Source organism: Halorussus rarus, assembly GCF_003369835.1.
GTDB classification, from domain to species: domain Archaea; phylum Halobacteriota; class Halobacteria; order Halobacteriales; family Haladaptataceae; genus Halorussus; species Halorussus rarus.
Genome location: NZ_QPMJ01000002.1, coordinates 223256 through 333814 on the forward strand (window position 1 = coordinate 223256; position 110559 = coordinate 333814).

Here is a 110559-nt window from a genome sequence, read left to right on the forward strand (position 1 = left end):
CGAGGCAGCGACCGCAGAATAGCGCTCTCCGGCGCCACCCGCGTCGGCGGTCCGGCGGAGCGACGCCGCATCCTCACGCCGGCCGCAGGTGCTCGCAGTCGCCCGCGTGAATCCGGGCGCGCTCGCCGTCGTCGGTCTCGACCACGAGCGCGCCGGGGAACGCGACGTCGACGGCCTCCCCGACGATTTCTCGGTTCGGCGTCTCCACCCGGACGCGTTCTCCGAGCGTCGCCGCGCGCTCGCGCCACGCCTCGACCGCCGCCTCGGGGTCGGCCCGGAGCTCGTCGAACCGTTCGAGCAGGCGCTGGACGAACGCCCGGCGGTCGATCCCGCCGACTTCCCCCTCGATGCTCGTCGCGCCCGCCGGCAGGTCGTCGGCCGGGATGTTGGCGTTCACGCCGATACCGACCACGACCCACGAGACGCGGTCGGCCTCGCCCTCCATCTCGGTCAGGATGCCGGCCAGCTTCCGGCCGCCCCGGTCGGTCGCCTCGTCGCCAGGGGTCACATCACCGTCGGAATCGACCGGCACCAGCACATCGTCAGAGCGAGGCTCTGACGTGCTCTCGTTCGCTTCGCTCACGAGAACGTCGTTCGGCCACTTGATCTCGGCCGGTACGCCCGCCTCCCGGGCGGCGTCTGTCGTCGCCACCGCGGCCGCCAGGGTGAGTGCAGGGGCGTGGGCGGGCGGCAGGTCCGGGCGGAGCACCGCGCTCAGATAGACGCCGCCCGGCGGGGCCGACCACTCGCGGTCGAGTCGGCCCCGGCCGCCGGTCTGCTCGTCGGCCAGCACCGCGACGTCGGCGGCGCCCTCGGCGGCCAGCTCCCGGGCCCGGTCGTTCGTGCTCCCGACGGCGTCGTGGTACTCGACCTCGAAGGGGGCGTCGAGGCCGTACTCGACAGCCGGCCCGCCGTACTCCGGCGTCCCGGCGAGCGCGTAGCCGTCGTCGCCGCTGGCGACCTCGAAGCCGGCGTCCCGAAGCGCCTCGACGTGTTTCCAGACCGCGTTGCGCGAGACGCCGAGGCGGTCGGCCAGCGCCGGCCCGGTGACCGGTCCGTCGGCGAGCGCCTCGAGCACGGCCCGGCGGGTGTCGTTCATGGGTCGGGGTACGGACGACCCGATGAAGAAAGGCTCGCTTCGCGGAACGGGCGCGCTACTCCGGCGCCTCGCCCGCGGCGTCGAGGAACGCCTCGACGGTCCGCTGTTCGCCCGCGAGGCGGACTCGCCCCTCGCGGGCGTCGTAGACGGCGATGCCCGCCTCGTCGAGTTGGGGGAGGTGGGCGTGGTGGAGCGACCGGCGGGCGTCGTCGACGTCGTCCTCGCCGGCGACCGCCTCGGCGAGTTCCCCGACGTCGACCGGGCCGTCCCCGTCGCGCGCAACGAGATACCGGAGGGCGGCCCGGCGTCTGTCGTCGGCCAGCGCACCCAATGCGTCCTCGAGTGAGGGGTCGGAAACGTCGGCCTCGGCGCTCTGTCGGTCGGTTTCGGAGGGGGATTCCCGAGTCATCGTTCTCCTCATCCGGGTACAACGGTCGGAGCCCGAGTAACGGTTGGCCCTTACTTGGGAGGCCGTTGAAAAGCTCACTCCAGTCCGGCCACGCCGAGGCACCGCCGGATGAAACTGCTCTGGGCCAGGAACGTCTCCGTGTCGAGCGCGACCGCGACCCCCTGGCGCTCGTCGGCCACGAAGTGCATCTCGATGGCCTCCTCGAACACCCAGACCGAGCAGTTCAGCGGGCCGTGGCCCCGGAGGTCCTCGCGGATGCCCTGCTCGTAGGAGTCGGCCCAGAGGTCCGCGACGATCTCGTCGACGTCCTCGTCCGCGTAGTCGTCGGCGTCGTCGCGGACGTACACGACCTCGTACCCCTCCCGGTCGTGGTAGATGACGCTCCGCAGCCCGTCGCCGACCTGCTCGTGCAGAAAGTCCGCCAACCGATAGGGGTATATCTGCGACACGGACGGGGATTGGCGCGCGCCGCGCAAGTGGGTTGTGGCTACCTGTTCAGGCAGGCAGTGGTGCGGTCTCGGCTCGGCCGACCGGCACGGTCGGTGGAGCGAGACGGACCCCTCACTCGATGGTGACCAGCACGTCGCCCATGTCGACGCTGTCGCCCTCGGCGACCGCGACGCCCGTGACGGTGCCGCCCCGCTCGGCGACCACGTCGTTCTCCATCTTCATGGCCTCCAGCACGCAGACCACGTCGCCGGCGGCCACCTCGTCGCCCTCCGAGACGTTCACGTCGAGGATGGTGCCCTGCATCTCGGCGGTGACGCTCTCGCCCTCGCCGCCTGCGTCGACCTCGTCGCCGCCGCTGTCGCCGCCCGCGGGCTGGGGCTTCTGGCCGCCCGACTCGCCGCCGGCGCTCCCGGCGGGAATCGCGGCCGCGCCGCGCTCCTCGAGGTCGACCTCGAAGCGCTTGCCGTTGACCTCGACCGTGAACTCCCGCTCGACGACCTCCTCGTCGTTGTCTGCGGCTGACTCGGTGTCGGCGCCCCACTTCTCCTGGGCCTCCGCGATGCGCTCGGGGTCGAGCGCGTGGTCGAGGTACTTCGTGGTGTGGGTGCCGGTCACGAACGCCTCGTCGGTGAGCATCAGCCGGTGGAACGGGATGATGGTCGGGATGCCCTCGATGTCGTACTCGGCGAGCGCGCGCTCCGACCGGGCGATGCACTCCTCGCGGTCGGAGGCGTGGACGATGAGCTTCGCGATCATCGAGTCGTAGTCGGTCACGAGGTCGTCGCCCTGCCGGAGCGCGTCGTCCATCCGGACGCCGATGCCGCCCGGCGGGTCGTAGGTCGCCAGCGTCCCGCCGGTCGCGGGCGCGAAGTCGTCGGCGGCGTTCTCGGCGTTGATGCGGAACTCCATCGCGTGGCCCTCCAGGTCGACGTCGTCCTGGGCGAAGCCCAGTTCCTCGTCGGCCGCGACCCGGATCTGCCACTTCACGATGTCGATTCCCGTCAGCATCTCGGTGACGGTGTGCTCGACCTGGATGCGGGTGTTGACCTCCAGGAAGTAGAAGTTCGCGTCGGTGCCGAGGAGTTCGCCGTCCTCGCGGTCCGGGTCGTCCTCCACGAGGAACTCGAAGGTGCCGGCGTTGTAGTAGCCCGCAGCGTCCGCGCCGCGGCGGGCCGCCTCGCCGATCTGCTCGCGCAGCTCGTCGGTCAGCGCGGGCGAGGGGCCCTCCTCGATGACCTTCTGGTGGCGGCGCTGGAGCGAGCAGTCCCGCTCGCCGAGGTGCCGGACGTTACCGTGGTGGTCGGCGATGATCTGGACCTCGATGTGGCGGGGGTTCTCGAGGTAGCGCTCGAGGTAGACGTTGTCGTTGTCGAAGTACGCCTCGCCCTCGCGCTTGGCTGACTCGAGCTGGTCTTCGGCCTCCTCCGCGCTCCGGACGACCTTCATGCCGCGGCCGCCCCCGCCGCCCTCGGCCTTGATGGCGATGGGGTAGCCGTGTTCGTCGCCGAACTCTGTCACTTCCTCGGGGTCCTCGACCGGGTCGGTGGTGCCGGGCACGATGGGCACGTCGGCCTCGCGCATCGTCTTGCGGGCCTTGGTCTTCTCGCCGAGCTGCTCCATCGAGTCGGCGTTCGGACCGATCCACTTGACGCCCTCCGTCTCCTCGACCTTCGCGGCGAACTCGGCGTTCTCCGCGAGGAAGCCGTATCCGGGGTGGATGGCGTCGGCGTCGGCCTTCTTCGCGGCGTCGACGACCGCCTCGTGGTCGAGGTAGGAGTCGGCGGCCCGCGCCGGGCCGACGTTGTACGCCTCGTCGGCGTACCGGACGTGGCCGCTGTTCTTGTCGGCCTCGCTGTAGACGGCGACGGTGTCGATACCCAGCTCCTCGCAGGCCCGCATCACGCGGACCGCGATTTCGCCGCGGTTGGCGACGAGCACCTTGTCGAACATCTTGGGGTTGGATACTCGGGTCGGCAACCTCATTCTGTCGGTTCCGAGCGAGGAGTCGCTGCGTTCGTCCACTCTCGTCACGGCCGCGGTTGACGGACTGCGTCGCGCTCGGTCCGGCCGCGGGGACGCTTCCGAGGTCGTCGAGCGGCTGGAGACGTCGCAACCGCAGCCGTCAGTGACACGAGTTACCGGGGCTCAGACAGATTGAAGCATCGACCTCCCGACGCTTCGACCGTGACGCGACCGGCTCCACCCCTCGCCGGTCCGCATCCGGGACCAGCGACAGCGCTCCGTCGGGTGGAGTCCTGACCGCCGGTGGCCCGGCGCCGGGGCGAAACCCGCCGAATCCGACCGTTCTTCAGTTTCGCCCTTCGACTGACTGCCACCCAACCGAACACCCACGATGAAAGCGACAATCCAGTCCCGACGAATCGCCAGCGAAGAACGATCGAGCGACGCGGCGAGGGCCGACCGATGAGCGACGGCGGCGCCGACATGGACCCCGAGGTCTACTACGACGAGTTCGCCGAGCGCGAGTGGGATCGCCTCGACCGCGACCCCGTGACCCGGATGGAGTTCGCGAACACCGTCGACTACCTGGCCGAACACCTGCCGGCGGTCGACGGGACCAGCGATTCAGTCCGCGTCCTCGACGCCGGCGGCGCGGCGGGCCGGTACGCCTGCTGGCTCGCCGAGCGAGATTACGACGTGACGCTCGTGGACCTCTCGACCGAGCAGGTAGCCCTGGCCCGCGAGAAGGCGGCCGAGCGCGACCTCGCCGACCGCGTCACCGCCGAGAAGGGCGACGTCCGCGACCTCGGCTTCGAGGACGAGACGTTCGACGCGGTCTGCTGCCTCGGCGGCCCGCTCAGCCACGTCGTCGACGAGGACGAACGCGCGACCGCAGTGGCCGAACTCCGGCGCGTGGCGAAACCCGGTGCACCCACCTTCATTTCGGTCATCGGTCGACTCGCGATGCTCCGAGACGTCCTGAAGTTCAACGTCGACACGGAGCACGGCCTGCTCGCCCCCATCGCGGAGGACGGCGACCTCACCGCCGACCGCGCCGCCGAGTACGCCGACGGCGAGGGCTGGGCGGAGTGCCACGGCTTCCGCGCCGACGAGTTCGAGGCCGAACTGGAAGCCGGCGGCTTCGAAGTGGAAACGCTCGTCGGTCTGGAGAACGTCGCCAATCGGATGAAGCGGGAGCTGGCGGACGCGGACGACGAGGCGCTCGACTCGGTGCGCGAGGTCGTCCGACTGCTCCGCGAGGACCGGGCGGCGGTCGACTGGTCCGAGCACATGCTGGCGGTCTGTCGGGCTTGACCAATTGTCGGTGCATCCCCGCCAGTCCACTACGCACTGCGGAAATCACGGGAGTGCCGACGGTTTAGAAAGCCCCCGCCCGGTCGCGGTCGCTCAGCGGGATATTTCGCGCCTCTCCGCACAGCCCGGCGCGAAATAGTGGCCGCGCTGAGGCGACTCAATTGCACGCGACCGGGCGGCCCCTTTCAGTCCACCCGGACGGGATGGCATCGTTCGAGCGCATTCGCGTGAGTCGGTCGGGGCGGCTCTCTCTTCCAAACTTCCAGAGTCACCTGACGAGCGCCGCGTCGACCAGCGCGCGCTCGGCCTTCCGGAGCAGCGCCGACGCCGTGCTCTGGGTGCAGTCGAGCGCGTCGGCCACGTCGGCGAGTTCGGCCTCCCGGGGCACGTCGTAGTAGCCGAGGTCGCGGGCCGCCTCGACGGCCTCGAACTGCCGGGCCGTCAGCCGACCCGCCAGCGACCCCGGGAGGTGGTCGTGCTCGCTCACGCGGTCGACATCGACCGCGATCTCGTCGGGGAACTCCGCGACCACCTGCCGGAGTTCGTCGGGGTCGCCCAGCACAGTGAGCGCAATCTCGCCCTCCGGCCCGAAGACGACCGGCGGGACCACCACGACCCGGCGGGCCGCCAGCACCCCGAACCAGGCGTCGTCCTCCGGCCGGAGGTCCATGGCGACGTAGGCGTAGAACCGGTCGTCGTCTATCCGCGAGAGGTCGAATCGGCGGACAGCCTCGACCGCGTCGAGCGCCTCCCGGACCGCGTCGAGGTCGCCGACCACCAGCGAGAGGAAGTACTGGAGGCCCTCGTCCTCGTGAGTGTGCCACGAGAGCAGTTCCTCGCGGACGAAGTCGTCGCCCGGGGCGACCGGGTCGGGCACCGACAGTCGGAGCTCCGGCGGGAGCCGCAGGGTCACGTCGAGCGACTGCACGTCCCGAACGACGCGGGCCATCACTTAAAGGCACCAACTGCTTCGCGGCAACCGGCAGGCGCGTCCCCGCGCAATCGGTAGATATGAGCGACCTCGACCACCGCGACGCCGAGCGCGCCGCGCGAGAGCGACCGACCGAGTCCGCCGTCGGGTCGGCAGACCTGCCGCCCGGACCGTCCGGCCTCCCCGTCGTCGGGTCGACCCTCGCGGCGTCCCGGGACGGCCTCGGCTTCACCGGGTCGCTGGCGTCGTACGGCGACCTCGTCTCGTACCGCGCCTTCGGCACGGATTTCGTCGCCGTCTTCGACCCCAACGTCGTCGAGGCGGTGCTGGTCTCGCGCAGCGACGCCTTCCGGAAGGGCGACTTCGAGATGGCGTTCGGCGACCTGGTCGCGCCCGAGGGACTGGCGTTCGCCGAGGGCGAGCGCTGGCGGCGCCAGCGGACCGCGCTCCAGTCGGCGTTCGCGCCCGACCGCATCGCCTCCTACGCCGACGAGATGGTCGCGGGCACCGCCGCGCTGGCCGACGACTGGGCTAACGGGGAGGTCGTCGAACTCGGCGACGCCTTCGCCGGCCTGACGCTCCGCGTCCTGACGCGGGCGCTGTTCGGCGTCGACCTCGGTGCCGAGCGCGGGGCCGTGGTCCGCGAGGCGGTCGGGGCCATCGACGCGACGATGGACCGGTTCGGACTGCTGTCGTTCCTGCCCGAGTGGGTGCCGACGCCGACCGAGCGCCGCTACGACCGGGCGATGGCCGACCTCGACGCGCTCGTCGACGCGCTGATGACGGAGCGCGAGGACGACCCCGGCGACCGCGACGACCTGCTCACGCTGCTACTGGGAGCCGCGGACGCCGACGGGACCGGGATGGACCGCGAGGCGGTCCGCGACCAGCTCGTCACCTTCCTGTTCGCGGGCCACGAGACGACCGCGACCGCGCTGACCTACGCCTGCTGGCTGCTGGCGGGAGCTCCCGACGCGCGCCGGACGCTGGACGACGAACTCGACGCGGTCCTCGACGGTCGCGACCCCGAGTTCGGCGACCTGCCGGCGCTGGGCTACACCGAAGGCGTCGCGAAGGAGGCCCTGCGGCTCTACCCGCCAGTCTACGCGCTGTACCGCCAGCCCCGGGAACCGACGGTGCTCGGCGGCTACCGGATTCCCGCGGACGCGACGCTCCAGCTGGCCACCTACGGAATCCAGCGCGACGACAGATGGTGGGACGCGCCCGACGAGTTCCGTCCGGAGCGGTGGAGCAGCGGACCTGAGGGGACCGACCGCCCGGAGTACGCGTACTTCCCGTTCGGCGGCGGGCCGCGCCACTGCATCGGGATGCGGTTCGCGATGACCGAGCTGAAGCTGGCGCTCGCGACGCTCGCCAGCCGGGTCGAGTTCGAACGGGTCACGGCGACGCTGGACCCCTCGATGGGCCTGACGCTCGACCCAGGCCCGGTGGAGGTTCGAGTGCGGAGGAGAGACTAGGGACGGGACTCAGAACCGGTCGGTCCGGCCCGAGGCCGTCCACGGGTCGGTGGGCGCGCTCGTCGGGACCCGGGCGTCGCGGCCCCGGAGCCCGCGGAGTCGGCCCGCGAACGCCCACCGACGGTCGCGCCACGACTCCTCACCGTCGTCCGCTGCGGCGGCCGCCGCGGCCTCCTGGGCCCGGAGGTGGGCGCCGATGGCCGCGGCGATGGCGGCGGCCTCCTCGTCGGTCGCGTCGTCGGGGATGCGCAGGTCGCCGTCGGTCAGCGCGCCCGCGGCCGCGCCGGCGTCCCGCGAGTCGACGTCCTCGGCGTCGGCCTCGGACTCGCCGGCCTCCTCGGTGTGCGAGCTCGCCATGGCTCAGAGCGGGATGTTGCCGTGCTTCTTGTCGGGCTGCTCGTCGCGCTTGCTCGACAGCATCTCGAGGTCGTCGATCAGCCGCGGGCGTGTCTCGGGGGGTTCGAGCACGTCGTCGACGTAGCCGAGGTCCGCGACCGTGTAGGGGTTGGCGAACTGGTCGCGGTACTCGTCGATGAGCTCCTCCCGGCGGGCCTCGGGGTCGTCGGCCTCGGCGAGCTCGTCGTCGTAGAGGATGTTGACCGCGCCCTGGGGGCCCATGACCGCGATCTCGGCGGTGGGCCAGGCGTAGTTGACGTCGGCGCCGATGTGCTTGCTGGCCATCACGTCGTAGGCGCCGCCGTAGGCCTTCCGGGTGATGACGGTCATCAGGGGGACGGTGGCCTCAGAATAAGCGTACAGCAGCTTCGCGCCGTGACGGATGATACCGCCGTGCTCTTGGTCGGTGCCGGGCATGAAGCCGGGCACGTCGACGAACGTCAGGATGGGGACGTTGAACGAGTCGCAGAACCGGACGAACCGGGCGGCCTTCTCGGAGGCCTGGATGTCGAGCGTGCCGGCGTTGACCCGGGGCTGGTTGGCGACGATACCGATGGACCGGCCGTCGAGCCGGGCGAAGCCGATGACCATGTTCTTGGCGTACCCCTCCTGGACCTCGAAGAACGAGTCCTCGTCGACCACGCCGTCGATGACCCGCGTCATGTCGTAGGGCTTCTTGGGCTGGTCGGGGACGATGGACTTGAGCTCCTCGTCGCGGCGCTCGGGGTCGTCCCACGGCTCGACCCGCGGCGGGTCCTCGACGTTGTTCTGCGGGACGTACGACAGCAGTCGCCGGATGTCGTCGAGCGCCTCCTCCTCGCTCTTCTCGGCGAAGTGCGCGACCCCGGAGGTCGACTCGTGGGTCTTGGCGCCGCCGAGCTCCTCGAAGGTGACCTCCTCGCCGGTGACCGTCTCGATGACGTCCGGACCGGTGATGAACATGTGGCTGGTGTCCTCGACCATGAAGATGAAGTCCGTGATGGCCGGGGAGTACACCGCACCGCCGGCGCACGGACCCATGATGGCGGAGATCTGCGGGATGACGCCCGACGCCTCGGTGTTGCGCCGGAAGATCTCGGCGTAGCCGGCGAGCGACGAGACGCCCTCCTGGATGCGGGCGCCCGCCGAGTCGTTGAGGCCGATCACCGGCGCGCCGACCTCCATCGCCTTGTCCATCACCTTGCAGACCTTCTGGGCGAACACCTCGCCCAGCGACCCGCCGAAGACGGTGAAGTCGTGGGCGAACACGAACGTCTTCCGGCCGTTGACCTCGCCGTAGCCCGTGACGACGCCGTCGCCCTTGACCCGCTTCTCCTCCATGCCGAAGTTGTGACTTCGGTGGGTCCGGAGCTGGTCGAACTCGTTGAAGGTGCCGTCGTCGAGGAAGTAGTCGATGCGCTCGCGCGCAGTCATCTTGCCCCTGTCGTGCTGGGCCTCGATCCGGTCCTCGCCGCCGCCCTCCAGCGCCTCCTCGCGCAGGTCGCGCAGTTCGGCTATCTTGTCTTCCATCGTCATGGTCGTCGGTCCCTCCGATGGCGACTCATTGGGCGAGTTGAGGACTACTGGGCGGAAAAGGTTTCCTAAAAAGGAGCCCTTTGCTCGGGCTACCCGAGCAGCGAGACGCCCGCCAGCGCGAGCAGGTTCACCGCGAGCGTTCCGAGCAGGAAGAGGGGCAGAATCGTCCGCACGCTCCAGAGCCACGCCGGGCCGAGCGACCGGACGCCCGAGCCCGCGCCCTCGGAGAACTCGGCGACCGCGTCGGCGCCGAGCACCCACCCGACGAAGACGAGGAAGCCCGCGAGGCCCGCAGTCAGCATCAGGTCGACCAGCGTCCCGGAGACGAAGGTGAACAGCGCCGGCCGGAGCGCGTTGGCCGACCCGGTGACCAGGACGAGCCCCGAGAGCCCGAGGGTGGCGGCCCGGCGCGAGACGTCGTGCTCGTCGACGAGGTACGCCACCGGGATTTCGAGCATGCTGATCGACGAGGACAGCGCCGCGAGCACGATGACGCCGAAGAAGGTGATCGCGAGCACCTGGCCGAACGGGACCTGCGAGAACGCGCCCGCGAGGCTGACGAACAGCGCGCCGGGCCCGCCGCCGGCGGCCGGCCCCGCCAGTCCGCCGACCGTCGCGAACAGCAGCGGGAACACCACCAGGCCCGCGAGCACGCCGACGCCGGTGTTGAGCACCGCGATGGCGCCCCCGTCGAACGCGAGGCTGTGGTCCTCGTCCAGGTACGAGGCGTAGGTTATCATCGTCCCCACGCCCAGCGAGAGCGTGAACAGCGCCTGGCCGGCGGCCGCCCCGACAACGTCGAGGAGATTGGCCCGCAGGTACGCGCCGTCGAAGTCGAGGTAGAACGACAGGCCGGCGTCGGCGCCCGGCTGGGTCACGGCCCACCCCGCGAGCGCGATCAGCAGGACGACGATGGCGGGCATCATCACCTTGGTCGCCCTCTCGATGCCGTCCCGGACGCCGCCGACCACGACCAGTCCGGTGAGCGCGAGGAACGCGACGTGGAAGCCGACCGCGGAGGCGCCGAAGTCGATACTCTCGAAGTACGCTCCCGGCGATCCGAAGTACGCGCCGGTGAAGCTGACGAGGAAGTACCGGAGAATCCACCCGCCGACGACGCTGTAGAACGACAGCAGGACGACGGCGGTCGTGACCCCGAACAGCCCGACCGCGCCCCACGACTTCGACCCCGAGGAGAGCCGGTAGAGCGCGCCCGCCGGGTTGCGCTGCGAGCGGCGTCCGATGACGAACTCCGCGAGCAGTCCGGGGACACCGACTACCAGGATGATGCCCAGGTAGACGACCAGGAACGCGCTCCCGCCGTTCTCCGCGGTCATCCACGGGAAGCGCCAGACGTTGCCGAGGCCGACGGCGCTCCCGACCGCGGCCAGGATGAAGCCGAGCCGGGTGCGCCACGATTCGCGTGTCATTGCTACGCACTCACCAGGCGCGCGGTAAGAGGGTTTCGAGTTTGGAACCGTAGGTTCGAATATATAATCATTCTCGGCCGGAAATTCGCGGTTTGTCCGATGTCTCGCCGACCGCTCGGAGGAGGTTTGGTTACGATTCGTAGAATCCGGGCGAGAATACGGCGGTGCAGGCTACGAATCGTAACCGGAACCGCCGCTGGGGGCGATTCCGGGGGCTTCGCGAAACGGCTCGAAAACGAGGGCGGTCGACCGGCGTCGGCGCTAGAAGTACGCTCCGTTGGTCAGGCCGGTGTAGAGCGACTTGATGCCCAGGTAGAGCGTGACGGCGACCGCGATGGGCACGACGGTCCGGACCCACCACAGCCACCCGGTGGCGAACGACGAGCCGAGCGAGGAGCCCCGACCGAGTTCGTCGATCGACTCCACGTCGGCGATCCAGCCGACGAAGACCGCGAGCAGCAGCACCGAGATGGGGAGCAGGATGTTGAACACGAAGTCGTTGTAGAAGCCGAGCCACGACGTCCCGAACGTGGCGGGCACGCCGACGAGGCCGATGAGGACGCCCATCGCCACCGCGACCGGCGCGCGGCCGTAGCCGTAGTTCTCGCTGACGAACGACACCGGCACCTCCAGCAGGCTGATGGAACTGGAGAGGGCGGCGAACAGCAGGACGACGAAGAAGACGAACCCGATGATGCCGCCCGCCGGGAGGCTGCCGAACGCGCCGGCGAGCGCGACGAACGCCGTCCCGGCGCCGCCGCCGGCGCCCTCGGCCCCGCCCGTGGCGAACAGGATGGGGAAGACGACGAAGCCAGCGAGCAGCGCGACGAGGGTGTTGACGACCACGATGGCGCCGCCGTCGGCCGGCAGGCTGTCGTCCTCACCGAGGTACGACGAGTAGGCGATCATCACGCTGAACCCGAGCGAGAGCGTGAAGAACGCCTGTCCCATCGCGGGCGGGACGATGGACCAGAAGTTGTCGGCGAGGAGGCCGAAGTCCGGCGAGAGGTAGTAGCCGTACCCCGCGGACGCGCCGTCGAGGGTGGTCGCCCAGCCGGCGAGGCCGACGAGCAGGAGGAGGATGGCGGGGATCATGAACGTCGTCGCGCGCTCGATGCCGTCGGTGACGCCGGCCGCGACGATGCTGATGGTGATGACCATGAATACGGCGTGGGCCGCGATGGCGACGGGCCCGGAGGCGACGGAGGCGAAGTAGGTCCCGGCGTCGCCGAAGTACGCGCCGTTCGCGCTCCCGACGATGTAGTTGAGGACCCACCCGCCCACGACGCTGTAGAACGACAGCGTCACGAGCGATGAGAACACGCCGAGTCCGCCGGCGACCGACCACTGCCCGTAGCCGATGCTCCGGAACGCGGCGACCGGGTTCCGCTCGCCGCGCCGACCGATGACGAACTCGACCATCATCGTCGGGAAGCCGATGAGGACGACCGCGAGGAGGTAGACCACGAGGAACGCGGCGCCCCCGTTCGCCGCGGTCTGGAACGGGAACGACCAGATGTTCCCGAGCCCCACCGCGCTCCCGACCGCGGCGAAGATGAATCCGATTCGACTCGTCCAGGTTTCTCGTTCTGACATGGCGTACCACGGACTATCCGAACCGCGACTTAAAAACTGCCCGAAATCCGTCCAATCACCCCCGTTACTGGTCCGGATTTTTGGACATTTCACAGAAACTTTTTATGTGAAGGGATACCACCGCACACCGGCCGCGGTCGGTCGGGGCAGAGCGTTCGATCACGGCCGGGAGGACGCACTTCCGTCACGCGATTCGGGGCCGCCTACGGCGGCAGCGCGAGCGAATCGCTGGCCAGTTCCAGTTACGTGCCGAGTGTGGTTTCGTGGTGACGGCTCCACTACGCCTCGCCGTAGACGGGGACCGCCGCGCCGCTGGTGACCGAGGTGGCGTCCGAGCAGAGCGCGAGCATCGTCTCGGCGATGTCGGCGGGGTCGACCCACGCGTCGTGGTCGGCGTCGGGCATCATCTCGCGGTTCGCGGGCGTGTCGATGACGCTGGGCATGACCGCGTTGGCCCGGACCGCACCCTTCTCCTCCTCGGCGATGCTCTCGGTCAGCAGGCGGACGCCGGCCTTCGACGCCCGGTAGGGGGCGTCGCCCTCGCCGCCCTCCAGCGAGGCGCGGGCGCTGACGCTGACGATGGCGCCACGAGCGTCGTCACCGTCGCCAGCCCCGCCGTCGCCGTCGTCACCCGCGCCGTCGCCGCCCCCTCCGCCCTCACTGCTGCTCTCCCGGAGGTGGGGCAGCGCGTGCTTGGCGGCGAGGAACGTCGTCTTGAGGTTGACGTCGAACAGGAAGTCGAACGTGTCGGCGTCCGTCTCCGCGACCGGAGTGCCGCCGCGCCACGTCCCGGCGACGTTGATCAGGTAGTCGAGGCCGCCGTGGTCGTCGACGATCTCGGAAACCACGCGCTCGACGTCGGCCTCGTCGGTGAAGTCGCCCTCGTAGAAGTCGATGCGCTCGCCGGCGTCGAGTTCGGCGTCCTCGTCGTCGGGCGCCACCACGTCCGCGGCCGCGACGGTCGCACCCGCGTCCGCGAACGTCTCGCAGACCGCGCTGCCGAGCGCCCCGCTGGCGCCGGTGACCAGTACCACGCTGTCGCCGAAGTCGAAGCTGACGCTCATGGAAGCGGCGACGACGGACTCGACAATAAAGCCGGGGCCGGCCTACGGCTCGACGACCAGCTTGCCGAAGAAGCTGTTGTGCAGGACCGCCTCCTGGGCGTCGGCCGCCCGGTCGAGGTCGTACCGGTTCGAGATGCTTGGTTCGAGGTCGCCCGCCGCCAGCAGCCGCGACAGCTTCCCGAGCACCGCGGCGAAGTCGGGCGTGTTGAACATGCTCATCAGGTGGAGCTCCATCTCCCGGGACCTGGCCGCCGCGACGTTATCGAACCCGGCCTCGGGCTGCGTGTTGCCGATGCCGACGACCCGGACGCCCTGCCGGCCCACCTCGGCGTCGAGGTCGAGGTACTGGTCGAGCCGATGGTCGAGGACGACGTCCGGCCGGTCGGCCTCCACGACGGTCTCGGCCAGGTCGTCGCGGCCGTAATCGACGGTTACGTCGGCGCCCAGGTCCCCGAGTTGGTCGTGGTACTCCCTGGCAGCGGTGGTGACGACCCGGGCGCCCGTGGCGTCGGCGAGCTGGACCGCGACGTGGCCGACGCCGCCCGAGCCCCCGTGGATCAGGCAGGTCTCGGCCGGGTCGAGGCCGGCGTGGTCGACCAGCGCCCGCCACGCGGTCACGCCCACGAGCGCGACCGCCGCGCCCTCGGCGAAGTCGACGCCCTCCGGCAGGGGCGCGAGGCGGTCGGCCGGCGCGACCGCGTACTCGGCGTAGGTACCCTGGCGGTCGTTGCCGAGGCCGGTGCCGAACACCCGGTCGCCCTCGGCGAACTCGTCGACGTCCTCGCCGACGGCGTCGACGACGCCCGCGAGGTCCGACCCCGGAATCATCGGCAGTTCCGGAGGCTCGTAGCTGCCCTCCCGGAAGTAGGTGTCCACGGGGTTGACGCCCGCGGCCCGGACCGCGACCCGCACCTCCCCGGGGCCGGGGTCCGGTCGGTCGACCTCGTCGACTGTCAGCACGCTCGGTCCGCCGTGCTCGTGGTAGCGAACTGCTCGCATGGTCGGAGGGAGGGCGCCCCGGCGCATAAATGTGCGAGACGCGGGACGGGGCCGCCGGCGGTCGGGACGACTGACGACCGTGCGGTCGACCGCCCGGCGGACCCCGCCTAACGGCGGAAATCCGACGTTAACGGGCGGCGCCGGCGTTTAAGCTCCCGTATCTGACTTGATAGTCAGGTTATAACAAACCGGCTAGACGCAGAGGCTTCGCGGGAATGAGTTCGGAATCACGACGCGGGGAAAATCGAAGAGACGCGGCGCTGATGGCGGTACTGGTCGCGCTAGCGAGCGTGCTCGCGGGCGCGGGCGGCGCGGCCGCAGTCGCCGCCGAGGAGATAGGGACATCGGCGACAGACGCAACAGCTGCGCAGAACGGGGCGGACGTCACAGTTCCGCAGAACCGGGCGCAGGCCGGCGGCACGCTCTCGGGGACCATCGACCTCGCGAGCGCCGACACCGAGTTCGTCGGCGAGAGTTCGGAGGAAAAGGCCGGGTGGTCGCTGGCCAGCGTCGGCGACGTGAACGGCGACGGCCACGCCGACGTCCTGATCGGCGCGCCGTACAACGACGAGGGCGGCGACGACGCCGGCGCGGCGTTCCTGTTCTACGGGCCGGTCGACCGCGGCGACGTCGAACTCTCGGAGGCCGACGCGACCTTCGTCGGCGCCGCAGCGGGCGACAGAGCCGGCTACTCGGTCGCCGGCGGCGACCTGAACGGCGACGGCCACGCCGACCTCGTCGTCGGCGCGCCCGGCAACGACCGCGCCGCGACGGACGCCGGAGCCGCATACGTGATCTACGGCGGCGATTCGGTGACGGGAACGCACTCGCTCGCCGACGCCGACCTGGCGCTCGCGGGCGAGTCCGAGGAGGACAGGGCCGGCCTGTCTGTCGGCGTCGCGGCGAACCTGACGCGCGGCGACGGCGGCACGGTGCTGGTCGGCGCGCCCTACGAGGACGCCGGCGGCGACGACGCCGGCGCGGTCTACGCGGTCCTGGCCGCGGACGCGCCGACCGGGTGGGAGTCCCTCGACGACGCGAACGGGAAGTACCTCGGCGTGGAGGCGGGCGACAGAGCCGGCTGGTCGGTCGCCGACGCCGAGGACGCGAACGGCGACGGCTTCCACGAGATAGTCGCGGGCGCGCCGAGCGCCAACGCCAGCGCGCCGGACGCCGGCGCGGCCTACGTCGTCTCCGACGTGCTCTGGGCGGGCGACTCGGACCGCGACGGGGCGGGCACCGAGAGCCTCGCGGAAGCCGAGGCCCGACTCCTCGGCGAGGCGGCCGGCGACAGGGCCGGGTTCTCGGTCGCCACCGCGGGCGACGTGAACGACGACGGCCACGCAGACGTGCTGGTCGGCGCGCCGCGGAACGACGAGGCGGCCGAGAACGCGGGCGCGGCCTACGTCGTCCACGGCGAAGAGGGGCTGAGCGGCGACGTGAGCCTCGCGGACGCCGATTGGACGCTCCGAGGCGAAGCGGAGGACGACATGGCCGGGTGGGCGGTGTCCTCCGCCGGGTCCGGCGACGTCACCTGCGACGGCTACGCCGACGTCCTCGTCGGCGCGCCGTTCCACGACCCCGAGACCGGGAAGAACGCCGGTGCCGCCTACCTCGTCTACGGCGGGACCGGGGACCGGGACGCCAGCCTCGCGGACGCCGAAGCGACGCTGATCGGGGAGGAGAAGGGCGACCGCGCCGGTCGCGCGGTGTCGGACCTCGGCGACGCGACCGGCGACGGCCGCGAGGACGTCATGGTCGGCGCGCCGTACAACGACGACGGCGGCGAGGACGCGGGCGCGGCCTACCTCGTCCGCGGGAAGTGCCCCGTCGACGACGCGGAGACCACGACGACCACGACCACCGAGAAGGACGCCGAGGAACCGCTCCGCCCCGGGTTCGACTTCGACTGCGAGCGGGTCGCGGTCTGGGCCCACGACTACGACGCGGTGAAACTGACGTTCGCCGACGGGAGCGCCCAGAAGTTCACCGGCGACTACGAGGGGCGCCACACCTTCCAGGGGGTCGACGAGCACGACGACAAGGTCGTGAAGAAGGTCTACGTCTACCGGGGCGACGAGAAGGTCCACGAGGTGAATCCGCACTACGAGGACTGCATCGAGACGACGACGACCGAGGAGACGACCACCACGACCACCAAGGAGACCGAGACGACCACCGAAGAGACGACCACGACTACGACGAAGAAGACGCCCACGACGACCACCGAGAAAACGACGACCGAGACCCCGACGACAACTACCACGGAGGAGACGACGACCACGACGACCGAAACTACGACCACTACCAGCACGACGAAGGACACGACTACGACGACCACCACGACCGAGACGACAACCGAAGAAACGACGACCGAGGAGACGACCACGACAACGACTGAAGACACGACGACTACGACCGAGACCACGACAACCACCACGACTACGCCAACTGAGACGACGACAACGAAGGACACCACAACGACGACCACTACTACCACAGAAGAGACCACCACTACGACGACGACCACCACAACCACCACAACGACGACGGAGACGACTACGACGACCGAGAAGACTACTACTACGACCGAGGAGACGACCACGACCACTACGACAACGGAGACAACAACCACGACAACGACAACTACCACGACCACTACCACAACAGAGACGACGACCACGACCACCACAACCACAACTACGACCACCACGACTCAGGACGATCGCGGCGCGATCAGCTTCATTGCGTTCTGCGTCGAGGGCGGGGAGCAACAGGGCAACGACCCCTGTCCGGACGGCGAGAGCCTGCTGGTCAAGTTCAATTGGAACGGCAACGCCTTCGTCCCCGAGGGCGGCGACTCCGAGGGCGTGACGGTGACCGTGACCGAGTTCAAGGACGGCGACCCGAGCGAGCCGGTCGAGGCGACCTGGACCTCCCAGCAGGAGATCTCCACGGTCGTCGTCAAGTCGAGCACTGACGAATGCGAGTACCCCGGCGGGAACGGCGGCATCGTCGAGTCCTGCGGCCCGCCGCCCGGCCAGCAGTCCCAGGGCGACCCGACCGGCGTCGCCTTCGTCGGCGTCGCGGGCGCGGCAATCGCGCTGGCGCACCGCCGCGAGAGCCGGCAGCGGCGCGAGGAGTACGAGGCCCACGAGCAGGGCGGGCGGACCGAGTCGAGCGAGAACCGCGAGGAGTAGCCCGACGCTCAGAGGTAGTCGTCCAATTTCTCGGCGCTGAGTGCCAGATAATCGAAGTCGAAGGTGTACACCTCGACCGAGACCGTCCCGGTCCAGCCCTCGCGGAGGGGTGCCAGCGCGGTCTCGAAGTCCAGCGTCCCCGACCCCGTGGGGACGTGTTCGTCGGCGGCCTCGCGGGCGTCGTTGACGTGGACGTGCGAGACGCGGTCGCCCCGATTTTCCAGGAAGTCCGCGGTGGCCTCGGCGTCCAGCCCGTCGACGCGGGCGTGGCCGGTGTCGAGGGTCGCGGCGGCCTCGGTCTCTTCGAACACGCGGTCGAGGTGGTGGATCGTGAACGGGACGCCCGGCAGGTTCTCGACGCAGATCTCGATCCCGCGGTCGGCCGCGAACCGGTCGAGGATTCTGATCGAGTCGAGCAGGTGGGGCGCGATCTCCTCCAGGTCCCACTCGGGCGGGCCGGCGCTGGTGCCGGCGTGGAGCACTGCCTTCTCGGCGCCCATGTCGGCGGCGACCTCGATGCAGGCGCGCTGCTCGGCCAGCGCGCCCTCCCGGACCGGGTTCCGGGGCGACCCGATCTCGATGCCGACGAACGGGAGGTGGACCAGCAGGTCCAGTCCCTCCTCGGCCGCCGCCGACGCGACCGCGTTCGGGTCGAGGCGGGTGCGCTCGGTCGCACCGTCCATGTAGAGCTCCGCGAAGTCGAACCCGACGTCGGCCGCCTGCCCGAGCGCGTCCTCCCACGGCACCGCCCCGGTGTGAGTCTGGGTGACGTACCCCCGGCGGACGCCGTCGTCGGTCCCGTCGCTCACCTCGGGTCGCCTCCCCGCACCGGGCGCGCCGCCGCGCCGTCTTCGGCCGACGTGGCCGCGTCGACGAACCGCGTGAGGGCGCCGGCCGACGGGGCGACCAGCGACGGCTCGACGTCGCTGAGTTCGACCTCGGTCCGGGTCGCGTCGCCGGTCAGCACGCAGACCGACTCGCAGCCGACGTTCTCGGCGAGCGCGACGTCGGTCTCCAGTCGGTCGCCGACGACCGCGACGTCCGTCGGGGCGTACCCCTCCTCGTCGAGGACGTGGTCGATCATCTCGGCGTTGGGCTTGCCGAAGACGCGGGCGGGCGACCGGTCGGTCGCCCGCTCTATCATCGCGGCGATGGAGCCGGCGTCGGGAACGAACCCCTCGGCCGTCGGGCAGACGGTGTCCGGATGGGCCAGCAGGAATGTGGCGCCGTCGCGGACCGCGAGGGTCGCCTTCCGGGCCTTCTCGTAGGAGAGCTCCGTGTCGAATCCCACGACGACGTACTCGGGCGCGTCGGCGCCCGAGCCGGGGTCATCGACGACCGGGACCTCGCGGTCGGCCAGCGCCTCGCGCATCGTCTCCGTGCCGAGAACGTACGTCTCGCCGGCGTCGGCCGACCGGAGGTACTCCAGCACGCCGTCGGTCGAGAGCAGCACGTCCTCGGGCAGCGCCGAGACGCCGAGGTCCGAGAGCCGCTCGGCGTAGTCGTCCTTCCACTTCGAGGAGTTGTTGGTCAGGAAGTAGACGTCGACGTCCGCGGCCCGCAGCGCCTCGACGAGCCGGTCGGCGCCCTCGACGAGCTCGTCGTCGAGGTAGATGGTCCCGTCGAGGTCGAAGAAGATCGCCTCCTTGGTCGCGAGGTTCGAGAGCGCGCCGAACCGGAGGTCCGCCTCCGCGAGGTCGTCGGGGTCGTCGACCTCGAGCCAGTCGTACGAGCCGACCTCGACCGGCTCGACGTCGTGGGTCCGGTTCCGGACGACCTCGTCGATGGCGAGTTCGGTCCACTCGCCGTACTCCTCGTCGCGCTCGATGGTCCGGGTGATCTCGGCGAACAGCTTGCTCGAGAACGCCTCGGAGAACCGGTAGACGTCGTTGGAGATGCCGTGCGCCACGTCGGGGGGCACGTCCTTGGCGATGTGGCTCACGTGGCCGTCCTCGTCGACGGTGATCTTCATCGCCTCCTCGGAGTAGGTGTCGGGGTCGCACGCCACCGCGCTGTCGGCGTCGGCCGCCACGAGGTCGGCCAGCAGCCCGGGCTCGAAGACGGCGTCGCCGTTGCTCAGGACGAACGGCTCGCCCGCGACGGCCTCGCGGGTGCGGTACAGCGAGTACATGTTGTCCGTGTTCGCGTACACCTCGCTCTCGACGACCGACACGTCCAGGCCGGGGTGGGCGTCCGCGACCTCGTCGCAGAGCGCCCGGACGTCGTCCGCGAGGTAGCCGGCGACGACGGTCACGTCCGTCACGCCGGCCTCGGCGTAGGCCCGGAGCTGGCGCGCGAGCACGGGCGTCCCGCCGATGGAGACGCAGCTTTTCGGTTCGTGGAGCGTGAGAGGGCGTAGACGAGACCCGATGCCGGCAGCTAAGATGACTCCTTTCATAGCAACACTGCACCATACCAGCACGTAGACGTCAATAACCTTGATGGCCTCAATATATCCGCTTCACGAGTGAAATAAAACAGGTAAGCGAAGAGGCAGAACGGCCACAGCTCGAAACAGCCGATGCGGCCGACCTCAGGGCTCGGAGTCGGCGTCGGCGACCGCGCCGGCGTCGGACGTGTCGCCGAACTGGAGGACGCCGGGGTAGTCGGCGATGACGCCGTCGACGCCGGCTCGCCGGAGCTGGTCGGCCTCGTACCACCGGTCGACGGTCCAGGCGTTGACCGCCCGGCCCTCCTCGTGGGCGGCCGCCACGATGTCGATGTCCTCGTAGGGGCCGAGCGAGCCGTACTCCGCGTTGAACAGCGGCGTCCCCGCGATCATGTTCCACGGCGGGTGGACCGCCTCGGCGTCGTACCGCCGCGCGACCTCCATCCCGTCGGCGATGGAGTCGGCCAACACGACCGCCACCGGAACGGAGGGGTCGACCTCGCGGACCGCCGCCAGGGCGCCCTCCGCGAACGACGAGACCAGCACGTCGTGGTCGTACGCCGCGAGCGCGTCGAGGACGTCCGCTGCGAACTCGCGCCAGAGGTCGGTCTGCTCGTCGCGGTCCTCGGGGGGAAGGTTCTCGCGCGGTCGAATCTCGGCCGAGCCCGGGTTCTTGAACTCGACGTTGACGCCGACCGCCGGGGGAAGCGCGTCGAGGACGTCCGCCAGGGTCGGAACCGGCTCGCCGGTGCCCAGGACCTCGAGGTCCGCGAGGGTCTCGTACGGCGTCTCCCACACCTTCCGGTCGGCGAGGTCGTCGGGGGCGTCGGTGAGTCGGCCGAGGTCGTAGTCGTGGAACGCGACGATCTCGCCGTCGGCGGTCGGCATCACGTCCACCTCGACCATCTCGGGCGGGCCGCCGAGCGCCGAGGTCGCCGTCGCCTGTTCGACCGCGGCCACCGTGTTCTCGGGGTAGACGCCCGCGAATCCGCGGTGCGCGATGAGCGATACGTCGGTGCTGTCGGTCGTCGCCTGCCGGGTCGTTGCGCTCGTTCGTTCCATAGTGTGCGGTGGCGCTTCCGGGGACCGGAGGAAGCACCGCTGCCACCCTTGGCCGGGGGTTTCGACCTGCCGGACTTCAACTTTTCTCTCTGAATATACATACCGGTACGGAACGGCATAGAGACGACAGACGTCGCCCGAAACTACGTAGTCGACCGCCCTCACCGACTTTCGGCGTTCCGGACCGCGAGGCGCCGCCGGACGAGTCGGGCCACCGCCGCCGACCGCGAGGTCGGGGGCGCGCAGCCGGTCGAACGACCGGAATCTGTGGTTGCCTTGCCCTCCGGAGATTTCGTTCCTCCCACGGTCGCCGGGTCGGCCCCGAGGAGTCGCTCGCGAACCGCCGCGCGACGGTCGGCGTCGGGGTCGTCGGTCGGGTCGAGCGCCCGGTCGAGGCCCGCCAGCAGGCCGTCGAACGTCCGGGCGACCGGGCCCGGGGCGACCGACTCGTAGTCGAAGTAGAACCCGCGGCGGGCGCGGTACTCGTCGAGGTCGTAGGCGTGGAAGACGACCGGCCGGTCGAGCAGGAGGTAGTCGAAGTAGATCGACGAGTAGTCGGTGACCAGCGCGTCGGCGTGCCGGAGGAACGGGTAGACGTCGGCCCCTTCGGGTAATTGGACCACCTGCCGGAGGCCGTCCGGGAGGGCGACGGTGTCGCGGGGATGGGTCTTGACGACGAGCGTCGCGGCGCGCTCGGCGAGGAACGCGTCGAGGGCATCGAAATCGAGGCGGTCGGCGGGCGACTCGTCGGTCCACTCCCGGAACGTCGGGAGGTAGAAGACCAGCGACTGGTCCGTTGCGAGGGCGCGGATGCGCGCCAGCGCGCCGCCGTCGAGGCCGATCCCCTCGCCCGGAATCGGCCCGAAGAGCGCGTCGTTTCGCGGATACCCCGCGAGCACCATGCGGTGACGGTCGATGCGAAGCCCCGACGCGAAGGCGTCGGCCACGCCCGCGCCGGGAACGGTGAGGAGGTCGAACTCCCCCGCCATGTCGGCGTGGCCCGCCCGGACCGCCGCCGGGAGGTCCCGGAAGCCGGCGTCCCACGAGATGCGCTTGAGGGGGACGCCGTGCCAGAGCAGGACGGTGAACGCGCCCGCGGTGGCGGGCATCGCGAGGTCGCGGTGGCCCTGCGTCAGGAAGACGGCGCCCGCCCGGAGCGTGAGCAGGAGGCCGCGGGGCGAGCAGGAGCGGTACGCCTCGAAGCCCGCCGCCTGGAGGGTGCGCACGACGTCTGGGTCCTTCGAGAGCCAGACCGGCCGGATTTCGGGATGGTCGGCAGCCACGTGGAGGAAGAGGTACTTGGCGTTGTCCGCGAACGCCGACCCGCCGCGCGCGCCGAAGACCCACAGCGAACTGTCGCGGTCGAACGGCACCGCTGCCGGGTCGATGCCCGACACCCGGTCGCGGACGGAGTCGGCGGCCGCGACTCCGCGGAACAAGCCCCACTGAGCGAGAAACGACCCGTGGCCCGCGAGCGACGACCCTTCGCTCGCGGCGGCCGCGAGCGCTCGGACCGCCGCGGAAGCGCGCTCGGTCGGTTCGGCGACGCGCCCGGTCAGGTCCATCGGTCCGTCTCTGCGGTCGGCGGCACTCGGAGAATCATCGTCCCCACGAACGAGACGCGCCGACAAAAAGGCCGTCCGGTGTGCGTCACGTCGTCCCGCGGGCCGCGTTCTGAGACGCGCGGGCGAACCGGCCCGCGGGTGACCGGGTACCGCGGTACCGAGTACCCGTCGGCGACCGAATATCGTGTTACCGAGCACCCCGCTGGCGACCGGGCATCGTGTCACCGAGTACCGCGAGACGCGTTCTCGGTGGATTCGGGCTTTAGCAGGCCTTATAACCGCAGACCCGCCACACGGAGTCAATGAGCTACAAGATCGGTCTCGTGGGCAAGCCCTCGGTGGGCAAGTCCACGTTCTTCAACGCCGCGACGATGAACGACGTCCCGGAGGGCGCCTACCCGTTCACGACCATCGACCCCGCCGTCGGCGAGGCGTACGTCCGGGTCGACTGCGCCGCCCCGGAGTTCGACGAGGAGTGCACGCCCAACGTCGGCTTCTGCGAGGACGGCACCCGGTTCGTCCCGACCAAGCTCGTCGACGTGGCGGGACTGATCCCCGGCGCCCACGAGGGCGCGGGCCTGGGCAACCAGTTCCTCACCGACCTCAACGAGGCCGACGTGCTGGTCCACGTCGTCGACTTCTCGGGCACCACCGACGTCGAGGGCGAACCCACCGAAGGCCACGACCCCCGCGAGGACATCGACTTCCTCGAGGACGAGCTCGACATGTGGTACCTCGAAGTGCTGGAGAAGGGCATCCGGCGCTACGAGAGCGGCTACGACGGCAACGACGACGACATCGAGGTCGAACTGGCCGAGCAGATGAGCGCGTTCCGGACCAACAAGGACGAGATCAAGCGCGAGATCCTGTCGCTCGGCCTCGACCTCGACCCCGCGACCTGGGACGACGCGGACCGCGAGGAACTGGCCCGCGAGATCCGCAAGACGACCAAGCCGATGGTCGTCGCCGCGAACAAGATGGACACCCCCGAGGCGCAGGCGAACTTCGAGGAGATCGCGAGCGACCCCGCGTACGACCACCTGACGGTCGTCCCCGTCTCGGCCCACGCCGAGAAGGCGCTGAAGAAGGCCGACGAGCAGGGCGCGGTCGACTACCGACCCGGCGACGCCGACTTCGAGATCGTGAGTGACGTCTCGGGCGAGCAGCGCGAGGGCCTCGACGCCATCGAGTCGTTCGTCGCGGAGTTCGAGGGCACCGGCGTCCAGCGCGCGCTCGAGACCGCGCTGTTCGACGAACTCGGCGTCGTCCCCGTCTTCCCGGGCGGCGCGAACGGCCTCGGCAACGAGAACGGCGAGGTGCTGCCCGACTGCTTCCTGCTGCCCGAGGGCGCGACCGCCGAGGAGTTCGCCCACCACATCCACTCGGACCTCGGCGAGGGCTTCCTCCACGGCATCGACTGCCGGAGCGACCGGCAGGTGGGCGCCGACCACCGGCTCGACGACCGCGACGTCATCGACATCGTCTCGACGAACTGACCGGGACTGCGCCGCGACCCGGAACGTTTCGGCGGATTGACTCGCTCCGACCGATTAATGATGTCGGACGACGAGCCAGCCCGCATGGGGCAGCAGCACCGGTTCAACGGCGACGCCGGCGTCCTCCACCGCCGGGCGGTCAGGACCCCGCTCCCCGACGAGGAGGCCGAGCGGGTGTTCCACGAGAACATGATGACCGTGGCCGACGCCCGCGAGCGCAAGGCCGACCTGCTGGCCGACCCCGACGTCTCGGTGCTGGACGCCTTCGAGACCGAGTACGAGCGGGTCGCCGAGAGCTTCGAGCGCCGGCTCCGCCGGACCGCGGGCGACGACTACGAGGGCGCGGCGATGGCGTACAATCGCGGCGAGCGCGACGACCGGGTCGGCGAACTCGCCGCGTACTACTACGAGGGCCTGTGGCGGATGCAGCAGCGGACCACCGTCACCGACATGCTGTTCTTCCCGGTCATCTGCCGGTACCCCGACAGCTTCACGACGAACGTCCGGTTCGCCAGCGGGTACGTCACCGACGAGTCGGTGGTGTACGAGTCGCCCGCGCACCTCTCGGAGGAACTGGACGCCGACCACGCCGAGACTTACTACGCCGAGAGCCGGTACACCCAGAAGCGGGCGGCCGAGTACATCAGGGAGACCGCCCATATCATCCGCGAGGAGTTCCCCCATCCGGACGAGTCCTCGTCCGCGGAGCGCGAGTACGGCGGCATCGTCTCGGCGGGCGGGCGGCAGGGGTCGGTCTTCTCGGCGATGCTGAAGCGCGTCGACCCGGACCCCGACCGGTTCGACGACCCGGTCGAGGCGCCGACCCTGGTCCGGGAGGGCGAAGCGGCCCGACGCACCGAGCGGGAGCTGCTCCCGGACGGCGAAGTGCTCGTCTGACCCGACAGGTCCGGACTCGGTCGGGAGAGCCCTGCCGGCGCCCCGGTCGCGCCGTCCGGCCGGCGCGTTAAATTCGTCCGACACGTTTTTCGTGCGACCCCGAGAAGCGACCGTATGGCCGGAGACGCGCGCTGTCCCGACTGCGACGTGTCGCTCGAGGAGGCCGACCTCTTCACCGGGACGGGCGAGTTCCGGGTTCGAACCGACGCCGAGGGCGACGACGTGTTGGCCGCGGTCGGCGTCGCGACGACGCTCGACGTGACCCCGCGGCGCTGTCCGGAGTGCGGCCTCGTCCGCCTGTACGCCGAGGAGTAGCCGTCGGCGCGACGGTCGCGAACCGGACGAAGCGGCGGTGCGAGGTCGGCGCAGGCGACGCGGCACGGAGTCGGCGTTCTGATACTACGCTTGCGCGGGTCGAATCCGGGGTGCGCCACGCCGGGACCGCCGGGAGGAGGTCACCGGGGGTCGGCGTTCTCGCTCGGGTCCGAGGGGTCGAGCAGGCCGCGTCGGGCGGCCACGTCGAGGGGGACGCTGCTCGCCCGGGGCGAGAGCGTCACCGTGTTGGTCACGGCGTCGAGTTCTATCAGTTCCGCGTCGAGCAGTTTCGGGAGGTGGACGTGGTGAAGACCGACGAGTGACGCCGCGTCGTCGGTCGCGGGCGGCCCGGTCGCGCCGGAGGAGTCCGCCTCCACGACGCCGATCTCGGCGGCCAGGTCGGTGACCGGGACCGGGTGCGGGTGGCCCAGCAGGTGGCGGAGGACGATTCTGCGGTGGGGGTGGGAGAGCGTGCTGTACAGGACGTCGAGGTAGTCGTCGGTCGCGGTGTCGTTGGGACTCATCATCGCGGACAGTACCGAAGAGCGGCCGGACTGGGAAGGCAGTGTCTTTGAGTGATAATGGTCTTCAAATACGCCCCCTTATGCGTTCGGGTCACTGCTCCTCGGCCGACGGGTGGAAGAGGACGTGCCGGAGGACCGCGTCGGTCGCGCGCCGGATTCGCTCGGAGACCGCCTGCTCGGAGACGTCGAACTTCGCTGCGAGTTCCGCGAGGCTGACCTGGCGGGGAACATCGAAGTAGCCGCGGCCGACGGCCTCGACCAGCGTCTCGTGCTGGACCTCGGTCAGGCCGTGAAGGTCCCTCGCCGCCGACCGGTCGTCGAGCGCGTAGACCCGGTTCAGTCGGTACGTGATGCCGTGGTCCGCGCAGTAGTTGTGGAACGCGGCGAGCCCGGAGTGGTCCTCGAAGCGGATCCGGAACGTCCACTCGTCGTCGCCGTACGCCTCCAGGATGGTCGCCTTCGTCTCGGTGATGCCGTGGATGAGCTGCTCGGCGGGCTCCTCCCACTCGATCTTGTAGAGCGCGCTGTCCGGAAGCCGGTCGAGGACGGCGAACGACCTGACGTGGGGGTTCGTCTCCATGGTCGACTCGAACGTCGAGAGGTCGTCGCCGTGGCCCCAGACGTACGGCATGACCCGCTTCTCGGCCGGGACGACGCGCTCGAGCTCGACCGAGAGGTTCGGGTGCTCGGCGATGAGTCGGCCCAACAGGAACTCGTCGGCGTTGATGGTGAACTCCGCGACGACGCTCATACGGGGCGGACGGGCCGGACCGCAAAAACCGCTCGCCTACCTGCGTTTGCTCTGCCGTGCTTCGGGGCCGAAGAATCCACCCGATAGGAATTTACCCCGGGATGCGAACTAGTACCATGGACAGTGCGCTCGACGAGATCGAGTTCCTCGTGCGCTCGGAGCACCGCGTCGCGGCCGTCGGTGCGCTGGCCGAGCGCCCGCGCAGTCGGGCGGCCCTCCGGCGGGCGACCGGCGCGTCGTCGTCGACCGTCGGCCGCCTGCTGCGCGAGTTCGAGAGCCGGGGCTGGGTCGTCCGTGACGGCGGCGAGTACCGGATGACGACCGAGGGGGAGTTCGTCGCCGAGGAGGTCACGAGCCTGCTCGACCGGATGGAGACCAGACAGCAGCTCCGCGACGTGGCGCGGTGGCTGCCGACCGAGAAGCTCGGCATCACCATCGAGGCGTTCTCCGAGGCGGTCGTCACCGTCGTCGACGAGGCGGAGCCGTACCGGCCCGTCCGCCGCTACGACGCCCTGATGGAGGACGCCGAGGCGATGCGGGCGTTCGGGACGCCGACGCTCAAGTCGGCCAACGCTGGCGCGCTCTTCCGGAACGTCCGGGCCGGCATGGACACCGAGATCATCTACCCGACGCCCATCGTGGAGGCGGTGCTGGAGTGGTCGCCGGAGGCGGCGGAGGAGGGGCTCGCGAGCGGCAACCTCACCATCATGCTCCACGACGGGCTGCCGTGCGGGCTCACCGTCTTCGACGACCGGGTCGCGCTCACGGGCTACGACCCCGACACCGGCATGCTGCGGGCGATCGTCGACACCGACGCCGCGGAGGCCCGCGAGTGGGCGACCGAACTCTACGACACCTACCGGGAGGAGGCTCGGCCCCTCGACGCGGAGGCGGTCGAGGTCGACTCGGGCGCGACGTGACGCCACGACGGTCCGACGCGTAGCCCGAGCGGAGCGCCGGCGCGCCCGGTCGGTCGGTGCACCAGGTGCACGCGTTGCAGCGCCCGAGTGAAACCCACTCGGTGGGCGGATTGCATCAGATAGCTAGGTGTCGGTGCTGACCGTCCCTACTCGGGGAGCTGACCGACAATGACGACAGACGCGCGAACGGCCCGAGACCCGATCGACGAAGCGAAACTGGACGAACTCATGGAGACGGCGCTGGTCGACTTCGGCGCGACGTTCCACGCCGCGCTGGTCGGCATCGGCGACGAGCTCGGCCTCTACGCGGCGCTGGCCGACGAGGGGCCGCTCTCGTCCGACGGGCTCGCCGCGGCCACCGACACCGACGAGCGCTACGTCCGCGAGTGGCTGCGCTCGCAGGCCGCCGGCGGGTACGTGACCTACGACGCCGAGACCGACCGCTACCACCTCTCGCCCGAGCAGGCGTTCGTCCTGGCCGACGACGACAGCCCGGTGTTCGTCCCGGGCGCGTTCCAGATCGGCACCGCCGCGATAGAGAGCGAGTCGAAGCTCGCCGAGGCGTTCCGCACGGGCGAGGGCGTCGGCTGGCACGAGCACGACGACGGCGTGTTCCACGGCGTCGAGCGCTTCTTCGCGCCGGGCTACGCGGCCGAACTCGCGAGCGACTGGTTGCCGGCGCTCGACGGCGTGGAGGCCAAATTGGAAGACGGCGGCCGCGTCATCGACGTGGGCTGCGGCCACGGCGCGCCGACCATCATCATGGCCGAGGCGTACCCGAACTCCGCGTTCGTGGGCGTCGACTACCACGAGGAGTCGATAGATGTGGCACGGGAGCGCGCCGAGGAGGCGGGAGTGTCCGACCGCGTCACCTTCGAGGTGGCGATGGCTAAGGAGTACGAGGGCACCGACTACGACCTCGTCACCACCTTCGACTGCCTCCACGACATGGGCGACCCGGTCGGCGTCGCGGCCCACGTCGCGGGGACCCTCGCCGACGACGGGACGTGGATGGTCGTCGAACCCTACGCCGAGGACCGGGTGGAGGAGAACCTGAACCCGCGGGGCAGGGCGCTCTACTCGGCCTCGACGATGCTCTGCACGCCGAACTCCATGAGTCAGGAGGTCGGCTACGGACTGGGGGCGCAGGCCGGCGAGGCGAAGCTCCGCGAGGTGGTGACCGAGGGCGGGTTCACCCGGTTCCGCCGGGTGGCCGAGACGCCGTTCGACATGGTGTTCGAGGCGAAGCTGTGACCGTGCGCGGCCTTCGAGAAGGCGGCGCCGCGGCGACGGCCGGCCGACCCCGATTCGGCGCGACCGGCGACCTCGGACGGCAGTGACCGCTCCATGCCGATTCCGATACTACTAACTCTCGCACGGGGAAAGTAGCACGCGAGCCAATAATGAGACTGCACGAGTATCAGGCGAAGAGCGTCTTCGCCGATGCAGGGATTCCGACGCCGGACGCGACCCTGGCGTCGTCCGTAGACGAGGTCGTCGAGGCCGCCGAGGACATCGGCTACCCGGTCGCCGTCAAGGCCCAGGTGCACGTCGGGGGCCGCGGGAAGGCCGGCGGCATCAAGCTCGCCGAGAGCCGCGAGGAGGCCGAGCAGGTCGCCGACGAGATCATCGGCATGGACCTGAAGGGCTACCGCGTCGAGCGCGTCCTCGTCGAGGAGGCGGTCGACTTCAAGAACGAGCTCTACGTCGGCGTCACGATGGACCGCGGCGAGGGCAAGCCGGTCGCGATGGTCTCGGCCAAGGGCGGCGTCGACATCGAGCAGGTCGCCGAGGAGGACCCCGACGCCATCGCACGCGAGCACGTCGACCCGGCGTTCGGGATGCATCCCTACCAGGCCCGCAAGGCGGTCTACGACGCGGGCGTCCCCCGCGAGGTCGCCTCCGACGTGGCCTCGATCCTGACCACGGTCTACCAGCTCTGGGACGACCGCGACGCCAGCGAGGTCGAGATCAACCCCGTCATGATCACCGAGGACGACGAGGTCGTCGCGGCCGACGCCGTGATGAACATCGACGACGACGCGCTGTTCCGCCAGCAGGACCTCGCCGAGATGGAGGAGGAGGCCTACGAGGACGACCTCGAACGCAAGGCCGGCGAGTACGGCTTCGACTACGTCCGGCTCTCCGGTAACGTCGGCATCATCGGCAACGGCGCGGGCCTCGTGATGACGACGCTCGACCTCGTGGACTACTACGGCGGCAAGCCCGCCAACTTCCTCGACATCGGGGGCGGCGCGAAGGCCGAGCGGGTGGCCAACGCGCTCGACATGGTGTTCTCCGACGAGAACGTCGACGCGGTCGTGTTCAACATCTTCGGCGGCATCACCCGCGGCGACGAGGTCGCCAAGGGCATCAACGACGCGCTCGGGCAGTTCGACGAGATCCCCAAGCGCGTGGTCGTCCGACTCGCCGGCACCAACGCCGAAGAGGGCCGCGAGATCCTGAACGACGACCTCGTCACGGTCGAGGAGACCCTCGAGGACGCGGTGCAGCGTGCGGTCGAATTTTCCGAGGAGGAAGCACAATGAGCGTTCTAGTCGATTCGGACACCAGAGTCGTCGTACAGGGCATCACCGGCGGGGAGGGCAAGTTCCACGCCGAGCAGATGATGGAGTACGGCACCAACGTCGTCGCCGGCGCGGTGCCGGGCAAGGGCGGCCAGGAGGTCGCCGGCGTCCCGGTGTACGACACCGTCGACGAGGCCGCCCGCGAGGAGGACGCCGACGCCTCGGTCGTCTTCGTCCCGCCCGCGTTCGCGGCCGACGCCGTCTTCGAGGCGCTGGACGCGCCGCTCGACCTCGTGGTCGCCATCACCGAGGGCATCCCCGCCCAGGACATGAGCAAGGTGTACAAGCGCCTGGGCGAGGTCGACACCCGTCTCATCGGGCCGAACTGCCCGGGCATCATCACTCCCGGCGAGTCGAAGCTCGGCATCCTGCCCGGCAACATCTTCGAGTCGGGCGACGTGGGCCTGGTCTCGCGGTCGGGCACCCTCACCTATCAGGTCGTCGACAACCTCACCTCGCGGGGCGTCGGCCAGACCACCGCCATCGGCATCGGCGGCGACCCCATCATCGGCACCGACTTCACCGACGCGCTCGAGCTGTTCGAGAACGACCCTGACACGAAGGCGGTCGTGATGTGCGGCGAGATCGGCGGCGAGGACGAGGAGGAGGCCGCCCGGTTCATCGCCGAGAACATGGACACGCCGGTCGCGGGCTTCATCGCGGGCCGGACCGCGCCGGAGGGCAAGCGCATGGGCCACGCCGGCGCCATCGTCTCGGGTAGCGGCACCGGCACCGCCGAGAGCAAGATCAACGCGCTCAACGACGCGGGCGTCCCGGTCGGCGACACCCCCAACGAGGTCGCCGACCACATCGAGGACTTCCTGTAGCGCGACCGCGCCCGGTCCCCCGTTCTGCCGGGGGCGTCCGGGTTCTCCGTCCCGGTCCGGGCGCTCAGTTCTGCCGTTTCGCAACCCCGTCAGGGTCTCTTTCCTGACTCGGTACCCCCGTCGCTGCTACCGTTTAGTTCTTCGCGTCGGGGCACTCGCGGACACGGGCACAGCCCTTAGGTGCGCCACGCCCCAATCGGACGTATGGAAGCACCAACTCCGCTGGAGTCCGCGGCGGACGAACGAGAGGACGTCACCATCGCTCGACGCGGGTACGAGGGGGAGAACGTCCTCGTCGTCGACTTCGGCCCCGGCGTCGAGGCCAAACTGGACGTCGTGGGCGAGACCGGCATCGTCGTCGCCGGCGACCGCCAGTTCGAGTTCGAGATGCCCGAGGACGCCACCGACGTCTCCACCAACGCCGGGATGCTCATCATCCGGGAGTAGCGTCGGCCGGGCCGTTCTACCGAGCGAGTCCGATTTTTCCGCCGAGGCGTCACCCGTCAGTCGTCGTACCGTCGGTCGGTTCCGACTCGTCGATCGTTCCAGTACCGTCAGCGGTCGCCGAACCGTCGACCGGAGGCGATCCGGAGTCGCCAGCCGTCGGCTCGGAATCACCGGCCGGCGACCCCGCCCGCGCCTTCTTCGTCCAGCGCTCCTCGACCAGGCTGTTGCCCAGGACCAGCGTGTCGCCGCCGTCGACCGCCAGTCTGGTCTTCCGGAGCCCGATCTCGCGGACCACGCCGGTCTCGTCGGCGGTGACCACCGCGTCGCCGGGTTCGAAGTCGGGGTCCCGCAGGAGGTAGACGCCCGAGACCGTGTCGGCGATCATGTCCGAGAGCGCGTAGCTCACCCCGAGCGCGACGAACCCCGTGGCGGTCCCGAGGCTGGCGGCGACCTCGCCCATGCCGAGGATCTTCAGGAGCGCGAGCGCCGCGCCGAACCACATGAAGACGCCGGCGACCGCGGCGAACAGGTCGGCGACGAGTTCGTCGGCGTAGACGCGGTCGAGCGCCGACCGGACCAGCGACAGCGCGACCCTGATGCCGGCGTAGGCCACGACGAAGAACAGGAGCGCCGTGACGAACGTCGGAATCGCGTCGACGAACCCGGCCCGGAGTTCCGCGAGCGACTCCGCGACGATTCCCCCGAACCCTCCGCCCTGTGAGACGTTCATATTCGGCCATTCTCCGCCCCGTGACAAGAACGCTCGGGCGGGACGCTCCGGCGAACGTGCGTGCAGTCGAGAGAACAAGGTCTGCTATCGAGACGGCGGTTCGAGGCTGGCTACCGATTCAGTTCGCCGAGACACTGCCCGCAGTACTTCGCGCCGGTCATGTTCGACGCGCCGCAGGTCGAGCAGGTGAACGCGCCGAGCGCGTAGTCGTCGGCGGTCGAGGCGGGAGCGTCGGCCGTCGACGCGGGGTCGTCGTCCGCGTCCGCTCCGCGTCCGTCGGCGCGGATCGGGCCGCGGTTCAGCGCCTCGGCGGCGGCGTTCGAGACGTCCCGCGGGGCGTCGTCGCGTTCGGCCAGCGCCAACAGTAGGGCGTCGTCGCGCATCTTCTCGAGGCCGCGCATCATGGCGAGGAACAGCACCGTCGGCCCGGCGATCACCAGGCAGGCGACCATCAGTCGGAGGGCGAGGTTCATGTTCGACTGGCGTGAGCATCCCCTATTAATTCTACCGGTTCATTGAAGTGGCTCGCCTGCGAGGCTACGCGTCCGCGGACGACCCTTCCCGCTCGGCGAACGACCAAATCACCGAGGGCTGGCGGCGGGCGGGGCGTCGAAAGAGGACGAGGGCCGGTCAGCGGGCCGATTCGAGGTCCACGAAAACGTCGTCGTCGGCCGTGAGCCACGTGGACATGCGCTCGACGCTGGAGAGGCCGTCGGGGTAAACGGTCCGGCGGTCGGGCCTGTCCTCGTAGTCGACGACTACCGAGGAGAGAACGACGTCGGGTCGGTCGAGGCGCGGTTCGTGCTGGCGACCATCGGGGGCGTCCCGGTCGGTGCGGGTGTGGGGGTCCGTGCTCATGATGCTCCGAGCGCGTCTGCGGGTTCGCCGAGGAATGATTAAGGATTTTCTATGAGGAATATATATCCGACCGAAGCGGACTGAACTCTCGGTATCCCCCGTTCGCGGCCGGGTCGGGCGGATAGTCGTCCCGACGATGCGGTCGCGGTGCGCCGGTCCGCCGCCGAAAGCAAAATCTTATGTTTAGGACCGCCTAAAATCACGGCTGACGATGCCGCCCGGGGCGACAAGACTGGTGATACTCGATGTCCGCGCACTCTGAATCTGAAGACGACACGGCCGAGAACCGAGCGAACAGCCGACACCTCGGCGAGGGACGGCCCGACGGGGAGTCGGAACCGTCGAGCGTCCTCCACGCCGAGGGGCTGGAACTCAGCTACCCCACGTCCGAGGAGCCGGTCGTCGAGTGCGACCGCATCGACGTGCCGGAGGGCGAGATCACCGCGCTCGTCGGCCCGAACGGTTCTGGCAAGAGCACGCTGCTGAAGGGGCTCTCGAAGCACCTGCAACCCGACTGCGGGTCGATCGTCCTCGACGGGCGCGCCATCCAGGAGTACGGCGACAAGGAGCTCGCCCGCGAGCTCGGCCTGCTCTCCCAGGAGAACAGTTCGCCCGGCAGCATCACCGTCGAGGACCTGGTGTACCACGGCCGGTACCCCCACCGCGGGTTCTTCGACTCCGTGACCGACGAGGACCGCGAGGCGGTCGAGCGCGCCATCGACCTCGCGGGCGTCGAGCACCTCCGCGACGAGGAGGTCGGCAACCTCAGCGGCGGCCAGAAGCAATTGGCGTGGATCGCGATGGTGCTCGCCCAGGACACCGACGTCCTGCTGCTCGACGAGCCGACCACCTTCCTCGACCTCCACCACCAGCTGGCCGTGATGGAGGTCGTCAGGGAGCTCAACGAGGAGGAGGGCGTCACGGTCGCGGTCGTGCTCCACGACATCGCCCAGGCCGCGCGGTTCGCCGACTACCTCGTCGCGCTGAACGACGGCGAGCCCTACGACTGGGGGCCGCCCCGCGAGGTCGTCACCGAGGACCTGCTGGCCGACGTGTTCGAGGTCGACGCCGCGGTGACCTACACCCCCGACCCCGAGATCGTCCCGAAGCGCTCGCTGTAAGGCGGTGTATCGCACCGGTCGTCCGGGCATCTTCTCGCCGTCGGTCGTCGCGTTGTCGTTTCCCCGAGCCGGCGGTCTCGACGCTTCGGGGATGAAGTACAAGGACTCGCGGCGCGATTCCAACGTATGGAGCTCCGAGAGACTGCCGAGAACCGTGGAAAGCTCGCCCGCTTACTGTTCGCCGTCGTCCTGGCGGTCGTAGCCGCCGTTTCGCTCCGGAAGGGGAAGCGGGCGACGGGCGTACTCGCTGGCGTCGGCGCGCTCGCGCTGGGGTACAGTTCGACGACCGACTCCGACGAACTGGCGCCCGAGGCCGACGAACTGGCGGAGACGGTCGATATCGGCGGGTCGAGCGAGGACGCGGAACTGCGCTGCGCGATCTGCGGCGAGCCCATTCGCCTGGGCCAGCGGCGGGGACCGGACGAGAACGACGACACCGCTCACGAGGCCTGTATCGAGCAGGCCCAGTGAGGGCGGCCCGCATCTGCCGTGCCGTCGCGTGACCCCGCCGAAGCGAGAGGGGTCCGACTGGGCCGCCCGGTCGCGGAAATCGTACGCCGACGCTCTGACTCGAACGACGCGTCGCTTCGCGCGTCCGGGACGACCTAGAAGTCCTCGGCGGTGTCGATGCCGACGACGATACCGCGGTCCGCCTCCTCGAACCGCACGTCGGCGTCGTGGGCGTCGGCGAACGCGAGTCGCGCCTGCTCGGTGTGTGCGTACTCGACCGCGTCGGCGAGGTCGCCCTCGAAGTCGAACTCCTCGCGCAGGTCGTCCCACACGGATCCGGGAACGCGATACGCCCGGGTGTCGTCGACGGTCGCGTGGTCGTACTCGCGCTCGAACTCGGAGTGGCGGCCGATCAGGTCGGCGTGGAGGACGACGAGCGCGTCCGCGACGGTTTCGGCGTCGACCCCGTACCGGTCGGCTGCCCGGTCGAGCACGCTGTCGTCGACGTGTGCCTCGCCCGCGTCGGAAGTGGCGTCGTCGGACATCGGTTCGGGGAGAGAACGGGAGCCTGCGGTTTCCGGCTTTCGGGCGAATCGGAGACGCACTCGTTCTTCGCGTCGTCGTTTCACGAAGAGAGACGGCTGGAAGACGGACGGGGCGGGACGCTATTCGGGGGCGACGACCGCACTACACCCCACGCATTCCGCGTAGATTCCCGTCGTCCCGTCGGTTCTCTCGTACTCGATTAGCTTCGACGGGGCGGCGATGACTACCCCACATTCCGGACAGGTGCCTAGCAACGTCGTGGTTGATGACATGGGTGACTGAGCGACTGGGTCGCCACGAGCGGACAACTCGACTCAACTCACTTAGCGTTTTGTCAGACGGAGGGTCGTCCGATGAGAAATCGTCGAAAGGATAACGGGGAGAGTACAGGACCGCCAGTGTGACGCACGTACTCCACCCATACCGTAGCGCCGCGCGTTCGTACAGCAGCGAGGGAAACCGGGTAGACGGGGGATTCGAACCTCACCGAGCCGTTCCCGGCGTGCGGCGCTTCGCGCTGTTCCGGGCGTGCGACTCGTCCGGTTCGAATCCTTCGAGAACCAGTCGACGGTGCGCGGACTCCTCGCTGCGCTCGTCGCGTTGCGCCGTCAGAAGTGGGTCGGGGCAGATTCGAACTGCCGACCTGCTCCGTGTGAAGGAGCTGTCATAACCGGACTAGACTACCGACCCGGGCGTCCCAAGGTTTCGCCTTCCGGGACTTAAGACTTACTTTACGGTCGGAAAACTGACGGCCGGAGCGGGGCGACCCCGGCAGGGCTACACTCGCCGCCGCGCCGCGCGAAGCGCGCTTCGCGCCCGGGTCGCGGCCGCGTCCTCGGTCCGTTTCAGTTCGGTGCGCCACCGCTCGGTGCGGGTCGGTTCCTCGCGCTCGCGGCCGGCGGCCTTCCGGAGTCGTCGCTCGACCGGTCGGAGTTCCTCGCGCAGGCCGCGGCCGAGGTGGCCGCCCGCGCGTCGGGCGTAGTACCAGGCGTCCTCGAAGTGCTTGTTCATCGTTCGCACACCATTATGTTCCTACGGCGAGGACAGATATAGCTCTTGTCCTCAACGGGGCCCCGAGCGGCTCCCATGTACCCCGATTCGGTGCAGGGAGCGACCCGACGCGGCGCTCCGTGTCACAAACTGTTTATCGGGCGGCGGCCACAGTGGGCGTATGTTCAGGCGGCTCTCGATACCGACGCCGTTCCAGATCGGCCCCGTCAACGCCTACATCGCCGGGCGGACGCTGGTCGATCCCGGACCGGGGAGCGAAGAGGCGTGGGCGGCGCTGCTCGACGGCCTCGAGGCCCGCGAACTCGGCCCCACCGACGTCGAGCAGGTGCTGGTGACCCACCCGCACCCCGACCACTTCGGGCTGGCGAGCCGGCTCCGCGAGGCGGGCGCCCGGGTCGTCGCCAGCCCGATGACGGCCGACATCATCGCCGACTTCGAGGCCCGCCTCGACTACGAGCAGTCGTACTTCGTGGAGTTCTTCGAGCGCCACGGGATGGCCCGCTCGACCGCCGAGACCGTCACCGACCTGCCCGAGTCGTTCCTCCGGGTCGCCCCCGGCGTCGAGACCGACGTCGTCCTCGAGGACGGCGATGCCGTCGAGGTCGCCGGCACCGACGTGACCGCCGAGGCGGTGGCGGGCCACGCCCCGGGCGAGACCATCTTCACCTACGAGACCGACGACGGCGAGGACTGGGCCGTGGTCGGCGACCAAGTCCTCCCGGACATCACGCCCAATCCCCTGCTCCAGCCCCCTGTCGAGGAAGGGGGTGAGCGAACCACCGGTTCGCGATCCTCGTCGGACCGTTGGTCCGACGGCGGCGAGCGCCCCCGCGTCCTCCCGGCGTTCAACCGCTCGCTGGCCGACCTCCGCGAGCGCGAGTTCGACCGCTTCCTGCCGGGCCACCGCGAGGTGATCGAGAACCCGAGCGAGCGCATCGACGAGGTGCTGGCCGCCCACGAGGAGCGCACCGAGAACGTGAAAGAGATCGTCGCCGAGGGCCCGACCACCGCGGTCGAGGTGATGAACGACCTGTTCGACGACCTGCCCGCGACCGAGTACTTCTCGGGGATGAGCGAGGCGGTCGGCCACCTCGACGTGCTCGACGAGCGCGGCGAGGTCGAGCCCCGGGAGCAGGGCGGCGTGGTCGTCTGGGAGGTGACGGCGTGAACGACCTCCAGGCGGTCGCGCTCGGCGAGGAGACCGCCGACCTGGTCATCACGGGCGGCCGGGTCTGCCTGCCCGAGAAGGGGGAGTTCCAGTCCCGCGACGTCGTCGTGGTCGACGACCGAGTCGCCGCGCTTCCCGAGGACGCCGACCCCGTCATCGGCGAGGACACGCGGGTCATCACCGCGACGAACCGCGTCGTCGCGCCCGGATTCGTCGACGCCCACACCCACCTCGACCTCCACCAGACGTTCGAGAACGCCTACCACTACGCGATAGAGGGCGGTACCACCACGGTCGTCTCGGAGGTCACCGGCTACGGTCCGGCGTTCGGCCCCGAGGGCGTCGAGCAGTTCCTCGCGGCGACCGCCTACCTCCCGGTCCGCGTCCGGGCGGTGGTCCCGCCCCAGCCGCTGCTCGACACCTTCGAACCCCGGCGGGCCGACGACGAGGAGGCCGACGACCTCGGGGACCTGCTGGCCGACGACCGCGTCGTGGGCGTCGGCGAGACCGACTGGATCCACGCGGTCGGCCGCGACACCCCCGCCGAGCGGCTCTACGAGCGCGCCGACGCCGAGGACAAGACAGTCACGGGCCACGCCGCCGGCTGCTCGGGCGAGAAGCTCGCGGCGTTCGCGACCATCATCGACGACGACCACGAGGCCATCACGGGCGAGGACGTCGTCGAGCGCGTCGAGAACGGCGTCCACGTCGTCGGGCGCTACGGCTCGATCCGCGACGACGTCGCGGCCATCGGCGAGGCCTACCCGGAGGTGCCGACCGCCGAACTCTCGCTGTCGACCGACGGGATGTGGCCCCGCGAACTCATCGACGAGGGCGACATGGACGCGGTGGTCCGCCGGGCCATCGAGGAGGGCGTCGACCCCGCCGACGCCATCCGGATGGCGACGCTCAACCCCGCCCGCCACTTCGGGCTCGACGAGGAGGGCGTCGGCTCGCTCTCGCCGGGGAGCGTCGCCGACGTCGTGCTCATCGACGACCTCGACGAGGTCACCGTCACCACCGTGATCAGCGGCGGCGAGGTCGTCTTCAACAAGGGCGAGTCGAAGGTCGCGGCCCGGACCCACGAGTACCCCGACCGCTTCTACGACTCGGTGAACGTCCCGACAGACCCCGACCGGTTCCGGGTGCCGGCCGACGCCGTCAACGAGGCCGGCGAGGTCCGGGCCATCGAGCACCGACGCGGGCTGGTCACGGGCGAGACGACCGTCTCGCCGCGCGTCGAGGCCGGCGAACTCGTCGCGGACCCCGAATCCGACGTGCTGAAGGCGACCCTGCTCGACCGGAATCCGCACGACGACGACGGGTCCGATCCGGAGGACAAGCCGAGCTTCACCGGTTTCGTCACCGGCCTCGGTCTCGATTCGGGCGCGGTCGCGACCAGCGTCGTCTGGGAGACGACCGGCGTCCTCGCGGTCGGGACGAACGACGCGGCGATGCGGGCCGCGGTCGACCGCGTCGCAGAGATGGGCGGCGGCTGGGCGGTCGTCGAGGACGGGGAGGTCGTCGCGGAACTGCCGACCCGGGTCGCCGGGGTCTGCTCGGACCTCGAAGTCGAGGAGACTGCGAAACTCTACGACGCCGTCGAGGCGGCGCTCCGGCGGCTGGGCGCCGAGGGCGACCGTCCCATGCTGGCGCTCCAAACTATGACGTTCGCGGGCGTGCCGGCGCTGAAACTGTCGTTCTCTGGCTACGCCGACATCCTCGACCGCGAGGTCGTGGGCCTGACGCCCTGAGGAGCGCCACCCCGCGTGACGACCTGCGCTCCCTCACTCCTCCAGCATCTCCTCTTCGGCGCCGGGGTCGCTCCCGCTCGCCTCCGGGGTCGACGCCTCCGCCGACGCGTCGGGGGTCTCGCTCTCGGGGTGCTCGCGGATGGTCCGGATCTGCTCGTACGGGAAGAAGTTGCGGCCGGTCTCGCGGTCGAGCCACACGCCGGTGTCGTAGAACTCCAGCCTGTGGCCGCTCACCGGGGACGTGACCTCGCGCTTGCCGCCCTGCTCGCCGTGTCGCTGGACGAGGTAGACGGAGTAGGTACTCTCGGGCATCCCACGGGAGATTCGACGCTCCGGGCGAAAAGTGTGGGGGTGATTCCCCAGTTCGGCGACCAATTTTGTCGGCGGCGGCTTCAGCGTCGGAGCCACGGCCCGGCGAATGCAGAGCCTGCGACTACCGCGACCGGAGCAGGGAGAACGGTCCCTTCGATTCCTGCTCGGCTGTCTCCCGCTCGACCGCCTCGCGCGCCCGTCGGGCTCGGATGCGGTTGAACGCGATGCCCCCGGCGACGACCAGCGCCAGCACCGCGGCCGACCGGAGCTTCGGCCCCATGCTGGGACGACCGGTCGACCCGCCGTCCGTGGTCGCCCCGGACGCCTCCGACGATCCGCCTGTGCCGAGCGAGAACGACCGTCCCTCGTCGCCGCCGGGATTCATCGACCAGCTGAACTCGGAGTCGTGGAAGTGAATCTCGAGGATTCCCATGCCCCGGTGATTCGCCGAGCGCGAACTTAGCGGTTGGGGCGGGCGGCCCCGACGGCGCAGCGAGCCTACAGCCCCCGAGAGTGGCCGTGCCGCGCACTCGTACCCCCGACGCCGCCCCGACCCGAAGTAGAAGTTTCATTAGCGCGTGGCCGCATCTCCCGGTATGAACCAGTCGAACCGGGAGTTCCTCGAGAGCCTGCTGACGACGCCGAGTCCGTCGGGGTTCGAGGCCGACGTCCAGCGCGTCTGGGTCGACTACGTCTCGGAGTTCGCCGACGAGGTCCGGACCGACGAGTACGGAAACGCGGTCGCCGTCGTACGCGGCGGCGACCCCACCGTCGCGTTCACCGGCCACGCCGACGAGATCGGGCTGATGGTCAACAGCGTCGACGAGGACGGCTTCGTCCGGCTCTCGCGGGTCGGCGGCACCGACCGCACCGTCACCAAGGGCCAGCACGTCGAGATCCACACCGACGACGGCGTGGTCCGGGGCGTCGTCGGCCAGACCGCAATCCACCTCCGGGACACCGGGGAGGACGAGATCGAGGACGTGGCCGAGCAGCACGTCGACATCGGCGTCGGGACCGAGGCCGAGGCCCGGGAACTCGTCGACGTGGGCGATCCCATCACCTTCGACACGCCGGTCCGGAAACTGGAGGGCACCCGGATGGCGGCCCGCGGGATGGACAACCGCGTCGGCATCTGGGTGGCCGCGGAGGCCGCACGGCGCGCGGCCGAGGCCGACGTCGACGCCACGGTGTACGCGGTCAGCACCGTCCAGGAGGAGCTAGGCAAGCAGGGCGCCAAGATGGTCGGGTTCGACCTCCCGGTCGACGCCGCGCTCGCGGTCGACGTCACCCACGCGGTCGACTCGCCCGACATCGCCGACGAGCGCGACCAGCACGGCGAGGTCGAACTCGGCGACGGTCCGGTGATCGCCCGCGGCTCGTCGAACCACCCCGAAGTGGTCCGGACCGCCCGCGAGGCCGCCGCGAGCGAGGACCTGCCGGTCCAGTTGCAGGCCTCGGGGCGCTCGACCGGCACCGACGCGGACGCCTTCTACACCTCGCAGGGCGGCATCCCGTCGCTGAACGTCGGCCTGCCGAACCGCTACATGCACACCCCGGTCGAGGTCGTCGACACCGAGGACCTCGACGCCGCGGCCGACCTGCTGGCGGCGTTCGCCGCGGAGTCGGCGGGCCGCGACGGGTTCGCGGTCGACATCTAGGACAGTTCATCATCTCCAACCGTTCTCCGGACGCTACCTTTCTTAATCAGGCCGAATCGCCCACTGGCTTCGAATACGATAAGTACCAGTTGTCGAAACGATGACCCGGTAAGAACGTTACAGATGGCTATCAACGACGCAGTCCGGCACGTCGGTCCGGACACGGACACCGCTGCCGGCGAGTTCTGGCGACACGCGTTCGAGCACCTGGTCGAACACCTCCCCGAACCCGCGTTCCTCGTCGACGGCGGCGGGGACATCGTCCAGTGGAACCGGGGCGCCGAGGAGATGACGGGGTACCCGGCGGAGGAGGTGATCGGCCGGCACGCCTACGACGTCTTCGGCACCGAGGGCGAGGACGAGACGCTGGCCGAGACCGTGATCCGGACCGGCGAGGTCATCCGCGAGGAGGAGATCCGATCCGCGGCGACCGCCGACGGCGAGCGGGCCCACGCAAGGGCGTTCGGCGTACCCGTCACCACGCCGGAGGACGAGGTCGTGGGTGCGGTGGAAGTCCTCAATCGCGTGACCGAACTCGTCGAACAGCAGGAGACGATGCGGAATCTCCAGGCCCAGATGACCGACGAGGTCGAGTCCGCGGTCGACGAACTCCGGGAGTCGACCGCCGACGTCTCCGAGGACTCCCAGCGGGTCAGCGACCTCGCGGACGAGCAGGAGGAGAACCTCCGGGAGGTCCAGTCGGAGGTGTCGTCGCTGAGCGCCACGGTCGAGGAGATCGCGTCGAGCGCCGACGAGGTGAGCACCCGGAGCACCGAGGCGAAGGAATCGGCCGAGGAGTCGGTCCAGAGCGCCGAGCGCACGCTCGAGACCGTGGACACCGTCACGTCGGAGTCGGAGGCGGTCGCGGCCGACGCCCGCGAGCTGGAGGACCGCGTCAACGACATCGGCGAGGTGGTCGAGGTCATCGACGACATCGCCGACCAGACCAATCTGCTCGCGCTCAACGCCAACATCGAGGCGGCCCGCGCCGACGGTGACGGCTCCGGGTTCACCGTGGTCGCCAACGAGATCAAGGAACTCGCCGAGCGGTCGAAGGACCGCGCGGACGAGATAGAGGAGATCGTCGCGGAGGTCCGCGAGACGACTCACGACACGGTCGAGAAGATCGAGGCCAACGACCGGCGACTCGACGAGGTCGCCGACGACGTCGAGACGGTGGTCGAGAACCAGCGGGCCATCGTGGCCGCGGTCAAGCAGACCGACGACGGCGTCTTCCAGATCGCCGACACCACCGAGGAGCAGGCCGCGAGCGCCGAGGAGATCGCCAGCATGACCGACACGGTCGTCGGCCAGGCCGGGGACGTCTCCGACTCGGTCGAGGGCATCGCGGCCGCCAACGAGGAGCAGACGGCGATGGTCCGGGAGATCGCGAAGAGCATCGAGTCGCTCGAGGCGTCCATCGAGGACGTGACGGAGTAGTCCGGCGACCTCGATGCTCTCGGCGACGCCGTCCGGGAGCGACGATTTACGGTCCCGCCGGTCGAACCACCGGTATGGAGATTCCCTACGCCGACTCGACCCTCGACGTCGCGTTCCCCGACTGCGACGTGACGGTCGCGGAACCGCCGGGCGGCGACCCCGTCGACCCGTGCGAGGCCGCCGCGGAAGCGCTCGCCGACCCCCACGGCCCGCGCCTGCGCGAGCGGGTCGGCGCCGACGACGAGGTCGCCGTCGTCGTGACCGACGTGACCAGGGCGACGCCCGACGACGTGCTGGTGGACGCGCTGGTCGAGGAACTCGGCGCGGCGGGCGTCGAGCGCGACCAGATCACCATCGTCGTGGGGCTCGGCCTCCACCGGCCGATGACCGACGACGAACTCCGCGAGGCGCTGGGCGAGTACGCCGACCTGGCCGAAAACCACGACGCCGGGGCCGCCCGCAGAGTCGGCGAAGTCGAGGGACCGGACGGCGAGTCCGTCGCGGTCGAACTCAACCCGACCGTCGCGGACGCCGACGCCGTGGTCTCGACCGGGATGGTCGAACCCCACCAGTACGCCGGGTTCTCCGGCGGCGCGAAGACGGTCGTGGTCGGCGGCGGCGGCGAGTCGCTCATCGGGTACACCCACGGCCCGGGGATGCTGGCCCAGGAGGGCGTCCGCCTGGGCCGGGTCGCGGGCAACCCCTTCCGGGAGATGCTCGACGAGGCCGGCGACCTCGTCGGGGTGGACTTCTGCCTGAACGTCACCCACGCGCCGGCAGGGAGTCTCGTGAGCGGAGCGAACGAGACCTCGGAAGTCGAGCGGAGCGAGTCTTCCGGTGTCCTCGGCGCCAGCGCGGGCGACCACCGAGCGGTCGTCCGGGACCTCGCCGACACGGCGAGGGCGGCGCTGTCGGTCGGCGTCGAGGGTGGCTACGACGCGGTGGTCGCCGGCGTCGGCGCGCCCAAGGACGCCAACCTCTACCAGGCGACCCGGGCCGCGACCTACGTCGCGCTCGGCGATTACGACCCCCTGCGGGCCGACGGTCGGCTGGTCGTCCCGGCGCGCTTGCAGGAGGGCGCGGGCGAGGGCACGGGCGAGCGGCGCTTCTACGAGTGGCTGAGCGGGGCCGAGAGCGCCGAGGCGCTCTACGAGGAGATGCGACGGGGCTACGACCCCGGCGCCCAGCGCGCCTTCGTCGTGGCGCGGGTCCTCCGGGAGTACGACCTCTCCGTGACGAACAGCGAACACCCCGAAATCGTCGAGGACTGTCTGATGCACGCCCGCGAGTCGGTCGAGGACGCGGTCGAACCGGGCAGCGACGTGCTGGTGGTCCCGGACGCGCTCGACACGCTGCTGGTCGAGAAGTAGCGGAACGGGCCGACGGTAGAGCCGTCGTCACCGGGCCGCCGACGTCCCGGTCGGCCGCTCGTGCTCGTCGCCGATCTCCTCGAGCACCCGGTCGTGGAACTCCTGCAGGACGGCGCTCTCGTCCTCGGCCAGCACCACGTCGCTGGCCATCAGGGTGGCGAGGCCGAACGCCCTGGGCGTCGGGACGTCGACCCGGTTGGTGACCACAGACACCTCGCCGGCCTGGACGTCGGCGAGCACGTCCTCGATGGCCGACACGGCCAGTTTGTCCTCGATTATCTCGCGGTAGGTCTCCTCGACGACCGCGAACTCCTCGAGGTCCTGGGCGAACCCCAGCAGCATCTCGCTGGAGACCTGCTGCTCGCTGGCGGACTTCTCGTAGCCCTTGTAGCGCTTCAGGATCATCAGCGACCGGGTGGCGTTGATGCGGAAGTACCGCTGGAGGAGCTCGGTCCCGTCGAGCGCGGCCCGGAGGTCGCTCCGGACGTCCTCGGGGCGGACGTCACGGAGAATCTCGGCCACGTCGACCTTCCGGTTGAGCGGCATCGACACCGTGAAGCCGTGGTCGGCGACCGCCAGCGAGACGTTGGTGTTGGCGGCGTTGGCACAGCGGTAGGCGACGACCCGCGAGAGGCCGTCGTTGAACTTCCGGCCGTAGTTCGAGTGGACGTAGTAGTGGCGCTCGTACTCGTCGCGGTCGAGTTCGACCTCGACCGCGAGCCGGCTGTCGGTGCTGACGCTCCCGGTGCCGGCGTACCGGAGCTGCTCGTCGAACATCCGGGCGATTGCCCGGACGCTGTTCTCGTCCAGCGGGAACTCCCGGAGCCACACCCGGACCGCGGGCTTGCCCCGCTTCTCGAACCGGTCGAGGAGGTCGCCCTGGAACTCGAGGATGGACCGGCCGAGGTCGTACGACAGCGGCAGCCGCTCGGAGAACCACGACGGGACCGTGGGCCGGGCGTTCGTCCGGTCGGCGTACACCTTCGACCCGCGGCGGTACCGGAACTCGAAGTGCTGGCCGCCGAGGACGAACACGTCGCCCTTCTCTAAGGTGTCGAGGTACGACTCGTCGAGGTCGCCGACCCACTCGTTGTCGGCGCGGGTGAACACGTCGCACGTGAACGAGTCGGGGATCGTCCCGATATTTGTCATGTAGATGACCCGGGCGAGCCGGCCCCGTTTCCCTATCAGGGGCTCGCCCACCTCGTAGTCGGGGTAGTGGTACTCGCCGTCCGGCGGGTCGTTCTCGTCGCGCCAGATCTTGGCGTAGACGTTCTTGTCCTCCAGCCCCTCGTAGTCGGAGGTCAGGTACCGGAACAGGGTCTCGAACTGGTCGTCCGAGAAGTTCCGGTAGGGGTAGGCCCGGCGGAGCGTCTCGCGGACCTCCCGCTCGGGCCGGACGTCGTTGATGGCCATGCCGTAGACGTGCTGGACCGCCACGTCGTAGGCCTCCTCGGGGACGAACACCCGGTCGACGAACCCCTCCTCGGCCTTCTTGAGCATCACCGCGCACTCGACGAGCTCGTCGCGGTCGAGCGCGATGACCCGCCCCGCGACGGTCTGGCCGAGCTGGTGGCCCGCCCGGCCGACGCGCTGGAGCAGCGAGGCGACCGACTTCGGCGAGCCGACCTGGACCACGAGGTCGACGTGGGGCATGTCGATGCCCAGTTCCAGGCTCGTGGAGGTCGTCACCACGTCGAGCGCGCCCGCCTTGAGGTCCTCCTCGATGGACTGGCGGGCCTCCTTCGAGAGGCTGCCGTGGTGACAGCCCGAGTTGTCCTCGTCGTAGACGGCGTAGCGCTCCCGGAGGTTGTGGAGGACCCGCTCGGCGCCCGACCGGGTGTTGGTGAACACCAGGGTGTTGGTGTGCTCGGAGACGAGGTCGTCGAGCTGGTCGTAGAACCGCTCGTTGACCACGTCCCGGGGCGTGGCGATGAGGTCGTCGGTCGGACACTGGAGTTCGATGTCGAACTCCCGGACGAACCGGGTGTCGACGATCTCGCAGTCGCGGGCGCGGCCCGGTCCCGACTCCCCGCCGGCGTCCGCCCGGCCGACGAGGAAGTCCGCGATGTCCTCGAGCGGTTCGACGGTCGCCGAGCAGCCGATGCGGGTCGGCGACGACTCGACCATGTTCTCGAGTCGCTCCAGACTCACCGCGAGGTGGGTGCCCCGCTTGCCGTCGGCGAGGCTGTGGATCTCGTCGACGACGACGTACTCGACGGTCTCGAGCTTCCGCTTGAACTTCGGGGAGTTGAGCAGGATGGCCAGCGTCTCGGGCGTCGTGTTGAGGATGTGGGGCGTCTCCTCCAGCATCTTCCGGCGAGCCGCGTCGTCGGTGTCGCCGTGCCGGATGGCGTGGCGGACCGACGGCTCGCCGTCCATCCGGGCGGCGATGCCCTCCAGGGGCTCGGCCAGGTTCCGGTGGATGTCGTTGGCCAGCGACTTGAGCGGCGAGACGTAGAGGCAGTACACCGAGTTGTCGAGCCCGTCGGGCTCCTCGCGCTCCCGTCGGAACAGCTCGTTCAGGATGGCGGTGAAGGAGCTGAGCGTCTTCCCGCTGCCGGTCGGCGACGCGATGAGGGCGTTGTCCCCCTCGTGGATGAGCGGGATGGCCTCCTTCTGCGGCGGCGTGAAGAACCCGCCGTTGTCGGGGACGTACGCCCCGAACTGGTCGACCCACCACTCCCTGACCGCCGGTTCCAGCGATTCGAGGACGTCGGCGTCGTCCACCGCGACCGACTCGGCGTCGAAGTCGAACTCCCCGCGCGCCAGTAGCTCGCGCGCTCCCATCTTGGCGGACCGTTGGGGGCGGGTACTTAAGACGGTTTGGTCGCCGGAGTGAAAGTGAAACCGACGCCTCGAACGCCCGACGGGACCGTCCGGCGGACGCTTCACCCGTGCTCGCGTCCGGTCGGTCCAATTCCGGCCGGCGCTGCAAGCAGGACGTTCTGGAATTTGATTTAATACTTTGGCACCCGGTGAAAGTGTACCTCGCGGGTTGATGGACTCTATTCGGTGTTGGACGCAGACAGCTGTAATTTCGTATATTTATAAATAAGCCCCGCGCTCAGCCGACGACGCCGTATCCCGCGAGGAGCACCCAGATTCCGACCGCCGCGAGGACGAACCCCGCAGGAATCCGCCAGAGGCCGAACGTCCGGGACCGGACCAGGTCCGCCTGCTGGCGGTCCGAGACCAGGAACATCGGCTCCTCACGCTCGTCGGCCTCGCGGATCTCCATCTGCTCGGGGGTGCTGGGCGCGACCGCGTCGCCGCGGGGGTGGACCGTCCCGTAGACGTACACCTCCTCGCCGGGCTTCAGGAGGTGCTGGTGGTAGCGCCGGTCGCCCTCCTGGTTGCCCCAGTCGAGCGACTCGATGAGCGGCGCGTCCGACCGGCCCGGCGTCGAATCCGAGGCGAGGAACTCCCGAACCGGCTCGGGCGGGTCGTCGGGACCGCCGACCTCGATGGTCCCCTCGGCGAGTTCGTCGAGGTCGAAGTCGGCGCCGTCGGGCCGGACCCGGATCGTCCCGGTGTCGTCCTCGACCGCGAACGCCGACACCGACGCGACGCCGCCGCCCACGGTGTGCCAGTCGGAGTGCTTGCCGCTCTCGTCCCACTCCTCGATCTCCCAGTCGGCGGCCAGACAGGTCTCCTCCGTGAACGGCGCGCGCATCGTCTCCCCGTCGACGGGTCTGGCTGCCCCCGTAATCTCGGTCGGACCGGGGTCGACGTGCCAGATGTCGGTGGTCGGGGTCTCCCGCATGAGTTTGCGCTGACGGTACCGCGTCAGTCCGCCGTACAGCAGGTACGCGCCGGCCGCGAGCGCGGCCAGCGAGAGGACGGTCCAGAACGGGGACGGGGAGGGCATATTCGGGCGCCGATATGTAGGCGCACCCCGAATAACTGGCGGTCGCCGCCCCGCCCGAAGCGATTATCCCACTCCGTCCCCGGGAGTCGAACATGCAGGTCACGTTCCTCGGCACGGGTAGCGCGATGCCGACCGGCGAGCGGTACCAGACCGGCATCGTCGTCGGCGACGAGGCGGCCGACCGGCGCGTGCTGGTCGACTGCGGCAGCGGCGTGCTCCACCGCCTCCAGCAGTCGGGCATCGGCTACGAGAACGTCTCGACGGTCCTGTTGACCCACCACCACCTCGACCACGTGGCCGACCTCCTGCCGCTGCTGAAGGCCCGGTGGCTCGCGGGCGAGGAGCACCTCGAAGTCGTGGGCCCGTCGGGCACGAAGGCGCTGGTCGACGACCTGCTCGGCGTGTTCGACTACCTGGAGGGGCGGATGGACGTCCGAGTCCGGGAGGTCGGCGCCCACGAGTTCGAGGTGGCCGGATTCGACGTCGAGGGGTACGAGACCCGCCACTCGGTGCCGTGCCTGGCCTACCGGTTCGACGACGTCTCCGAGTCAGGCTCGAAGGCTCGCGGGACTTCGTCCCGCGGTGGGTTCACCTACAGCGGCGACAGCGAGGCGTTCGCCGGCCTCCCGAACTTCGCCGACGGCTGCGACGCGCTGGCCCACGACTGCTCGTTCCCCGACGACGTGGACGTCGACAACCACCCCACGCCGACCCAGCTCGGCGAGGCGCTGGCGGAGTCGGGCGCCGACATCGGCCGGGTCTTCCTGACCCACCTCTACCCCCACACCGAGGGCCGCCACGAGGAGATGCTCGACTCCATCGAGGCGGTGTACGACGGCGACGTGCGGTTCGCTGATGACCTCCGAACCGTCGAGCTGTAGGCTCGACATCGTTCGGAGGAATCAGCGTCGCGGACGACTCGCGAACCGTCGAGTTGGAGAACGGGGCGGGCCTGTCGAGAGCCTCCCGGCGATACCGGCCGTGCGCCAAACTGTTTTCCCGCGACGCCGCATCTCGTACGGCATGACCGACCAGTGTCAGTACCTGGAGTACCGACCGCTGTCGGCGGCGGGTGGGTCCGGCGATGGCGAGGGCTCCGACGGCGCCGGCAGTTCTGACGCCGAACCCCGGGCCTACTGCACCGCAGCCGACCGGTTCGTCCAGGCGATGCGGGCCGACGTCTGCAACCGGCGGTACGGCCTCGACCCCGAGACGGACTGCGAGTTCTACCGCGAGGTCGAGGGGTTACCCGAGGCGCCGGGCGACGAGGGGGCAGCGGCAGGGGCCGACGCGGGCGGCCAAGGAGGTGCGGAAGACGGGAGCGGCCCGGGATACGCTGACGGCGCGGGAGGCGACTGAGGATGGCCTACGCGGACTACCTCGACGGCGAGCCCGTCGTCATCACGGCGGCGCTCACCGGCGGGGTCCAGGGCAAGGAGGCGAACCCGAACCTGCCCGAGACCCCCGAGGAGATCGGCCGAGCCGCCGCCGAGTGCGAGGAGGCCGGCGCGGCCGTGGTCCACCTCCACGCCCGGCGGCCCAACGGCGAGCGGTCGTTCGACCGCGAGCGCTTCCAGGCCACCACCGACGAGGTGCGCTCGCGGACCGACCTCGTCGTCCAGCACTCGACCGGCGGGACCGCCGCGCCGCTCGAAGCCCGCCGGCAGTCGCTCCGGACCGACCCGGCGCCCGACATGGCCAGCCTCGACATGGGGCCGCTGAACCGGTACCGCCACCTCACCAGCGAGAACACCCGGGCGATGGTGGACTCGCTGTACGACGAGATGAAGGAGCGAGGTATCAAGCCCGAACTGGAGGTGTTCAACGACGGCCACCTCAACGAGGTCCGGGGGCTGCTGGAGCGGCGCGACCTCGACGAGCCGGTGTACGCGACGCTCATCTTCGGCGGCGGCACCACGTCGCCCCCCTCGCCCCGGAACCTGCTGAACGCCGCCGACAACCTGCCCGAGGGCGCGCTGTTCAACACGCTCGGATTCGGCCCCCATCAGCTCCCGCTCACGACGATGGGTGTCCTGCTCGGGGGTCACGTCCGGGTCGGCCTGGAGGACAACGCCTACTTCCGGAAGGGCGAACTCGCCGAGAGCAACGCCCGGCTGGTCGCCCGGACCGCCGACCTGGCCCGGACGCTCGGCCGCGACCCCGCGACACCCGACGAAGCTCGCGAGATACTGAATCTGTGAGGAACCGACGAGATTCTGCATTTGTGAGGGGTCGGTGACGGACGCGTCACCAGCTTACCACTCCGTCCGGCAAGGCTGAAGGCCGCGCTCGGGCTACGTCCACGCGATGACCGACACCGACGCGCCGCCGCTCGCGAGCAGCAACTACGTCACGAACACCTGCATCGAACGCCCGGGATCCGGCGTCGACGAGGAGGTCCCGGGAAGCGAGTTCGTCGCCCCGCCGGAGGGCGAGTGATGGCGGGACGCAACCCCCACGCGGGCCACGACGACCCCCACGCCGGACAGGACGTCGCCACCGCCGGAGCAGACCTCGAAGACGCCGACGCCGCGGTGGTGTTCGTCCACGGCCGAGGTGCGACCGCCCAGAGCATCCTCCAGATGGCCGGCGAGTTCGACGCCGAGGGCGTCGCCTACCTCGCGCCCCAGGCCCGCGGCCGGACCTGGTACCCCAACTCGTTCATGGCGCCCATCGAGGACAACGAGCCGAGCCTCTCGTCGGCGCTGGACTGGCTGGGCGACCTCCGCGAGCGGATAGCGGACGCCGGCATCCCGGCCGAGCGGACGATGTTCGTCGGCTTCTCGCAGGGCGCCTGCCTCTCGAGCGAGTTCGTCGCCCGGAACGCCCGAGGGTACGGCGGGCTGGCCGCGCTCAGCGGCGGGGTCATCGGGCCGGACGGGACCCCGCGTGACTACGACGGAACTCTGGACGGGACGCCGGTGTTCCTCGGCTGCAGCGACAGCGACCCCCACATCCCGCTGGAGCGCGTCCACGAGACCCGCGACGTGTTCGAGGACCTGGACGCAGACGTCGAGGAGCGCATCTACGAGGGGATGGGCCACGGCGTGAACCGGGACGAGACCGAGTACGTGACTCGGATGGTCGAAGACCTGGCGGACGCTGAGTGAGGAAGGAACGCGCCGGTACCGGTTGCGACGTCGAACCGTCACCGATACCAACCGACGGAGCCTTCGATTCCGACGTGAGCGAGCACACGGTCACCGTCTACACCCGCGAAGCGTGTCATCTCTGCGAGGACGCCATCGAAACGGTCGACGAGGTCGCCGACGAGGTCGACGCCGAGGTGTCTGTCGAGGTGGTCGACGTCGACGAGGACCCGGAGCTCCGCGAGGAGTACGGCGAACGCGTCCCCTACGTGCTCGTCGACGGGAGGCCGCAGTTCAAGTACCGGGTCGACGCGGTCTCGCTTCGGTCGCGCCTCGGCGACTGACTCAGAGCCGGGCCGCGGCCAGCCGGTCCGCCAGCGACCGGACCCCCGAGAGGGCCCGGGGAAGGGCGGCCGTGCCGGCGACGGAGACCGCCGCACTCGTCGCGACGACGGCCCACGGGGTCCCGACCGCGGCGTCGGTGGCCGCCCCGAGGAACGCCGCCCCGGCGACGGTCGCGCTGTAGTAGGCCGACCGCAGGGGCAGGGTGTAGGGGTCGCCGGGCCGGGGCCACTCGCCGACGTCGATCCACCCGCCCCGGAACGTCGCGGCCGCGACGGACGAGACCGCGATAGCGGTGAGGCCCGCGAGCGCGACCGGCCCCTGCGGGGTCGCGAACAGCAGGAGCACGAGCGCCGGAATCGAGAGCGTCGATATCTCCAGGCCGGCGAAGAAGAGGTGGTCGAGCCAGCGCTCCCATCCTTCCATCGCCATCGGTTCACTCCAGCCGGTACCGCAGCAGCGCCGCGATGCCGCCGAACCCCGCGAGCTGGTCGCCCGGCGCGAACTCTCCGGAGAACACCGTCACCTCGCCGCCCTTCTGCTCGACGGTCGTGATGAGCTCGTTGACGTCGAAGGGCCACTCGCCCTCGGCGCCGCGCTCCTCGCGCAGGCGCTCGTCGAGCAGCAGGAGGTGCTCGACCGCGCCGAAGTCGGTGGCCTCCTCGACCTTGTCGGGGCCGTAGGCGACCTTCGCGCCCTCGCCGATGCGCCGGGTGAGCTCGTCGATGAGCTCGGCCTCCTCGGCGATGCGGGTGTCCTTCTGGACCTCCTCGACCGCGCCGCGCTTGAGCACCTCGTGGACGCCCCGGTCGCCGACCGCGCTGGTGTCGACGGTCGTGATCTTCTCGGTGAGGTCGGGCGCGTTCTCCTCGACGTAGTCGAGCGCGTCCTGCTTGGTGAACCCCGGCCCGGCGAGGATGATGGCGTCGACGTCGAGTCGGCCGAGCGCGCTGGTGAGTTCGGCGAACAGCTCGTCCCGGCCGCGGGCGTACTCGCCCTTCCCGGTGGTGCCGGTGAACTCGGCGCGCTCCTCGGTGCCGTACTGGGCGACGGTGTGGATGTGGGCCTGGCCCTCCTCGACGGTCACGATGGCGACGTCGGGGTTGTCGGTGGCCTCCTCTGCCTCCTCGAGCCGGTCGAGCTGGTCGGGCTTCCACACCTTCTCGACGTCGATCTCCTTGTTCTCCTCGACGTTGAGGGTGTGATGCATCCCGAGCTGGTCCTCCCGGCTCGCGCCCTCGATGACGCCGCTGATGCGGAGCCTGTTGGCGAACTTGTGGAACTCGACGTCCTCGACGTCGAGCGTGACGTGCATGTGCTCGCGCTCGCCGCCGGTGTCGCGCATCTGGTCGTCCTTGCGCTGGATGCGCCGGGTGGTGTCGCCCGAGACCAGGTCGCCGGGTTCGAGGACGTAGGTGAGGTGCCAGAGGTCGTCGAGGCTCTCGGGGACGAGCGTGATGCGCTCGCGGCCTCCCTCGACGCGGTGACGGTCGGTTACTCTCATACGTTAGCGTGGTCCGGCGGCCGATAAGTGACCTGCGGTCGCTCCGTCCCGATTCCCAGCCGCGACCCGGCGCGGGGGTCCGGCAGTCCGGGTCCGATAGTCCGGCACGGTTTTATCGAAACCCTTCGGGACGGACAGTAGTGGCGTGAGTAATACGTGGTGCGAATTGACCATGCGCCTTCTTATCATATATGGTATTTAGTGGCGCATGTTGAATATAGGGCGTGTATTGCTCGGAAGTCACTACTATGAGCTTGCGGTGGCACCCTGCCACCAGATTTAGCTAATCGAGACTGGTATCCTATCGGGTATGGCTTCGAACAGGCCGCCCGAGTGGGAGTATCGCGTCGTCGAGCCGCCACGCGAACCCTCACAAAAAGAAGCCTGTGACCCGACAGGCCTGCTCAACGAGGTTGCTGACGATGGCTGGGAACTCGACGAGACCATCGACTACGTCGGCGGTGGAACCAAGTTCTTCATCTTCAGGCGACCTACTTCCGAAGCTGACACGGAGTCCCACCATGAGTGACTCCGGCGGGTCAAACGAAGTTCGAACCGCGAACACGCTTCGGGAACGCATCGAGTTGAATCGGCCGTACAGCTGGTTCCTGTTCGGCGGCAATCGGCTCGTCGTCACCAGCTTGGTCGCAGTGAGCGTCTTCGTCGCCTTCATTCTCGTCAGCATCGTCGCCTTCCCCTCGTTGCAGGTCCTGCTTCGGTCGTCAGACACCATCGAGACCATGTTCTCGGCCACGATCGGCACCATCGTCACTGGGACGACCCTCGTGGTCACCATCAGCCAGCTCGTCATCTCGCAAGAAAACGGACCGTTGGGCGACCAGCGCCAGCGGATGAGCGACGCGATGGACTTCCGGACCTACGCCACCAACCTCTTCGAGGACCCGCCCGAAGCCGACCCGGCGCAGTTCCTCGGGCAGCTCCTCGAAGCGACCGAGCGTCGGGCCGACGCCCTCGAAGCGCAACTCGCAGACAACGACGATGAGGACCTCCGCCAGCAGGTCGCGGAGTTCCTCAACAGCCTTCGGAATAACGTGGACACAGTCGTGGACGAACTCGACGAGGCGCAGTTCGGCACGTTCGACGTGGTGGCGTCGGCACTCGACTTCAACTACGACTGGAAGCTCTACCAGATCGAACGCCTCACCAGCGAGTTCGCCGACAGCCTCGATGAGGACGACCAGGAGGCGTTCCACGACCTGGAGACAGCGCTGACCATGTTCGGGCCGGCCCGCGAGCAGATCAAGACGTTGTACTTTCAGTGGGAGCTGATCGACCTCTCGCGGTACATCCTGTACGCGGCGGTCCCGGCGCTTGTCGTGGCTGGGTCGATGGTCGCGTTCGTCGGCGGCGAGACGGTCCCGGGCGTGACGCTCGGTGTCCCAAACATCACGTGGGTGGTTGGAGCCGCTTTCACCATCACGCTCGTGCCCTTCCTGACATTCCTCTCGTACATTCTCCGCATCGTGTTCGTGGCCAAGCGCACGCTCGCAGTTGGCCCGTTTGTCCTCCGGCAATCGTATACGAGCGATTGAGGAGTTGACGCCGGGAGAAACAGCTTTCAACGGTTGCAGAGACGGAGAAATTGAAGGACAAGATCATCCAATCAATACGCACAGATTAGTTAGTCTTGGACAACTGTTTTCGCAGTCTGTTACGCACAATACGCACCACGGATGGGTCACTGATACTCTTACTCCACCGAACGAATTTCCCGTGAGTTGAGGCGATTAATGCAGAGCGTAAATGTCTTGCACTCACTATTGACCCGGCAGTGTCGCGCCATACTAATTCCGAACTCCAAGAAGGAAACTCATCGAAGATGTCCAGGGAGTCGGTCGTCCGGGCATCAATCGGTCACCTTAAATCGACTCTTCGGGTGGCATGAACGTTTCAATCGATACCGTGTATGGCGACACCGTCGCGATTCACAGCAGGGAGGTGACCGATACTGCGAGCGGGAGGAGGATTATCCCGATCGCGACCGCCACCACGATCGGCAAATACGTTGGGTCGATTGCGTCGAGTCAGAATTGATTCGACCGGCGTCGAACCGTATCAATCCCATGGGGAATCATCGGGGTCGACGATGCGTTCGCGCTCCTCGATGGCATCGAGTTTTGCCACGTCCTCGTCGTCGAGTTCGAGGGCGAGACTCAGCCAGTTCTCTCGAAGGTGGTCTGTGGTCGTCGCTCTGGGGATAGCGGTCACGTTCTTCTCCCGAAGCCACGCGAGGCTGACCTGTTGGGGTGTCGCGCCGTGTTTCCTCGCGACCTCCTGTAACTCCGTAACGTGTTCGACATCGCCACGAGCGATGGGCGAGTAGGCCACGAGTTCCACGTCCACACCGTCTTGGGAGCAGAATTCCCGCAGGTCCTCCTGCGGGAACAGCGGGTGCATCTCGACCTGATTCGCAAAAATCGGCGCGTCGGCGACGTCGATGGCCTCCTCGAGCGAGTCGACAGTAAAGTTACTCACGCCAATTTCCTCGATGAGGCCTTCCTCTCGGAGTGTTGCGAATGCATCGAGCGTCTCCACCGGGTCGTACTTGCCCGTGGGCCAGTGGACGTACAGGAGGTCCACGTACTCTAGACCGAGGCGGTCGAGGCTCTCCTCGGCGCTGTGTCGGACGCCGTACTGGTCGAGGTCTGCCGGCGGAACCTTGGTGGCCACAAACAGATCGTCGCGAGCCACGCTCGACGCGGCGACAGCATCGCCCACCGCCTCCTCGTTGTAATACGCCTCGACCTGCTCGGTAGTGTCGATGTGCCTGTATCCGACGTCGAGAGCCTGTTTGACGTTCTCGTAGCACTCATCGTAGTCCGCATGGTTGTAGGTGCCGATGCCAAGCATCGGCATCCCGCGGGTCGAGGCTGGGGAGTAGTTGGCGACGTCTGCGTCGATGCCGGTTGTCGGTACATCAACGGCCCCGGTGCTGTCGGAGTTCCGCTCTTCGCCGGCATTCCGCGTTCGGCGTTCGACCTGCTCCGTGTTCACCACGGGACTGAGCCGCTCGGTCCTCCCTTCGTCCGCTATACCTCCGGTTCCGACGGGTGGCATCCGCTGGCGTATCTGGACCAGGGCGTCGGTTAGGTCCCCCTGTTCGCGCTCCGCCTCCCCGGCGCTCTCACTGCTATGGCGCCGTTTGGCCAGCAAAAAGGCCACGAGAAACGCGAGAACGAACGGGGTGGCCTTCCGCAGAAGATCACCGCGGTCATCCTGAATCTGTACGTGCCACTTTCGAGTATCAGTCCCTCTACGGAGCACGAGGTATTCTTTGACGACGACGTACTTCGGAGTTCTGGCAGGGACGGTCGACTCGTGGAGGTGACCGGTTCGTTTCGGCTCCGGTTCCAACGTCGGGATTGGTGTGCTTCCTCGGTGCGGCGGCCGCCGTGAGTGGTGTCGCTCACTTCGCTTGTGTTTTGCCGGGTCGGCAGTACATTTGAGGCACTGGAAACCCAACGGCCGTCAAATGCGGACCATCGTCGAGACACTCCAACCGGAAGTTCCCTACCGCGTAAGACAGCGGGTCGGTCCCTGTCTCACTCGACTTGCGCGAACTCTCGGGCAGCCCGAGTTCCGCCTTCGCGATACCGGATACGTCGGTACCGTCCAGCAGCCGCTGGACGAGTTCACGGAGACGCTCCAGGAACACGGGTTCGAGTGGGACCCGCTGGCGTGGTATCACCAGCCGCCGGTGGGGGCGGAGCCGAACGGTAGCTGGACGTATCGACGGTCCTTGCTGGCCGACAGACAGATTCACGTCATTCTCATCGCCCACTCGCCGGAGTACATCGACGTGTTCGCCCACGAGGAGTACAACTGGCTACGACACCCGATCAAACACCTCCGGCAGGTCGGCATCGAGCGGGAAGCCGGTAGTCGTCAAATACGGCGGTGGATCGAGAGTCACGGCATTGCGATCGACGCCAAATCGCGTCGCCGACGAGGGATCGCACACAGAGTGATAGACCTCCACAAGTACCTCGCGTCCATCATCCGATAGTGCGAATCCGATTCATACCTTCGAAGAATAGTAGCGAGTCGGTCCGCACGCGGTGTTTTCCAGGAATCGGCTCTTGATAACTCGGTGTTCGTCGTCCCCGGTTTGCCGATGATGTGATAGCGGTGGGATTATCGCTAATTTGGAGTGATCGAAGTTCCTGCGGCGACCCTGCAAGTTCGCCGAACAGAAATAGTAACACCGCTGGAGAGTAGGCGTCATGCATAACCGTCACAGACGCAAACTGAAGCTATGGCGTATCAGACCACAATCGGCTGGTCTCTCCTGTCCTCAGGCATCGTGAGCATCATTCTCTGGCTCATTCCTGGCGACTCGGTCTGGTGGGGAGTCGGCCTGCTCGTCCTTGGGATGGTCGTGCTTTATATCCGCCGAGACGACGTCTCCGAAGCGTTCTCGGCACTAACCGAGTCGTAATCTCTTGTCCAGCCAGCATCAACGAAGGCCATTACAATGGAGATGAGGCAACTGTCGACTAAACTTGCCTTCGATTAGAATAATGAGCTTGCTAATAGTGCCCTCTATTCAGCACGCCGCTTCTGACAACTGTCGGTCAAGTCGTTGGTGGAAGTGATAGGTTCACGCTCTGTATTACGGACAGTCGATTCCATCCTATCCGCAGGTGAGGGTTTCAACAAGCCCTCCGGCACCTAACTGCTGGCCCGCCCGACAAGCCGCGCCACCACGACGACCACGTAGAAGCCGGCGGCCAGCGCGACCACCTCGCCGGGCCGGCCCAGCGCCGCGAGCGAGCCGAGGCCGACGACCGCGAGGCCCGCGACCACCAGGGCCGCGACCCAGCCGACGAAGTACCTACCGTCGCGCGCGCTGCGGATCAGCCGGCCGCGGTCGACGCCCGACCGGAGGCGACCGGTCTCGGCCACCCCGGCCAGCGCCGCCGGCAGGAGGTAGGCGAACGAAAGCGAGACGAACAGGACCACCGTGCCAGCGCCGAAGACGAAGAGGGTCGTGCCGACCGCCTCGGGGCGGGCGCCCGCGCCAGCCCCGCCGACCGTGACCGCGAGCGCGGCGGCGGGGACGAACAGGTACCCGACCGCGACGGCGAGCGCCCGCGCGCCGTCGGCCGCGAGCCCCCGGAAGTCGGCGAACCGGGGCGGCGCGTCGGCGGTCGGCGGCGTCTCGCCTTCCGACGCGGCGCTTTCGCGGACGACGGCCAGCGCGTAGCCGGCCAGCAGGACGACCGGGACGAGCGCGAGAACCGCGAGGACGCCGAGACGGGTGAGCAGGCCGGCGGCGACCGCCAGGATGGCGCCGACGACCAGCGTCTCGTCGGCCTCCTCGCCTCGGACCGGGTAGGTCAGCGCCTCGCGGAGCATGGCGGAGGGTTCGAACGCGAAAAGTTAGGTCTGACTACTCGCGGTCGGCGACGGGGTCGCGTCCCCGCGGTGGATGCAGGGACTACGCCGTGACCCGCCGGTCGCCGTCGACGGTCCCGCCCCGGCCGGTCGGGGTCGCGTCGCGGTACCCCTGGCCGTAGAGCGAGAAGGCGACCGTGTTCGCGTAGAACGCCACGAACGGCACCAGCGCCCAGCCGACGAACGGGATCGAGGCGAGTCCGCCGACGAGGCCGCCGGCGACGAGGTGGACGACGAGCGCGGACAGCCAGCCGGTCGCGTACGAGCCGCTGGTCGCGACCGCTCCGATCTTCCGGAACTGGAACGCCGCGCCGAGCCGACCCTCGACCGCGAGCCGGGCGAGCGCGGCGGGCAGGACGTACCACGCGGCCAGCGACGAGAGCGCGGCGAGCGCGAGGCCGCCGAGCACGACGACCACGCTCAGGAGGTCGGGGCCGACGTTGGCGACGGGCTCGACCACGGTCGACGGGTCGGTGACGGTCGACGAATCGAGCACCGTGTTCTCGACCGAGACGATCAGCAGGCTCGCCAACACTGCGGTCAGCAGCAGTATCGGCAGCGCGAAGTACGCCAGCGTGACCGCGATGGCCTTCAGTCCCTCTCGGAGCAGGTCGCCCCAGTCGTCGAACGACGGCGCCCGGTCGCCCGCGTAGGTCCGCGCGAGGATCCGCTGGAGGTAGCCCGCGACGAGGACGGCCGGCACCAGCAGCCACGACAGCAGGGTGAGCAGGCCGCCGATGAGCAGGGATTCGGTTCCGTCGTCGCTATCCACGAGGTATCTGAGTGCTGTTTCGAACATGGTGAACTCCCGAGCGCGCTTCGATTTCCGCGGAGAAGGTGGCTCGCTACCGTAGAGACGCGCGCTACAGGCTTAACCGTTGTGTCGCCGGCGTCGCGTATCGGACAGTAGTACGACCGGGCGGAACGTCGGCCGAGGGGTTCCCGGAATCACCGTTGAGCGGACCCAGCAACCAAACGGCTATCCGTCCGAAGTATGTGGCATCGATATGCCCTCCATGAGGCGACGAACGCTTCTCGGGTCTGTGGGGACAGTCGCGCTCGGCGGTCTCGCAGGTTGCTCGAGTCTGGGAACCCAGGAGCCGCCAGCCGGAAGCCTACGGTTCGAGAACGACCACGACCTCCCCCACTCGATTACCGTTCGCGTCACGGGCGTCGGAGCCCGGCCGGGGGACGACAACTCGCCCGAAGGCGAGGTCGCGGCTCCCCCGAACCAGCGGACGCTGACCGCGTCGACGACCGTGTCGCCGGGCGACCGCCGGACCTACGAGAGCGTCTTCACGGAACCCGTCTGGTATGCAGTCCAGTTCACGGTCGACGACCGGGAGCCGTCCAATAATACGGGTAGTACCACGTTCCATCCGGCACCGCCGGACCGTCGATACGGACATTTCCTGTCGGGGACCGTCTATGAGTCCGGCGGGTTCTCGTGGGGAATCAGCAGCACGGAGAACCCCGGTCGCTTCACGTTCGGTAGCGACGGTGGAAAACGAAAAACGGGGAACACCCACTAGTCTGGGAGTATCCGAGAACGGAGCCAGACGACTTGTGTCACCGGGCGAGTTCCATTGTTCGGAAGCGAATGTAGCCGACAGTGAGCACACCAGACAACCAGCAGAAGAGCAGTACGAGCATGAACCACCACTCAAGGAAGAACACCGTCGCGTCACTCGTCCCATGGATGATGTGGCCGCTGAGGGCACCGTAGGCTGTCGATGGACTGAATCGGTACGCCAGATCATAGAGCTCGGGCATCGCCCCGAACCCAAGCACGGATTCCACGAGATACGCAGTAAGACGCCTCGGATCAAAGACCAGCGGTAGTACCCAGCCAAGAACGAACACGAGATACGTGCTTAGCGCCGCCGCTAACGCCTGTCCTCGGCTTCTAGCGAGCGCTGAAATTCCCGTGCCAATGCCCGTCCAAACGGCGCTGAAATACAATGTCACTGCAAAAAACCCGAGATAGGTGCCGAGAGGGAGGCGGTTGAGATGCACAACCAAGAGGACTGCACCGAGGCTGAACGCGGCAGTTACACTGAGCGTGGTGACGATGAGTCGCCCAATGAACTTCCCGAAAAGAACGTCAAGACGGGTGTTTGGGAGGCCGAGCAAGTAGATTCCACTACCGGATTCCAACTCGCCAATAATCGCATTATAGCTCGAGATGAGGACTGCCAGTGGGAACAGGAGTGTAATCAGGGTACCCAGACTCGATAAGGCACGGATTATCGGCGTGAACTCCGTGGTGGTCTGAGACTGGGTCAGGATCGACAACGCTGTTATTGCTGTAATGACGCCAGTAAGCATCCAGAGCACGTTCGAGCGTCGCACATCCCGGAATTCCTTGCCGGCGATCGCCCGCCAATTCATGCGTTCCTCTCCATCTGAACCTGGCCGTCGTTGTCACACTCGTCGGTGTTCGTGTAGGCTTCAAACATCTCCTCGAGGGAGGCTGGCTCGGAGAGAATATCTGCTACGCCTTCGTGTTCTTGGAGATGCATCACGACGTCTGCTTTGACGCCCCGGTTTGCACAGACCACGTGTAGGTTCCGACCATCGACGTCGACGTACTCGACGCCCGGTACTGATTCGAGTGTGAGGCTCTGAGGCTCGGAGCGGAGGACCACGTCGATGGTCGCGTGCGTGAAGACTGACTCTCGGAGATTTTCGATAGAGTCTTCGACAACCAGATCACCTTCTCGAAGAATGCCAACGCGATCACAGACGGCTTCAACTTCGGGGAGGATATGACTGGAGAAGAACACGGTCGTTCCCGCCGCCGCTTCCTCCCGGATTACCGCCCGGATTTTTCGCATCCCACTGGGGTCCAATCCTGAGGAGGGTTCATCGAGGATCAACAAATCAGGGTCACCAACCAGTGCCATTCCGAGGCCCAGTCGTTGTGCCATTCCTTTTGAGTACTCACCAACAGCTCGGTCAGCATCGCTTTGGCGAAGACCAACGCGATCGAGGACGGCATCAATGTCAGTTCTCGAGTCCTTACACGCGTTCGCGAATTCGAGATGCTCGTGTCCCGTGAGGCGCTCGTATCCCGTTGCATTCTCGGGGAGAATTCCGATATGCTTCCGGAGTTCGTGAGCGTCAGTCTGCGTATCGTACCCGAGGACACTGGCCGTGCCGGTCGTCGGATGGAGGAAATTAAGGAGGAGATTGATCGTCGTTGATTTCCCGGCGCCGTTTGGACCGAGGAAGCCGTACACCTCGCCTTCCTCAACGCAAAGGTCCAGGCTGTCGACCGCGAGTACATCTCCGTATCGCTTCGTCAGGTTGGTCGTTTCAATCGCTGTCATCCATGAACGGGTGAGTGCTCCGCCCCCAAGTAAGGCCCAGACCATTTACGCCGATTCCGGCCCGTATACGTCCGTACACCCAATTTTGGAAATTTTTGATACGGCCATACACCCGGTGAGTAGTGATTATTTTCAGGGCCAGACCTGCCAATCCGGGGTACCGTCAGATCTGAAGAGAGGAACGGTTCGTGCTAGCTCCATTCAGCGAGGTTCTCGGGTAGCGCAGTCCTACCTAACGTATAAATAACTACATGTGAGAGTAGTAATTCATGGCTGGCGATCCTGCTGCATTGCTGACGAAGACGCAACGTCAGCGAATTCGCGAGCGGTTCGCGTCATTGGACGACGAACAAACGAGACGCGACCAACAACGCATTCGTGACAGAGTTGCGGCTGGCATCCATGATTTTGAACTCCTCGTTGAGTATCCCGATAAGCAACTGCAGATGGCTCTGGATGAGTATACTGATGCAGAATTACGTGAAGCACTCGCAAGTAGCCAGATAGTACTTGAACGGATTCGTGAGAACCGCGGCCTCGAGCGCGACGAAATACGAGCGCACGCAGAAGAACAGACTAGAGTCCAACAAGCGGAGAGTACAGATCTGCAAACACTGGAGCGCGTCGAGTTCGAAACAGACGCGGAACGCCGTCGTCGGCTTCGAGACGAGCTCTACGGAGAACAAGAACCGAGTGTCTGGGGACAACGAGCCAATCGCTTCATCCAAGTTGCGTTCAGTGTATTTCTTCCGGGACTTCTCCTTTGGGCACTTGAGGATACTCTTCAATCGGTGGTGTCGTTCCCGTATGCTCCACTCTGGAACGTCCTATTCGCCATCAGCTTCCTCGCCCTCGCCGGTGCATTCCTAATTAAGAGCGCACAACTCACAAAGCACGTTCTCATCCCCCCAGTCCGTACACTACTCACTACCCCCCGTGCCGCGCTCTCCAGCCTCCGTGACCGTCTCATCTCAACGCCCATCCGAACACTCCGGAAGTCCTGGAATAACCTATGAACAAATCCGTGAGAGGGATGACACCGACACGGAGGCGGGAGTTTTCCTGAAGATGATTTAGGCGTTTCCGGCACCCCAGTAGACGGCAATTTCGCCATCAGCAAATCGTTCGGAGGACGCGAGTGACACATCCCTCCGAGTGAGAGCTTCAGGACTTTGTAGAGGATTTCACCGTCACGTACGACACCGGCCTGCACTTCTCCGCCTTCATTTGCTCGCGTTATCCCAGAATACATATTACTTTTCGTACAGAATCAGTTAGTAGTGTCCGTTCACAGCCCGTCCTTCAGGAGTGGAGGCTGAGACGCACGTCAAGGCTCGTTGTGAGCGCCGTCGCTGTCTTTGTTGCGCTTCGTCTTACTCATGGCTTCGTGTTAGGGCTCGGCGTGGCGATTGTGCTGGCAATACTGCTGGATATTTCATGGTGGCTACACAACCGCTATGCTACGCAAAGCGAGTATACGCCCACTACACTTAGCGATGTCCCGAATTACTGCGTCGGGTGACCGTGATACCCGAAAAGTACGTGCTGGTCGGTTCTATCCGTTCTAGGCTATGGCGATCGCTGCGCCTACGAAGAACGCGACGACTGCGGTCCCAAGAAGGGCCGCCGAAGGCCGGTTACTCCCTCTTGGTTCTTGTTCGAACGGTTCCCATTCAAGCAGGATTCCGAGACCGATAACGATAGCAGCACAACCACCAACGAAACCGGGTACGGACCATAGCGAAAGTCCGCTTTGGACTATCGCGCCTGCTGATTCAAACGCGAGCAGTATTCCCGTGATTAATGGCGCAGCACCAACCGCTTTTTTGGAGGGCATACATCAAGCTTGTCGGCTCATAACACGTAACCGTTGTCATCACGTACACCCTCTCCGCTGATTTTCTCAGTTCACATTTTAAATGGAGGGTCGATTCGCGGCGTCGTTGGCGAAGTTATTGGCTGTCGTTCCACGCCTAAACAAGCCGAATCGTGGATTCGTGTTCGACGTACCGCGAACCAGCCGGTCTACTCCTCCTTCATCCGACTGCCGCCCGGCGGCAGGAACTCCTGGATGAGGTCGGGGCTGGCCACCTTCCGGACGAACGAGGTGTCGGCGAACCGCTCGCGGAACCGGCGGTAGATGCGCTTGGCGACGTCGCCCTGGGCGTACCGGCCGGGTTCGACCTCGACGTGGGTCTCGACCCGCGGCACGACTGCGGAGGGCGGACCCCCGAGCACCCGGGTGTGGGGCTCGCAGGCGATGCCGACAGCGACCCCGACCGCGACGTCCCGGAAGTAGGTTCGGTCGCCCCGGATGGCGAACCCGCCCTTCTCGAGGTACTCGCCGCTCTCTGGCGTCTTGCTCACCTGGTCGGGCGTGACCACGTACGCGTCGCCCGAGAACCGGCTGTCCTTCCAGACCGACGAGTACGACACCGCGAACTGGGCGGCCTCCCGCTTGCTCTGGTCCGGAACGTCCACGTCCCGGGAGGGCTCGCTCGGGTCGGAGGTCTTCAGGATGGTGACGGGGCCGCCGTGGGCCTGCGTGTGGAAGAACAGGTCGTTGCCCTCCAGGTACTTCTGGACGAGCTCCTCGTTCTGGTCGGCGTTGCGCCCGCCGATGACCAGGAAGTCGTCGCCGGTCCGGAACCACCGGAAGCGCTCGTACCACTGCTCCTGCTTCCGGATGGGGATAGACGGCTCCGAGAGCCAGTCGACGTCCTCCCGTTCTTCGTCCTCGTCGCCCGCGTCACCGTCGCCGTCTCCGGGCTCGCCGGCGTCGGCCTCCCACTCCTCCTTGCGCTGGCGGACCTCCTCTAAGTCCTCGCGGGTGTCCTCGATGGCGGCCATCGCGCCCTCCTTCTTCTCCTCGATGCGCTTGGCCTCGGTGTAGAGCCGGTCGGCGTTCTTCTCGACCCCCGTCTCGGCGTCGAGTTCGACCGACGTCCCGTCGAGGTTCACCGTGACCATCCCCTCCTCGGGGTTCACGCCCTCGACGGCCTCGGCGGCCTCGATGCCCCGCTCGGCGCCCTCCTCGAACCGGGCCTCGATCTCCTCCCACGAGGTGCCCTCGTCGAGCGCGTTCCGGACCGTGGTGAGGATGTCGTCGGCCAGGCCGTAGTGGCCGTAGAGCCGTTCTGCCTTCTCGCGTTCGGCCTCGGCGTCGCGCTCGAATCCCTCGATTGCCTGCTCCTGCTGCTCGATGATGCGCTGCTGCTTCTCGATCTCGGCCTCGAAGTCGGGGCGCTGGTCGCCCACCTCCTGCTCGCTGGCGCTCTCGCCCTCGTAGTCGACGTTGGCGAAGTAGAAGTCGACCGCCTCGTTGAACGTGTCGAACGACTCGGCGTCGCGGTCGGCGTACTCCTCCAGCGCGACCGGGGTGACGTCGACCAGCCGGTCGTCCTCCCGGTAGACCCGCGGGTCGAAGTCGCGCTCGCGGACCTGGTCGGCCAGCCGCCGGACGGCGTCGAAGACGGCCTCGTAGTCCTCGTCGGTGGCGTCGTCGATGGACGTTCCCTTCTCGATGCCCGCACGGGTGCAGACCTCCTCGGCGTAGAGCCCGCCGAAGTTGAGCTGGGTCGCGAGGGTGCGCACGATGTCGGTGTCCGACTCCTCCATGTGGGCGACGAAGGTGTCGTAGTCGACGTCGAGCGGGTTGACGCGCTCGTCGGGGAACTCGTACTGGCTCCCCGGCGCGACGGTCCGGGACTTGAGCCGGACCGTGTCGAGGCTGTCGACGACCTCGCGGTTCTCGTCGAGCACGGCGATGTTACCCTGGCCGAACAGCTCCGCGACGATGGTGGTGTCCTCGTCGTCGCGCTCGAAGTGGAACTGGAGGATGCGGTCGAAGCCGTACTGCTCGACGCCCGCGAAGTCGGCGCCCGACAGCCGGTTGCGCAGCATCATGGCGAAGTTCGGCGGGCGACCCGGCGCGTCGGGCACGTTCTCGGGCGCCGAGACGTAGGCGCGCTTCAGGTCGCCGACTTCCACGATGAGCTCGACCCGGCCCCGGTCGAAGTCTCGCATCTTGAGCCGCAGGAGGTCGTCGTCGTAGAGGTACGCCTTGTCGAGCTTCGCGCCCTCGTAGGTCCCCAGCTCGGCCACGACGGCCGCGAGGTCGATGCTCGACAGTTCCCGCTTCTGGTCCATGCGTCGTGATTGCTCGTTCTGGCGGAAAGGCCTATCGCTACGGCGTGTACGTTCGTCGTGGTGCCGGTGTCAACAGAGGGAGCGGGCGGCCCTCAGTGGTCTGCCTCGTGGGGATTCAGCTCGGTCCCGTAGTTCGCGGCGTGGTCCTCGTAGTCGATGAACCGCGGAGCGTCCGGGTCGAAGGGTCGCTCCAGCGACTCGAACGCCTTCTTCTTGTCCCAGTTCTGGAGCCCGCCGACCGCGCTCCGGTCCTCGAGGTCGTGGTAGTCGAGGTCCGGTTCGGTCAGTTCCCACGCCTCCATGCCGGTCTCGGTCCGGACGATGACCGACGAGTACTCGTCGGAGCTGCCGACCGAACCGACGGTGAGGTCGGCGCAGTAGCCCGTGAAGTCGGCGCACTCGTCGCAGCCCTTCAGCGCGGCGTCGTGGAAGTGCTCGATGTCCTCGGCCAGCCGGAGGTCGCCGTCGCGGTCGTAGACTCGCATCTCGCCATCGAGCACGTCGAGCTTGCCGATGTCCTCGGGCTGGATGTCGCGCTTCTCCGCCAACTGGTCGCCGATAAGCCGCCGGTAGTTGAAGTTCTTCGTGCACATCAGCGCGACGGTGTAGTCGACGGCCCGGGCCATCGCGTTCTGGGACCCGTACTCCCACTCGAAGTCCTGCAGGGCTCGAATCCCCTCGATCTCGCAGGGCGTCCCCACGAGCGCCAGGCTGAGGTCCTCGGGGTCCCTGACGGGCAACTTCTCCTCCCACTGCGCGAGGTCGAGATCCCCCAGCGCCATCGTCTGGTTGTAGAAGCTCCCGGCGTTCGCGACCAGCCCCTCGCGGGTGGTCGCGAGGAAGCTCTCGGCCTTCCAGGGCTCCTCGTCGGATTCCGTGGCGACGAGCGCGCCGTCGATCTCGCCGGCGTCGAGCAGGTGGCACAGGACCGACGTGACCACGCCGCCGTCCTGGGCGCCCTCGCGCCAGTCGTCGGTCACCCGCGCGGAGAACTCCGTGATGGGGTCTCCCGCGCCCTTCACGTTGTCCTCGCCGCCGGTGATTTTCCACTGGCGCTCGTACCGCAGCCCGCCCCGCGGGCAGAAGTCCCAGCACAGCGAGCAGCCGGTGCACATCTTCACCAGCTCCGGGAGGTCGTCGTCGCCGATGCCGATGGAGTCGGAAGGACAGGCGGCCACGCAGGTCCCGCACTGGATGCACCGGTCCTCCTCGATGACCGCCTCGTCGAGCTCCATGAACCAGGTCTTGTCGTCGGGCGTCTCGATGTCGTTCATCTCCGCCCGGATGCCGTACCCGGGCGTGTCGAGGTCCGCCCCCTCGGGCATCCCGACGCGCTCGACCGGGTCGCCGTCGTCGACGTCCTGGCTCTCGCCCGCGGCGGGCGTCGTGAACTCGACGTCGCCGAGGTTCCCGTCCGCGTCGACGTTCGCGGGCGTCGTCCCGCCGTCAGAGGCAAGCTCTGACGAGCCTTCGTTCACTTCGCTCGCGAAGACGCCGTCTGCCACTGGCTCGGCCGCCGACTCGGGTTCGGGGTTCGCGTCAGATTCCGCCTCCGTGCCGACCGCGTAGGGACGCGACTCGTCGGCTGGCCCGATCTGGTCGCCCGGAATCGTCCCGTGTTCGGACGCCGGCCGGTGGGTCCGGACGCCCTCGGCGCGTGGGACCGTTCGCTCGGCGTCGGCATCCGTATCGACGTCAGGAACGCCGGGCAGCGGCTCGTCGGCCTCCGCGCCCTCCCGCTGGTCGCTCTCACCAGTCCCGTCAGTCATCTGTCGCCACTCCCTTCGAAACGGGGGCGTCGGCCCCGCGCATGACGGTCCTGAGCCGGTCGTTGTCGACCCGGCGGGTCCACTCGTAGAAGCGCTCACCGTCGGTTCGCTCCTCGGCATAGACCCCGAACAGTTCCTCGAGCGCCGGAATCACGGCGTCGGCCGGGACCGCGGTCTCGACCCAGTCGAGGAACGCGTTGTCGGTCCCGAGGCTCCCGCCGAGGCCGAAGTCCATGCCCTCGACCACCGCGTCGTCCTCGCCGTTGGTGCTGTCCGCCGCGTCCTCGACCTTGACCGTCTCGCCCCGGAAGCCGATGTCGGCGATCTGGGGCTGGGCGCACGAGGCCGAGCAGCCCGACATGTGCATCCGGACCACGTCGAGGTCCTCGGGGGTGTCGATGCGCTCGTCGAGCTCCCGGGCCCAGCGCTTGACGCGCTTCTTGGTCTCGATGATGCCGTAGTTGCAGAACTCGCTGCCGGTGCAACCGACCGCGCCCCGCGAGAAGGGGCCGGGGTCGGGCCGGTAGTCCGCGGCGAACGGTTCGTCGAGCAGGTCCGCGACGTTCTCCTCTGGGACGTGGGTGACCAGGAAGTTCTGGTCGGTCGCGAGCCTGACGGTCGTCTCGTCGGTCCCGTACTCGCGGGCGGCACGGGCCATCTCGGCGAACTCGTCGCCGCCCATCCGCCCGCCCACGACGTTGAATCCCACGTACTGTAGCCCGTCCTGCTTCTGGTCGTGGACGCCGACGTGGTCACCGGCGTACCCTTCGGTCAGGTCCCGACCCCGTGTCGGCAGGTCGACAGCGCACCGGTCGCGGACCGCCTCCTCGAAGGTGTCCGGTCCCAGCTGCTCGACCAGATACCGCATCCGACAGACGCCGCGGTTGTGGCGGTCGCCCAGCTCCTTGAACGCCTGGGCGACCGCCCGGCAGAACTCCACGGCGTCCTCGGGCGGGACGAACACGTCGAGCGGCGAGGCCATCCGCGGCCCGTCCGAGAGACCGCCGCCGACCCGGACGTGGAAGCCGTAGCAGTCGGTCCCGTCGACCGTCTTGCGGGCGGGGACGAGTCCCACGTCGTTGATCTGGGACTGGGCGCAGTCCCGGCGGCAGCCGGTGACGGTTATCTTGAACTTCCGCGGGAGGTTGGCGTACTCGCGGTTGCCCGTGAAGAAGTCCGAGACCGCGTCGACCACGGGCTGGGCGTCGAAGCACTCGTGGTCGCTGACGCCGGCGACCGGACAGCCCAGCACGTTCCGGGCCGAGTCGCCGCAGCCCTGGACGGTCGTCAGGCCGACCTCGTCGTAGCGGTTCCAGATGTCGGGGACGTCCTCGATCTCGAGCCAGTGCATCTGGACGTCCTGCCGGGTGGTGACGTCGAGGAACGCGTCGCCCCACAGTTCGTTCTGGTCGGCGCCGCCGTACTCGTCGGGCGCGGTCGCGTACTCGTCGGCGACCTCGCCGACGATCTCGGCCTGCTCGGGCGTGAGCCGACCGCCGGGTACCTTGGTCCGCAGCATGAAGTACCCGCGGTGGGTCCCGTGGGTGTACAGCCCGGCCCACTTGAGTCGCTCCCACTCGCCCTCGCCGGCCCGCGCCTCGATCTCGTCGAACGACAGCCCCTCCGCGGCGTACGTCTCGACGTCGTCGAGCACGTCGAGCGGATGCTTGCGCTGTTTCCACTGTTCGACCGTGTTCATAGTGGTCCTCTCCCCTCCGCCCTCCACTGACAGGTGTTACCACGTGTCGAAAGCATTCGTCGAATCCCACGCGCGCCACCGACCATTAAGGTCGCGTTTCGGCGAGTACTGGCGCGGCCCCGAAACAGCGGATGCATTTGCTGGTACCTCGCACGCCGGCGTCGAGCGACCGCCCGACTGAAACGGGACGTCGAAGCATCCGTCGGAGGTTCCAGCCAGAATCGCCGCGACCCTCGTCCAGGGTCCCACCCGGTGACGGACCGACCCGGCGTCAGACCTCGACGTCCATCCCGTCGCGCCCGAACTCGATGCCGAGGTCGGCGTACTCCGCGGCGACGTCGGCGTACTCGTCGGGGCGGCGCCGGTAGATCTCCTCGATCTCGGTCAGGACGGTCCGGTCGGGGCCGACGGTCCGGACCTGCTCGAGGGTCTGGTCGAAGGTGGTCTGGTGCTCGCTCTCCTCGGCCCACAGCTCCTCGCTCAGGATGGGGTCGCCCGTCGGCGTCTCGCGGAACATCCCGCACTCCTTGACCCAGAGGTCGAGGTCGTGGGGCACCTTCTCCAGGTCGAGGAACGTCGTCTCGTCGGGGAAGACGAGCGCCGAGGACTCGCCGTCGCGGAAGAGGTAGCCCATCGCGGCGTCCTCGGGGCCGCCGGGGTCGAGGGGCGCGCCGATGCCAGTCACCTCGATTCCGTCGCCGAGCGTCATCGTCTCGCCGTCGCCGATGAACTCGAACTGGGCGTACCCCCGGTCGTCGTACTGGGCCTCGATGTCGAGCGACTCGGCGATGCGGTCGTAGGTGGTCTCGCTCATCACCACGGTCGCGGGGTCCTCGTTGTCCCAGTTCTCCAGCGGGAACTGCGGCCGGCCGATGGCCTGGACGACCCGGAGGCCGCCGACGTGGTCCATGTGGTGGTGCGAGACGAAGATGTACTCGACGTCCGCGACGTCCTCGCGGTTCAGCATCGCCCAGATGGACTCGGGCGCGTCGACCACGGCGTCGGCGTCGCGGACGAGCGTGGAGTTGCCGTACCTCGCGTGGGGGATGCCCTCCTCGCGGGCGGGGTCGCAGACCCGGCAGTCGCAGGTCGGCATCGGCGTCTGGGAGTCGCCGCCCGACCCCAGGAGCGTGATGTTCATGGAGTCGGTACCCGACGCGCGGAGAAAGGTCCAATGGCTGGGCTGCGAGCCCCGACAATCGGAGCGAGATTCGTGCAAGGCACTACTGTTCCGCGAACAGCTGACTCCGCAACTTCTCGGCGGTCCCGGTGAACCGGACCTGCCCGATCACCGCCGCCACGACCGCGCCCAGCGAGTTGTACGTCAGGTCCAGTACGGTGTCGTCGAGGCCGTGCTGGGCCAGCGGCATCGTGAGTCCCGTCGACGCCGACACGACGTCGAGGGCGAACTCGAACAGCTCCCAGACCACCCCGAACGCCAGGACGAGCACCAGGATGAAGACGAACCCGTACCGGTGGGGAAGGTTGATGCGGTCGGTGTGGAGGTCCACCGCGCGGACGGAGACGTAGCCGGCGCCCGCGACCAGCGAGGCCGACAGCGAGTGGGTCAGGTGGTCCCACCAGTCGAGGTGGGAGTACAGTCCCGCCGACCCCAGCGTGTGGAACAGGACGGCCGACGTGATCCAGAGGCCGAGCCACGGGTCCAGCGGGAGCTCGTAGTTGCGCTCGAGCAATGCCGGCAGGAGCGTGATCAGGAACGCGATGGTGCCGTTGACGATGGCCTTCGGCTGGCCCGCGACCGCGCCGTAGCCGACGACGCCGAGCAGCACCGCCTGCATCACCCGCATCAGCCGGCGCTGGTTCGCCATCGAGGGGCGCGGGAGCGGGCTCATCGGCCCACCAGGTCCTCGATGGCCCGCCAGAGCTCGCGGTCCCGGCGCGTGAAGTAGACGTCGAACAGCACGCCCGCCGCGAACCCGGCGAGGGTCACCCAGACGAACTCGTTCATCAGGGCGTCGTTGGTCGAGAGCATCGAGGTGCCCAGCAGGCGGTCGGCGTTCCACCGAACGATGGTCCAGGCCGCGGCCGACGCCATCGTCGTCAGCACGACGAGGAGCACCGCGAACAAGCGGGTGACCTCGAGTTTTGTGAACATGTCGAGTTCGACCGTGACGAGCAGCGCGACCCCGGCGACCGAGAGGTAGTAGGTGAACGTGCCGAGGTCGCCCGCCAGCAGCGCGGTCCCGAGCATCGGGGCCACCACGAGCGCCAGCAGCTCCCACGGGAGCATCACGCGCCACTCCCGGTACGCGACGGGCGGCACGAGGACGATGAGGCCCGCGGCGGCGACGAACGCCAGCCAGAGCACGTCGAGATCGAGCGCGCTCTCCGCGAGCACGAGCGCGAGCACGCCGACCACCAGCCACGACGCGAGCGCGTTCGTCCGGCCGTCCCGGAACAGGCGTTCGACCGCACTGCCGGACTCGACCCGGCGGTCGCTTCGGGTCATCGCGTCACAGTCGCTTCGAGACGTACGGGCCGTCCTGGTGGTAGCCCAGCTTCTCCCGGTAGTACTCCCGGGCGCCGATGCCGGAGATGACGCTGACCTTGTCGTAGCCCGCGTCTGCCGCCATCTCCTCGGCCTTCCGGAGGAGCTTCCGACCGTAGCCCTTGTGCTGCCAGTCGTGGCTCTCGTCTCCCACTTCGACCATCGGACCGTACACGTGGAGCTCGCGGACCAGCGCGGCGTCTTCGAGCTCCCGGCGGACCGGGTTGCCGGGGAAGCGCAGGCGACAGAAGCCGATCAGGAGGTCCTTGTCGGGGTCCTCGTAACTGATGAAGTGCTCGGTGCCGCCCGCGGCCTCGTACGTCGTGACGTCGAGCTCGACGGTTTCGGGGTTCTCGTCGTTCATCCCGACCTCGCGGCACCGGATGCAGTCGCAGGTCCAGCCGTGGTCCTCCATCTTCTGGCGGGCGAGCTGGCGGAGGTTCGACTTCCAGACGCCGGCGTCGATGAAGTCGGCGGGGATGTCGCGCTGGACGCGCTGGAGCCGGGTGTACTTCGGGATCATCGACTTGATCTCGGCGACGAGTTCGGCCGCCTCCTCGTTCTGGAGCGGTTCGTACTCGTCGCGGTGCCACCAGTCGTAGGTCGCGGTCCCGCGGACAACCAACGTCGGGTAGATCTTGAGGTAGTCGGGCTTCCACTTCTCGTCCTCGAACAGCCGCCGGAAGTCCTCCAGGCACATCTCCCGGGACATGCCGGGCTGGCCGGGCATCATGTGGAAGCCGACCTTGAACGCGGCGTCGCGCAGGCGCCGATTCGCGTCGATGGACGCCTGCACGCCGTGGCCGCGGTGCATCTCGCGGTTGATGCGCTCGTAGGTGGTCTGGACGCCGACCTCGACCTTCGTGCCGCCGAGGTCGAGCATCCGGTCGATCTGCTCGGGATCGCACCAGTCGGGCTTGGTCTCGAAGGTGGTGCCGATGTTCCGGATGTCGTTGGTCTCGTTCTCGGCGATGACGTCCTCGAGGTAGCGGAACTCCACGTTCTCGGGGTCCTCCGCGAAGCTCTCGCCCTCCGCGGGTTCGGGCTCCTTCCCGGTGTCGTAGTCGTTCATCGCCTCCAGCGCGCGCTTGACGAACCACTCCTGGTAGTCGTGGCTCCGGGCGGTCATCGTCCCGCCCATCAGGATGAGCTCGACCTTGTCGACGGGGTGGCCGATCTCCCGGAGCTGTTCGAGGCGGAGCGTGACCTGGCCGTAGGGGTCGTAGTCGTTCTGGACGCCGCGGGCGGCGGCGGGCTCGTGGCCCGTGTAGCTCTGCGAAGAGGAGAACTCGGAGCCCGGCCCGCCCGGACAGTAGAGGCACTTGCCGTGCGGGCACTGGTGGGGGCTGGTCATGATGGCGACCGGCGAGACGCCCGAGGCGGTCCGGACCGGCTTGCGCTGGAGCACCTCCTGGAGGTCCTCCCGGCGATCCTCGGGGGCGTGGTCGAGCAGTTCCGAGTTCTTGGGGACCTTCGGGGAGGAGTGCTCCGAGCAGACCTCGAGCTTCTCGCTCTCGAGGTCGTCGCGCTCGACCTCCCCGTCGAGGATGCGCTCGACGAGCTCCTCGCAGACCCGCTCGAACGCCTCGGTCTCGGTGGCGTCCGGCGTCTCGGTACTCATTACGTGCTATTTGGTCGGGTCGGCGGGATAAGGGTGTCGTCTACGGGTACGGGACGGAATCACGACGCCGCCGACCCCGGCTCCGCGCGGAACTCCCCGCCCGTCTGCCACCAGAACACCCCGACGACCAGCGCGGCGATTATCAGGAACGCGCCGACCGACTGCGGCCAGTCGTGGGCGTCCAGGTAGACCCGGTTGGGCACCATCACGACCGGAATCGCGAGTGTCGGCCAGAATCGGCGGTCGACCAGCGTCAGGTAGAGCGTCGGCATCAGCGCCATGGTGACGTGGCCCGAGAAGTTCCAGAACGGCGAGAGCGCGACGTAGGGAATCGTCGCGACGACGAGCGCCTGGAGGTAGCCCGGAACCAGCGCGCCCCAGTCGTAGCGGCGCCACACCAGCCACGTCGTCGCGGCGGTGAAGAGGACGCCGCCCGCGACCAGCGCGTCCACCTGCCACGCGTTGCCCTTGGTGACCTGATAGAGACCCTGGCCCGTGACGAGGACGTACGCCAGGGTCGGGACGAGCGAGAGGACGCCGGCACCGAGGAACGCGGCGAACCGCCGCCACAGCGCCGACCGGTCGGCGTCCTGGAGCGCCCACTCGTGGTGTATGGTGACGAGTGCCCCGACGCCGACCATCACGGCGGGGTGGAAGACGTAGGGGTAGAGCTCCATCGCCGTATCGAGCGCGTCCATGCGTGGGGCTACGGTCCCGGGCCGGAAAACCGCGGTGGCGACGGCGTCCGGGGTCACCGACGCCGTCGACCGTCGATGGCCCTGCTCCTCGTCCGGGGGCGACCGCTCCGGGCCCTGAGAAATCTATTTATCGAAGCGTCACAAAATGTAAGATATGAGTAACGACCACGTCACCAAGCCGGACCCGTCGGCGTTCGACGACATGCACCTGCTCTGGAAAGTGTTCTGGGTATTCGCCGGCGCGCTTCTGATTCTCTTCTGGGCGGCCGTACTGCTTGGCGGCCTGTGAGGGAGCCGTCACCGAATAAGTGGACTGCGAAGAAGAACCGACTGCGGTCGTCTCCGTCCTACAACTGCTCGCTGACCGCCGCGACCACGGCGTCGAGCGCCGCGTCGCGCTCGCCCGCGAGGAACTCGACGGCGCCGTCGCGGGTGCCCGTGGCCGAGATGCCCGCCTCCGGTGCCGCCTCGGCGGCGGCCGCCGCGACGTCGCGGGCGTTGACCCGGCCGTCGCTCCGGATGTGGATCTCGTCCTCGTCGACGCCGAGGGTGACGTGGTCGTCGCCCGGCGCGCCCGCGGCGCCGAGCTTCTGGCGGTGGATGGCGTCGAGCAGGAGCGCGGTCGGCGGGAAGTCGAACCGGTGGGTGAACGCCTCGGTGTCGAGGACGGTGAACGAGACGTCGTTCTCGCCCCGGATCGAGAGGTTCGGCTCGACGGTGTCGAGTTCGGTCTGGAGCTTCTCGCGGAACTGCTCGCCGACGTGCTCGGCGAGGTCGCGCTTCTCGTGCTCGAACAGCAGGTCGGTGATGAGCTCGCGCTTGTCCTCGTAGGACTGGTAGTACGCCTCAAGCGCGACCGCCTCGCGGAGCGCGGTGACGTGGTCCTCGTCGTAGTCGGCCTCGGCGGCGAGGTCGACGTACGCCTCGGGGGCGTCCTCCCAGTAGCTGACCGCCGGGAGGTGGGCGACGTCGTCGCGGGCGTCGGTGTTGACGTGGGCCGCGACGTTCGCGCCGAGGACGCCCGCGGTCAGGTCGGCCGCGTCGGCGTCTTCGAGGTAGGGGTTGACCGCCACGCCGGCGAGGTCGGCCACGCCCTCGTCGGGGTACGTCGCGTCGACGACGACCCGCGGGGCGTCGTAGATGTCCAGCAGCTCGAACCCGTCGGCGGACTCGGCGGTGCTACCGGCCGCGACGACGACGAACAGCGGGAGCTTCTCGTCGTGGCGCTCCCTGTTGTCGAGCATCGTCGTCACGTCCTTGGTCGCGTCGGCCATGTCGTAGTCACCGCCCTCGAGCGGCCGGCGGTCGAAGAAGTGGTACTCGGCGTCGCTCTTGGCGTGCTCGTCGCGGACCAGCGGCAGGACCGCGCGCTCGATGGCCGCGCCGGCGACGTAGCCCTCGGCGGTGGCGTTGTGCCGGACGATGACCGGCCGGGACTCCATGACCGCGCGCCGGACGGTCTCGGCGGCGTCCCGGATGCGGTCGTGGACCGCGGCGACAGACTCGTGGTCGGCCAGCAGCTCGACGTCGTCGGGACGGGCCTCGGCGCGGAGCGCGTCCTCCAGTCGGGTCTCGACGGTCTCGCGGTCCTCACCGGTCAGCTTCTCCAGCTCCTCGGTCTCGACCTGGAGCTCGTTGTGCCGGAGCTCGACCTCGCCGTCGAGCCGGACGTGATCGCCGGTCTCGACCTCGGGGTAGGCCCGGACGCCGGCCTCGACGAACGCGGCGCAGTCGACCGTCGCGGTCTCGTCGCGGACCTCGAACACGGTCGGGCCGCTGGTCTGGCGCGCGCCGACGACCTCGCCCTCGATGCGGACGTCCTCGCCCACGCGGTCGCTCAGACTCTGGATCTCGACGCGGACGGGGTCGGAGTCGGCGTCGCTGGCTTCGGACTCCGCGGCCGATTCGGCGTCGGTCGTCGAGCCCGTTCCGGTCGCCGAGTCGGATGCGGATGCGGAGCTTGACCCCGCTTCGGACTGCTGCGCGCTCGCAGATTCCGACTCTTGCTCGGCGGACGACTCGGACGCCGACTCGCTCGCGCGGTCGACCGTTCCCGCCCCGGCGCCGTCGGTGGTCGCCTGCTGGTCGTCGCTCTCGTCGCCCTCGTCGCCGTCGTCGAACTCCTCGGGGAGGACGGCACCCCGCTCGGGGTCGTCGACCAGCTTGCCGCGGAACTCGCGCTCGGACTGGCGGATCGACCAGCCGAGGTCGACGTTGCCGTTGTCGCGGACGCCGGTGACCTCGACGAACACCTCGTCGCCCTGGTCCCAGTCGAGCGAGTCGAGCCGCCGGTCGAGCTCGCTCTTGTGGAGCAGCCCGGTCACCCGGTCGCCGATGTTGACGAAGACGCCGAACTCGGCGAAGCCGTCGACCGTTCCCCTGTAGTACCGTCCCGACGTCAGTTGATTCGGATTGTTGCCTGTGAACTCGAAGAGGACGTCCTGCTCGTGGCTCTGGCAGATGGCGCCGTCGGCAGGAGTCCCGCAGATGATACACGAACCCATCTTATACGCGAGCAAAATAGCCCCGGCCTAAAACTGTTGTCGAAACTGACCCGGCTACTCGTCGGCGCCGCCGGGCTCGAACGCCTCGGCCCCCGGCAGGTCCGCGACGCCCTCGTGGACGCCGACGTACTCGGCGTCGTCGACCGCCCGCTCGAACTCCTCGACGCTCCGGTACTCCCGAATCGCCAGCACGTGGCCATCCTCGACCGCGAAGACGATCTCGTCGGTCCCGTCGTCGTGGCGGTACTGGTCGCCCTTCTGCGGCCCGGCGCGGTCGGCGGAATCGCTCCCGTCGTCAGGTGTCATCGATGGAGTGGCAACGCGGAGACCCTTGAAAGTGACCGGCGAGTCGCGTCCGACCGCGGCGAGCCTCTCGAGAACTCGAACGAGTACGACGAACTGCCGGGCGAGTCCGACCCCTACTCGAACACCGGGCTGTCGTCCTCCAGCGCCTCGATGTCGTCGGCGATGGCCCGGACCTGCTCGGGGAACAGCGCGACCTGCACCTCGTTGCCGTCGTCGTCCTCGCAGACGAGCTTCACGCGCTTGTCGCCGAACTCCCGCGCTTCCGCGGACTCGACGTCGAACAGTTTCGCGGTGCCGGACTTGTTCGAGGGCCCGACGTTCTTGATAGCGCCGTCCTTCAGTTCGACCATGAAGTCGTCGAGGATGAGGTTGAGCATTCGATGGGGGTTCGGCGTGTGGTGCCTTATAGGTGGGAGAGTCAGGCGTGGAGTGGAGGATTTCGTATAGTAACTGGCGATACATGACCGTAGCCGCTGGAAAGGACTTGGTGCTGGAGTCGACTGGCGAAAAGCAGAGGAGCTAGCTACTACCGTCACAAATGAGTTTCCGCACCTGCACCGCGACCGCGGGCCTCGTCCCTCCCCAGCCTCGACGGCCGCCTGAACGCGGCCGCCTCCCTCGCGCGGCGTGGCGGCTCACGAGGAGCCGCCAGCGCGCGCCGCGATGGAGATGGACAGAGAAATCGAGTGCTCGTGTAGAACTCAGCCGAGCGCGACGCAGAACTCCCAGCCGAATTCGACCACCCGGAAGCACACCTCGCTCGCCCGGACGACGACCATCTCGTCGAGCGCGGCCAGCCCCCTGAAGGCGTAGCCGAACACCAGCACCGCGGGGATCGCGCCCGCGACCAGCGCCCGGAGTGCGGAGGTGTCGTGGACCGTCCGGAGGCCGACGACGAACAGCGCCGCGCCGTAGACGGCGCAGGCGACTCGAAGCGTCGGAGACGGAACTCCGGCGAACACGCAGGGCGCGGTGGCGTAGGCGAGGGCCTGCACGGTCTCGCTGGTGCCCCCGCGGTCCGGCACGACCGCCATCAGGAGCACGGTCTGGAGCGCCGCGGTCAGGTGGAGCACCGCGGGCGCGACGAACAGCGCGGCCAGCGAGAGCGCGAACAGCGCCGAGAGCGCGGGCATGCCGCCGTACACCGGGGCCGCACCCGGAACGAGCGCGAAGCGAGTCGCCTCCTCGACGACGACCACCGCCACCGCGAACACGAGCCCCGGCGCCTGGTCGCCCGGCGCGACGCCGCGCTCGAAGAAGCGTCGGGGGTTGACGAGCACCTCGAACCACGCGCGGGCCACGGCGACGGGTCCGCGGTCGCGCCCGCCGGTGGGGTTCTCGACCCATTGGGTCACGCTCGACCCTCCTCGTCCCGCTGGGCCGCTGCCGTGCTCCCGGTCCGGGTCGGAGTCGGTTCATTCAGCACGGTCGGTTCACGAGTGGACTAGTCGGTCCGGAGAGTATGACAGTTCCGACATCGCGCCTCGTAGGACTCCTCGGCGCCCACGACGATGGTCGGGTCGTCGACGTGGGCTGGGTCGCCGTCGACGAACCGCTGGTTCCGGGTCGCGGGCTCGCCGCACTCCGCGCAGATGGCCTGGTACTTGTCGACGTACTCCGCCAGCGCGACGAGTCGCGGCAGTGGTTCGAAGGGCTCGCCCCGGAACGTCTGGTCGGTGCCCGAGACGATGACGCGCCGGTCGTCGGCCGCGAGGAACTCGCAGACCTCGACCAGGTCCTCGGAGAAGAAGTTGGCCTCGTCGACGGCGACGACCGCCTCGCCGTTGAGCGCCTCGGGGATGTCCCAGACGCCGTCCTCGGGGTCGACGACCGTCGCGTCCCACTGGCGGCCGTTGTGCGACCCCACGGTGGCCTCGCCGTAGCGGTCGTCCAGCGAGGGCTTGAACGCCGCGACGTCCTGGCCCGCGATCTCGGCCCGGCGGAGCCGTCGGAGCAGTTCCTCGGTCTTCCCGGAGAACATGCACCCCGTGATGACCTCGACCCACCCGCTGTTGGTTATCTTGTGCACGTCGATTGTGCGCTCAATCGAGGGAGAAAAGGGTTGCCGATTCGAGCCGCGGGCGCCGCGGTCGAGTGCGCGGCAGTCGGCGAGGCGAGCGCGCCACGGCGCGCAGACCGCGTTACAGGGTCGGCTCGGGCTCGGCGACCGGAACCGACGGCGTCGGGTCGCCGCGGTCCAGGATGTCGTCGACGATCTCGCCGAAGTCCGGCGCCTCGCGGTCGTCTCGCGGTTCGTCCGACGGGTAGTGCGGTACCACTGTCACGATCGGCCACCTCTTCGTCGCACACTAGCCGGTTCCAACGAAAAAGTAGTTACTATCGCTTTCACGCCGAGAGCCCCGCTAGGCTACGGAGCGTCGTTCGCTGGTCGACTCGGGAGCGCCTCGAGCTCGGCCGCGGCCGACTGCTTACTCCCCGCGCTCGCCGACCCGCACGAGCTGCTTGCCGACGTTCTCGCCCTCGAACAGGCCGAGGAAGGCGTCGGGCGCGCTCTCCAGCCCCTCGGTGACCGTCTCGCGGTACCGGATCTTGTCGGCCGCGACCCACTCGGCGAGCCGCCGGGTCGCCTGCTCGAACCGCGGCGCGAAGTCACCGACGAGGAACCCCTCGACCCGGGCCCGGGTCTCGATGAGCTTGCCGAGCTTCCGCGGTCCTGTGGGTAGCTCCTCGGCGTTGTACAGCGATATCTGGCCGCAGACCGCGACCCGGGCGTCGACGTTCAGCTTCGAGAAGACCGCGTCGGTGATGGGCCCGCCGACGTTGTCGAAGTAGCTGTCGACGCCGTCGGGCGCGGCCTCGTCGAGCGCCGCGCGGTAGTCGTCGGTCTCCTCGTAGTTGATGCCGGCGTCGAAGCCGAGGTCGTCTTCCAGGAACTCGACCTTCTCGTCCGAGCCGGCGAAGCCGACAACCCGGGCGCCCGAGCGTTTGGCTATCTGGCCAGCGACTGACCCGACCGCGCCGGCCGCGCCCGTGACGACGAACGTGTCGCCGGCCTTGGGTTCGGCGACCTCGCACGTGCCGAAGTAGGCGGTGCGGCCCGGCATCCCGAGCACGCCCAGCGCGGTCGAGACGGGGCCGAGGTCGGGGTCGACTTCTCGGAGGTCGGTCCCCGGCGCGGTCGCGTAGTCGGCCCACTCCAGATTGCCCGTCACTACGTCGCCCGCCTCGAAGCCGGCGCCGTTGGACTCGACGACTTCGCCGACCACGCCGGCCCGGAGCGGCTCGCCGACGTCCCAGGGCTCGGCGTACGACTCGCCGGCGTCCATCCGGCCGCGCATGTAGGGGTCGACCGAGAGGTAGAGCGTCCGGACCAGCGCCTCGCCCGGGCCCGGGTCGGGCGCGTCCTCCTCGACCAGTTCGAAGGTGTCGCGGTCGGGCGTGCCCTCGGGTCGCTTCGCCAGCAGGTACTTGCGGTTGGTCTCGGCCATACCCGTACCGAGGGCGACCGCGGGGAAGGAACCTGTGGTCGCGGCAGCGTCGGTCGGGAAGGCGCAAGTGGAAACGTCGGTGTCGTACCCGTCTCCGACTCACTCGGCGCCGATGTTCTCCTCGCTCTCGGGCGTCGGCGGACAGGGCTCGATGAAGGCGTAGTCGACCACCTCGCGGCCGAGCTCCAGCACGCGCTCCTCGAGCTTCTCGTCGGTGAACTCCCCGTCCCGGATGGCCGAGTGCGAGCGCGGGACCGCGGCCTGGTGGGGAAGCACCCACGCGTCGAGCGCCCGGCAGACCGACCGGAGGTGTTCGAGCGCCGTGATGGGGAAGGCCCCGCCGGACACGGCGAGCAGCCCCACGGTCGTGTGCTCGAACTCGTCGAACCCCGAGTAGTCTAGCGCGGTCTTCAGCACCGACGAGTACGACCCGTGGTACATCGGCGTCCCGAGCACGACCGCGTCGGCCTCCCGGAGCTCTCGGGTCAACTGGGGCGCGTCGCCCGCCTCGGCGTCGTCCCGGTCCGGGTCGTACGCCGGCAGGTCGTAGTCCCGCAGGTCGAGGAGGTCGGGCTCGCCGCCCCGCTCGGCGGCCCCGTCGAGCGCGCGCTCCAGCGCCGCCCGGGTGACGCTCTCGTCCCGGAGGCTCCCGCTGACCGCGACCACGTGGGGCGTCTCTGGCATGTCCGGTGCATCGGCCGCGAGCGACTAATAGACGGGGGAGCGGGAGAGAGACGACCACGGCAGTCTGTGGCAGCGGTCAGACACAACAGATTCGAGAGAGGATATTGGGATTCTGATACGTCCGCCGAACGAAAGGCGAAACCGACGGCAGGAGCGTCGGATAAGATTAGACACTTTTCATATAGATACGCGAGATGGGTAATTTCGGTCTGTCCGCCACACATCGGTACGGCCCGGTCGCGTGGACTATGGACCGGTGAATCCGCTATATGCGGTTCATAGCAGGCGATTTGAAGGGGAACGTCCATTCTCCGCTCGATGACGTTCGACACGTCAGAGAACGGGGGAGAGGTTTCGCGGAGAAAGTACCTCGCGGCTGTGGGGGCGGCCGGGAGTCTCGCGGTAAGTGGCACTGCGATGGCACGACAGGACGGGGGTAATCAGGGTCCCCTGCGGGTCGGGGGCTCCTCGACCGTGTACCCGATCACGAGCCAGGCCGGCTCGGTGTGGAACTCCAACCCGCCGGCCAGCGACGAGGAGTACTGGGGGCCGAGCCAATGGAGCATCGACACCGACGTGAACTACGCCGACTTCTGGGCCAGCCGCTACGGCTTCGAGTCGGGCGAGGGGGCGAGCCTGCCGTTCAACGTCACGGTCGGGCTGAGCCACTCCGGCACCGGGCTGGAGAAGCTCCGGAACGGAGTCCTCGACATCGGCGACGCGAGCGCGACGGTCGCCCAGGAGTTCCCCGACGCCGGCGAGGAGGAACTCGGTAGTTTCGTCGACCACGTCGTGGGGGTCGACGCCCAGCCGCTGGTCGTCAGCAGGGAGATCTACGACGCGGGCGTCACGGAGCTCACGCTCCGGCAGGTCCAGCAGATCTACCGCGGCGAGATCGCGAACTGGTCGGAGATACCCTCCTACGAGGGCGAGGACAGGGAGATCCAGGCCGTTGGACGCGCCGAGGGGTCGGGCACCGACACTTCCTTCCGCGCCAACGTCCTCGGCGGGCCGAACGCGCCGATGGAGGGCACCGACGTCCGACGGGGTCAGAACCAGCAGGTCCAGACGCTGGTCGCGCAGTCCGACAACGCCATCGCGTACATCGCGCTGGCGTTCGTCGACGAGCAGCGGGTCCCGCCGGTCGCGCTCACCATCGAGGGCACCACCTACGAGTACGGCAGGAACCTCGGCGCGCAGGACTACCCGCTCAACCGCGACCTCCACTGCTACACCTGGCAGGACACCTCGCCGAAGGAGGCCGCGTTCATCCTGACGATGCTCTCGGACCTGGGCCAGGAGCGGTACGTCGCCGCGAACAACTACGTGAAGCTGCCGACGGACCGACAGGAGGAGCAGGTCGCCAAGCTGCCCGAGCCCGAGCAGGGCTCCCCGCAGGACTACATCGGCGGGTCGGGTCAGACGACCGCCAGCGACGGTCAGGCGACCACGACCGCGGGCGCGGGCGGCAACGAGACCGAGACCGACACCCAGACGACGACCTCGCAGTAAGGTCCCCTGGCGCGGGCCGACAGGGACCGTCTTCTCGCCGGACCCGGCGGACATTATTTCCGCGCCGAGCGCCAACTCGGCGGCAATGGACACCATTCGGTCACCGCGACCCGCCGCCGACCCGCTTCGCGTCCTCCTCGCGGGGCCGGACTCGTGGCTCGGGACCGTCCGACCCGCGTTCGCCGAGTCCGACTCGTACACAGTTCGGACCGCCGGGACGGCCGACCGTGCGGTAGCGACGGCGACGGAGTCAGACGGCGGCGTCGACTGCGTCGTCGTCGCTCGGCAGATCGGCGAGACGACCGGGCTCGAACTGCTGTCGACGCTCCGGTCGAGCGGGGTCGACGTCCCGTTCGTCGTGGCGCCGACCGACGGCGGCGAATCGCTCGCGAGCGACGCCATCGCCGCCGGGGTCGCCGACTACCTCCCCGCCGACGCCGACCCGCCGGTCCTCCGGCGCCGGTGCCGCGAGGCGGTCGAGCGCCGCGCCGCGGAGCGCCGGCGGCGCGACAGGGCCGACCAGTTCGAGTCGCTGTTCGCCGCGCCCGACCGGTTCGTCGCGGTGCTCGACGCCGACGGGACCGTCGTCCGGGCCAGCGAGGCCGCGCTCGACTACCTGGGCGCCGAGGAGGACGCGGTCCTCGGCAAGCGGTTCTGGGGGCTCCCGTGGACCGACGACGAGACCAGGCCGCTCCAGCGGGCCGTCGGGCGGGCCCGCCGGGGCGAGTACGCCGACTTCGAGGCCGGCCTCCCGAACGGGGACGACGAGCGCCGGTTCGAGTTCGCGGTCCGCCCGGTCACCGACGACGCCGGCGAGGTCGTCCGCATCGTCGCGGAGGGCCGCGAGGTCGCCGAGCGCGTCCGGCTGGAGGAGGAGCTCCGGCGGTCCGAGGAGCTCCACCGGGTCACGCTCAACAACATGACCGACACCGTCCTCGTGACCGACGACGAGGGCGCGTTCACCTACGTCTGCCCGAACGTCCACTTCATCTTCGGCTACAGCGCCGAGGAGATCTACGACCTGGGCACCATCGACGCGCTGCTCGGCGAGGGCCTGTTCGACCGCGACCGGCTCGACGACCGGGGCGTGCTGACCAACGTCGAGTGCACCGCGACAGACAAGGAGGGCCGCGAGCACACCCTGCTGGTCAACGTCCGGCGGGTCTCCATCCAGGGCGGCACGACCCTCTTCAGCTGCCGGGACATCACCAAGCGCAAGCAGCGCGAGCGGGCGCTCACCCAGCTCCACCGGACGAGCCGGGACCTGCTCTACGCCGAGACCGGGTCCGAGATCGCCGACCGGGTCGCGTCGGACGCGGCCGCGGTGCTCCCGTCGGCCGCCGCGGCGGTCTACCGGTTCGACCGCGACCGGAACGCCCTCTATCCCGCGGCGGTCACGGACGAACTGGAAGCGAGACTCGGGACGCCGCCCGACCTGCGCCTCGACCGCGACACGGCGGTCGGCCGGGCGTTCATCGACGGCGAGACGCGGACCCGGGCGGACGGCCCGGACGATTCCGCCGACCGTAGCGACCGGCCCACGGGGAGCGAGTTCCTCTCGGCGCTCGGCGACTACGTCGCGGTCCCGCTGGGCGACCACGGCGTCTTCATCGCGGTCGCGACCGACGACGACAGCTTCGACGAGGTCGGCGAGGAGGTCGCCGAGCTGCTGGCGGCGACGACCGAGGCGGCGTTCGACCGGGTGGCCCGCGAGTCCGAGCTCCGCGAGCGCGACCGGGAGCTCCAGGCCCGGAACCGCCGGCTGACCCAACTCAACCGGGTGAACGAGTTCATCCGGGAGATCGACCAGGCGCTGGTGAGCGCGGAGTCCCGCGAGCGGATCGAGACCGCGGTCTGCGAGCGGCTGACCGCCGACGACCGGTTCGCGTTCGCCTGGATCGGCGAGACCGCGGGGTCGGGTCGGACCCTCCGGCCGCGGGCGTGGGCGGGCGACGACCGGGGCTACCTCGACGCCGTGGCGCTCGGGCCCGAGGCCGACGCCGAGACCGCGGAGCCCAGCGTCCGGGCGGCCCGGGAGCGCGAGGCGGCGCTCGTCTCGAACGTCGCCGACCGGCTCCGGGCCGACCCGTGGTGCCAGGAGGCGGTGTCGCGGGAGTTCCAGTCGGTGCTGTCGATTCCGCTGGCGTACGACGGCGTGCTGTTCGGGACCCTGAGCGTCTACGCCGACAGCCCCGACGCCTTCGACGAGATGGTCCGGTCGGTGCTGTGCGAACTCGGCGACACGGTCGCGTCGGCCATCAACGCGGTCCAGCGCAAGGAGGCACTCGAGAGCGACGCGGTCGTCGAACTCGAGTACCGGAGCGCCGACGCGGGCGACGTCCTCCACCGGCTCGCCCGCGAGACCGGCGCCTCGCTGGCGGTGGCGGGCGACGTGGTCCGGGACGACGACACGACACTCGTCTTCGCGACCGTCGCCACTGGCGACCCCGCCGACGGGGTCGGAGACGGCGACTCGGAGGGGACCGGCCGCAGCCGACTCGACGCCGTGGTCGCGACCGCGGAGGAACTCGTGGACGTCGCGGGCGCGGAGGTGATCCGCGAGTCCGACGACGGCGGCCTCGTCGGGCTCCGGCTCCGCGGCGACTTCGTCGCGACCGTGCTGGCGGACCACGGCGCGGCGCTCGACCGGATGCGGGCGACCCCCGACGGCCTCTCGCTGACCCTGGTCGCGCCCCGGTCGGTCGGCACCCGGGCGATAGACGAGGTCGTCTCGAACGCGTACGACGACGCCGAACTTGTCGCCCAGCGCGAGCGGACCCGGCCGACGGACGCGACCCGGCCGTCCGACCGGTTCCGCGACGACCTGACCGAGCGCCAGCTCGAGGTCGCCCAGACGGCGTACCACGCCGGCTTTTTCGACGCCGACCGGGACGTGACCGGCCGGGACGTGGCGTCGATGCTCGACGTCTCCCACACCGCGTTCTACGACCACGTCCGCCGGGTCCAGCGGAAGCTGTTCGCGTCGCTGTTCGAGGGCCGGCCGCGACCCGCCGAGGTTGAATAGTAAACATCGTCGGGGCGCCGCACGGTTTACTATTCAACACAACCACCCATGACGCCGCGCCGCTTTAGCAATTTTTACCGGATGACTCACAGAGACGTCGAGTACGAATCGGACGCCGACAGCGAGTACGAGTGCATGGCGTGCGGCGCCATCGCGCGGGCGGCCAGCCACCCCGGGACCTGCGCCGACTGCGGGAACGCGATGCGGAACCGGCGGATGCCCTACGAGTAACTCGGTTTCAGTACTCATGGCCACCAACACGCTCGGAGACGAGGACGCGGACGACTACGCGGAGACCGAATCGGCGCTCGAGACCGCCCTGCGACAGCTCTCGGCGGCGGCCGCCCACGTCGACGTCGACGAGGGCGTCATCGAACGCCTGAAGCACCCGACCCGGGTCGTTGAGGTCGGGGTGCCGCTGAAGCGCGACGACGGCACCGTCGAGGTGTTCACGGGCTACCGCGCCCAACACGACGACGTTCGGGGCCCCTACAAGGGCGGCCTGCGCTTCCACCCGGAGGTGACCGCCGAGGAGTGCGTGGGCCTGTCGATGTGGATGACCTGGAAGTGCGCCGTGATGGACCTCCCGTTCGGCGGCGGGAAAGGGGGCGTGGTCGTAAATCCGAAGGGGCTCAGCACCGGCGAGAAGGAGCGGCTCACCCGCCGGTTCGCCGAGGAGATCCGCGACACCATCGGGCCGAAGCGCGACATCCCGGCGCCGGACATGGGGACCGACGCCCAGACGATGGCGTGGTTCATGGACGCCTACTCGATGCAGGAGGGCGAGACGACCCCCGGCGTCGTCACCGGCAAGCCGCCGGTCATCGGCGGCAGCGAGGGCCGCGAGGAGGCGCCCGGCCGGTCGGTCGCCATCATCGCCCGGGAGGCCGTGCGGTACTACGGCAAGGACGTCGACGAGTCCACGGTGGCGGTCCAGGGGTTCGGCAGCGTCGGCGCGAACGCCGCCCGCCTGCTCGACGACTGGGGCGCCGACGTGGTCGCGGTCAGCGACGTCAACGGGGCGGCCTACGACATCGGCGGTCTCGACACCCACGCGGTGCCCTCCCACGAGGAGGAGCCCGAGGCCGTGATGACCTACGACGCGCCGAACACGCTCACGAACGAGGAGGTGCTGGAGCTCGACGTGGACGTGCTGGTCCCGGCCGCCGTCGGCAACGTCATCACCGCCGACAACGCCGACGACGTGCAGGCCGACATCGTGGTCGAGGGCGCCAACGGGCCGACGACGTCGGCGGCCGACACCGTGCTCGAAGAGCGCGGAGTCCCCGTGATCCCGGACATCCTGGCGAACGCGGGCGGGGTGACGGTGTCGTACTTCGAGTGGCTCCAGGACATCAACCGCCGGCAGTGGTCGCTCGAGCGCGTCAACGACGAGCTCGAATCACACATGCTCTCGGCCTGGGACGACGTCCGGACCGAGGTCGAGGCCCGCGACATCAGCTGGCGCGACGCGGCCTACGTCGTCGCGCTCGAACGCGTCGGCGAGGCCAAGTCCAGCAGAGGGCTCTGGCCGTAGATCCGGAATGACGATAGAGTAGGACCGTTCAGCGTCGAGTCAGTCGGCGTCGAACTGAACGTCGTGGAGCGAGCGTCGGAGACGGCGGGCGCATCGGGTTCGCTCCACCGTGGAGTTTGCTTGCTCGGCCGAAGCCGATGCGCCGGGTCAGGGGCGGGAATGCGGTCGGACGAGAGCGCGGTCAGTTCGATTTTCCGAGGCTCGTCACGCGACCCGCGAACAGCGGCGTCTCGGTCGGCCTGTCGCGGATGTAGAACAGGAACGGCCGGTCGACGGTCATCTCCGCCTGTCTGGCCGGCGCGCTCTCGGCGATGATGGCAGCCGTCGCGGCCGCGGCCTCGGTGCCGCGCTCGTCGACGGTCACGAAGCTCTGGTGGACGACGTCGTCGAGGTACAGGCCGCCCTCGCCCTCGACCATCCCGGCGAAGTCGGCGTTCCCGGAGAACGCCGCCTCGACGCCGAGCGCCCGGAGCGCCTCGACCAGGCTGAACGCCGACTCGACCTCGAACTTCGGGAGCGCGAGGTCGACCAGCGCGGCCTCGGCCCGGTCGAGCATGATGGCCAGGCGGTCGACCGTCAGCGCCTCCTCGAACGCCTCGAACTCCCCTTCCGCGGGGAGGACGACGACCATGCTGGTCTGCTCGTTGGCGTAGGGGAGCTCCACGAGCTGGTGGCCGCCGACCGCGGCGTAGCTGGTCTCGATCGACCGGTGCATCGTCGGCACCTCGACCGTCGTCCCGTCGAGCGCGGTGAACGGCCGGGGTTCGGTCTGCTCCTCGGAGAAGGGGACGCGCCAGCGCGCCGAGAAGTAGACGGCGTTCGTCAGCACCAGGCGGGTCGTCGCGTCGATGGAGTCCCGCGGCAGCAGGTCCTCGATGCGGTCGTTCGTGTGCTCGGCGACCCACGCGTTGATGCGCTTCCGGGCGTCCTCGGGGGCGCCCGAGAAGTCCGCGAGCTGCAGGCCCGCCCGGTAGTAGGCGTCGAGCAGGTCGAGGTACGCCTCCCGGAAGGGGTAGCCCTCCTGGCCCCACGCCGAGTTGGCAGTGGTGAGTTCGAAGGCCGGCCCGGCGTCCTTCTCCCGCTCGGTCATCACGCGCCCGCTGGCATCCTCGCCGTCGGCGTTACGGCGCTCGAATTCGGCCGCCAGCGCCGCGAACGCCGCGTGGAGATTCTCGCCGTCGAGTTCGTAGCCGAGCGCGTCTGCCATCTGCGTCCGCGTCTCGCCCCGCGCCCCGGCGTAGGTCATCGCCATCGCGACCGAGACGCTGTACGGCGAGACGAACAGATTGGCCGCGTCCTGCTGCTCGCGCAGCACGCCGAGCAGGTCGAGCGCGAACCCGACGTTGCCCCGGAGCTGGTCGGCGAGCAGGTCGGCGGAGAGGTCGGGGTCGGTGACGAAGTCGACCCGCGGGAACGGCGGGGCGTCGAGGTCGTCGAAGCCGGGAGCGTCCGCCGCGGTCGTCTCGTCGCCCGGCGGATCTTCGGGGGTCGGGGTGTCCCCGCTTCCGGGACTGGTCGACGTTCCGGTCGTCTCGGGGTCGTCGCTGCCCGTACAGCCGGCGAGCCCCGCGAGGAGGGCGCCGGTCAGCGCGAGCGTCTCGCGGCGTCGGAGGGTCATACTCCGCCGTACCACCCTGCGTTGTAAACGTCTTCTGTAGGGTGAAGGGAGCGCTTCAGTCACCCGCGACCGAGTCACTCCGATCCACCGGTCGGCCGACGGCCCGAACGACCGGGACGTTTTATCGTTCGGCGTCGACTCTCCCGAGTATGGAGCCGGAATCGTTCTTCCACGTCGCGGTGAAGACCGACGACCTCGACGCGAGCGAGGCGTTCTACCGGGAACACTTCGACGCCGAGGTGGTCGAGCGAGGCAGCGCCGACGACGGCGAGGGCGCGACGGCCGTCGACCACGTCGCGCTGGACGTCGCGGACAGACTGGTGTACCTGTTCGGCGAGGCACCCTACGAGGCGGCCGGCCTGGTCGACTCCGTTCCGACCGGCTTCCTTCACTTCGGCTACGTCGTCGCGGACGTCGACGCCGCCCACGAGCGGTTGACGGCCGCCGGCGTCGAGTTCGTCATGGAGCCGACGACGTTCGGCGACCTGAAGATCGCGTTCCTCACCGACCCTACCGGCGTCCGAATCGAACTGATAGAACACCTTCAGTGAGGCGGACGCAGCGGGAACCGGTCTCACGGCGTCTCGCGCTCACGTCTCCCAGTTGTCGAGCGCGTCGAGGAATATCTCGCGGACGTCCGCCTCGGTTACGGGGCGAGGGTTGGTCCGCAGGAGGCGCTCCTGGGTCTCGACGGTCTGTGTCGCGAGCCAGTCGACCTCGTCCTCGGTGACGCCCGCCAGCTCGTGGAGCCCGCTCGGCAGGACGTTGAGGTCCCGCTGGAGCTGAATGTACTGTTCCTTGAGCGCGTCGGCGGCCTCCCGGTCCGACTTGCCGGTCGTGTCCACGCCGAACAGTTCGGCGAGGTCGGCGAACCGGCCGGGGTCGCTCGCGGCGTTGTAATCGATGGTGCTGGCGGGCGTGAGCACCGCGATGGTCTCGCCGTGGTTCGTGTGGTAGCGGTTGCCGACCGGGTACGCCATCGCGTGGCAGAGGCTCGCGCCCGCGGTGAGCCCGGCGATGGCGCCGAACAGCGCGCCCTGGAGCATGTTCTCGCGCGCTTCGAGGTCGTCGCCGTTGTGGACCGCCCGCCGGACGTTCGACGAGAGCAGGTCGATGGCCTTCTCGGAGAACATCTCGGTCAGCGGCGTCCGGCCGGCGTACACCGGGCGCTCGGCCGGGTCGGTCGGCCGGAGCAGCGAGTCGTACTCGTGGGTGGTGTACCCCTCCATCGCGTGGCCGAGCGCGTCCATCGCGGTCTTCGCCGTGAGGTCCGGCGGGAGCGTCGTCGTCAGCGTCGGGTCCAGCACCGCGGCGTCGGCCCGGACGTGGTTGCTCGAGATGCCCTCCTTGATCTCCTTCTCGGGGACCGAGAGGATGGCGACCGGCGAGATCTCGGCGCCGGTCCCCGCGGTCGTCGGCAGCAGCACCAGCGGCGGCCCGGACTCCGCCAGGCGTTCGCCCGCGCCGGTGGGCTCGGCGACGTAGTCGAGCGGGCTCCCTCCGTTGGCGACCACCGCCCGGGTCACCTTCGCGGTGTCCATGCAGCTCCCGCCGCCGAGGCCGACGTAGAAGTCGTAGCCGTCCGCGCCCGCCTCGTCGCGGACGAACGCGATGCAGTCCTCGGCCGCCTCGACCGAGGGCTCGCGCTCGGACTCGTCGTAGACGTCGACCGCGAACCCGGCGTCCGCGAGGTGGCTTTCGACCCGGCCGGCGTGGCCGAGGTCGACGAGGTTCGCGTCGGTCACGACCAGCCCCCGGGCGTCGTCGCCGACGCCGAGGTCCCGGAGTTGGAAGCCAAGCTCGTCGGCCGCGTTCCGGCCGAACCGTATCTCGGGCATCCGGATGCTCCAGACGGTCTCCGGCGCGGGGTCGCGGGTCGGCGCCGACACCGAGCGGTCGTAGCTCATCGGGGACCCCCGGCCGGGTCGCGTCTGCTTCGGCGACCAGTGCCACTCTCTGTCAAACTGGCCATGGCGGGTACTCGATACGCACCGGTATCAACGTTGTGAACGTGTAGACTTCTCTACGTTCTATCACCGGCGAAGCCGCGCGACCGTCTCCCCGCCCTGCTCGGTCACGTCCACGAGACCGTCGTCTGCGAGGTCGCCGAGGAGACCCTCCAGCCACTCGCGGCCGTACTCACCGTCGGGCGCGTAGTCGACCCGAATCCGGGGGCCGAGCTTCGACAGCGGGAGCTCGTCGTACTCCTTCAGCGTCGAGACGACCCGGCCCCGGAACTGGCGCCTGCTCCCCTCGAAGCTCGGCTGGGTGGGGACGTCCGGCGCGGTGAAGTCGCCGGTCTCGTAGGCGTGACACCACTCGCGCCACGGACACCCGGCCGAGTCGCACTTCGGGGTCTGCTCGCAGGCGACGCCCCCTAATTCCATGACGGCGTTGTTCCAGACCCGCGACTCGCCCGCGGGCATCGCCTCGCGCGCGGCGGCCTCGAACGCGGCGTCGTCGTCGGGCACGTCGAACGCGCGGTGGAGGACGCGCTTGACGTTGGTGTCGACAACCGCGTCCCCGTTGTTGAACGCGAAGGAGGCGACAGCGTTGGCAGTGTAGGGTCCGACGCCCATCAGTTCCTGGAGTTCGTCGGGGGACTCGGGGAACTCCCCGTCGTACTCCTCGACCACCTGCCCGGCGGCCTCGTGGAGGTACTTCGCGCGGTTGTTGTAGCCGAGGCTGTGGTCGGTCCAGAACCCCACCACGTCGGCCCGGTCGGCCGCCGCCAGGTCCGCGGTCGTCGGCCACCGGTCGAGGAACGCCTCCCAGGCCTCGACGACCCGGCCGAGCTGGGTCTGCTGGCTCATGACCTCCGAGACCAGGATCTCGTAGGCGTCGTCGGTCTCGCGCCACGGGAACTGCCGGTGGTCGGCCTCGTACCACGAGACCAGCGCCTCGCGGACCGCCGGGAGGTCGTCGGGGAGGGCGTAGTCGGCTCCGTCCGGTTCGGCGTCGCTCATCGACGTTCGGTAGGGACGACGCCGGTAAAGGGCCAGTGGTTCGAGTCGCCGTGGCCCGCCGCTCGCGCGGCGTCGCCGGGCTCGGCCGGCGATTACCGGAGCGCCCGGTCGCGGACCGCGCTGGCCTCCTCGCTCAGTTCCCCGGCCGCATCGGACGCCCGGTACGTGTCCCTGCCCGCCGCGCTGTTGGCCGGGCAGGTCTGGGTCAGGCCGGTGACGGTGAGGACGGCGCCGACCAGGAAGGCACCCGCCGCGACCGACCTGCGGAGTCGCAAGGCCCCGCGGAACGAGCCGATCGACAGCACGAGCAGCAGCGGTCCGAGCGTGATGCGAATCCCCTCGTCGAGTCCGCCGACGTTCTTTTGCATGGGTCCTCGACCACGGGACGACGCCGGACCACTTCAAGGTAGGGTGGGCAGGCGGGCGGGGCTGGGGTCGTCGGTCTCCGCGCAGCACCGGTCCCCGCCACTGGGTGTCGAAAGGCGTTTCCGCCCCGGGGCCGACTCTCGGGGCATGAGCCTCGACGACCTGCAGGACGAACTCGACGGCGAGGACGACGCCCTCGGCGACGAGGTGGCGGTGTCGCTCGACCGAGAGACCCGCAACGAGCTCGCGATGCTGAGCGCCGCGTTCGACCCGGACGAGACCGACGAACTGCTGCGGCGGGCGGTCCACATGCTGTTCCAGACCGCGGTCGAGACCGGCAACCTCGACTTCCACCTCCGGAGCGAGTACGACGTCACCTACGACGAGTACCTCTCGGGGATGACCTACGACGAGATGACCGGCGGCGGACAGCAGTTCCCCCAGCAACAGCAGAACGACGACCGGCGCTACCAGTTCTGAGGCGGCGCGGCAGTCCCGGAGTCCCGACAGTGCCGACACCGAAGGGACAGACCCAAATCCTCGCCGCGAGAACCTCCGCCGAGCCGAGCCCACGCATGCCACGCTACGAGGGCGTCCACGCCCACCCCGACGGCGACAGCACCGCGGCGCGGTTCGCGGCGACCGCCGCCGAGTACGAGTTCGACGGCGTCGTCGTTCGCAACCACAGCGACGCGACCGCCGGCCTCGACGAGGCGGACCGCGAGCGCATCGCCGACGAGTACGGCGTGGACGTGGTCGACGCCATCGAGATCCGGGCCGACGACCCCGATGTGGCGTCGGGCCACGTCGGCAACTACCGGCCAAAACACGCGATCCTGGCGCTCCACGGCGGGACGAACGCGCTCAACCGGTTCGCGGTGGAGTCCGACCGGGTCGACGTGCTGGCCCACCCGATGGCCGGCCGGGGCGACTTCAACCACGTGCTCGCGAAGGCCGCGGCCGACCACGGGACCCGCGTGGAGTTCGACCTCTCGCGGGTGCTCCGGGACGACGGCGGCCCGCGGGTGCAAGCGCTCCAGGACCTCCGGAAGCTCCGCGAGCTGGTCGAGAAGTACGAGGTGCCCTACGTCGTCAGCGCGAACCCGACCAGTCACCTCCAGGTGCGGGCGCCACGGGAACTCGCCGCGGTGGGGGAAGCGATCGGCTTCTCGAAGGACCAGATTCGGACCGGACTCGCCGAGTGGGCCGCCCTCGCCGAGCGCAACCGCGAGCGGATGTCCGACGACTTCATAGCGCCGGGGGTCAAACGCGGCAGGCATGAAGAAGACGCTTGAGGAGCACGCCGCCCGCTTCGACGACGTCGCCGGCGAGTACGACGACAGCCAGAATGACACCGAGGAGTACCGCGCCTGCGTGTCGCTGGTGGTCGAACACGCAGACCCCGACGGAGACGAGACCGTGGCGGACCTCGGCACCGGCACGGGCGCCATCGCGCTGGCGCTGGCCGACCAGGCCGGCGAGGTCGTCGGCCGCGACATCAGCGAGGGGATGATGGAGCGGGCCCGCGAGAAGGCCGAGGCCCAGGGCATCGACAACGTGGAGTTCGGCGAGGGCCGCTTCCGGGAGCCCGACGTCGACTCGGCCGACGTCGTGGTCTCGAACTTCGCGATGCACCACCTCGCCGACGCGGAGAAGCGCGAGGCCATCGAGGCCATCGCCGAGCTGGGGCCGCGGAAGTTCGTGCTCGGCGACGTGATGTTCTTCGGCGAGCCCGACCCCGACGAGCCGTTCTACAGCCCGGAGGTCGACGACCCCTCGACGGTCGGCCACCTCGCGGACGCGCTGACCGACGCCGGATTCGCGCTGACCGCGGTCGAGCGCGTCCACGACCAGGTCGGGGTGCTGGTGGCCGAGCGCGGCGCCGAGTGACGGCCCGACGGCGGTCGTCAGGTGGACGTGTTACGACCACCGACGGCAGTTTCTGAGCCGAGATATTGCTTCTATAACGCAATAATACCCGACGGAGCCCTGCGGATCGAGGACTGTGGAAGGCTCTCTCTAGGAACACTGTCTCCGGCTAATACGCTACAATACGACATCTTGAGACGTCATCGAGTCCATCCTCGCGGCGGCGCACCCCATCAGGTTTATTAGCCCCCGGCCATTAGAATTGTGCAGAATGAGCAAAACTAAGCAAGACAGTCCCGACATCAGCCCCGAGGAAGTGGCCGACCGACGAGACGACGAGGACCTGTTCGTCCTCGACGTTCGCAACGAGGACGACTACGGGGAGTGGGCGATCGAGGGGAGTCACAACCTGCCGATTTACGACCAGTTACTCGACGACGACTTCTCCGGACTGGAGGCGTCGCTCGACGAGATTCCCGAGGACAGGGAGATCGCCGTGGTCTGCGTGGCGGGGATCACCTCCGACTCCGCGGCCGGTTTCCTCCGGAACCGCGGCTACGACGCCAAGTCGATGACCGACGGCATGAACGGGTGGGGCCGCGTCCACGTTCCGTACGAGGTCGAGGACCTCGACGGCGTGGTCCAAGTCGTCCGCCCGGGCACCGGCTGCGTCTCCTACCTCGTCCACGACGGCGAGGAGGGCGTCGTGGTCGACCCCAGCCTCTACGTCGAGGAGTACCGCGACCTCGCCGAGGAGCGCGGCGTCGAACTCGTCGGCGCGGTCGACACGCACGCCCACGCCGACCACGTCAGCGGCGGGCGGGAACTGGCGGCCGGCTACGACGCGCCGTACTACCTCCACCCGGACGACGGCGGCGACCTCGACGACTACGAGCCCATCGAGGACGGCGATACCGTGGCGGTGGGCGACCGCAGCCTCGACGTCCTCCACACGCCGGGTCACACGCCCGGTAGCGTCTCGCTCCGCGTCGGCGACGCGCTGCTCTCGGGCGACACGCTGTTCATCGACAGCGTGGGCCGACCCGACCTCGAGGGCGACACCGAGACGGACGTCCGCGAGGGCGCGCGCGAACTCTTCGACAGCCTCGACCACCTCGCCGACCTTCCCGAGGAGACGGTCGTCCTGCCGGGCCACTTCAGCGACGAGGAGCTCCGGCCGCTCGCCACCACGCTCGGCGAACTCGAGGGTGACAACGAGCTGTTCGGGATGGACGACCCCGACCGGTTCGTCGACACCATCGTCGAGAGCCTCTCGGACGAGCCGGCGAACTACAACCGGATCAAGGCGATCAACTGGGGCGAGGAGCCGCTGACGGACGACGCCGCCGACCTCGAACTGGGACCGAACAACTGCGCGGCCAACTGACGCGAGTCGTCGGATCCGCCGGCGCGTGCCGGCGTACCGAACCGGTCGGACGGCCTTTCGGCCATCAAAACGTTTCTCTTCTCTCGCGAACAGGTTGTTGACATGGCCGACGAGCTATCTGACGAGACCCTCCAGCGGATGGTGTCGGTCGTCGACCCCGACTGGCAGCTCCGGGAGGCGACGCCGGTCGAGCGCGGGTTCTGCCGGGTGTCCCGCCTCGTCGTCGAGACCCCCGCGTCGACCCGGGAGTGCTACCTCAAGGCGGTTCCCGAGGGCCGCGACGCAGGCGTCGCCGCCGACGCGCGCGTCTCGGCAGTCGTGCGCGAGCACACGGCCGCACCGGTGCCGGAAGTGTACGGCGTCGTGGACGACCACCCCGACCTGCCGGCGCCGTTCTTCCTCATGGAGGCGATGCCAGGCGACGAGGTGCCCTACGAGCAGGTGGGATGGGTCGCCGACGACGTGCTCCGGACGCTGGCCCGACAGCTGGGCGAGTCGCTGGGCGAACTCCACCGCATCGACGCGGTCGAGTCGTTCGGCTACGTCTCGTACGACGAGTCGCGGGAGCTCGCCGGCGGACGGCCGTCGGGGACCGTCGACGAACTCCGCGTCCGGGACGGGCTCGACTCGTGGCCGGCGTACCTGCGGGCGCGGGTCGACCACGAACTGGGTCGGCACGCCGAGTCGGGGTTCTCGGAGCTCACGCCCCGGCTGGAGTCGTGGTGCGAGGACCGTATCGAACGCATCGAGCGCCTCGACGGGGAGTTCGAGCCGGTGCTGGGCCGCAACGACCACGGCTTCCACAACGTCCTGGTCGACGCCGGCACCGGCGACCTGACCGCGCTGCTCGACTGGGCGTACACCCTCGCGGTGACGCCGGCGTACGACCTCCAGTTCGCCGCGTACCTGTTCGGCGGCGGGTTCCTCGCGGCGATTCCCGAGGTGGAGGACCGCCAGGAGCTAGTCAGGGACGCGCTGCTGGCGGGCTATCGGTCGACCGCACCCGACCTGGCCGACGCCGCGTCGACGTATCGCCCGCTCTACGAACTGCTGGCGACGGTCCGCATCATGAACGACTTCGAGCAGTTGCGTCCGCGACTGCCGGAGGGGACGGGGGAAGTCGTCGCGAAGGGTCTCCGCGAGGACGTCGAATCGCTGGTCGACGGGGACACGCGAGAAGGGTACAGCCGATAGCGGTCGTCCCGCCCTACTCCTCGGTGTCGTAGGGTTCGCCGACCGCGGCCGGCACCCGGGTGTACCCCACGAGCGTCAGCACCACCAGCACCGCGACGTAGGGGAACAGCCCGACGATGCTGCCGGGCAGCGAGATGCCGACGGTCTGGAACTGGACCTGGAGCATGTCGGTCGCGCCGAACAGCAGCGACGCGCCGAACGCGCCCAGCGGGTTGTAGTTGCCGAACAGGTACGCCACGATGGCGATCCACCCGCGGCCGTCGACCATCGTGACGCCGGTGCCGGTGAACCCACTGCCGATGCCGATCGAGAGCACCGCGCCGGCGAGGCCGGCCATCGCGCCCGAGAACAGCACCGCCCCGTAGCGCACGCGGTTGACGTCGACGCCGGCTGTGTCGAGCGCCTCGGGGTTCTCGCCCGCGGCCTGGACCCAGTAGCCGTACCTGGTCCGGTAGAGGACGACCCACGCCGCGACCGCGGCCAGGATGGTGAACAGCACCAGCGGCGACGCGTCGAAGAGGACGCGACCGACCACCGGAATCTCGGCCAACACCGGCACGGTCACGTTGTCGATGTTCGGGAGCGAGGGGCTGGAGACGCCGTCCCAGAGCACGGTGGCGGTGAACGGCCCGAAGCCGAGGCCGACGAACCACACCGCCAGCCCGGCGACGATCTGGTCGGCCTCGTACCGGATGGTCAGGACGGCGAAGATCGCTGTCAGCAGCGTACAGACCACCACTGCGACGACGACGCCGACCCAGAGGTCGGCCTGCCCGACCGACCCGCTGCCGGACGCGAGCCACGCCCCGGCCGCGCCCGAGAGCGCGCCGAATATCATGAACCCCTCGAGCCCGATGTTGAACACGCCGCTCTTCTCGGCGTAGAGGCCGCCGATGGCCGCCAGCGCGATGGGCGTCGCGGCCCGGAGCGCGCGCTCGAACGTCCCGACCGTCAGCAGGTCGGCCACCGGCAGGTCGAACAGCGCGGCGAGCGCCGCCAGCGCGACGACTGCGACTGCGCCGGCGGCGATGCCGCGCCGGTGTCGAGTCGTATAGTCGGCGACGCTCACGGCTCGTCACCCCCGTCGGACTCCGTCCGACCCGGTCGAGCCTCCGCGGAGTTCCCTCCGAGGCCGGTGCGCCGGCCGGCCATCCGGAACAGCTCCGGCGCGGCGACGAACAGGACGACGAGGCCGACCACGCCGTCGACCAGTTCCGGCGGCACGTCGAGCGTGAAGCCGATGTACTGACCGCCGGCGTCGAGGCCGCCGAACAGAAGGCCCGCCGGCACCACGCCGAGCGGGTTGTTGGCCGCCAGCAGGCTGACCGCGATGGCGTCGAAGCCGAACCGCGGGAACGTCGAGGGGTCGCTGTAGTAGCCCAGGATCATGACGGTGAACACCGCGCCCGCGAGGCCGGCCACCATGCCCGAGAACGTCATCGTGGCGACGACGTTGCGCTTCGGGTCGACGCCGGAGTAGGCCGCCGCGGGCTCCTGGTGGCCGCTGGTCACGAGGTCGTAGCCGAACCGGGTGCGGGCCATCACGACGTAGACCGCGACCACCGTCGCGAGCGCCACGGCGAGGCCGACCACCGAGAACGACGGGCTGTCGAACACGACAGACGGGAGCGCGACGTACTCGGGGAAGTTCTCGGTGTTCGGCGCGGAGGCGCCGGCCGGCCGGAGGTAGCTGTCGACGACGTAGAAGACGACCCCCGACGCGATGAAGTTGAGCATGATTGTCGTAATGACCTCGTTGGCGTCGGCGTAGGCCTTCATGAGTCCCGGGAGCGCGGCGTACGCCCCGCCCGCCAGTATCGCGGCGAGCGTCCCGAGGACGATCAGCGCGACGCCGCCGACCGCGCCGGTCGGGAGGTGGGGCGCGAGGAACAGCACCGTGACCGCGGTGGCGAACCCGCCGACCACGAACTGGCCCTGGACGCCGATGTTGAACACGCCCGCTCGGAACGCGACCGCCACCGCCACGCCCGCGAGGACGAGCATCGTCGACTGGCGCAGCGTGAACGCGACGTTCGAGCGAGTGCCGAACGCACCGTACAGCAGCGCGGAGACGAACTCGACCGCGTCGTAGCCCGAGGCGGCGACGATGACTGCCCCGAGTACGAGCGCCAGCAGCGTCGCGGCCACCGCGATGGCGAACCGCTCGACCACCGTCGCCCGGAGCATGCGGTCGGCCGCGCGGTCGAGGGCGGCGCGGCCCCGCCAGGTGTCGCCGCTCACGACTCGACACCTCCGTCGGTCGTGGATTCGGTCCTGCCGTCGGTGGCCGATTCGGCGCTCTCGTCGGTCGTGGATTCGGCGCTCCTGTCCGTCTCCGTCGCGCCCGTCTCGCCTGCCTCGCCCGCTTCGCGGGTCTCGTCGCCCGCGTCCCGACTGCGCCCGGCCATCAGTAGGCCGAGCTCCTCCTCGGTCACCGCGTCGGGGTCGACCACGTCGACGAACTCGCCCTCGTACATGACCGCGACGCGGTCCGAGAGCTTCCGGACCTCGTCGAGCTTCGAGGAGACGAACAGCACCGCGAGCCCCGCGTCGCGCATCTCGAGCAGGCGCTCGTGGATGAACTCGATGCTCCCGATGTCGACCCCGCGAGTCGGATGGGAGGCGACGATGAGGTCCGGGTCGTGCTCGAGCTCCCGGCCGACCACGAACTTCTGCTGGTTGCCGCCCGACAGCGACGCCGCCTCGGCGTCGGCGTTCGGCGGCTGGACGTCGTACTCGTCGACGATGTCCTCGGCGTGGTCCCGGACCGCCGACCAGTCCACGAAGCCGCCGCTGACGAACGGCTCGACCGTCTGGTTGCCCAGCAGCGCGTTCCGGACCAGGTCGTAGTCCTGGACCAGCCCCTCCTCCTGGCGGTCCTCGGGGACGTAGGTGATGCCCCTCTCGATGCGGCGGCGCCGGCTGGTGTCGGTGATGTCGTTCCCGTGGAAGGTGACGGTGCCGTCCTCGACCTCGCGCAGGCCGGTCAGCGCCTCCACGAGTTCGGCCTGACCGTTCCCCTCGACGCCGGCGATGCCGAGGATCTCGCCCTCCCGGACGGTGAGGTCGACGCCGCCGACCTGTTCGAGGTCGCGGTCGTCGCGGACCCGGAGGTCCTCGACCGAGAGCGCGACGTCGCCGGGCGCGGTCTCGCGCTCGGGGTAGTCGAACAGCACGTCCCGGCCGACCATCATCCGGGCGAGCTCCTCCCGGGAGGTGTCGGCGGCCGCGACGGTGCCGACGGACTTCCCGTCGCGCAGCACGGTGATCTCGTCGGCGACCGCCATCGCCTCGTCGAGCTTGTGGGTGATGAAGATGAGCGACCGGCCGCGGTCGGTGAGTTCCTTCATCACCTCGAACAGCCCCTCGACCTCCTGGGGCGTGAGCACCGCGGTCGGCTCGTCGAGCACGAGCACGTCGGCGCCCCGGTAGAGGCTCTTGACGATCTCGACGCGCTGCTGGACGCCGACGCCCAGTTGCTCGACTTTGGTTTCGAGATACCGGTCGACGTCGAAGCCGTAGGTGTCGCAGATGTCCTCGATGTCGGCCCGGGCGCTCGATTCGTCGACCAGCCCGTTCTCCGAGGGCTCGTGGCCGAGCACGACGTTCTGGATGACTGTCATCGTGTCGACCAGCTGGAAGTGCTGGTGGATCATCCCGACGCCGGCGTCGATGGCGTCCCGGGGCGAGTCGAACGTCCGGCGCTCGCCGTCGACGTAGACGTCGCCCGCGTCGGGGTCGTAGAGGCCGTAGAGGACGCTCATCAGCGTGGTCTTGCCCGCGCCGTTCTCGCCGACGAGCGCGTGGACCGTCCCCTTCTCGAGGGTGAGGTCGACGCCGTCGTTGGCGACGACGTCGCCGAACCGCTTGGTGACGCCGTCGAGCCGGACGGCGGGTGGCTGGGTGTCGCTCATGGTAGTGGTATGAGAGTACGTAGCATAAATAACGACGAGGTGGTCGCGTCAGTTCTGGCAGCCCGAGGCCGTGCAGGGCACCGTCACGTCGCCGTTCACGATGGCCTGCTTGGACTCCTCGAGGTTCTGGGTCACGACGTCCGGGAGCTTCGGCCCGACGGCCTGGCCGAGGACCACCGCGACGGCGTCCTCCTGGAGGCCGAGCACGTTCTGGCCGTTGACCTGGTCCCAGTTGTCCTGGACCACGGCCTGGGCGACGTCGCGGGTCCCCTCGTTGATGAACTTGACCGCCGACCCCATGATGACGTCCTGGTAGTCGGGCAGCGTCTTCGACTGGTCGGAGTCGACGCCGATGGCGAACCGGTTCGCGTCGCGGGCGGCCTGGAAGACGCCCTGCCCGGCCGCCGCGGCGGCGTGGTAGACGATGTCCGCGCCCGCGTCGTACTGGGAGCTCGCGATGTTGTTCGCGGTCTGGGTGTCGGTGTAGTTGCCGATGTAGCCGACCCGGACGTCGACGTCCTCGTTGACCCACTCGGCGCCCGCGACGTAGGACCGCTCGAAGGCGTTGATGAGCGCCCCGTCGACGCCGCCGACGAAGCCGATGACGGCGTTGTCGGGGTTCAGCGAGTTGCCGGAGTGGGAAAGCTCGCGGGTCGTCATCGTGCCGGCGAGCACGCCCGCCTGGAACGACATCTCGTGGTTGGCCCAGGTGTAGCCGGCGACGTTGGGCTGGTCGACGTAGTCGTTGATGAGCATCCACCGCTGGTCGGAGTACTGGGAGGCGTTGGTCTCCAGCGCCTGCGTGTGGTTGTACCCGACCAGCACGATGAGGTCGTAGTCCGGGTTCGAGCTCTCGGCGAGCCGCGACTGGACCGTCCGGTACTGGGACTGGTCGGTCTCCTCGACCTGCTGAATCTCGATGTTGTAGTTCTCGGCGGCCGCCCGAATCCCCTCCAGCGCGAGGTCGTTGAACGCGCCGTCGCCGAACCCGGCGGGACTCGAGACGATGGCGATGTTCGTGGGTTCGCCGCCCCCGCCGCCCCCGCTCGTCGTAGTCGTGGTTGTTCCCCCGCCTCCGCCGCTTTCCGTCGTCGTGGTGGTCGAACCGCCGTCCTGGCCGCCGGTACAGCCGGCCAGCCCGATTCCCGCCACGAGGGCCGCGCCCGACCGGAGGACGCTCCGCCGGTCGACGTCGCTCGCGGTCAGCTTCCGCCTGTACGCCGGTTCCGAGTCGCCGTCCGCCTGCCTGTCACCCGTCATGGTATTCCGTGGTAAGCATTTACTTCGACCATTGTAAATGATTACCTTTTGTGATTGGTTTGTAGGTGCGAGTGATAAACCCTTAGCTCGCTCCCGGCGGGCGTTCGACGCCGCTGTCGTACCAGTTTCCGGATAATCGAGGACCGGCGACGCTCCGGGATGACGGAGGGGTTCATCGGCAAGACGTGCGGGGTCGACGCGTTCGCCGGCGGCGAGTCCCGAGCCGGGAAAACCCACCTTTCATGCCGCGTCCCGACCAACTCCCGTCCGAAACTGACCGATGAAGCACCTCCCCAAGCACCTCCGACCGCGGTGGCGCTACCTCGCGGTCGGCATCGAGTCGTGGCCCGACGCCGACATCACCCGGCGGGACTTCCAGCGCAGCGTCTGGTTCGCCGCCCAGAACCTGCTTGGCGACGCCGGGAGCGCCGACGCCGACCTGTCGGTGCTCCAGTTCGAGTTCGGGGACGGGACCGGGGAGGCCGTGGTCCGCGCCCGGCACGGCCACGCCGACGAGGCACGGGCCGCGATTGCCTGCATCGACGAAGTCAAGAACGACCCCGTCGGCCTCCGCGTCCGCGGTATAAGCGGTACGGTCCGTGCCTGTGAAGAAAAGTATTTACGACGAGGCGGCCAATTTTGGGACGAGAGAAAAGTCGTGTTCGGGGACGCCCAGCGGATAGCAGTCGAGCGAGGCGGACTCCTCGACGTGCGAACCGACGGGACGTTCGCGGGCGCGACGGAACTCGATTTCGAGTGATACTATGCAGGGACAATCCCAACAGCAGGCCTACGACCGCGGGATCACCATCTTCTCCCCGGACGGACGCCTCTACCAGGTCGAGTACGCCCGCGAGGCCGTCAAGCGCGGCACGGCGAGTATCGGCATCCGCACCGAAGGCGGCATCGTGCTCGCGGTGGACAAGCGCATCCGCTCGGAGCTGATGGAGCGGACCAGCGTCGAGAAGATACACAAGGCCGACGACCACATCGGCATCGCCTCCGCGGGCCACGTCGCCGACGCCCGCCAGCTCATCGACTTCGCCCGGAGGCAGGCCCAGGTCAACCGCCTGCGATACGGCGAGCCCGTCGGCGTCGAGACGCTGACCAAGGAGGTCACCGACCACATCCAGCAGTACACCCAGGTCGGCGGCGCGCGCCCGTTCGGCGTCGCGCTCATCATCGGCGGCATCGAGGACGGCGAGCCGCGACTCTACGAGACCGATCCGTCCGGCACTCCCTACGAGTGGCGGGCGCTCGCGGTCGGCGCGGACCGCGGCGAGATCCAGGAGTACCTCGAGGACAACTACAGCGAGGCCATGGACCTCGACGGCGGCATCGAGCTCGCGCTCCGGGCGCTCGGCTCGGTCAACGACGACCAGCTCAGCCCCGAGGGCGTCGGCATCGCTACGGTCGACGCCGAGTCCGAGCAGTTCATGGAGCTCTCGAACGACGAGACTGAAGAGTACCTCAGCGAACTCGACCTGCTCGGCGGCGGCGACGACGAAGACGAGCCGGAAGAGGAGTAGCGTAGTCGACCTTCTTTCCCGCGGTTCTCGACGAGACAAGTAGCGACTGCTGTAACAGGTAGTGAGGACCCCTCCCGCTCGTAGTCCTTCATTGCGAGTGGCAGTATCGACGCTGTGTCCGCTCAGAAAACCCCCGGACGCTCGCGGTCGCTGAGCGACATATCCGACGGACGTGGTTGCGTCGGATAGAGGCCGCTCGGACGACTGAACTGTACGCGAGCGTCCGGCCCCTTTCAGTCCCGCCCGTCGGTAGACTCGCCGAGCGCATCCCTGGGTTGCAGGACCAGCACCGACGTACAAGCAGGAGCCCTACTTCGTCACCCGTCCAGAACGCCGACGCGCTCGCCCCGGTAGCCGAACACGTTCTCGTAGCCGTACGGCGACATCAGCACCGGGTAGAACGGTTCGTCGGCAATCAGCCTCTCGCCGTCGGTCGCCGCGTACGCCTCGCCGGCCTCGACGCGCTCGAAGTTCTCGGCGAACACCGCGTACTCGTCGCCGCCGTTCTTGGCCACCGGGCTGCCGAGCCGGTAGACGGTCACCTCGCCGCGGTCCTCGCCCGCGACGGGTTCTGCGTCGGGCAGCGCGCCGGTGGCCCGGAGGAAGCCGTAGATCAGGTCGACCGCGTTGTCGGCCGCGCGGTCCGACCCCTGGAGGCCGCACTCGACCTCGACGACGTGGGGGTACTCGATGAGACGGCCCTCGCTCTCGGCGCCGGTCTCGACCAGTACCGAGACCGGGAGGTACGGGCAGACCGAGCGCGCGACCGCGTCGACCGTATCGACCAGCGCGAAGGGGTCGGCGTACGACTGGGTGGAGTGGAGCGAGAGAGTGGTGCAGTCCCGGATCTCGCGCGCGAGGTCGGCGGCCAGCCGGCGCTCGTGGGTGTCGGCGTCCGGGTCGCCCGGGAACGCGCGGTTGAGGTCCTCCTCGACGTACCGGACGCCCCGCTCCAGCGCCTCCTCGTTGGCGATCACGAACTTGACGGGGCGCTCGACGGCGGGCGACTCGGCCAGCACGCGCTCGATTCCCCGGACGCCGCACGGCTCGTCGCCGTGTATCCCGGCGACCACGGCGATCTCGGGGGTACCCTCGCCCAACTGCTCGATTCGCATCGGCGGAAGAACGGAAACGCTCGGCCTTGAGGGTTTCGGGTCTCAGTTCTCGGTCGGCTCGCAGAGTTCGCGGACCGGCGACTCGAACGCCAAGCCGTCGTCGGTCAGCGCCACGTAGTCGGCCTCCTGGTCGTAGTCCACCAGCCCCGCGGCCGCGAGCTTCGGGACGTGGGTGTGGTACAGCGAGAGGTAGATCTCCAAGACGTCGTCGGGGTCGATCTCGGTCAGGGGCCGCTCGCGCTCGGCGACCGCGACCTCGTCGGCGAGGTCCGGCAGCGAGAGGTCGTCGTGGGACACCAGCGTGAGGTAGGCGGTCCGCCGCCGGTAGTCGGCGAACAGTTCGCAGAGCGCGTCGATCGAGACGTCGGAGGCGGCGGCCTCGAAGGACTCGACGGCCGAGGCGACCGCCGCGAACCGGGAGTCGGGACGGTACCGGACGAGGCCCCGGTCGGCGTCGTAGTCGACGAGACCCGCGTCGTCGAGTTTCGGCAGCAACGTGTGGTGGAGCCGGGCGCACAGGCGGCGCTCGGCGTCCGGCGCGTCGGCGCCGGACTCCTTAGCGTCTGCGTCCCCGCTCGCGAGTCGGGCCGCGAGGTCCGGTACGACGACCGCCTCGTCGCGTTCGGCGAGCTGGCCGAGCAGGGCGCGACACGTCCGGTCCGACAGCGCGTCGAAGGCGGCGTCGAGCGGGGCGTCTCGCTCGGCGCGATGCCGGCGCGCGTCGGCCGTCCGGTTCTGGCGGGAGTCGGTTGTCGTCATGTGCTGACCTCCTGTGGTGGGAGCGCGTAGTCGGAGACCACTCTGTCTCGAGAGTCGCCACCAGAGCTATATAAGTTGTCGATTCGTTTTGATTGCGCATAAGGAATTAGAGGCAAATTAGCGAACCGGCGGCGAGAAGTGCAAGAAAATACGGGGTTCACTCCAGCGACTCGGCGTAGGCGACGTCCGACTCGTCGCCCACCGGACGCGTCCCGTCGAGTTCTATCTGCCAGCCCTCCAGGACCCCGGGGTCGTCGAGCGCCCGGGTCATCGTCTCGCGGACGTCGAGCAGGTCGACCCCGTAGTAGTCGCGGGGGACGCCGTGGAGGTACTGGAGCGCGGTCTCGAACAGCGACCGCATCCCGCCGTCGTCCTCGAAGTCGAAGTGCTTGTACGCGCCCGCGGCGACCTGGACCATCCCGTGGCAGAACTTCGACTCGGTGGTCCCGCTGCCGTAGTTGTACCACTCGTCCTCGAAGCAGTCGTGGGACTCGTGGAACTCCCCGGCGTTGAACAGCCTGACGCCGTGGGCGGTCGCGCGCCGGAGCGTGTCGTGCTCCCAGTGGCCCGCCGCCGGGAGCCACCCCGTCGGGCTCCCCGAGCGGGGCGGGCCGACCGACTCGTCGCGGGTGTGCTCGTCCATGCGGGACACCACGGGGCGGAGCCGGGTAACGTCGTCGGACCGTCAGAACCGCGCCGACCCAAACAGATACGCTCCCCGAACCCGAACGTGGAGCCGTGACCGTCGGCCACGACTACCACGTCCACTCGAACTACTCGGACGGGACCCGGCTGCCCCGGATGCTCGACGCCGCCGCCGACGCGGGACTCGACGCGGTCGGGTTCGCCGACCACTGCAACGTCGCCGAGCGCGAGCGCCTCCGGACGGTCAAGCGTGAGCACGGTATCAACCTCGACCGGACGTACGCCCTCCGCCGCGACGCCATCGAGTCGCTGCGCGAACGGTACGACCTCCGCATCTACGACGCGGTGGAGCTCGACTACGACCCCCGCGACGAGTCGGCCATCGCGAGGTTCCTCGACGAGGCCGACTTCGACTACGCCATCGGTTAGCGTCCACCGCGTCGGTGGGACGAACGTCCAGCGCAGCGCGCCCTTCGCGGACCTGTCGGAGCGCGAGCGCCGGGCGTTCGTCGACGACTACTACGAGCGATTGGTCGCGCTCGTCGAGTCGGAGCTGTTCGACGTCGCGGCCCACCTCGACCTCCCCGAGCGCACGCCCGAACTCCGGGGGTACGCCACGGCCGACCACCACCGGATGGTGGCCGACGCGTTCCGGCGATCGGCGACGGTGCCGGAGCTCAACGCCGGACGCGCGCTCCGCGAGTACGGCGAGTACCACCCGGCGCCCGACTTCCGGGCGGCGCTCCGGGAGCGCGGCGTCGAGTTCGTCACCGGGTCGGACTCCCACGCCCCGGACGAGATCCGGAAGCGGACCCGGGCGTTCGAATCGCACTTCGCCGACCGGGAGGCCGAGCCCGTCCGGCTGTTCGACTGACGTCGGGCGTCAACCGTCCGGACGACGCCCGGATTCCGCCTTCAGCCAGCACTCTCTGACGAGGTGGAATCGGCGGTCTCGTCCGCCACCGGATGCGGACTCTCGTCGAGTATCTCGAGCGCCCGGGCGAACGCCTCCTCGCCGGTCTCGAACTCGCCCTCGTGGTTCCACTCGTCGTCGCCGCCGGTCGTGTACACGTCGAAGTCGTCCCCGCGGTACTCGTGGCTCTCGACGTAGAGCTCCCGGTCGACGCCGTCGTCGTCGACGAGCAGCCAGACGCCCAGTTCCTTGCCCCCTTCGAGGTCACGCCGTCGTTCCCAGTGCATCGCAGGACCGACGACGCGGCCCGAGTTAAATTCGACGCGGAGGCGGAGCGGGACCGACAGCCGGCACCGTCGTTAATGTTTTATAGTTAAAAATCCACCCTTTGCGTGTGCGTACCGTGGACGCCGAGAGCCAGACGCCCGACTGGATGCACAGCGCGGACACCGCCATCCTCGAGTACTTCCAGCGGAGCCAGCCCGAGTACATCCCGCTGGTCGCGAACCGGCTCGGGATGCACCTCGACTACGTCGACGGGCGGTGCCAGTGCCTCGTCGAGTACGGGCTGCTCGAGCAGGTCACCGGCGAGGCCGTCTACCAACTCACGGACCGCGGTGAGGGGTATCTCGCGGGCGAACTGACGCTCGGCGACGTCCCGGACGGCGCGTAGCCGTCTGGGCTACCGTTGGAGGGTCCTTCTTCCTTGCGGCCGGCGGCGCCGCAGTCGCTCACGACAAGCAGTTCGCGAAGTCGCTCTGGAATGGCCGCGGCCCCGGCGACACGTCCTTCGAATCACGAGACCGAGAGATGGTTCCGAATGGCCCGACCGATTATCTTTCGGCCCGAAGTCACTTTTAAATCCCGCTCGAAGTCGCGGTGTGAACGACGAGACTGTGTTCGAACGCCTCGGCGGTCGCGACGCGGTCGAGAGCGTCGTCGACGACTTCTACGACCGAGTCCTGAGCGACGAGCGGGTGGTCCACCACTTCGAGGACAGCGACACGACCGAACTGCGGGCCCACCAGGTCCAGTTCATCGCCGCGGTGACCGGCGGCCCGGTCGAGTACTCCGGTCGGGACATGCAAGAGGCCCACCCCGGTATGGGCATCACGGACGCGGAGTTCGACGTCATCGCCGACCACCTGGAGACCGCGCTCGCCGAGAACGAAGTCGCCGACGAGGACCGTCAGCGAGTGCTCGCCGACGTCGAGGAGTTGCGCCCCGAAATCGTGGAGGGACGCTCGGCGAGTACACCCACCAGTTAAGTCGGGCGACCGCCCGAGCGTGCGGTCGCCGACCGACCTCGAACCCCCGTGCTCCCTATGCCTCGCGGGATGCGACGTCGAGCAACTGCAACGCCTGCTTCAGGTGGAAGTTCTTCTCGGTCGGATCGTCGGTTTCCAGCGCGCTTTCGAGATGTTCGACGGCCCCAGTCCGCGCCCGTGCGTGTTTGGTGCGGGTCCCCATAGCCGGGACTCCCAGGCCAGTTACTTAGTTCTTCTCCACCCGTTCCACTCGAATCAGACGAAGCGTCAGACGGATAGTGGGACCGGCAACCGCCGCCCCGGACGTGGCCGAGACTCCGCGGAATCTGTCGCCTCGGAAGTGAAGTGTTGCGAGGGAAGAGCGCCCCGTGAGGGCGTCTTCTGCATCTTGGCGCGGCGATACCGCGCACATCCAACGTGGCAAAGCCACGCTTGCGATGCGAGGGAAGGGATTCGAACCCTTGGACCCCTACGGGAGCGGATCTTGAGTCCGCCGCCGTTTCCAGGCTTGGCTACCCTCGCACGCGGTCTGCGTCGTCGCGGGGTTTCGCCCGGCAGTCGGTCCTACAGCGGGAAGTATATAAACCTCCTGCGGTGTCGGAGCGAGCCGGTACCGGAACCACCTTCGGAACTAGATTTCGGGTACGGCGCCGGGAGTAGGCGACGCCTACGCGACGGTAGGCGCCGCGAGTAGGACGGGGGAGTCGCTTAGACCCACCCTGGGAAGTCCGAAACGCGAGCGTACGAGGCGTATAACGAAAAGCGAACGTGTTGACCAGCGTTCACATGGAAGTCACGTATCTCGAATCGGCCGCCGTCCTGGTCGAGGACGAAGACACCAAGATACTCTGCGACCCGTGGCTCGTCGACGGGGCCTACTACGGCTCGTGGGCCCACTACCCCGAACCCGACTTCGAGCCGGAAGATTTCAACGATGTGGACTACATCTACATCTCCCACATCCACCCCGACCACTTCGACCCTACCACGCTAAAGCGGATGGACTCGGACATCCCGGTGCTCGTCCACGACTACCGGTGGGACTACCTGAAGGACGCCATCGAAGGGCTCGGCTTCGAGGTGACCGAACTCCCCCACGGCGAGCGCACCCACCTCCAGGACGGAATGTACATCAACATCCTGGCGGCCGACGGCTGCGACCCCGAGCTCTGCGGCAACTTCTTCGGCTGCTCGTGGTACGACGAGGAGGCCGACGAGACCGGGTCGACCCAGGTCGACTCGATGGCGGTCATCGACAACGGCGAGTTCACGCTGGTCAACACCAACGACTGCCCGTACCCCATCGCCGAATCGAGCTGTCGCAAGATAAAGGACGAGTACGGCCACGTCGACATGCTGTGTCACCAGTACAGCGCGGCCCAGTTCTACCCGCAGGCCGTCACCAACTACACTCACGAGGAGAAGCTGCGGGAGCGCGACCGCGTGATCCAGGAGAAGCACGAGCTCGCGCTCAACTTCCTCGACCTCTTCGAGCCCGACTACTACATGCCGTTCGCGGGCGAGTACGTGCTGGCCGGCGACCTCGCCGACCTCAACGAGTACACCGCGAACCCGCCGCGAGAGAAGGCCAAGGCGTTCTTCGAGGCCCACGCCCCCGACGACTCGGAGTGCGTCTTCCTCAACTCCGGCGAGCACGTCGACCTCGCCACCGGCGAGAAGTCGGCGCCCTTCGAGCCTGTCGACCAGGAGGAGAAGCGCGAGTACGTCGAGAACGTCCTCGCCGAGCGGGAGTTCGACTACGAGGCCGACCCGACGCCGACGCTGGGCGAGCTCCGGGCGTACGTACCGGCGGCGTACCGGAACCTGGAGGACAAGCGCGAGCAGATCGGCTACAGCACCGACACCGCGGTGTTGCTGCCGCTGGTCGGGGGCGTCACCCTCGAGCTCTCGATGGACGGGAGCGGCTACCGCTTCCTCGCCGACGCCGACACCGACGACTACGACGCGTGGGTGAAGCTCGAGGTCGACCCCCGGCTGCTGAAGCGGCTGTTCGAGGGGCCCCACAGCGCCTACTGGGCCGACGCGAAGATCGGCTCGCACGTCGGCATCAGCAAGGAGCCCGACATCTACGAACGGGGGCTCTACAACTGCCTCGGGTCGTTCCACGCCCACGGCCGCGAGGTGACGGAGACCGACTCGACCCGGGTGGTGACCCCCGGGAAGGGGTCCGACGCCGCCCCGATCGCGGGCGAGGATGCGCCCCCGACCGCGGACGAAGACGGAACGACCGCCTGCGCGGACTGCGGGGAGTCGGTGTCGGTCGACTCCGAGCGCCACGTCCGGCGGTCGGGGTCGGACGCCGAGGGCCGGACCGTCCGGGACGGCGGCGAGGTGGCGCTCTGCATCGACTGCGGCGTCGCGACGCTCAACGGCGACCTCGCAGCGGGCGACGAGGCCCACTCGGCCGCGGGCGGCGAGCCGACCGGGTCCGGCGGCGAGTAGCCGGGCGTCGCCCGGCCGAAGCGAGAGGCGAGGCCCCGCTGCGGAGCCGGCGGTCCGACCCGGAACCGACAGCGCTTTTCCCGCGACGTGCGACCACCGACACATGACCGACGACGCCGAGGACCGCCTCGCGGCCGCCGAGCGCGCCGCGAGCGCGGGGAGCCGAGTCGCGGCCGAGAGCTACGGACGGGGAATCGACGTCGAGACGAAGTCCGGGAAGACCGACGTGG

The 110559-nt window shown here is 68.8% G+C and carries 112 protein-coding genes, 2 tRNA genes and 1 pseudogene (2 of these 115 only partly in view); 50 read left to right on the forward strand and 65 right to left on the reverse strand.

All coding sequences use genetic code 11. The features are described from left to right. On the forward strand, positions 1-22 hold the final stretch of the coding sequence (locus DVR07_RS09370) for a universal stress protein (protein WP_115796675.1). It extends 506 nt beyond the left edge of the window; the window shows 22 of its 528 coding nt (coding positions 507-528); its start codon lies off the left edge, out of view; it ends in the stop codon at positions 20-22. 51 nt (positions 23-73) lie between these two features. Here DVR07_RS09370 and DVR07_RS09375 read toward each other — a convergent pair whose 3' ends face one another. From DVR07_RS09375 to DVR07_RS09390, 4 genes are all read right to left on the reverse strand, one after another. Then, the gene (locus tag DVR07_RS09375; RefSeq protein ID WP_115796677.1) at positions 74-1099 is read right to left on the reverse strand and encodes a biotin--[acetyl-CoA-carboxylase] ligase; all 1026 of its coding nucleotides are present in this window, start codon (positions 1097-1099) and stop codon (positions 74-76) included. Positions 1100-1154: 55 nt separating this feature from the next. Beyond that, complete coding sequence (locus tag DVR07_RS09380) at positions 1155-1508, reverse strand: DUF7344 domain-containing protein (RefSeq protein ID WP_115796679.1); 354 nt, start codon at positions 1506-1508, stop codon at positions 1155-1157. A gap of 74 nt (positions 1509-1582) precedes the next feature. Then, positions 1583-1957, reverse strand: a complete 375-nt coding sequence (locus tag DVR07_RS09385) for a DUF7522 family protein (RefSeq protein ID WP_162829496.1) — start codon at positions 1955-1957, stop codon at positions 1583-1585. Positions 1958-2069: 112 nt separating this feature from the next. Next, positions 2070-3908 (reverse strand): acetyl-CoA carboxylase biotin carboxylase subunit, encoded by a 1839-nt coding sequence (locus DVR07_RS09390; RefSeq protein ID WP_115796683.1) that lies wholly within the window; start codon positions 3906-3908, stop codon positions 2070-2072. Positions 3909-4382: 474 nt separating this feature from the next. Here DVR07_RS09390 and DVR07_RS09395 point away from each other — a divergent pair, with 474 nt between their 5' ends. Continuing rightward, a complete protein-coding gene (locus DVR07_RS09395; protein WP_115796685.1) occupies positions 4383-5234 on the forward strand; it encodes an SAM-dependent methyltransferase in 852 nt (283 codons plus the stop codon). A 268-nt stretch (positions 5235-5502) separates the two neighbouring features. Here DVR07_RS09395 and DVR07_RS09400 read toward each other — a convergent pair whose 3' ends face one another. Then, positions 5503-6183: a helix-turn-helix domain-containing protein gene (locus DVR07_RS09400; protein ID WP_193570124.1), complete on the reverse strand. Its 681-nt coding sequence runs from the start codon at positions 6181-6183 to the stop codon at positions 5503-5505. A gap of 62 nt (positions 6184-6245) precedes the next feature. Here DVR07_RS09400 and DVR07_RS09405 point away from each other — a divergent pair, with 62 nt between their 5' ends. Further along, on the forward strand, positions 6246-7643 hold the full coding sequence (locus DVR07_RS09405) for a cytochrome P450 (protein ID WP_115796688.1): 1398 nt from the start codon (positions 6246-6248) through the stop codon (positions 7641-7643). Positions 7644-7652: 9 nt separating this feature from the next. Here DVR07_RS09405 and DVR07_RS09410 read toward each other — a convergent pair whose 3' ends face one another. The 6 genes from DVR07_RS09410 to DVR07_RS09435 form a co-directional block, all read right to left on the reverse strand. Next, entirely contained in the window at positions 7653-8000 is a 348-nt protein-coding gene (locus tag DVR07_RS09410; RefSeq protein ID WP_115796690.1) for a hypothetical protein, read from the reverse strand. Between the two features lie 3 nt (positions 8001-8003). Next, positions 8004-9548, reverse strand: coding sequence for an acyl-CoA carboxylase subunit beta (locus tag DVR07_RS09415; RefSeq protein WP_115796692.1), 1545 nt, complete (start codon positions 9546-9548; stop codon positions 8004-8006). A 95-nt stretch (positions 9549-9643) separates the two neighbouring features. Next, the gene (locus tag DVR07_RS09420; RefSeq protein WP_115796694.1) at positions 9644-10984 is read right to left on the reverse strand and encodes a sodium-dependent transporter; all 1341 of its coding nucleotides are present in this window, start codon (positions 10982-10984) and stop codon (positions 9644-9646) included. Between the two features lie 261 nt (positions 10985-11245). After that, positions 11246-12580, reverse strand: coding sequence for a sodium-dependent transporter (locus DVR07_RS09425; RefSeq protein WP_115796695.1), 1335 nt, complete (start codon positions 12578-12580; stop codon positions 11246-11248). A gap of 278 nt (positions 12581-12858) precedes the next feature. After that, a complete protein-coding gene (locus tag DVR07_RS09430) occupies positions 12859-13644 on the reverse strand; it encodes an SDR family NAD(P)-dependent oxidoreductase (RefSeq protein WP_115796698.1) in 786 nt (261 codons plus the stop codon). 42 nt (positions 13645-13686) lie between these two features. After that, positions 13687-14643, reverse strand: a complete 957-nt coding sequence (locus tag DVR07_RS09435) for an NADPH:quinone reductase (RefSeq protein WP_115796700.1) — start codon at positions 14641-14643, stop codon at positions 13687-13689. A 263-nt stretch (positions 14644-14906) separates the two neighbouring features. Between DVR07_RS09435 and DVR07_RS09440 the strand changes: the two genes are divergently transcribed. Continuing rightward, entirely contained in the window at positions 14907-17843 is a 2937-nt protein-coding gene (locus DVR07_RS09440) for an integrin alpha (RefSeq protein WP_162829497.1), read from the forward strand. A gap of 8 nt (positions 17844-17851) precedes the next feature. Here DVR07_RS09440 and DVR07_RS09445 read toward each other — a convergent pair whose 3' ends face one another. The 4 genes from DVR07_RS09445 to DVR07_RS09460 all read right to left on the reverse strand — a co-directional run bounded on the left by DVR07_RS09445 (position 17852) and on the right by DVR07_RS09460 (position 22859). Next, entirely contained in the window at positions 17852-18652 is an 801-nt protein-coding gene (locus DVR07_RS09445) for a sugar phosphate isomerase/epimerase family protein (RefSeq protein ID WP_115796704.1), read from the reverse strand. After that, positions 18649-20241 carry an HAD-IIA family hydrolase gene (locus DVR07_RS09450; protein ID WP_115796706.1) on the reverse strand — a complete coding sequence of 531 codons (1593 nt, stop codon included), beginning with the start codon at positions 20239-20241 and terminating at the stop codon, positions 18649-18651. Before DVR07_RS09450 ends, DVR07_RS09445 begins: the two co-directional genes overlap by 4 nt. Positions 20242-20376: 135 nt before the next feature. Further along, positions 20377-21294: a glycerophosphodiester phosphodiesterase gene (locus DVR07_RS09455; RefSeq protein WP_115796707.1), complete on the reverse strand. Its 918-nt coding sequence runs from the start codon at positions 21292-21294 to the stop codon at positions 20377-20379. 161 nt (positions 21295-21455) lie between these two features. Then, the gene (locus DVR07_RS09460; RefSeq protein WP_115796709.1) at positions 21456-22859 is read right to left on the reverse strand and encodes a CDP-glycerol glycerophosphotransferase family protein; all 1404 of its coding nucleotides are present in this window, start codon (positions 22857-22859) and stop codon (positions 21456-21458) included. A gap of 302 nt (positions 22860-23161) precedes the next feature. Here DVR07_RS09460 and DVR07_RS09465 point away from each other — a divergent pair, with 302 nt between their 5' ends. The 3 genes from DVR07_RS09465 (at position 23162) to DVR07_RS09475 (ending at position 25567) form a co-directional block, all read left to right on the forward strand. Next, positions 23162-24355 carry a redox-regulated ATPase YchF gene (locus DVR07_RS09465; RefSeq protein WP_115796711.1) on the forward strand — a complete coding sequence of 398 codons (1194 nt, stop codon included), beginning with the start codon at positions 23162-23164 and terminating at the stop codon, positions 24353-24355. An 84-nt stretch (positions 24356-24439) separates the two neighbouring features. Beyond that, positions 24440-25252: a hypothetical protein gene (locus tag DVR07_RS09470; protein ID WP_115798304.1), complete on the forward strand. Its 813-nt coding sequence runs from the start codon at positions 24440-24442 to the stop codon at positions 25250-25252. A gap of 114 nt (positions 25253-25366) precedes the next feature. Next, entirely contained in the window at positions 25367-25567 is a 201-nt protein-coding gene (locus DVR07_RS09475) for a hypothetical protein (protein WP_115796713.1), read from the forward strand. A gap of 140 nt (positions 25568-25707) precedes the next feature. Here DVR07_RS09475 and DVR07_RS09480 read toward each other — a convergent pair whose 3' ends face one another. Then, a complete protein-coding gene (locus DVR07_RS09480) occupies positions 25708-26091 on the reverse strand; it encodes a DUF7344 domain-containing protein (RefSeq protein WP_162829498.1) in 384 nt (127 codons plus the stop codon). A gap of 91 nt (positions 26092-26182) precedes the next feature. Next, a complete protein-coding gene (locus DVR07_RS09485) occupies positions 26183-26842 on the reverse strand; it encodes a helix-turn-helix domain-containing protein (protein WP_115796717.1) in 660 nt (219 codons plus the stop codon). A 116-nt stretch (positions 26843-26958) separates the two neighbouring features. Here DVR07_RS09485 and DVR07_RS09490 point away from each other — a divergent pair, with 116 nt between their 5' ends. From DVR07_RS09490 to DVR07_RS09510, 5 genes are all read left to right on the forward strand, one after another. Next, entirely contained in the window at positions 26959-27762 is an 804-nt protein-coding gene (locus tag DVR07_RS09490; protein ID WP_115796719.1) for a helix-turn-helix transcriptional regulator, read from the forward strand. Positions 27763-27930: 168 nt separating this feature from the next. Further along, on the forward strand, positions 27931-29016 hold the full coding sequence (locus DVR07_RS09495) for a class I SAM-dependent methyltransferase (RefSeq protein WP_115796721.1): 1086 nt from the start codon (positions 27931-27933) through the stop codon (positions 29014-29016). Positions 29017-29165: 149 nt separating this feature from the next. Continuing rightward, a complete protein-coding gene (gene sucC / locus DVR07_RS09500) occupies positions 29166-30311 on the forward strand; it encodes an ADP-forming succinate--CoA ligase subunit beta (protein ID WP_115796723.1) in 1146 nt (381 codons plus the stop codon). Next, entirely contained in the window at positions 30308-31177 is an 870-nt protein-coding gene (gene sucD, locus DVR07_RS09505) for a succinate--CoA ligase subunit alpha (protein ID WP_115796725.1), read from the forward strand. Before sucC ends, sucD begins: the two co-directional genes overlap by 4 nt. 204 nt (positions 31178-31381) lie before the next feature. After that, positions 31382-31624, forward strand: coding sequence for a hypothetical protein (locus DVR07_RS09510; protein WP_115796727.1), 243 nt, complete (start codon positions 31382-31384; stop codon positions 31622-31624). 49 nt (positions 31625-31673) lie between these two features. Here the strand turns inward: DVR07_RS09510 and DVR07_RS09515 are convergent, their stop codons facing one another. From DVR07_RS09515 to DVR07_RS09525, 3 genes are all read right to left on the reverse strand, one after another. Then, on the reverse strand, positions 31674-32354 hold the full coding sequence (locus DVR07_RS09515) for a mechanosensitive ion channel family protein (protein WP_115796729.1): 681 nt from the start codon (positions 32352-32354) through the stop codon (positions 31674-31676). Between the two features lie 110 nt (positions 32355-32464). Next, complete coding sequence (locus tag DVR07_RS09520) at positions 32465-32827, reverse strand: zinc ribbon domain-containing protein (protein ID WP_115796731.1); 363 nt, start codon at positions 32825-32827, stop codon at positions 32465-32467. A gap of 157 nt (positions 32828-32984) precedes the next feature. Then, positions 32985-33212, reverse strand: coding sequence for a DUF7511 domain-containing protein (locus DVR07_RS09525; protein WP_115796733.1), 228 nt, complete (start codon positions 33210-33212; stop codon positions 32985-32987). Positions 33213-33457: 245 nt separating this feature from the next. Between DVR07_RS09525 and DVR07_RS09530 the strand changes: the two genes are divergently transcribed. Both DVR07_RS09530 and DVR07_RS09535 read left to right on the forward strand, forming a co-directional pair. After that, a complete protein-coding gene (locus DVR07_RS09530) occupies positions 33458-34333 on the forward strand; it encodes an ABC transporter ATP-binding protein (RefSeq protein ID WP_115796735.1) in 876 nt (291 codons plus the stop codon). A gap of 126 nt (positions 34334-34459) precedes the next feature. Continuing rightward, positions 34460-34804: a DUF2892 domain-containing protein gene (locus DVR07_RS09535; RefSeq protein WP_115796737.1), complete on the forward strand. Its 345-nt coding sequence runs from the start codon at positions 34460-34462 to the stop codon at positions 34802-34804. A 134-nt stretch (positions 34805-34938) separates the two neighbouring features. Here DVR07_RS09535 and DVR07_RS09540 read toward each other — a convergent pair whose 3' ends face one another. The 4 genes from DVR07_RS09540 to DVR07_RS09550 all read right to left on the reverse strand — a co-directional run bounded on the left by DVR07_RS09540 (position 34939) and on the right by DVR07_RS09550 (position 36340). After that, entirely contained in the window at positions 34939-35328 is a 390-nt protein-coding gene (locus DVR07_RS09540; protein ID WP_115796738.1) for a hypothetical protein, read from the reverse strand. A gap of 120 nt (positions 35329-35448) precedes the next feature. Continuing rightward, entirely contained in the window at positions 35449-35601 is a 153-nt protein-coding gene (locus DVR07_RS22740) for a DUF7837 family putative zinc-binding protein (protein ID WP_449272228.1), read from the reverse strand. Between the two features lie 343 nt (positions 35602-35944). Then, positions 35945-36019 (reverse strand) — tRNA-Val (locus DVR07_RS09545). 87 nt (positions 36020-36106) lie between these two features. Continuing rightward, positions 36107-36340, reverse strand: coding sequence for a DUF7553 family protein (locus tag DVR07_RS09550; RefSeq protein WP_115798305.1), 234 nt, complete (start codon positions 36338-36340; stop codon positions 36107-36109). A 160-nt stretch (positions 36341-36500) separates the two neighbouring features. Here DVR07_RS09550 and DVR07_RS09555 point away from each other — a divergent pair, with 160 nt between their 5' ends. Continuing rightward, positions 36501-37508, forward strand: coding sequence for an MBL fold metallo-hydrolase (locus tag DVR07_RS09555; protein ID WP_115796740.1), 1008 nt, complete (start codon positions 36501-36503; stop codon positions 37506-37508). Next, positions 37505-39262 (forward strand): adenine deaminase C-terminal domain-containing protein, encoded by a 1758-nt coding sequence (locus tag DVR07_RS09560; RefSeq protein WP_115796742.1) that lies wholly within the window; start codon positions 37505-37507, stop codon positions 39260-39262. The genes DVR07_RS09555 and DVR07_RS09560 overlap by 4 nt, the downstream gene beginning before the upstream one ends. A gap of 33 nt (positions 39263-39295) precedes the next feature. Here DVR07_RS09560 and DVR07_RS09565 read toward each other — a convergent pair whose 3' ends face one another. Together DVR07_RS09565 and DVR07_RS09570 are read right to left on the reverse strand one after the other, a co-directional pair. Then, a complete protein-coding gene (locus DVR07_RS09565; protein WP_193570125.1) occupies positions 39296-39574 on the reverse strand; it encodes a hypothetical protein in 279 nt (92 codons plus the stop codon). A 121-nt stretch (positions 39575-39695) separates the two neighbouring features. After that, complete coding sequence (locus tag DVR07_RS09570) at positions 39696-40007, reverse strand: hypothetical protein (protein ID WP_115796744.1); 312 nt, start codon at positions 40005-40007, stop codon at positions 39696-39698. 163 nt (positions 40008-40170) lie between these two features. Here DVR07_RS09570 and DVR07_RS09575 point away from each other — a divergent pair, with 163 nt between their 5' ends. From DVR07_RS09575 to DVR07_RS09585, 3 genes are all read left to right on the forward strand, one after another. Continuing rightward, a complete protein-coding gene (locus DVR07_RS09575; RefSeq protein ID WP_115796746.1) occupies positions 40171-41235 on the forward strand; it encodes a M20/M25/M40 family metallo-hydrolase in 1065 nt (354 codons plus the stop codon). A gap of 123 nt (positions 41236-41358) precedes the next feature. Beyond that, positions 41359-42675 (forward strand): methyl-accepting chemotaxis protein, encoded by a 1317-nt coding sequence (locus DVR07_RS09580; protein ID WP_115796749.1) that lies wholly within the window; start codon positions 41359-41361, stop codon positions 42673-42675. Between the two features lie 74 nt (positions 42676-42749). Then, positions 42750-44045, forward strand: coding sequence for a lactate racemase domain-containing protein (locus DVR07_RS09585; RefSeq protein WP_115796751.1), 1296 nt, complete (start codon positions 42750-42752; stop codon positions 44043-44045). Positions 44046-44072: 27 nt separating this feature from the next. Here DVR07_RS09585 and DVR07_RS09590 read toward each other — a convergent pair whose 3' ends face one another. Then, complete coding sequence (locus tag DVR07_RS09590; protein WP_115796753.1) at positions 44073-46835, reverse strand: ATP-dependent helicase; 2763 nt, start codon at positions 46833-46835, stop codon at positions 44073-44075. Positions 46836-47112: 277 nt separating this feature from the next. Then, the gene (locus DVR07_RS09595) at positions 47113-47916 is read right to left on the reverse strand and encodes a GIDE domain-containing protein (protein WP_115796755.1); all 804 of its coding nucleotides are present in this window, start codon (positions 47914-47916) and stop codon (positions 47113-47115) included. A 92-nt stretch (positions 47917-48008) separates the two neighbouring features. On the opposite strand from DVR07_RS09595, the gene DVR07_RS09600 reads away from it, so the two are divergent. The 6 genes from DVR07_RS09600 to DVR07_RS09620 all read left to right on the forward strand — a co-directional run bounded on the left by DVR07_RS09600 (position 48009) and on the right by DVR07_RS09620 (position 51349). Continuing rightward, a complete protein-coding gene (locus DVR07_RS09600; protein WP_115796758.1) occupies positions 48009-48797 on the forward strand; it encodes an MBL fold metallo-hydrolase in 789 nt (262 codons plus the stop codon). Between the two features lie 142 nt (positions 48798-48939). Then, complete coding sequence (locus DVR07_RS22355) at positions 48940-49275, forward strand: hypothetical protein (protein ID WP_115796760.1); 336 nt, start codon at positions 48940-48942, stop codon at positions 49273-49275. A 2-nt stretch (positions 49276-49277) separates the two neighbouring features. Further along, a complete protein-coding gene (locus DVR07_RS09610; protein WP_115796762.1) occupies positions 49278-50117 on the forward strand; it encodes a BKACE family enzyme in 840 nt (279 codons plus the stop codon). A 106-nt stretch (positions 50118-50223) separates the two neighbouring features. Next, positions 50224-50355 carry a hypothetical protein gene (locus DVR07_RS22500; RefSeq protein ID WP_255457513.1) on the forward strand — a complete coding sequence of 44 codons (132 nt, stop codon included), beginning with the start codon at positions 50224-50226 and terminating at the stop codon, positions 50353-50355. Beyond that, positions 50355-51026: an alpha/beta hydrolase gene (locus DVR07_RS09615; RefSeq protein ID WP_115796763.1), complete on the forward strand. Its 672-nt coding sequence runs from the start codon at positions 50355-50357 to the stop codon at positions 51024-51026. The genes DVR07_RS22500 and DVR07_RS09615 overlap by 1 nt, the downstream gene beginning before the upstream one ends. Before the next feature lie 74 nt (positions 51027-51100). Further along, positions 51101-51349, forward strand: coding sequence for a glutaredoxin family protein (locus DVR07_RS09620; protein ID WP_115796766.1), 249 nt, complete (start codon positions 51101-51103; stop codon positions 51347-51349). Position 51350: 1 nt separating this feature from the next. Here the strand turns inward: DVR07_RS09620 and DVR07_RS09625 are convergent, their stop codons facing one another. Further along, positions 51351-51779: a hypothetical protein gene (locus DVR07_RS09625; RefSeq protein WP_115796768.1), complete on the reverse strand. Its 429-nt coding sequence runs from the start codon at positions 51777-51779 to the stop codon at positions 51351-51353. A gap of 4 nt (positions 51780-51783) precedes the next feature. Next, positions 51784-52851 (reverse strand): mRNA surveillance protein pelota, encoded by a 1068-nt coding sequence (locus DVR07_RS09630; protein WP_115796770.1) that lies wholly within the window; start codon positions 52849-52851, stop codon positions 51784-51786. Positions 52852-53161: 310 nt separating this feature from the next. Between DVR07_RS09630 and DVR07_RS09635 the strand changes: the two genes are divergently transcribed. The 3 genes from DVR07_RS09635 (at position 53162) to DVR07_RS21485 (ending at position 54906) form a co-directional block, all read left to right on the forward strand. Further along, on the forward strand, positions 53162-53380 hold the full coding sequence (locus DVR07_RS09635) for a hypothetical protein (protein ID WP_115796773.1): 219 nt from the start codon (positions 53162-53164) through the stop codon (positions 53378-53380). Then, complete coding sequence (locus tag DVR07_RS09640) at positions 53373-54404, forward strand: hypothetical protein (RefSeq protein ID WP_115796775.1); 1032 nt, start codon at positions 53373-53375, stop codon at positions 54402-54404. The genes DVR07_RS09635 and DVR07_RS09640 overlap by 8 nt, the downstream gene beginning before the upstream one ends. A gap of 349 nt (positions 54405-54753) precedes the next feature. Then, positions 54754-54906 (forward strand): hypothetical protein, encoded by a 153-nt coding sequence (locus DVR07_RS21485; RefSeq protein ID WP_162829499.1) that lies wholly within the window; start codon positions 54754-54756, stop codon positions 54904-54906. 21 nt (positions 54907-54927) lie between these two features. Here the strand turns inward: DVR07_RS21485 and DVR07_RS09645 are convergent, their stop codons facing one another. After that, a complete protein-coding gene (locus DVR07_RS09645) occupies positions 54928-55728 on the reverse strand; it encodes an aldo/keto reductase (protein ID WP_115798306.1) in 801 nt (266 codons plus the stop codon). A 616-nt stretch (positions 55729-56344) separates the two neighbouring features. Between DVR07_RS09645 and DVR07_RS09650 the strand changes: the two genes are divergently transcribed. Both DVR07_RS09650 and DVR07_RS09655 read left to right on the forward strand, forming a co-directional pair. Next, complete coding sequence (locus DVR07_RS09650) at positions 56345-56878, forward strand: hypothetical protein (protein WP_115796777.1); 534 nt, start codon at positions 56345-56347, stop codon at positions 56876-56878. A 249-nt stretch (positions 56879-57127) separates the two neighbouring features. Continuing rightward, on the forward strand, positions 57128-57310 hold the full coding sequence (locus tag DVR07_RS09655) for a hypothetical protein (RefSeq protein ID WP_115796779.1): 183 nt from the start codon (positions 57128-57130) through the stop codon (positions 57308-57310). A gap of 233 nt (positions 57311-57543) precedes the next feature. Here DVR07_RS09655 and DVR07_RS09660 read toward each other — a convergent pair whose 3' ends face one another. Together DVR07_RS09660 and DVR07_RS09665 are read right to left on the reverse strand one after the other, a co-directional pair. Further along, positions 57544-58230 (reverse strand): DUF4013 domain-containing protein, encoded by a 687-nt coding sequence (locus tag DVR07_RS09660; RefSeq protein WP_115796781.1) that lies wholly within the window; start codon positions 58228-58230, stop codon positions 57544-57546. A gap of 82 nt (positions 58231-58312) precedes the next feature. Next, positions 58313-59068: a DUF4013 domain-containing protein gene (locus DVR07_RS09665; protein WP_115796783.1), complete on the reverse strand. Its 756-nt coding sequence runs from the start codon at positions 59066-59068 to the stop codon at positions 58313-58315. A 208-nt stretch (positions 59069-59276) separates the two neighbouring features. On the opposite strand from DVR07_RS09665, the gene DVR07_RS09670 reads away from it, so the two are divergent. Beyond that, positions 59277-59801 carry a hypothetical protein gene (locus DVR07_RS09670; RefSeq protein ID WP_162829500.1) on the forward strand — a complete coding sequence of 175 codons (525 nt, stop codon included), beginning with the start codon at positions 59277-59279 and terminating at the stop codon, positions 59799-59801. Positions 59802-59838: 37 nt separating this feature from the next. Here the strand turns inward: DVR07_RS09670 and DVR07_RS09675 are convergent, their stop codons facing one another. Then, positions 59839-60660: an ABC transporter permease gene (locus DVR07_RS09675; RefSeq protein ID WP_115796787.1), complete on the reverse strand. Its 822-nt coding sequence runs from the start codon at positions 60658-60660 to the stop codon at positions 59839-59841. Then, positions 60657-61601: an ABC transporter ATP-binding protein gene (locus DVR07_RS09680; RefSeq protein WP_115796789.1), complete on the reverse strand. Its 945-nt coding sequence runs from the start codon at positions 61599-61601 to the stop codon at positions 60657-60659. Before DVR07_RS09680 ends, DVR07_RS09675 begins: the two co-directional genes overlap by 4 nt. 269 nt (positions 61602-61870) lie before the next feature. Between DVR07_RS09680 and DVR07_RS21490 the strand changes: the two genes are divergently transcribed. Next, on the forward strand, positions 61871-62617 hold the full coding sequence (locus DVR07_RS21490) for a hypothetical protein (RefSeq protein ID WP_162829501.1): 747 nt from the start codon (positions 61871-61873) through the stop codon (positions 62615-62617). Between the two features lie 1009 nt (positions 62618-63626). Here the strand turns inward: DVR07_RS21490 and rqcH are convergent. The 8 genes from rqcH to DVR07_RS09725 form a co-directional block, all read right to left on the reverse strand. After that, positions 63627-65750 (reverse strand): ribosome rescue protein RqcH, encoded by a 2124-nt coding sequence (gene rqcH / locus DVR07_RS09690; RefSeq protein ID WP_115796793.1) that lies wholly within the window; start codon positions 65748-65750, stop codon positions 63627-63629. A 92-nt stretch (positions 65751-65842) separates the two neighbouring features. Next, the gene (locus DVR07_RS09695) at positions 65843-67519 is read right to left on the reverse strand and encodes a Coenzyme F420 hydrogenase/dehydrogenase, beta subunit C-terminal domain (protein ID WP_115796795.1); all 1677 of its coding nucleotides are present in this window, start codon (positions 67517-67519) and stop codon (positions 65843-65845) included. Then, positions 67512-69218: a nitrite/sulfite reductase gene (locus DVR07_RS09700; protein ID WP_115796797.1), complete on the reverse strand. Its 1707-nt coding sequence runs from the start codon at positions 69216-69218 to the stop codon at positions 67512-67514. The genes DVR07_RS09695 and DVR07_RS09700 overlap by 8 nt, the downstream gene beginning before the upstream one ends. Positions 69219-69489: 271 nt before the next feature. Next, positions 69490-70359, reverse strand: a complete 870-nt coding sequence (locus DVR07_RS09705) for an MBL fold metallo-hydrolase (protein ID WP_115796799.1) — start codon at positions 70357-70359, stop codon at positions 69490-69492. A gap of 82 nt (positions 70360-70441) precedes the next feature. Then, positions 70442-71071: a hypothetical protein gene (locus DVR07_RS09710; protein WP_115796801.1), complete on the reverse strand. Its 630-nt coding sequence runs from the start codon at positions 71069-71071 to the stop codon at positions 70442-70444. Beyond that, positions 71068-71688 (reverse strand): hypothetical protein, encoded by a 621-nt coding sequence (locus tag DVR07_RS09715; protein WP_115796802.1) that lies wholly within the window; start codon positions 71686-71688, stop codon positions 71068-71070. The genes DVR07_RS09710 and DVR07_RS09715 overlap by 4 nt, the downstream gene beginning before the upstream one ends. A 4-nt stretch (positions 71689-71692) precedes the next feature. Continuing rightward, positions 71693-73348, reverse strand: coding sequence for a tRNA uridine(34) 5-carboxymethylaminomethyl modification radical SAM/GNAT enzyme Elp3 (locus DVR07_RS09720; protein WP_115796804.1), 1656 nt, complete (start codon positions 73346-73348; stop codon positions 71693-71695). Positions 73349-73407: 59 nt separating this feature from the next. After that, the gene (locus DVR07_RS09725) at positions 73408-74046 is read right to left on the reverse strand and encodes a phosphoesterase (protein ID WP_115796806.1); all 639 of its coding nucleotides are present in this window, start codon (positions 74044-74046) and stop codon (positions 73408-73410) included. A gap of 154 nt (positions 74047-74200) precedes the next feature. Between DVR07_RS09725 and DVR07_RS22505 the strand changes: the two genes are divergently transcribed. Beyond that, positions 74201-74335, forward strand: a complete 135-nt coding sequence (locus DVR07_RS22505; RefSeq protein ID WP_255457514.1) for a hypothetical protein — start codon at positions 74201-74203, stop codon at positions 74333-74335. Positions 74336-74393: 58 nt separating this feature from the next. Here DVR07_RS22505 and DVR07_RS09730 read toward each other — a convergent pair whose 3' ends face one another. The 8 genes from DVR07_RS09730 to DVR07_RS09760 form a co-directional block, all read right to left on the reverse strand. Then, positions 74394-76550: a DHH family phosphoesterase gene (locus DVR07_RS09730; protein WP_115796808.1), complete on the reverse strand. Its 2157-nt coding sequence runs from the start codon at positions 76548-76550 to the stop codon at positions 74394-74396. A gap of 54 nt (positions 76551-76604) precedes the next feature. After that, positions 76605-76856 carry a hypothetical protein gene (locus tag DVR07_RS09735; protein WP_115796811.1) on the reverse strand — a complete coding sequence of 84 codons (252 nt, stop codon included), beginning with the start codon at positions 76854-76856 and terminating at the stop codon, positions 76605-76607. Between the two features lie 113 nt (positions 76857-76969). Continuing rightward, positions 76970-77233, reverse strand: a complete 264-nt coding sequence (locus DVR07_RS09740) for a hypothetical protein (RefSeq protein WP_115796813.1) — start codon at positions 77231-77233, stop codon at positions 76970-76972. Between the two features lie 324 nt (positions 77234-77557). Continuing rightward, positions 77558-78211, reverse strand: a complete 654-nt coding sequence (locus DVR07_RS09745; RefSeq protein ID WP_115796814.1) for a YIP1 family protein — start codon at positions 78209-78211, stop codon at positions 77558-77560. A gap of 89 nt (positions 78212-78300) precedes the next feature. Then, positions 78301-78885, reverse strand: a complete 585-nt coding sequence (locus tag DVR07_RS09750) for a thymidine kinase (RefSeq protein WP_115796816.1) — start codon at positions 78883-78885, stop codon at positions 78301-78303. 112 nt (positions 78886-78997) lie between these two features. After that, a complete protein-coding gene (locus DVR07_RS21495) occupies positions 78998-79141 on the reverse strand; it encodes a hypothetical protein (RefSeq protein ID WP_162829502.1) in 144 nt (47 codons plus the stop codon). Between the two features lie 144 nt (positions 79142-79285). Beyond that, positions 79286-80305: an NADP-dependent oxidoreductase gene (locus tag DVR07_RS09755; protein ID WP_115796818.1), complete on the reverse strand. Its 1020-nt coding sequence runs from the start codon at positions 80303-80305 to the stop codon at positions 79286-79288. A gap of 99 nt (positions 80306-80404) precedes the next feature. Next, positions 80405-80989 carry an NADPH-dependent FMN reductase gene (locus DVR07_RS09760; RefSeq protein ID WP_115796820.1) on the reverse strand — a complete coding sequence of 195 codons (585 nt, stop codon included), beginning with the start codon at positions 80987-80989 and terminating at the stop codon, positions 80405-80407. 318 nt (positions 80990-81307) lie between these two features. On the opposite strand from DVR07_RS09760, the gene DVR07_RS09765 reads away from it, so the two are divergent. From DVR07_RS09765 to gdhB, 4 genes are all read left to right on the forward strand, one after another. Beyond that, complete coding sequence (locus DVR07_RS09765; RefSeq protein ID WP_115796822.1) at positions 81308-82501, forward strand: PstS family phosphate ABC transporter substrate-binding protein; 1194 nt, start codon at positions 81308-81310, stop codon at positions 82499-82501. An 85-nt stretch (positions 82502-82586) separates the two neighbouring features. Continuing rightward, on the forward strand, positions 82587-85526 hold the full coding sequence (locus tag DVR07_RS09770) for a bacterio-opsin activator domain-containing protein (protein ID WP_115796824.1): 2940 nt from the start codon (positions 82587-82589) through the stop codon (positions 85524-85526). Positions 85527-85607: 81 nt separating this feature from the next. After that, positions 85608-85757, forward strand: coding sequence for a rubrerythrin-like domain-containing protein (locus DVR07_RS09775; RefSeq protein ID WP_115796826.1), 150 nt, complete (start codon positions 85608-85610; stop codon positions 85755-85757). Between the two features lie 16 nt (positions 85758-85773). Then, a complete protein-coding gene (gene gdhB, locus DVR07_RS09780; protein WP_115796828.1) occupies positions 85774-87063 on the forward strand; it encodes a glutamate dehydrogenase GdhB in 1290 nt (429 codons plus the stop codon). 181 nt (positions 87064-87244) lie between these two features. Here the strand turns inward: gdhB and DVR07_RS09785 are convergent, their stop codons facing one another. Continuing rightward, a complete protein-coding gene (locus DVR07_RS09785; protein WP_115796830.1) occupies positions 87245-88681 on the reverse strand; it encodes a serpin family protein in 1437 nt (478 codons plus the stop codon). A 149-nt stretch (positions 88682-88830) separates the two neighbouring features. Between DVR07_RS09785 and DVR07_RS09790 the strand changes: the two genes are divergently transcribed. Continuing rightward, the gene (locus tag DVR07_RS09790; protein WP_115796833.1) at positions 88831-89232 is read left to right on the forward strand and encodes a VOC family protein; all 402 of its coding nucleotides are present in this window, start codon (positions 88831-88833) and stop codon (positions 89230-89232) included. Positions 89233-89271: 39 nt separating this feature from the next. On the opposite strand, the gene DVR07_RS09795 is transcribed toward DVR07_RS09790, so the two are convergent. The 3 genes from DVR07_RS09795 to DVR07_RS09805 form a co-directional block, all read right to left on the reverse strand. Then, positions 89272-90588 (reverse strand): hydroxyacid-oxoacid transhydrogenase, encoded by a 1317-nt coding sequence (locus DVR07_RS09795; RefSeq protein ID WP_115796835.1) that lies wholly within the window; start codon positions 90586-90588, stop codon positions 89272-89274. 126 nt (positions 90589-90714) lie between these two features. Beyond that, positions 90715-91647 carry an A/G-specific adenine glycosylase gene (locus DVR07_RS09800; RefSeq protein ID WP_115796838.1) on the reverse strand — a complete coding sequence of 311 codons (933 nt, stop codon included), beginning with the start codon at positions 91645-91647 and terminating at the stop codon, positions 90715-90717. A 92-nt stretch (positions 91648-91739) separates the two neighbouring features. Beyond that, positions 91740-92015, reverse strand: coding sequence for a YgaP family membrane protein (locus DVR07_RS09805; protein ID WP_115796840.1), 276 nt, complete (start codon positions 92013-92015; stop codon positions 91740-91742). 145 nt (positions 92016-92160) lie between these two features. Here DVR07_RS09805 and DVR07_RS09810 point away from each other — a divergent pair, with 145 nt between their 5' ends. From DVR07_RS09810 to DVR07_RS09830, 5 genes are all read left to right on the forward strand, one after another. Next, the gene (locus DVR07_RS09810; protein ID WP_115796842.1) at positions 92161-92493 is read left to right on the forward strand and encodes a hypothetical protein; all 333 of its coding nucleotides are present in this window, start codon (positions 92161-92163) and stop codon (positions 92491-92493) included. A 95-nt stretch (positions 92494-92588) separates the two neighbouring features. Continuing rightward, on the forward strand, positions 92589-93308 hold the full coding sequence (locus DVR07_RS09815; RefSeq protein ID WP_115796844.1) for an RNase P subunit p30 family protein: 720 nt from the start codon (positions 92589-92591) through the stop codon (positions 93306-93308). Then, positions 93292-93903, forward strand: coding sequence for a class I SAM-dependent methyltransferase (locus DVR07_RS09820; protein ID WP_115796846.1), 612 nt, complete (start codon positions 93292-93294; stop codon positions 93901-93903). The genes DVR07_RS09815 and DVR07_RS09820 overlap by 17 nt, the downstream gene beginning before the upstream one ends. Before the next feature lie 250 nt (positions 93904-94153). Then, the gene (locus DVR07_RS09825) at positions 94154-95269 is read left to right on the forward strand and encodes an MBL fold metallo-hydrolase (protein ID WP_115796848.1); all 1116 of its coding nucleotides are present in this window, start codon (positions 94154-94156) and stop codon (positions 95267-95269) included. Between the two features lie 102 nt (positions 95270-95371). Next, positions 95372-96463, forward strand: coding sequence for a phosphotransferase family protein (locus DVR07_RS09830; RefSeq protein ID WP_115796849.1), 1092 nt, complete (start codon positions 95372-95374; stop codon positions 96461-96463). Positions 96464-96476: 13 nt separating this feature from the next. On the opposite strand, the gene DVR07_RS09835 is transcribed toward DVR07_RS09830, so the two are convergent. From DVR07_RS09835 to DVR07_RS09850, 4 genes are read right to left on the reverse strand one after another with little or no spacing between them, the layout of a single operon-like run. Then, the gene (locus DVR07_RS09835) at positions 96477-97532 is read right to left on the reverse strand and encodes an ABC transporter permease (protein WP_115796851.1); all 1056 of its coding nucleotides are present in this window, start codon (positions 97530-97532) and stop codon (positions 96477-96479) included. Continuing rightward, positions 97529-98650 (reverse strand): ABC transporter permease, encoded by a 1122-nt coding sequence (locus DVR07_RS09840; RefSeq protein ID WP_115798307.1) that lies wholly within the window; start codon positions 98648-98650, stop codon positions 97529-97531. The genes DVR07_RS09835 and DVR07_RS09840 overlap by 4 nt, the downstream gene beginning before the upstream one ends. A gap of 50 nt (positions 98651-98700) precedes the next feature. Beyond that, on the reverse strand, positions 98701-100377 hold the full coding sequence (locus DVR07_RS09845) for an ABC transporter ATP-binding protein (protein ID WP_115796854.1): 1677 nt from the start codon (positions 100375-100377) through the stop codon (positions 98701-98703). Positions 100378-100425: 48 nt separating this feature from the next. Further along, on the reverse strand, positions 100426-101637 hold the full coding sequence (locus tag DVR07_RS09850) for a BMP family lipoprotein (protein ID WP_115796856.1): 1212 nt from the start codon (positions 101635-101637) through the stop codon (positions 100426-100428). 280 nt (positions 101638-101917) lie between these two features. Between DVR07_RS09850 and DVR07_RS09855 the strand changes: the two genes are divergently transcribed. Both DVR07_RS09855 and psmA read left to right on the forward strand, forming a co-directional pair. Next, positions 101918-102397: an Rpp14/Pop5 family protein gene (locus tag DVR07_RS09855; RefSeq protein ID WP_115796858.1), complete on the forward strand. Its 480-nt coding sequence runs from the start codon at positions 101918-101920 to the stop codon at positions 102395-102397. A 4-nt stretch (positions 102398-102401) separates the two neighbouring features. After that, positions 102402-103166, forward strand: coding sequence for an archaeal proteasome endopeptidase complex subunit alpha (gene psmA / locus DVR07_RS09860; RefSeq protein ID WP_115796860.1), 765 nt, complete (start codon positions 102402-102404; stop codon positions 103164-103166). Between the two features lie 317 nt (positions 103167-103483). Here the strand turns inward: psmA and DVR07_RS09865 are convergent, their stop codons facing one another. From DVR07_RS09865 to DVR07_RS09875, 3 genes are all read right to left on the reverse strand, one after another. Beyond that, positions 103484-104281, reverse strand: a complete 798-nt coding sequence (locus DVR07_RS09865; protein WP_115796862.1) for a succinylglutamate desuccinylase/aspartoacylase domain-containing protein — start codon at positions 104279-104281, stop codon at positions 103484-103486. Positions 104282-104323: 42 nt separating this feature from the next. Next, positions 104324-105040, reverse strand: coding sequence for a DUF7344 domain-containing protein (locus tag DVR07_RS09870; RefSeq protein ID WP_115796864.1), 717 nt, complete (start codon positions 105038-105040; stop codon positions 104324-104326). A 157-nt stretch (positions 105041-105197) separates the two neighbouring features. After that, complete coding sequence (locus DVR07_RS09875; protein ID WP_115796865.1) at positions 105198-105683, reverse strand: DUF309 domain-containing protein; 486 nt, start codon at positions 105681-105683, stop codon at positions 105198-105200. Positions 105684-105841: 158 nt separating this feature from the next. Here DVR07_RS09875 and DVR07_RS22695 point away from each other — a divergent pair. Beyond that, a pseudogene (locus DVR07_RS22695) lies at positions 105842-106559 on the forward strand (PHP domain-containing protein). Between the two features lie 41 nt (positions 106560-106600). On the opposite strand, the gene DVR07_RS09885 reads toward DVR07_RS22695, so the two are convergent. Then, positions 106601-106885 carry a hypothetical protein gene (locus DVR07_RS09885; protein WP_115796867.1) on the reverse strand — a complete coding sequence of 95 codons (285 nt, stop codon included), beginning with the start codon at positions 106883-106885 and terminating at the stop codon, positions 106601-106603. A gap of 107 nt (positions 106886-106992) precedes the next feature. Between DVR07_RS09885 and DVR07_RS09890 the strand changes: the two genes are divergently transcribed. Both DVR07_RS09890 and DVR07_RS09895 read left to right on the forward strand, forming a co-directional pair. Beyond that, a complete protein-coding gene (locus DVR07_RS09890) occupies positions 106993-107271 on the forward strand; it encodes a DUF2250 domain-containing protein (RefSeq protein ID WP_162829503.1) in 279 nt (92 codons plus the stop codon). A 208-nt stretch (positions 107272-107479) separates the two neighbouring features. Beyond that, the gene (locus DVR07_RS09895) at positions 107480-107866 is read left to right on the forward strand and encodes a group I truncated hemoglobin (RefSeq protein WP_115796872.1); all 387 of its coding nucleotides are present in this window, start codon (positions 107480-107482) and stop codon (positions 107864-107866) included. Between the two features lie 55 nt (positions 107867-107921). On the opposite strand, the gene DVR07_RS22075 is transcribed toward DVR07_RS09895, so the two are convergent. Both DVR07_RS22075 and DVR07_RS09900 read right to left on the reverse strand, forming a co-directional pair. Then, positions 107922-108068 (reverse strand): hypothetical protein, encoded by a 147-nt coding sequence (locus DVR07_RS22075; RefSeq protein WP_165881745.1) that lies wholly within the window; start codon positions 108066-108068, stop codon positions 107922-107924. Positions 108069-108304: 236 nt separating this feature from the next. Next, positions 108305-108388: transfer RNA gene (locus DVR07_RS09900), tRNA-Leu, on the reverse strand. A gap of 264 nt (positions 108389-108652) precedes the next feature. On the opposite strand from DVR07_RS09900, the gene DVR07_RS09905 reads away from it, so the two are divergent. Then, complete coding sequence (locus tag DVR07_RS09905; protein WP_115796874.1) at positions 108653-110329, forward strand: MBL fold metallo-hydrolase; 1677 nt, start codon at positions 108653-108655, stop codon at positions 110327-110329. Positions 110330-110432: 103 nt separating this feature from the next. Then, a protein-coding gene (locus DVR07_RS09910; RefSeq protein ID WP_115796876.1) for an inositol monophosphatase family protein crosses the window boundary here: on the forward strand, positions 110433-110559 show its 5' end (the start). Its footprint extends 689 nt past the window's final position; the window shows 127 of its 816 coding nt (coding positions 1-127); it begins with the start codon at positions 110433-110435; its stop codon lies beyond the right edge, outside the window.

Excerpts from the sequence above, each read along its gene's own strand:
- DVR07_RS09700 (WP_115796797.1), bottom strand. The coding sequence starts at position 69,218 with ATGAACACGGTCGAACAGTGGAAACAGCGCAAGCATCCGCTCGACGTG.
- DVR07_RS09400 (WP_193570124.1), bottom strand. The coding sequence starts at position 6,183 with ATGGCCCGCGTCGTTCGGGACGTGCAGTCGCTCGACGTGACCCTGCGG.
- psmA (WP_115796860.1), top strand. The coding sequence starts at position 102,402 with ATGCAGGGACAATCCCAACAGCAGGCCTACGACCGCGGGATCACCATC.
- DVR07_RS22355 (WP_115796760.1), top strand. The coding sequence starts at position 48,940 with ATGACCGACCAGTGTCAGTACCTGGAGTACCGACCGCTGTCGGCGGCG.
- DVR07_RS09375 (WP_115796677.1), bottom strand. The coding sequence starts at position 1,099 with ATGAACGACACCCGCCGGGCCGTGCTCGAGGCGCTCGCCGACGGACCG.
- DVR07_RS09755 (WP_115796818.1), bottom strand. The coding sequence starts at position 80,305 with ATGGCCGAGACCAACCGCAAGTACCTGCTGGCGAAGCGACCCGAGGGC.
- DVR07_RS09600 (WP_115796758.1), top strand. The coding sequence starts at position 48,009 with ATGCAGGTCACGTTCCTCGGCACGGGTAGCGCGATGCCGACCGGCGAG.
- DVR07_RS09480 (WP_162829498.1), bottom strand. The coding sequence starts at position 26,091 with ATGAGTCCCAACGACACCGCGACCGACGACTACCTCGACGTCCTGTAC.
- DVR07_RS22505 (WP_255457514.1), top strand. The coding sequence starts at position 74,201 with ATGAGTAACGACCACGTCACCAAGCCGGACCCGTCGGCGTTCGACGAC.
- DVR07_RS09640 (WP_115796775.1), top strand. The coding sequence starts at position 53,373 with ATGAGTGACTCCGGCGGGTCAAACGAAGTTCGAACCGCGAACACGCTT.
- DVR07_RS09415 (WP_115796692.1), bottom strand. The coding sequence starts at position 9,548 with ATGGAAGACAAGATAGCCGAACTGCGCGACCTGCGCGAGGAGGCGCTG.
- DVR07_RS09840 (WP_115798307.1), bottom strand. The coding sequence starts at position 98,650 with ATGCTCCGGGCGACGGTGGTCGAGCGGTTCGCCATCGCGGTGGCCGCG.
- DVR07_RS09580 (WP_115796749.1), top strand. The coding sequence starts at position 41,359 with ATGGCTATCAACGACGCAGTCCGGCACGTCGGTCCGGACACGGACACC.
- DVR07_RS09805 (WP_115796840.1), bottom strand. The coding sequence starts at position 92,015 with ATGCAAAAGAACGTCGGCGGACTCGACGAGGGGATTCGCATCACGCTC.
- DVR07_RS09630 (WP_115796770.1), bottom strand. The coding sequence starts at position 52,851 with ATGAGAGTAACCGACCGTCACCGCGTCGAGGGAGGCCGCGAGCGCATC.
- DVR07_RS09635 (WP_115796773.1), top strand. The coding sequence starts at position 53,162 with ATGGCTTCGAACAGGCCGCCCGAGTGGGAGTATCGCGTCGTCGAGCCG.
- sucC (WP_115796723.1), top strand. The coding sequence starts at position 29,166 with ATGAGACTGCACGAGTATCAGGCGAAGAGCGTCTTCGCCGATGCAGGG.
- DVR07_RS09585 (WP_115796751.1), top strand. The coding sequence starts at position 42,750 with ATGGAGATTCCCTACGCCGACTCGACCCTCGACGTCGCGTTCCCCGAC.
- DVR07_RS09795 (WP_115796835.1), bottom strand. The coding sequence starts at position 90,588 with ATGAGCTACGACCGCTCGGTGTCGGCGCCGACCCGCGACCCCGCGCCG.
- DVR07_RS09540 (WP_115796738.1), bottom strand. The coding sequence starts at position 35,328 with ATGTCCGACGACGCCACTTCCGACGCGGGCGAGGCACACGTCGACGAC.
- DVR07_RS09470 (WP_115798304.1), top strand. The coding sequence starts at position 24,440 with ATGGGGCAGCAGCACCGGTTCAACGGCGACGCCGGCGTCCTCCACCGC.
- DVR07_RS09455 (WP_115796707.1), bottom strand. The coding sequence starts at position 21,294 with ATGGAACGAACGAGCGCAACGACCCGGCAGGCGACGACCGACAGCACC.
- DVR07_RS09570 (WP_115796744.1), bottom strand. The coding sequence starts at position 40,007 with ATGGGAATCCTCGAGATTCACTTCCACGACTCCGAGTTCAGCTGGTCG.
- rqcH (WP_115796793.1), bottom strand. The coding sequence starts at position 65,750 with ATGGACCAGAAGCGGGAACTGTCGAGCATCGACCTCGCGGCCGTCGTG.
- DVR07_RS09665 (WP_115796783.1), bottom strand. The coding sequence starts at position 59,068 with ATGTTCGAAACAGCACTCAGATACCTCGTGGATAGCGACGACGGAACC.
- DVR07_RS09410 (WP_115796690.1), bottom strand. The coding sequence starts at position 8,000 with ATGGCGAGCTCGCACACCGAGGAGGCCGGCGAGTCCGAGGCCGACGCC.
- DVR07_RS09380 (WP_115796679.1), bottom strand. The coding sequence starts at position 1,508 with ATGACTCGGGAATCCCCCTCCGAAACCGACCGACAGAGCGCCGAGGCC.
- DVR07_RS09790 (WP_115796833.1), top strand. The coding sequence starts at position 88,831 with ATGGAGCCGGAATCGTTCTTCCACGTCGCGGTGAAGACCGACGACCTC.
- DVR07_RS09655 (WP_115796779.1), top strand. The coding sequence starts at position 57,128 with ATGGCGTATCAGACCACAATCGGCTGGTCTCTCCTGTCCTCAGGCATC.
- DVR07_RS09610 (WP_115796762.1), top strand. The coding sequence starts at position 49,278 with ATGGCCTACGCGGACTACCTCGACGGCGAGCCCGTCGTCATCACGGCG.
- DVR07_RS09535 (WP_115796737.1), top strand. The coding sequence starts at position 34,460 with ATGGAGCTCCGAGAGACTGCCGAGAACCGTGGAAAGCTCGCCCGCTTA.
- DVR07_RS09460 (WP_115796709.1), bottom strand. The coding sequence starts at position 22,859 with ATGGACCTGACCGGGCGCGTCGCCGAACCGACCGAGCGCGCTTCCGCG.
- DVR07_RS09595 (WP_115796755.1), bottom strand. The coding sequence starts at position 47,916 with ATGCCCTCCCCGTCCCCGTTCTGGACCGTCCTCTCGCTGGCCGCGCTC.
- DVR07_RS09565 (WP_193570125.1), bottom strand. The coding sequence starts at position 39,574 with ATGCCCGAGAGTACCTACTCCGTCTACCTCGTCCAGCGACACGGCGAG.
- DVR07_RS09865 (WP_115796862.1), bottom strand. The coding sequence starts at position 104,281 with ATGCGAATCGAGCAGTTGGGCGAGGGTACCCCCGAGATCGCCGTGGTC.
- DVR07_RS09785 (WP_115796830.1), bottom strand. The coding sequence starts at position 88,681 with ATGACCCTCCGACGCCGCGAGACGCTCGCGCTGACCGGCGCCCTCCTC.
- DVR07_RS09465 (WP_115796711.1), top strand. The coding sequence starts at position 23,162 with ATGAGCTACAAGATCGGTCTCGTGGGCAAGCCCTCGGTGGGCAAGTCC.
- DVR07_RS09575 (WP_115796746.1), top strand. The coding sequence starts at position 40,171 with ATGAACCAGTCGAACCGGGAGTTCCTCGAGAGCCTGCTGACGACGCCG.
- DVR07_RS21485 (WP_162829499.1), top strand. The coding sequence starts at position 54,754 with ATGAACGTTTCAATCGATACCGTGTATGGCGACACCGTCGCGATTCAC.
- DVR07_RS09810 (WP_115796842.1), top strand. The coding sequence starts at position 92,161 with ATGAGCCTCGACGACCTGCAGGACGAACTCGACGGCGAGGACGACGCC.
- DVR07_RS09515 (WP_115796729.1), bottom strand. The coding sequence starts at position 32,354 with ATGAACGTCTCACAGGGCGGAGGGTTCGGGGGAATCGTCGCGGAGTCG.
- DVR07_RS09740 (WP_115796813.1), bottom strand. The coding sequence starts at position 77,233 with ATGCTCAACCTCATCCTCGACGACTTCATGGTCGAACTGAAGGACGGC.
- DVR07_RS09440 (WP_162829497.1), top strand. The coding sequence starts at position 14,907 with ATGGCGGTACTGGTCGCGCTAGCGAGCGTGCTCGCGGGCGCGGGCGGC.
- DVR07_RS09390 (WP_115796683.1), bottom strand. The coding sequence starts at position 3,908 with ATGTTCGACAAGGTGCTCGTCGCCAACCGCGGCGAAATCGCGGTCCGC.
- DVR07_RS09420 (WP_115796694.1), bottom strand. The coding sequence starts at position 10,984 with ATGACACGCGAATCGTGGCGCACCCGGCTCGGCTTCATCCTGGCCGCG.
- DVR07_RS09705 (WP_115796799.1), bottom strand. The coding sequence starts at position 70,359 with ATGAACATCACGCTCCTGGGGTCGGGCGGCGACTCCCAGACGCCGATG.
- DVR07_RS09885 (WP_115796867.1), bottom strand. The coding sequence starts at position 106,885 with ATGCACTGGGAACGACGGCGTGACCTCGAAGGGGGCAAGGAACTGGGC.
- DVR07_RS09830 (WP_115796849.1), top strand. The coding sequence starts at position 95,372 with ATGGCCGACGAGCTATCTGACGAGACCCTCCAGCGGATGGTGTCGGTC.
- DVR07_RS09715 (WP_115796802.1), bottom strand. The coding sequence starts at position 71,688 with ATGACCCGAAGCGACCGCCGGGTCGAGTCCGGCAGTGCGGTCGAACGC.
- DVR07_RS09590 (WP_115796753.1), bottom strand. The coding sequence starts at position 46,835 with ATGGGAGCGCGCGAGCTACTGGCGCGCGGGGAGTTCGACTTCGACGCC.
- DVR07_RS09430 (WP_115796698.1), bottom strand. The coding sequence starts at position 13,644 with ATGAGCGTCAGCTTCGACTTCGGCGACAGCGTGGTACTGGTCACCGGC.
- DVR07_RS09520 (WP_115796731.1), bottom strand. The coding sequence starts at position 32,827 with ATGAACCTCGCCCTCCGACTGATGGTCGCCTGCCTGGTGATCGCCGGG.
- DVR07_RS09855 (WP_115796858.1), top strand. The coding sequence starts at position 101,918 with ATGAAGCACCTCCCCAAGCACCTCCGACCGCGGTGGCGCTACCTCGCG.
- DVR07_RS09645 (WP_115798306.1), bottom strand. The coding sequence starts at position 55,728 with ATGCCGATGCTTGGCATCGGCACCTACAACCATGCGGACTACGATGAG.
- gdhB (WP_115796828.1), top strand. The coding sequence starts at position 85,774 with ATGGCCACCAACACGCTCGGAGACGAGGACGCGGACGACTACGCGGAG.
- DVR07_RS09775 (WP_115796826.1), top strand. The coding sequence starts at position 85,608 with ATGACTCACAGAGACGTCGAGTACGAATCGGACGCCGACAGCGAGTAC.
- DVR07_RS09875 (WP_115796865.1), bottom strand. The coding sequence starts at position 105,683 with ATGGACGAGCACACCCGCGACGAGTCGGTCGGCCCGCCCCGCTCGGGG.
- DVR07_RS09475 (WP_115796713.1), top strand. The coding sequence starts at position 25,367 with ATGGCCGGAGACGCGCGCTGTCCCGACTGCGACGTGTCGCTCGAGGAG.
- DVR07_RS09735 (WP_115796811.1), bottom strand. The coding sequence starts at position 76,856 with ATGACACCTGACGACGGGAGCGATTCCGCCGACCGCGCCGGGCCGCAG.
- DVR07_RS09760 (WP_115796820.1), bottom strand. The coding sequence starts at position 80,989 with ATGCCAGAGACGCCCCACGTGGTCGCGGTCAGCGGGAGCCTCCGGGAC.
- DVR07_RS09820 (WP_115796846.1), top strand. The coding sequence starts at position 93,292 with ATGAAGAAGACGCTTGAGGAGCACGCCGCCCGCTTCGACGACGTCGCC.
- DVR07_RS09770 (WP_115796824.1), top strand. The coding sequence starts at position 82,587 with ATGGACACCATTCGGTCACCGCGACCCGCCGCCGACCCGCTTCGCGTC.
- sucD (WP_115796725.1), top strand. The coding sequence starts at position 30,308 with ATGAGCGTTCTAGTCGATTCGGACACCAGAGTCGTCGTACAGGGCATC.
- DVR07_RS09555 (WP_115796740.1), top strand. The coding sequence starts at position 36,501 with ATGTTCAGGCGGCTCTCGATACCGACGCCGTTCCAGATCGGCCCCGTC.
- DVR07_RS09800 (WP_115796838.1), bottom strand. The coding sequence starts at position 91,647 with ATGAGCGACGCCGAACCGGACGGAGCCGACTACGCCCTCCCCGACGAC.
- DVR07_RS09510 (WP_115796727.1), top strand. The coding sequence starts at position 31,382 with ATGGAAGCACCAACTCCGCTGGAGTCCGCGGCGGACGAACGAGAGGAC.
- DVR07_RS09720 (WP_115796804.1), bottom strand. The coding sequence starts at position 73,348 with ATGAGTACCGAGACGCCGGACGCCACCGAGACCGAGGCGTTCGAGCGG.
- DVR07_RS09710 (WP_115796801.1), bottom strand. The coding sequence starts at position 71,071 with ATGAGCCCGCTCCCGCGCCCCTCGATGGCGAACCAGCGCCGGCTGATG.
- DVR07_RS09425 (WP_115796695.1), bottom strand. The coding sequence starts at position 12,580 with ATGTCAGAACGAGAAACCTGGACGAGTCGAATCGGATTCATCTTCGCC.
- DVR07_RS09845 (WP_115796854.1), bottom strand. The coding sequence starts at position 100,377 with ATGAGCGACACCCAGCCACCCGCCGTCCGGCTCGACGGCGTCACCAAG.
- DVR07_RS09450 (WP_115796706.1), bottom strand. The coding sequence starts at position 20,241 with ATGAAAGGAGTCATCTTAGCTGCCGGCATCGGGTCTCGTCTACGCCCT.
- DVR07_RS09485 (WP_115796717.1), bottom strand. The coding sequence starts at position 26,842 with ATGAGCGTCGTCGCGGAGTTCACCATCAACGCCGACGAGTTCCTGTTG.
- DVR07_RS09625 (WP_115796768.1), bottom strand. The coding sequence starts at position 51,779 with ATGGCGATGGAAGGATGGGAGCGCTGGCTCGACCACCTCTTCTTCGCC.
- DVR07_RS21490 (WP_162829501.1), top strand. The coding sequence starts at position 61,871 with ATGGCTGGCGATCCTGCTGCATTGCTGACGAAGACGCAACGTCAGCGA.
- DVR07_RS22075 (WP_165881745.1), bottom strand. The coding sequence starts at position 108,068 with ATGGGGACCCGCACCAAACACGCACGGGCGCGGACTGGGGCCGTCGAA.
- DVR07_RS09435 (WP_115796700.1), bottom strand. The coding sequence starts at position 14,643 with ATGCGAGCAGTTCGCTACCACGAGCACGGCGGACCGAGCGTGCTGACA.
- DVR07_RS09815 (WP_115796844.1), top strand. The coding sequence starts at position 92,589 with ATGCCACGCTACGAGGGCGTCCACGCCCACCCCGACGGCGACAGCACC.
- DVR07_RS09695 (WP_115796795.1), bottom strand. The coding sequence starts at position 67,519 with ATGACTGACGGGACTGGTGAGAGCGACCAGCGGGAGGGCGCGGAGGCC.
- DVR07_RS09525 (WP_115796733.1), bottom strand. The coding sequence starts at position 33,212 with ATGAGCACGGACCCCCACACCCGCACCGACCGGGACGCCCCCGATGGT.
- DVR07_RS09905 (WP_115796874.1), top strand. The coding sequence starts at position 108,653 with ATGGAAGTCACGTATCTCGAATCGGCCGCCGTCCTGGTCGAGGACGAA.
- DVR07_RS09725 (WP_115796806.1), bottom strand. The coding sequence starts at position 74,046 with ATGGACGCGCTCGATACGGCGATGGAGCTCTACCCCTACGTCTTCCAC.
- DVR07_RS22740 (WP_449272228.1), bottom strand. The coding sequence starts at position 35,601 with ATGTCATCAACCACGACGTTGCTAGGCACCTGTCCGGAATGTGGGGTA.
- DVR07_RS09550 (WP_115798305.1), bottom strand. The coding sequence starts at position 36,340 with ATGAACAAGCACTTCGAGGACGCCTGGTACTACGCCCGACGCGCGGGC.
- DVR07_RS09615 (WP_115796763.1), top strand. The coding sequence starts at position 50,355 with ATGGCGGGACGCAACCCCCACGCGGGCCACGACGACCCCCACGCCGGA.
- DVR07_RS09730 (WP_115796808.1), bottom strand. The coding sequence starts at position 76,550 with ATGGGTTCGTGTATCATCTGCGGGACTCCTGCCGACGGCGCCATCTGC.
- DVR07_RS09680 (WP_115796789.1), bottom strand. The coding sequence starts at position 61,601 with ATGACAGCGATTGAAACGACCAACCTGACGAAGCGATACGGAGATGTA.
- DVR07_RS09495 (WP_115796721.1), top strand. The coding sequence starts at position 27,931 with ATGACGACAGACGCGCGAACGGCCCGAGACCCGATCGACGAAGCGAAA.
- DVR07_RS09395 (WP_115796685.1), top strand. The coding sequence starts at position 4,383 with ATGAGCGACGGCGGCGCCGACATGGACCCCGAGGTCTACTACGACGAG.
- DVR07_RS09825 (WP_115796848.1), top strand. The coding sequence starts at position 94,154 with ATGAGCAAAACTAAGCAAGACAGTCCCGACATCAGCCCCGAGGAAGTG.
- DVR07_RS09675 (WP_115796787.1), bottom strand. The coding sequence starts at position 60,660 with ATGAATTGGCGGGCGATCGCCGGCAAGGAATTCCGGGATGTGCGACGC.
- DVR07_RS09650 (WP_115796777.1), top strand. The coding sequence starts at position 56,345 with ATGCGGACCATCGTCGAGACACTCCAACCGGAAGTTCCCTACCGCGTA.
- DVR07_RS09530 (WP_115796735.1), top strand. The coding sequence starts at position 33,458 with ATGTCCGCGCACTCTGAATCTGAAGACGACACGGCCGAGAACCGAGCG.
- DVR07_RS09765 (WP_115796822.1), top strand. The coding sequence starts at position 81,308 with ATGACGTTCGACACGTCAGAGAACGGGGGAGAGGTTTCGCGGAGAAAG.
- DVR07_RS09405 (WP_115796688.1), top strand. The coding sequence starts at position 6,246 with ATGAGCGACCTCGACCACCGCGACGCCGAGCGCGCCGCGCGAGAGCGA.
- DVR07_RS22500 (WP_255457513.1), top strand. The coding sequence starts at position 50,224 with ATGACCGACACCGACGCGCCGCCGCTCGCGAGCAGCAACTACGTCACG.
- DVR07_RS09850 (WP_115796856.1), bottom strand. The coding sequence starts at position 101,637 with ATGACGGGTGACAGGCAGGCGGACGGCGACTCGGAACCGGCGTACAGG.
- DVR07_RS09670 (WP_162829500.1), top strand. The coding sequence starts at position 59,277 with ATGCCCTCCATGAGGCGACGAACGCTTCTCGGGTCTGTGGGGACAGTC.
- DVR07_RS09870 (WP_115796864.1), bottom strand. The coding sequence starts at position 105,040 with ATGACGACAACCGACTCCCGCCAGAACCGGACGGCCGACGCGCGCCGG.
- DVR07_RS09660 (WP_115796781.1), bottom strand. The coding sequence starts at position 58,230 with ATGCTCCGCGAGGCGCTGACCTACCCGGTCCGAGGCGAGGAGGCCGAC.
- DVR07_RS09490 (WP_115796719.1), top strand. The coding sequence starts at position 26,959 with ATGGACAGTGCGCTCGACGAGATCGAGTTCCTCGTGCGCTCGGAGCAC.